The sequence below is a fragment of the Qipengyuania soli genome, from assembly GCF_015529805.1.
Classification (GTDB): domain Bacteria; phylum Pseudomonadota; class Alphaproteobacteria; order Sphingomonadales; family Sphingomonadaceae; genus Qipengyuania; species Qipengyuania soli.
This window is the reverse complement of sequence record NZ_CP064654.1, coordinates 2,479,180-2,588,674: the sequence shown is the minus strand read 5'-3', so window position 1 is coordinate 2,588,674 and position 109,495 is coordinate 2,479,180. Positions and strand designations below refer to the sequence as shown.

Annotated in this window: 120 protein-coding genes and 1 tRNA gene (2 of these 121 running past the window's edge); 69 read left to right on the top strand and 52 right to left on the bottom strand. The window is 63.5% G+C overall.

The genetic code is table 11. From position 1 onward, the window contains the following. A protein-coding gene (gene rplM, locus IRL76_RS12955; protein ID WP_200981733.1) for a 50S ribosomal protein L13 crosses the window boundary here: on the top strand, positions 1–199 show its final stretch. Its footprint begins 281 nt before the window's first position; only the last 199 of its 480 coding nucleotides appear in the window; its start codon lies off the left edge, out of view; the stop codon is at positions 197–199. Then, complete coding sequence (gene rpsI, locus IRL76_RS12950; protein WP_246449793.1) at positions 199–717, top strand: 30S ribosomal protein S9; 519 nt, start codon at positions 199–201, stop codon at positions 715–717. The genes rplM and rpsI overlap by 1 nt, the downstream gene beginning before the upstream one ends. A gap of 92 nt (positions 718–809) precedes the next feature. On the opposite strand, the gene IRL76_RS12945 is transcribed toward rpsI, so the two are convergent. The 4 genes from IRL76_RS12945 to IRL76_RS12930 all read right to left on the bottom strand — a co-directional run bounded on the left by IRL76_RS12945 (position 810) and on the right by IRL76_RS12930 (position 3,084). After that, entirely contained in the window at positions 810–1,007 is a 198-nt protein-coding gene (locus tag IRL76_RS12945; RefSeq protein ID WP_200981732.1) for a hypothetical protein, read from the bottom strand. A 67-nt stretch (positions 1,008–1,074) separates the two neighbouring features. Beyond that, on the bottom strand, positions 1,075–1,935 hold the full coding sequence (locus IRL76_RS12940; protein ID WP_200981731.1) for a metallophosphoesterase family protein: 861 nt from the start codon (positions 1,933–1,935) through the stop codon (positions 1,075–1,077). After that, entirely contained in the window at positions 1,925–2,779 is an 855-nt protein-coding gene (locus IRL76_RS12935; RefSeq protein ID WP_200981730.1) for a diacylglycerol/lipid kinase family protein, read from the bottom strand. Before IRL76_RS12935 ends, IRL76_RS12940 begins: the two co-directional genes overlap by 11 nt. A 38-nt stretch (positions 2,780–2,817) precedes the next feature. Next, the gene (locus tag IRL76_RS12930; protein WP_200981729.1) at positions 2,818–3,084 is read right to left on the bottom strand and encodes a hypothetical protein; all 267 of its coding nucleotides are present in this window, start codon (positions 3,082–3,084) and stop codon (positions 2,818–2,820) included. Between the two features lie 200 nt (positions 3,085–3,284). Here IRL76_RS12930 and IRL76_RS12925 point away from each other — a divergent pair, with 200 nt between their 5' ends. Further along, positions 3,285–3,578: a UrcA family protein gene (locus IRL76_RS12925; protein ID WP_200981728.1), complete on the top strand. Its 294-nt coding sequence runs from the start codon at positions 3,285–3,287 to the stop codon at positions 3,576–3,578. 143 nt (positions 3,579–3,721) lie between these two features. Beyond that, complete coding sequence (locus IRL76_RS12920) at positions 3,722–4,015, top strand: UrcA family protein (RefSeq protein WP_200981727.1); 294 nt, start codon at positions 3,722–3,724, stop codon at positions 4,013–4,015. Positions 4,016–4,115: 100 nt separating this feature from the next. Here IRL76_RS12920 and IRL76_RS12915 read toward each other — a convergent pair whose 3' ends face one another. The 3 genes from IRL76_RS12915 to IRL76_RS12905 all read right to left on the bottom strand — a co-directional run bounded on the left by IRL76_RS12915 (position 4,116) and on the right by IRL76_RS12905 (position 7,685). Then, entirely contained in the window at positions 4,116–4,865 is a 750-nt protein-coding gene (locus IRL76_RS12915; RefSeq protein WP_200981726.1) for a LytR/AlgR family response regulator transcription factor, read from the bottom strand. Continuing rightward, entirely contained in the window at positions 4,858–6,027 is a 1,170-nt protein-coding gene (locus tag IRL76_RS12910; protein WP_200981725.1) for a sensor histidine kinase, read from the bottom strand. The genes IRL76_RS12915 and IRL76_RS12910 overlap by 8 nt, the downstream gene beginning before the upstream one ends. Positions 6,028–6,167: 140 nt before the next feature. Further along, positions 6,168–7,685, bottom strand: coding sequence for a fumarate hydratase (locus IRL76_RS12905; protein ID WP_216629311.1), 1,518 nt, complete (start codon positions 7,683–7,685; stop codon positions 6,168–6,170). 157 nt (positions 7,686–7,842) lie between these two features. Here IRL76_RS12905 and IRL76_RS12900 point away from each other — a divergent pair, with 157 nt between their 5' ends. From IRL76_RS12900 to IRL76_RS12880, 5 genes are read left to right on the top strand one after another with little or no spacing between them, the layout of a single operon-like run. Continuing rightward, positions 7,843–8,442, top strand: coding sequence for a protein-L-isoaspartate O-methyltransferase family protein (locus IRL76_RS12900; protein WP_216629296.1), 600 nt, complete (start codon positions 7,843–7,845; stop codon positions 8,440–8,442). Further along, positions 8,443–9,924 carry a TolC family outer membrane protein gene (locus IRL76_RS12895; RefSeq protein WP_200981723.1) on the top strand — a complete coding sequence of 494 codons (1,482 nt, stop codon included), beginning with the start codon at positions 8,443–8,445 and terminating at the stop codon, positions 9,922–9,924. A 52-nt stretch (positions 9,925–9,976) separates the two neighbouring features. Then, the gene (locus IRL76_RS12890) at positions 9,977–10,456 is read left to right on the top strand and encodes a DUF2497 domain-containing protein (RefSeq protein WP_200981722.1); all 480 of its coding nucleotides are present in this window, start codon (positions 9,977–9,979) and stop codon (positions 10,454–10,456) included. A 46-nt stretch (positions 10,457–10,502) separates the two neighbouring features. Continuing rightward, positions 10,503–12,623 carry a S9 family peptidase gene (locus IRL76_RS12885; protein WP_200981721.1) on the top strand — a complete coding sequence of 707 codons (2,121 nt, stop codon included), beginning with the start codon at positions 10,503–10,505 and terminating at the stop codon, positions 12,621–12,623. Next, positions 12,620–12,997, top strand: coding sequence for a (2Fe-2S) ferredoxin domain-containing protein (locus tag IRL76_RS12880; protein ID WP_200981720.1), 378 nt, complete (start codon positions 12,620–12,622; stop codon positions 12,995–12,997). The genes IRL76_RS12885 and IRL76_RS12880 overlap by 4 nt, the downstream gene beginning before the upstream one ends. Here IRL76_RS12880 and IRL76_RS12875 read toward each other — a convergent pair. Then, positions 12,994–13,284 carry a hypothetical protein gene (locus IRL76_RS12875; protein ID WP_200981719.1) on the bottom strand — a complete coding sequence of 97 codons (291 nt, stop codon included), beginning with the start codon at positions 13,282–13,284 and terminating at the stop codon, positions 12,994–12,996. The two genes, IRL76_RS12880 and IRL76_RS12875, sit on opposite strands and share 4 nt — an antisense overlap. Before the next feature lie 113 nt (positions 13,285–13,397). Between IRL76_RS12875 and IRL76_RS12870 the strand changes: the two genes are divergently transcribed. From IRL76_RS12870 to xth, 3 genes are read left to right on the top strand one after another with little or no spacing between them, the layout of a single operon-like run. Further along, positions 13,398–13,829 (top strand): CBS domain-containing protein, encoded by a 432-nt coding sequence (locus tag IRL76_RS12870; protein ID WP_200981718.1) that lies wholly within the window; start codon positions 13,398–13,400, stop codon positions 13,827–13,829. A 31-nt stretch (positions 13,830–13,860) separates the two neighbouring features. Beyond that, positions 13,861–14,190, top strand: a complete 330-nt coding sequence (locus IRL76_RS12865) for a HesB/IscA family protein (RefSeq protein WP_200981717.1) — start codon at positions 13,861–13,863, stop codon at positions 14,188–14,190. Between the two features lie 10 nt (positions 14,191–14,200). Beyond that, a complete protein-coding gene (xth, locus tag IRL76_RS12860) occupies positions 14,201–14,992 on the top strand; it encodes an exodeoxyribonuclease III (protein WP_200981716.1) in 792 nt (263 codons plus the stop codon). Positions 14,993–15,047: 55 nt separating this feature from the next. Here the strand turns inward: xth and IRL76_RS12855 are convergent, their stop codons facing one another. The 9 genes from IRL76_RS12855 to IRL76_RS12815 form a co-directional block, all read right to left on the bottom strand. Then, positions 15,048–15,704: a cell wall hydrolase gene (locus tag IRL76_RS12855; RefSeq protein ID WP_200981715.1), complete on the bottom strand. Its 657-nt coding sequence runs from the start codon at positions 15,702–15,704 to the stop codon at positions 15,048–15,050. 199 nt (positions 15,705–15,903) lie between these two features. Continuing rightward, on the bottom strand, positions 15,904–16,242 hold the full coding sequence (locus IRL76_RS12850; protein ID WP_200981714.1) for a DUF1491 family protein: 339 nt from the start codon (positions 16,240–16,242) through the stop codon (positions 15,904–15,906). After that, entirely contained in the window at positions 16,239–16,709 is a 471-nt protein-coding gene (locus tag IRL76_RS12845; protein ID WP_200981713.1) for a PaaI family thioesterase, read from the bottom strand. The genes IRL76_RS12850 and IRL76_RS12845 overlap by 4 nt, the downstream gene beginning before the upstream one ends. Positions 16,710–16,725: 16 nt before the next feature. Further along, positions 16,726–17,295 (bottom strand): ribosome hibernation-promoting factor, HPF/YfiA family, encoded by a 570-nt coding sequence (hpf, locus tag IRL76_RS12840; protein WP_200981712.1) that lies wholly within the window; start codon positions 17,293–17,295, stop codon positions 16,726–16,728. A 69-nt stretch (positions 17,296–17,364) separates the two neighbouring features. Next, the gene (gene dnaQ / locus IRL76_RS12835) at positions 17,365–18,060 is read right to left on the bottom strand and encodes a DNA polymerase III subunit epsilon (protein WP_200981711.1); all 696 of its coding nucleotides are present in this window, start codon (positions 18,058–18,060) and stop codon (positions 17,365–17,367) included. A 50-nt stretch (positions 18,061–18,110) separates the two neighbouring features. Continuing rightward, positions 18,111–18,716, bottom strand: a complete 606-nt coding sequence (gene coaE / locus IRL76_RS12830) for a dephospho-CoA kinase (protein WP_200981710.1) — start codon at positions 18,714–18,716, stop codon at positions 18,111–18,113. Further along, complete coding sequence (locus tag IRL76_RS12825) at positions 18,713–19,567, bottom strand: shikimate dehydrogenase family protein (RefSeq protein ID WP_200981709.1); 855 nt, start codon at positions 19,565–19,567, stop codon at positions 18,713–18,715. The genes coaE and IRL76_RS12825 overlap by 4 nt, the downstream gene beginning before the upstream one ends. Then, the gene (locus IRL76_RS12820) at positions 19,564–20,169 is read right to left on the bottom strand and encodes a Maf family protein (RefSeq protein WP_200981708.1); all 606 of its coding nucleotides are present in this window, start codon (positions 20,167–20,169) and stop codon (positions 19,564–19,566) included. Before IRL76_RS12820 ends, IRL76_RS12825 begins: the two co-directional genes overlap by 4 nt. Then, positions 20,166–21,044 (bottom strand): pyruvate, water dikinase regulatory protein, encoded by an 879-nt coding sequence (locus IRL76_RS12815; RefSeq protein ID WP_200981707.1) that lies wholly within the window; start codon positions 21,042–21,044, stop codon positions 20,166–20,168. The genes IRL76_RS12820 and IRL76_RS12815 overlap by 4 nt, the downstream gene beginning before the upstream one ends. 282 nt (positions 21,045–21,326) lie before the next feature. Between IRL76_RS12815 and hemE the strand changes: the two genes are divergently transcribed. From hemE to IRL76_RS12795, 4 genes are all read left to right on the top strand, one after another. Continuing rightward, positions 21,327–22,352: a uroporphyrinogen decarboxylase gene (hemE, locus tag IRL76_RS12810; RefSeq protein ID WP_200981706.1), complete on the top strand. Its 1,026-nt coding sequence runs from the start codon at positions 21,327–21,329 to the stop codon at positions 22,350–22,352. Positions 22,353–22,385: 33 nt separating this feature from the next. Then, entirely contained in the window at positions 22,386–22,829 is a 444-nt protein-coding gene (locus IRL76_RS12805; RefSeq protein WP_200981705.1) for a CopD family protein, read from the top strand. A gap of 164 nt (positions 22,830–22,993) precedes the next feature. After that, entirely contained in the window at positions 22,994–24,259 is a 1,266-nt protein-coding gene (gene rho / locus IRL76_RS12800) for a transcription termination factor Rho (RefSeq protein WP_200981704.1), read from the top strand. Positions 24,260–24,272: 13 nt separating this feature from the next. Then, positions 24,273–24,794, top strand: a complete 522-nt coding sequence (locus IRL76_RS12795; protein WP_246449790.1) for an AAA family ATPase — start codon at positions 24,273–24,275, stop codon at positions 24,792–24,794. Here the strand turns inward: IRL76_RS12795 and IRL76_RS12790 are convergent. The 3 genes from IRL76_RS12790 to IRL76_RS12780 are packed head-to-tail and all read right to left on the bottom strand — an operon-like array spanning position 24,789 to position 27,501. Continuing rightward, positions 24,789–25,190, bottom strand: a complete 402-nt coding sequence (locus tag IRL76_RS12790; protein ID WP_200981703.1) for a nuclear transport factor 2 family protein — start codon at positions 25,188–25,190, stop codon at positions 24,789–24,791. The two genes, IRL76_RS12795 and IRL76_RS12790, sit on opposite strands and share 6 nt — an antisense overlap. Beyond that, positions 25,175–26,785 carry an FMN-binding glutamate synthase family protein gene (locus IRL76_RS12785; RefSeq protein ID WP_246449788.1) on the bottom strand — a complete coding sequence of 537 codons (1,611 nt, stop codon included), beginning with the start codon at positions 26,783–26,785 and terminating at the stop codon, positions 25,175–25,177. Before IRL76_RS12785 ends, IRL76_RS12790 begins: the two co-directional genes overlap by 16 nt. A 17-nt stretch (positions 26,786–26,802) precedes the next feature. Continuing rightward, the gene (locus IRL76_RS12780) at positions 26,803–27,501 is read right to left on the bottom strand and encodes a dienelactone hydrolase family protein (RefSeq protein ID WP_200981701.1); all 699 of its coding nucleotides are present in this window, start codon (positions 27,499–27,501) and stop codon (positions 26,803–26,805) included. Positions 27,502–27,616: 115 nt separating this feature from the next. Here IRL76_RS12780 and IRL76_RS12775 point away from each other — a divergent pair, with 115 nt between their 5' ends. Genes IRL76_RS12775 through IRL76_RS12750 form a run of 6 tightly spaced genes read left to right on the top strand, consistent with a single transcriptional unit; the run spans position 27,617 to position 33,466 of the window. Continuing rightward, on the top strand, positions 27,617–27,880 hold the full coding sequence (locus IRL76_RS12775) for a DUF6489 family protein (RefSeq protein WP_200981700.1): 264 nt from the start codon (positions 27,617–27,619) through the stop codon (positions 27,878–27,880). 18 nt (positions 27,881–27,898) lie between these two features. Then, a complete protein-coding gene (gene mnmE, locus IRL76_RS12770; RefSeq protein WP_200981699.1) occupies positions 27,899–29,173 on the top strand; it encodes a tRNA uridine-5-carboxymethylaminomethyl(34) synthesis GTPase MnmE in 1,275 nt (424 codons plus the stop codon). Between the two features lie 60 nt (positions 29,174–29,233). Continuing rightward, positions 29,234–31,087: a tRNA uridine-5-carboxymethylaminomethyl(34) synthesis enzyme MnmG gene (gene mnmG, locus IRL76_RS12765; RefSeq protein ID WP_200981698.1), complete on the top strand. Its 1,854-nt coding sequence runs from the start codon at positions 29,234–29,236 to the stop codon at positions 31,085–31,087. Beyond that, positions 31,084–31,716: a 16S rRNA (guanine(527)-N(7))-methyltransferase RsmG gene (rsmG, locus tag IRL76_RS12760; protein ID WP_246449785.1), complete on the top strand. Its 633-nt coding sequence runs from the start codon at positions 31,084–31,086 to the stop codon at positions 31,714–31,716. Before mnmG ends, rsmG begins: the two co-directional genes overlap by 4 nt. Beyond that, entirely contained in the window at positions 31,713–32,504 is a 792-nt protein-coding gene (locus IRL76_RS12755) for a ParA family protein (RefSeq protein WP_200981697.1), read from the top strand. The genes rsmG and IRL76_RS12755 overlap by 4 nt, the downstream gene beginning before the upstream one ends. Next, complete coding sequence (locus IRL76_RS12750; protein ID WP_200981696.1) at positions 32,501–33,466, top strand: ParB/RepB/Spo0J family partition protein; 966 nt, start codon at positions 32,501–32,503, stop codon at positions 33,464–33,466. The genes IRL76_RS12755 and IRL76_RS12750 overlap by 4 nt, the downstream gene beginning before the upstream one ends. 51 nt (positions 33,467–33,517) lie before the next feature. On the opposite strand, the gene IRL76_RS14605 is transcribed toward IRL76_RS12750, so the two are convergent. After that, a complete protein-coding gene (locus IRL76_RS14605) occupies positions 33,518–34,369 on the bottom strand; it encodes a glycine zipper 2TM domain-containing protein (RefSeq protein ID WP_246449782.1) in 852 nt (283 codons plus the stop codon). A gap of 122 nt (positions 34,370–34,491) precedes the next feature. Then, positions 34,492–34,974 (bottom strand): GAF domain-containing protein, encoded by a 483-nt coding sequence (locus IRL76_RS12740; protein ID WP_200981695.1) that lies wholly within the window; start codon positions 34,972–34,974, stop codon positions 34,492–34,494. An 83-nt stretch (positions 34,975–35,057) separates the two neighbouring features. On the opposite strand from IRL76_RS12740, the gene IRL76_RS12735 reads away from it, so the two are divergent. After that, positions 35,058–36,509, top strand: coding sequence for a PQQ-dependent sugar dehydrogenase (locus IRL76_RS12735; protein ID WP_200981694.1), 1,452 nt, complete (start codon positions 35,058–35,060; stop codon positions 36,507–36,509). Between the two features lie 18 nt (positions 36,510–36,527). Here the strand turns inward: IRL76_RS12735 and IRL76_RS12730 are convergent, their stop codons facing one another. Then, complete coding sequence (locus IRL76_RS12730; protein WP_200981693.1) at positions 36,528–38,267, bottom strand: acyl-CoA dehydrogenase family protein; 1,740 nt, start codon at positions 38,265–38,267, stop codon at positions 36,528–36,530. Between the two features lie 48 nt (positions 38,268–38,315). Here IRL76_RS12730 and IRL76_RS12725 point away from each other — a divergent pair, with 48 nt between their 5' ends. Then, on the top strand, positions 38,316–39,242 hold the full coding sequence (locus IRL76_RS12725; protein WP_200981692.1) for an L-threonylcarbamoyladenylate synthase: 927 nt from the start codon (positions 38,316–38,318) through the stop codon (positions 39,240–39,242). Here the strand turns inward: IRL76_RS12725 and IRL76_RS12720 are convergent. The 6 genes from IRL76_RS12720 to IRL76_RS12695 all read right to left on the bottom strand — a co-directional run bounded on the left by IRL76_RS12720 (position 39,239) and on the right by IRL76_RS12695 (position 44,552). Continuing rightward, positions 39,239–39,568, bottom strand: coding sequence for a hypothetical protein (locus IRL76_RS12720; RefSeq protein WP_200981691.1), 330 nt, complete (start codon positions 39,566–39,568; stop codon positions 39,239–39,241). The genes IRL76_RS12725 and IRL76_RS12720 overlap by 4 nt on opposite strands. Positions 39,569–39,622: 54 nt before the next feature. Next, positions 39,623–40,441 carry a head GIN domain-containing protein gene (locus IRL76_RS12715; protein WP_200981690.1) on the bottom strand — a complete coding sequence of 273 codons (819 nt, stop codon included), beginning with the start codon at positions 40,439–40,441 and terminating at the stop codon, positions 39,623–39,625. Between the two features lie 134 nt (positions 40,442–40,575). After that, a complete protein-coding gene (locus tag IRL76_RS12710; protein ID WP_200981689.1) occupies positions 40,576–41,109 on the bottom strand; it encodes a CarD family transcriptional regulator in 534 nt (177 codons plus the stop codon). Between the two features lie 257 nt (positions 41,110–41,366). Continuing rightward, entirely contained in the window at positions 41,367–41,705 is a 339-nt protein-coding gene (gene fdxA / locus IRL76_RS12705; protein ID WP_200981688.1) for a ferredoxin FdxA, read from the bottom strand. 51 nt (positions 41,706–41,756) lie between these two features. Beyond that, the gene (locus tag IRL76_RS12700; RefSeq protein ID WP_200981687.1) at positions 41,757–42,014 is read right to left on the bottom strand and encodes an RNA-binding S4 domain-containing protein; all 258 of its coding nucleotides are present in this window, start codon (positions 42,012–42,014) and stop codon (positions 41,757–41,759) included. Positions 42,015–42,023: 9 nt separating this feature from the next. Continuing rightward, complete coding sequence (locus tag IRL76_RS12695; RefSeq protein WP_200981686.1) at positions 42,024–44,552, bottom strand: helicase-related protein; 2,529 nt, start codon at positions 44,550–44,552, stop codon at positions 42,024–42,026. A gap of 165 nt (positions 44,553–44,717) precedes the next feature. Between IRL76_RS12695 and IRL76_RS12690 the strand changes: the two genes are divergently transcribed. The 6 genes from IRL76_RS12690 to IRL76_RS12665 are packed head-to-tail and all read left to right on the top strand — an operon-like array spanning position 44,718 to position 49,311. Further along, complete coding sequence (locus tag IRL76_RS12690; protein WP_246449779.1) at positions 44,718–46,328, top strand: M23 family metallopeptidase; 1,611 nt, start codon at positions 44,718–44,720, stop codon at positions 46,326–46,328. A gap of 49 nt (positions 46,329–46,377) precedes the next feature. Then, complete coding sequence (hemB, locus tag IRL76_RS12685; RefSeq protein WP_200981684.1) at positions 46,378–47,376, top strand: porphobilinogen synthase; 999 nt, start codon at positions 46,378–46,380, stop codon at positions 47,374–47,376. A 5-nt stretch (positions 47,377–47,381) separates the two neighbouring features. Then, positions 47,382–47,930 carry a GNAT family N-acetyltransferase gene (locus tag IRL76_RS12680; RefSeq protein WP_200981683.1) on the top strand — a complete coding sequence of 183 codons (549 nt, stop codon included), beginning with the start codon at positions 47,382–47,384 and terminating at the stop codon, positions 47,928–47,930. Continuing rightward, on the top strand, positions 47,923–48,480 hold the full coding sequence (locus IRL76_RS12675) for a GNAT family N-acetyltransferase (protein ID WP_200981682.1): 558 nt from the start codon (positions 47,923–47,925) through the stop codon (positions 48,478–48,480). The genes IRL76_RS12680 and IRL76_RS12675 overlap by 8 nt, the downstream gene beginning before the upstream one ends. Beyond that, a complete protein-coding gene (locus IRL76_RS12670; RefSeq protein WP_200981681.1) occupies positions 48,477–49,049 on the top strand; it encodes a gamma carbonic anhydrase family protein in 573 nt (190 codons plus the stop codon). Before IRL76_RS12675 ends, IRL76_RS12670 begins: the two co-directional genes overlap by 4 nt. After that, a complete protein-coding gene (locus IRL76_RS12665) occupies positions 49,030–49,311 on the top strand; it encodes a DUF167 domain-containing protein (RefSeq protein WP_200981680.1) in 282 nt (93 codons plus the stop codon). Before IRL76_RS12670 ends, IRL76_RS12665 begins: the two co-directional genes overlap by 20 nt. Here the strand turns inward: IRL76_RS12665 and IRL76_RS12660 are convergent. From IRL76_RS12660 to IRL76_RS12625, 8 genes are all read right to left on the bottom strand, one after another. Further along, positions 49,308–49,823 (bottom strand): DUF1993 domain-containing protein, encoded by a 516-nt coding sequence (locus tag IRL76_RS12660; RefSeq protein ID WP_200981679.1) that lies wholly within the window; start codon positions 49,821–49,823, stop codon positions 49,308–49,310. The two genes, IRL76_RS12665 and IRL76_RS12660, sit on opposite strands and share 4 nt — an antisense overlap. Positions 49,824–49,850: 27 nt before the next feature. Beyond that, positions 49,851–50,537 carry a YoaK family protein gene (locus IRL76_RS12655; RefSeq protein ID WP_200981678.1) on the bottom strand — a complete coding sequence of 229 codons (687 nt, stop codon included), beginning with the start codon at positions 50,535–50,537 and terminating at the stop codon, positions 49,851–49,853. 10 nt (positions 50,538–50,547) lie between these two features. Further along, entirely contained in the window at positions 50,548–52,140 is a 1,593-nt protein-coding gene (locus tag IRL76_RS12650; RefSeq protein ID WP_200981677.1) for a cisplatin damage response ATP-dependent DNA ligase, read from the bottom strand. Between the two features lie 2 nt (positions 52,141–52,142). Next, entirely contained in the window at positions 52,143–53,147 is a 1,005-nt protein-coding gene (locus tag IRL76_RS12645; RefSeq protein ID WP_200981676.1) for a ligase-associated DNA damage response exonuclease, read from the bottom strand. Between the two features lie 42 nt (positions 53,148–53,189). After that, a complete protein-coding gene (locus IRL76_RS12640; protein ID WP_200981675.1) occupies positions 53,190–54,686 on the bottom strand; it encodes an ABC transporter permease in 1,497 nt (498 codons plus the stop codon). After that, entirely contained in the window at positions 54,683–55,600 is a 918-nt protein-coding gene (locus IRL76_RS12635) for an ABC transporter ATP-binding protein (RefSeq protein ID WP_200981674.1), read from the bottom strand. Before IRL76_RS12635 ends, IRL76_RS12640 begins: the two co-directional genes overlap by 4 nt. A gap of 125 nt (positions 55,601–55,725) precedes the next feature. Next, positions 55,726–58,098 (bottom strand): ATP-dependent Clp protease ATP-binding subunit ClpA, encoded by a 2,373-nt coding sequence (gene clpA, locus IRL76_RS12630; RefSeq protein ID WP_200981673.1) that lies wholly within the window; start codon positions 58,096–58,098, stop codon positions 55,726–55,728. A 140-nt stretch (positions 58,099–58,238) separates the two neighbouring features. Next, complete coding sequence (locus tag IRL76_RS12625) at positions 58,239–58,439, bottom strand: DUF1192 domain-containing protein (protein WP_200981672.1); 201 nt, start codon at positions 58,437–58,439, stop codon at positions 58,239–58,241. Between the two features lie 138 nt (positions 58,440–58,577). Between IRL76_RS12625 and IRL76_RS12620 the strand changes: the two genes are divergently transcribed. The 6 genes from IRL76_RS12620 to IRL76_RS12595 all read left to right on the top strand — a co-directional run bounded on the left by IRL76_RS12620 (position 58,578) and on the right by IRL76_RS12595 (position 64,814). Next, entirely contained in the window at positions 58,578–59,564 is a 987-nt protein-coding gene (locus IRL76_RS12620; RefSeq protein WP_246449777.1) for an NAD(P)H-quinone oxidoreductase, read from the top strand. Further along, complete coding sequence (locus IRL76_RS12615) at positions 59,557–60,171, top strand: glutathione S-transferase family protein (protein ID WP_246449775.1); 615 nt, start codon at positions 59,557–59,559, stop codon at positions 60,169–60,171. The genes IRL76_RS12620 and IRL76_RS12615 overlap by 8 nt, the downstream gene beginning before the upstream one ends. Before the next feature lie 101 nt (positions 60,172–60,272). Then, positions 60,273–61,148: a UDP-2,3-diacylglucosamine diphosphatase gene (locus tag IRL76_RS12610; protein ID WP_200981670.1), complete on the top strand. Its 876-nt coding sequence runs from the start codon at positions 60,273–60,275 to the stop codon at positions 61,146–61,148. Between the two features lie 98 nt (positions 61,149–61,246). Next, complete coding sequence (locus IRL76_RS12605) at positions 61,247–62,233, top strand: glycosyltransferase family 4 protein (RefSeq protein ID WP_200984321.1); 987 nt, start codon at positions 61,247–61,249, stop codon at positions 62,231–62,233. Positions 62,234–62,336: 103 nt separating this feature from the next. Then, positions 62,337–63,038 (top strand): DUF1013 domain-containing protein, encoded by a 702-nt coding sequence (locus IRL76_RS12600; protein ID WP_200981669.1) that lies wholly within the window; start codon positions 62,337–62,339, stop codon positions 63,036–63,038. 99 nt (positions 63,039–63,137) lie between these two features. Next, positions 63,138–64,814, top strand: coding sequence for an AMP-binding protein (locus IRL76_RS12595; RefSeq protein ID WP_200981668.1), 1,677 nt, complete (start codon positions 63,138–63,140; stop codon positions 64,812–64,814). Positions 64,815–64,880: 66 nt separating this feature from the next. Here IRL76_RS12595 and IRL76_RS12590 read toward each other — a convergent pair whose 3' ends face one another. After that, positions 64,881–65,267, bottom strand: coding sequence for a bactofilin family protein (locus IRL76_RS12590; RefSeq protein ID WP_200981667.1), 387 nt, complete (start codon positions 65,265–65,267; stop codon positions 64,881–64,883). Positions 65,268–65,283: 16 nt separating this feature from the next. Beyond that, positions 65,284–66,402, bottom strand: a complete 1,119-nt coding sequence (locus IRL76_RS12585; protein ID WP_246449774.1) for a M23 family metallopeptidase — start codon at positions 66,400–66,402, stop codon at positions 65,284–65,286. 319 nt (positions 66,403–66,721) lie between these two features. Between IRL76_RS12585 and IRL76_RS12580 the strand changes: the two genes are divergently transcribed. From IRL76_RS12580 to wecC, 10 genes are all read left to right on the top strand, one after another. Continuing rightward, positions 66,722–67,384, top strand: a complete 663-nt coding sequence (locus IRL76_RS12580) for a nicotinate-nucleotide adenylyltransferase (protein WP_281388139.1) — start codon at positions 66,722–66,724, stop codon at positions 67,382–67,384. Between the two features lie 57 nt (positions 67,385–67,441). After that, on the top strand, positions 67,442–67,861 hold the full coding sequence (gene rsfS / locus IRL76_RS12575; protein ID WP_200981665.1) for a ribosome silencing factor: 420 nt from the start codon (positions 67,442–67,444) through the stop codon (positions 67,859–67,861). Between the two features lie 113 nt (positions 67,862–67,974). Next, positions 67,975–68,397, top strand: coding sequence for a 23S rRNA (pseudouridine(1915)-N(3))-methyltransferase RlmH (locus tag IRL76_RS12570; protein WP_200981664.1), 423 nt, complete (start codon positions 67,975–67,977; stop codon positions 68,395–68,397). An 18-nt stretch (positions 68,398–68,415) separates the two neighbouring features. Next, on the top strand, positions 68,416–69,645 hold the full coding sequence (locus tag IRL76_RS12565) for a murein hydrolase activator EnvC family protein (protein WP_246449772.1): 1,230 nt from the start codon (positions 68,416–68,418) through the stop codon (positions 69,643–69,645). Between the two features lie 101 nt (positions 69,646–69,746). Further along, entirely contained in the window at positions 69,747–71,087 is a 1,341-nt protein-coding gene (locus tag IRL76_RS12560) for a S41 family peptidase (RefSeq protein ID WP_200981663.1), read from the top strand. A 15-nt stretch (positions 71,088–71,102) separates the two neighbouring features. Continuing rightward, a complete protein-coding gene (locus IRL76_RS12555; RefSeq protein ID WP_200981662.1) occupies positions 71,103–71,579 on the top strand; it encodes a disulfide bond formation protein B in 477 nt (158 codons plus the stop codon). Further along, complete coding sequence (locus tag IRL76_RS12550; RefSeq protein WP_200981661.1) at positions 71,576–72,103, top strand: demethoxyubiquinone hydroxylase family protein; 528 nt, start codon at positions 71,576–71,578, stop codon at positions 72,101–72,103. The genes IRL76_RS12555 and IRL76_RS12550 overlap by 4 nt, the downstream gene beginning before the upstream one ends. Before the next feature lie 89 nt (positions 72,104–72,192). After that, a complete protein-coding gene (locus IRL76_RS12545) occupies positions 72,193–72,756 on the top strand; it encodes a hypothetical protein (protein ID WP_200981660.1) in 564 nt (187 codons plus the stop codon). Positions 72,757–72,800: 44 nt separating this feature from the next. After that, positions 72,801–73,922, top strand: coding sequence for a non-hydrolyzing UDP-N-acetylglucosamine 2-epimerase (gene wecB, locus IRL76_RS12540; protein ID WP_200981659.1), 1,122 nt, complete (start codon positions 72,801–72,803; stop codon positions 73,920–73,922). A gap of 73 nt (positions 73,923–73,995) precedes the next feature. Beyond that, entirely contained in the window at positions 73,996–75,261 is a 1,266-nt protein-coding gene (gene wecC, locus IRL76_RS12535; protein WP_200981658.1) for a UDP-N-acetyl-D-mannosamine dehydrogenase, read from the top strand. 9 nt (positions 75,262–75,270) lie between these two features. On the opposite strand, the gene fabI is transcribed toward wecC, so the two are convergent. From fabI to IRL76_RS12520, 3 genes are read right to left on the bottom strand one after another with little or no spacing between them, the layout of a single operon-like run. Beyond that, a complete protein-coding gene (fabI, locus tag IRL76_RS12530; RefSeq protein ID WP_200981657.1) occupies positions 75,271–76,080 on the bottom strand; it encodes an enoyl-ACP reductase FabI in 810 nt (269 codons plus the stop codon). After that, the gene (locus IRL76_RS12525; RefSeq protein ID WP_246449769.1) at positions 76,068–77,096 is read right to left on the bottom strand and encodes a YihY/virulence factor BrkB family protein; all 1,029 of its coding nucleotides are present in this window, start codon (positions 77,094–77,096) and stop codon (positions 76,068–76,070) included. The genes fabI and IRL76_RS12525 overlap by 13 nt, the downstream gene beginning before the upstream one ends. Before the next feature lie 4 nt (positions 77,097–77,100). Further along, complete coding sequence (locus IRL76_RS12520) at positions 77,101–78,051, bottom strand: DnaJ C-terminal domain-containing protein (RefSeq protein ID WP_200981656.1); 951 nt, start codon at positions 78,049–78,051, stop codon at positions 77,101–77,103. Positions 78,052–78,133: 82 nt separating this feature from the next. Here IRL76_RS12520 and pdxH point away from each other — a divergent pair, with 82 nt between their 5' ends. The 3 genes from pdxH to IRL76_RS12505 are packed head-to-tail and all read left to right on the top strand — an operon-like array spanning position 78,134 to position 80,462. Beyond that, a complete protein-coding gene (pdxH, locus tag IRL76_RS12515) occupies positions 78,134–78,739 on the top strand; it encodes a pyridoxamine 5'-phosphate oxidase (protein WP_200981655.1) in 606 nt (201 codons plus the stop codon). Beyond that, entirely contained in the window at positions 78,736–79,668 is a 933-nt protein-coding gene (locus IRL76_RS12510) for a cation diffusion facilitator family transporter (RefSeq protein WP_200981654.1), read from the top strand. Before pdxH ends, IRL76_RS12510 begins: the two co-directional genes overlap by 4 nt. Further along, entirely contained in the window at positions 79,665–80,462 is a 798-nt protein-coding gene (locus tag IRL76_RS12505) for a PhzF family phenazine biosynthesis protein (protein ID WP_200981653.1), read from the top strand. Before IRL76_RS12510 ends, IRL76_RS12505 begins: the two co-directional genes overlap by 4 nt. Here the strand turns inward: IRL76_RS12505 and IRL76_RS12500 are convergent. Further along, on the bottom strand, positions 80,459–81,589 hold the full coding sequence (locus IRL76_RS12500) for a serine hydrolase domain-containing protein (RefSeq protein ID WP_200981652.1): 1,131 nt from the start codon (positions 81,587–81,589) through the stop codon (positions 80,459–80,461). The genes IRL76_RS12505 and IRL76_RS12500 overlap by 4 nt on opposite strands. Before the next feature lie 29 nt (positions 81,590–81,618). Between IRL76_RS12500 and IRL76_RS12495 the strand changes: the two genes are divergently transcribed. Beyond that, the gene (locus IRL76_RS12495; RefSeq protein ID WP_200981651.1) at positions 81,619–81,963 is read left to right on the top strand and encodes a hypothetical protein; all 345 of its coding nucleotides are present in this window, start codon (positions 81,619–81,621) and stop codon (positions 81,961–81,963) included. Here IRL76_RS12495 and mnmA read toward each other — a convergent pair whose 3' ends face one another. Further along, the gene (mnmA, locus tag IRL76_RS12490; RefSeq protein ID WP_200981650.1) at positions 81,964–83,118 is read right to left on the bottom strand and encodes a tRNA 2-thiouridine(34) synthase MnmA; all 1,155 of its coding nucleotides are present in this window, start codon (positions 83,116–83,118) and stop codon (positions 81,964–81,966) included. Positions 83,119–83,222: 104 nt separating this feature from the next. On the opposite strand from mnmA, the gene IRL76_RS12485 reads away from it, so the two are divergent. The 6 genes from IRL76_RS12485 (at position 83,223) to IRL76_RS12460 (ending at position 90,415) form a co-directional block, all read left to right on the top strand. Continuing rightward, positions 83,223–83,516, top strand: a complete 294-nt coding sequence (locus IRL76_RS12485; RefSeq protein WP_200981649.1) for a hypothetical protein — start codon at positions 83,223–83,225, stop codon at positions 83,514–83,516. Beyond that, positions 83,513–83,812 carry a CtrA inhibitor SciP gene (gene sciP, locus IRL76_RS12480; RefSeq protein WP_200981648.1) on the top strand — a complete coding sequence of 100 codons (300 nt, stop codon included), beginning with the start codon at positions 83,513–83,515 and terminating at the stop codon, positions 83,810–83,812. Before IRL76_RS12485 ends, sciP begins: the two co-directional genes overlap by 4 nt. A gap of 132 nt (positions 83,813–83,944) precedes the next feature. After that, positions 83,945–84,211 carry a GlsB/YeaQ/YmgE family stress response membrane protein gene (locus tag IRL76_RS12475; protein ID WP_200981647.1) on the top strand — a complete coding sequence of 89 codons (267 nt, stop codon included), beginning with the start codon at positions 83,945–83,947 and terminating at the stop codon, positions 84,209–84,211. A 265-nt stretch (positions 84,212–84,476) separates the two neighbouring features. After that, the gene (locus IRL76_RS12470; protein ID WP_200984317.1) at positions 84,477–85,658 is read left to right on the top strand and encodes an efflux RND transporter periplasmic adaptor subunit; all 1,182 of its coding nucleotides are present in this window, start codon (positions 84,477–84,479) and stop codon (positions 85,656–85,658) included. A 12-nt stretch (positions 85,659–85,670) separates the two neighbouring features. After that, positions 85,671–89,138: an efflux RND transporter permease subunit gene (locus tag IRL76_RS12465; protein ID WP_200981646.1), complete on the top strand. Its 3,468-nt coding sequence runs from the start codon at positions 85,671–85,673 to the stop codon at positions 89,136–89,138. A gap of 65 nt (positions 89,139–89,203) precedes the next feature. Further along, positions 89,204–90,415, top strand: coding sequence for a DUF445 domain-containing protein (locus IRL76_RS12460; RefSeq protein WP_200981645.1), 1,212 nt, complete (start codon positions 89,204–89,206; stop codon positions 90,413–90,415). A gap of 29 nt (positions 90,416–90,444) precedes the next feature. Here IRL76_RS12460 and IRL76_RS12455 read toward each other — a convergent pair whose 3' ends face one another. The 6 genes from IRL76_RS12455 to sucC form a co-directional block, all read right to left on the bottom strand. After that, positions 90,445–91,383, bottom strand: a complete 939-nt coding sequence (locus IRL76_RS12455; RefSeq protein ID WP_200981644.1) for a hypothetical protein — start codon at positions 91,381–91,383, stop codon at positions 90,445–90,447. Between the two features lie 73 nt (positions 91,384–91,456). Beyond that, positions 91,457–92,356, bottom strand: a complete 900-nt coding sequence (locus tag IRL76_RS12450) for a hypothetical protein (protein WP_200981643.1) — start codon at positions 92,354–92,356, stop codon at positions 91,457–91,459. Beyond that, the gene (locus IRL76_RS12445; RefSeq protein WP_200981642.1) at positions 92,353–93,465 is read right to left on the bottom strand and encodes a hypothetical protein; all 1,113 of its coding nucleotides are present in this window, start codon (positions 93,463–93,465) and stop codon (positions 92,353–92,355) included. Before IRL76_RS12445 ends, IRL76_RS12450 begins: the two co-directional genes overlap by 4 nt. An 81-nt stretch (positions 93,466–93,546) precedes the next feature. Next, the gene (locus IRL76_RS12440; RefSeq protein ID WP_200981641.1) at positions 93,547–94,476 is read right to left on the bottom strand and encodes an electron transfer flavoprotein subunit alpha/FixB family protein; all 930 of its coding nucleotides are present in this window, start codon (positions 94,474–94,476) and stop codon (positions 93,547–93,549) included. Between the two features lie 27 nt (positions 94,477–94,503). Then, entirely contained in the window at positions 94,504–95,250 is a 747-nt protein-coding gene (locus tag IRL76_RS12435) for an electron transfer flavoprotein subunit beta/FixA family protein (RefSeq protein WP_200981640.1), read from the bottom strand. A 191-nt stretch (positions 95,251–95,441) separates the two neighbouring features. Then, a complete protein-coding gene (sucC, locus tag IRL76_RS12430; protein WP_200981639.1) occupies positions 95,442–96,641 on the bottom strand; it encodes an ADP-forming succinate--CoA ligase subunit beta in 1,200 nt (399 codons plus the stop codon). A 117-nt stretch (positions 96,642–96,758) separates the two neighbouring features. On the opposite strand from sucC, the gene IRL76_RS12425 reads away from it, so the two are divergent. Further along, positions 96,759–97,538: a 3'(2'),5'-bisphosphate nucleotidase CysQ gene (locus tag IRL76_RS12425; RefSeq protein ID WP_200981638.1), complete on the top strand. Its 780-nt coding sequence runs from the start codon at positions 96,759–96,761 to the stop codon at positions 97,536–97,538. A 61-nt stretch (positions 97,539–97,599) separates the two neighbouring features. Here the strand turns inward: IRL76_RS12425 and IRL76_RS12420 are convergent, their stop codons facing one another. Then, complete coding sequence (locus tag IRL76_RS12420; protein ID WP_200981637.1) at positions 97,600–98,295, bottom strand: YiaD family glycine zipper/OmpA-like lipoprotein; 696 nt, start codon at positions 98,293–98,295, stop codon at positions 97,600–97,602. Between the two features lie 185 nt (positions 98,296–98,480). Between IRL76_RS12420 and IRL76_RS12415 the strand changes: the two genes are divergently transcribed. After that, on the top strand, positions 98,481–99,833 hold the full coding sequence (locus IRL76_RS12415) for a hemolysin family protein (RefSeq protein ID WP_200981636.1): 1,353 nt from the start codon (positions 98,481–98,483) through the stop codon (positions 99,831–99,833). Here IRL76_RS12415 and IRL76_RS12410 read toward each other — a convergent pair. After that, a tRNA-Thr gene (locus IRL76_RS12410) sits at positions 99,812–99,886 on the bottom strand. The two genes, IRL76_RS12415 and IRL76_RS12410, sit on opposite strands and share 22 nt — an antisense overlap. 112 nt (positions 99,887–99,998) lie before the next feature. On the opposite strand from IRL76_RS12410, the gene IRL76_RS12405 reads away from it, so the two are divergent. The 11 genes in view from IRL76_RS12405 to IRL76_RS12355 are tightly spaced (at most 41 nt apart) and all read left to right on the top strand, a layout consistent with a single transcriptional unit that may run on beyond the window. Beyond that, entirely contained in the window at positions 99,999–100,142 is a 144-nt protein-coding gene (locus IRL76_RS12405; protein WP_200981635.1) for a hypothetical protein, read from the top strand. 33 nt (positions 100,143–100,175) lie between these two features. Beyond that, the gene (gpmA, locus tag IRL76_RS12400) at positions 100,176–100,862 is read left to right on the top strand and encodes a 2,3-diphosphoglycerate-dependent phosphoglycerate mutase (RefSeq protein WP_200981634.1); all 687 of its coding nucleotides are present in this window, start codon (positions 100,176–100,178) and stop codon (positions 100,860–100,862) included. Between the two features lies 1 nt (position 100,863). Beyond that, positions 100,864–101,346 carry a 5-(carboxyamino)imidazole ribonucleotide mutase gene (gene purE / locus IRL76_RS12395; protein WP_200981633.1) on the top strand — a complete coding sequence of 161 codons (483 nt, stop codon included), beginning with the start codon at positions 100,864–100,866 and terminating at the stop codon, positions 101,344–101,346. Continuing rightward, a complete protein-coding gene (locus tag IRL76_RS12390) occupies positions 101,346–102,401 on the top strand; it encodes a 5-(carboxyamino)imidazole ribonucleotide synthase (protein ID WP_200981632.1) in 1,056 nt (351 codons plus the stop codon). The genes purE and IRL76_RS12390 overlap by 1 nt, the downstream gene beginning before the upstream one ends. Continuing rightward, positions 102,401–102,880 (top strand): dihydrofolate reductase, encoded by a 480-nt coding sequence (locus tag IRL76_RS12385; RefSeq protein WP_216629295.1) that lies wholly within the window; start codon positions 102,401–102,403, stop codon positions 102,878–102,880. The genes IRL76_RS12390 and IRL76_RS12385 overlap by 1 nt, the downstream gene beginning before the upstream one ends. Next, the gene (locus IRL76_RS12380; protein WP_200981631.1) at positions 102,877–104,052 is read left to right on the top strand and encodes a dipeptidase; all 1,176 of its coding nucleotides are present in this window, start codon (positions 102,877–102,879) and stop codon (positions 104,050–104,052) included. Before IRL76_RS12385 ends, IRL76_RS12380 begins: the two co-directional genes overlap by 4 nt. Continuing rightward, positions 104,049–104,975: a bifunctional riboflavin kinase/FAD synthetase gene (locus IRL76_RS12375; protein WP_200981630.1), complete on the top strand. Its 927-nt coding sequence runs from the start codon at positions 104,049–104,051 to the stop codon at positions 104,973–104,975. The genes IRL76_RS12380 and IRL76_RS12375 overlap by 4 nt, the downstream gene beginning before the upstream one ends. Next, entirely contained in the window at positions 104,972–106,024 is a 1,053-nt protein-coding gene (locus IRL76_RS12370) for a glycerophosphodiester phosphodiesterase family protein (RefSeq protein WP_200981629.1), read from the top strand. The genes IRL76_RS12375 and IRL76_RS12370 overlap by 4 nt, the downstream gene beginning before the upstream one ends. 41 nt (positions 106,025–106,065) lie before the next feature. Further along, complete coding sequence (ileS, locus tag IRL76_RS12365) at positions 106,066–108,918, top strand: isoleucine--tRNA ligase (RefSeq protein WP_200981628.1); 2,853 nt, start codon at positions 106,066–106,068, stop codon at positions 108,916–108,918. Further along, entirely contained in the window at positions 108,915–109,454 is a 540-nt protein-coding gene (gene lspA / locus IRL76_RS12360) for a signal peptidase II (RefSeq protein WP_200981627.1), read from the top strand. The genes ileS and lspA overlap by 4 nt, the downstream gene beginning before the upstream one ends. Further along, positions 109,454–109,495, top strand: partial view of a DUF3035 domain-containing protein gene (locus tag IRL76_RS12355; RefSeq protein WP_200981626.1) — the beginning only. The gene runs 369 nt beyond the window's last position; 42 of the gene's 411 nt are visible here — the first part of the coding sequence; its start codon is at positions 109,454–109,456; its stop codon lies beyond the right edge, outside the window. Before lspA ends, IRL76_RS12355 begins: the two co-directional genes overlap by 1 nt.

The following is a 109,495-nucleotide window of genomic DNA, read 5'->3' as shown; positions in this document are numbered from 1 at the left end:
CGCCAAGGTGCTGGGCGGCCGCTTCCCCGAGCGCGTGCTCGAGAAGGCTGTCGAGCGCATGATCCCGCGCGGCCCGCTCGGCCGTGCGCAGATGCGTGCGCTGCACATCTATGCCGGCACCGAGCACCCGCATGACGGCCAGAAGCCCGAAACGCTCGACGTTGCCTCGATGAACCGCAAGAACAAGGTTGCCGCATAATGGCCGACACCAACGAAACCGTCACCGATCTCGCCGATCTGAAGGACATCGCCGGCGACGCCCCCCAGGGCGATTCGGCTGAAATCGCCAAGACCGCCGACGTACCCCTGCGCGAGCAGGAACTCGACAAGCAGGGCCGCGCCTACGCCACCGGTCGACGCAAGGACGCCACCGCTCGCGTGTGGCTGAAGCCCGGCACCGGCAAGGTCACCGTCAACGGCCGTGACCAGGAAGTGTACTTCGCACGTCCGACGCTGCGCCTCGTCATCGATCAGCCTTTCGCGATCACCGAGCGTCAGGGTCAGTACGACGTCGTCGCCACCGTCAAGGGCGGCGGTCTGTCGGGCCAGGCTGGCGCCGTGAAGCACGGCATCGCCCAGGCGCTGTCGAAGTACGAGCCGGCGCTGCGCAGCACCGTCAAGGCTGCCGGCTTCCTGACCCGCGACAGCCGCGTCGTCGAGCGTAAGAAGTACGGTCGCGCCAAGGCACGCCGCAGCTTCCAGTTCTCGAAACGCTAAGTTTCGAAACCGAATTCTCGGTCACCGAGGAAGGGCGATCCCGCGAGGGGTCGCCCTTTTCGTTTGCGGCAATGGATTAGCCTGGCAGCGCCTCAGCGCTGGAGCAGCATGATGCCCCAGGCCAGGCCCGCCCCTGCGAAGAACAGCGGCCACGACCAGTAGAACGAATAGTGGGAGACCTCGGCGAGGTGGATGGCCATTTGCCCGCCCTTTGCGCCCTGCGAACCGATCACCAGCGAGACCACGCCGGACAGGATCGCGCCGAGGGGTACCGCTTTCACGAATTCCATCATTGCCTCCAGCTTTGGTGGGCTGGATCATCGCCAATGCTGGTTGAGGTCGCCCTAGCGAAGCTGGTTAATGGACCGGCGGATCGACGCGAGGGATCTGCCGCACGGGGGCCACGGGTTCTCCCGGCTCACGCGGCGGCATGGCATTCTCGGGCACATCGTCAATCTGCATGTCGGCTGTGTCGACGTCCTGCAGGTTGCGGACACAGACGCTCACCGTCTCACCATCCCATTCGAGCTCGTTGAAGCTCGGCGGGGTGGAGCGAGTGCGTTGGGACAGCGTGCCCGCGCCGATCATGCGGACCGGGCCCTCGGGCGTCTGCTCCATGATGTCGAAGGCATCGTGGACATGGCCGGAGAGAACGCCAATCACGCCGCGACGTGCCAGTTCGCGCAGGGCCCGTTCGCCATGCTTGGTCAGCGCCGTTCCCTTGGTGCCGACTTCGCGTAACGGGTGGTGCGCCGCGACGAGCACCTTGGTACCGGGCGGCAGGGCATCGATGGCACCGAGGCATTTTGCGAGAGCGGATGTGCTGATCCAGCCCTTTGACCAGTCCAGCCGCGGTTGCGCGCGAACCGCGGTCTTCAGCGGCACGATGGCGAGGCTACCGAGATCGAGCTCGCGTTCGACCTTCTCTTCCATTCCGCGGAACCGCTTATAGGGCGTCATAAAGCGCTCGACAGGGTTGAAGTAGGGCATGTCGTGGTTGCCAACCTCGACCGTTACCGGGGCGTCGAGTGAATTGATCCATTGGGTGGCGGCAGCGAACTCGCGATGGCGCGCGCGCATTGTCAGGTCGCCCGTGATGGCGACAGCATCCGGGCGCTTTTCGGCAATCTCCTGCTTCACCCAGTCGAGCGCGCGATTGTTCTCTAGGCCGAAGTGAATGTCGGAGAGGTGAAAGATGCGCCGGTGGTCAGAAGCCATGGTCGGTCGCTAGCAGATCGACCTTGCATGGTGCCACCGAGAATTCTGCGCGCGGGCCGAGCGTTGCGGGCTCGCCGTCGATCAAGACTTCGATCGGATCACCCGCGCAGCTCTCTATCGTCATCGTGTCGAGCATGCCCAAGCGCTCGTGCGGACCTTCGCGAAAGCGCCGACGCAAGAGGGCCCATCCTTGCTGGAGCAAGTCACCGGCACCGTCAGAGCGATAGCCGTCGACCTGCATGCCGCGATCGCTGGGGGTTATTTCGATCAGAGGGTAACCTTCCTCATGGCCGCGCGCCGGTTCGATCAGGCGAACCTTCGGGCCGGTCGTGGTTTCGGCAACCGCCGCGCTAGTGCCTTGGGCCACCCCCGCGACATCCAGGTCGCGCATGGCCTCGCGAACATTGACCCAAGCCGTGCCGGGTCCGACGAGCAGCCCCGCCAACGCCTCCCCTTGCTCACAAGTCGCCATCAATGGGCGCACCGGCTTGACGGCTCCGCAAGCAACACGGTCAAGAATTTCCTCGAGCGGGGTGTCCTCTCCATGCAGGCGCACGCTCAGGAGATTCATGGTCCCGCCGGGCAAAACCAGGACCTCGCCGCCCCAACCCGCGACCTTCGTGATGGCGGCATTCAGGGTTCCGTCGCCGGTAAAGATGAATAGGCGTGCGACATTCGCCGACTCCAGCGCTCTCGCATCGGGGAGATCTTCGTCGGGGAAGCTGATCTGCTTCGCAATCGAGAGACCGCGTTCGGCGCAGGCATCGTAAAGGGCCTTTACGGCAGCATCGCTGTTGCTGCCGCTCTTCGCATTCACGATCAGCCAGTTCGTCGTGTTTTCCATGCTGCCAAAAGCACGCAGGAACGTGACCGGTTCCCGCTTTAGATTCTCTCGTCGAGAACCAGCCAGCCCGCGACCAGGTTGAACAGGCTGTAGAATGCGTACAGCACAGCGGCTCCCGGCCAGCCATTCTCCGTCATGATCATTGCCGACAACAAGACGACGAACTCGAAGAGCAGAGACATGCGTCCGCCCCCGCGTCGGAAAAGACCCGGCAAAACGTCGAGCATGGGGTGTTCGCTTTCGAGCACGGCCTTGTGAACCGCGAAATTGGCAACGCCCAGAGCAAAGAGCAGCGCAAGGACCATCGACCGGTGGCATAGGCCCGTCGTCCGCCGATTGCCAATGACGCTTCGTCGGCCAAACCCGGCGGCCCGTCCAATGCACGTGTCGTCCGTCGATTCCAGCGTGCGACTACAAGTGTAGCCAATCAATATTGGTGCTGCGGAGGGTCCTTAACGAACCCAGTCCCCCGAAACCGGGCCCTCCGCAGACCCGGAGGAATCCCATGACCAAGACCCTTGTCTCACTCGCCGCGATAGGCCTCGCACTTTCGGCTACCAGTTCCCAGGCCGAAACTATGGTCGTCCCCTTTGCCGACCTCAATCTTGCCACCCCGGAAGGCCAGGCACGGCTGGCCCAGCGCGTCGACGCCGCTGCCCGCTCAGTGTGTGGCGTCAACGAAGCGCGTGTAGGGACGCGCATTCGCGACAAACAGGCCGCAAAGTGCTTCGAGGCGGCCAAGGCAAAAGCCCATGCGCAGTTTGCCGCGGCAGCGGCGCAGAACGAAAAGGGCGGCTGATCGCCAGAAGTCGCCTCGGCGGTGTCGTCGGGGCGGCAATTTTCGTCGGCCAATCCAAGCAGTTGGTCGAGGCGCCCTCCACTTTTGTGTATTACTACACTAACTCACCATTGGGGCTGTCGAGCAAATAGGAAGGACAAGAAATGAAATCCCCCATCATTGCACTTGCCGCAGCCAGCCTCGCCATCTCGGCATCTCCCTCCGCCGCCCGCGAAATGCGCGTCGCCTACAGGGACCTCGACCTTTCCCACGTTGAAGGTCAGGCCGCGCTCGACACAAGGGTCCGCTCGGCGGCGCGGGTCGTGTGTGGCTATGGCACTTCGAACATGCGTTCCATCTCTTCACGCGCCGACAAGCACCGCTGCTACCGCGCGGCCATGGAGCGCGCACGGTCCAACATCGCAGCTGTCACAGAGCAGCGCACCTCGGGCGGTTGACCCCCAGTCCCCGCTTAGGGCCTTGGCCCCGGCCGGACGCAGTCCCCCGGCCGGGGCCATTCTTTTTGGAATTGTCGTGAGAAAAGATGACGGCGCGAACCTAGCGCCCGGCCATCGCCTTCACCTTGGGAAGGTAAGTACGGCCGATGCGCAATGCCTCGCCATCCTCCATCTCGACCGACCATACCCCAAGACCATCATGCCTGAGACCGGTAATGCGATCACGCCGAAGGATAGTGGAGCGGTGGATGCGGATGAACTTTGCAGGATCGAGACGCTTCTCCAGGCCTGCAATTGTCTGGAGCAGGAGGTACGTGCGCGCATCATCGCCATCACCGACATGAAGGCGGACATAATCCCGCTCTGCATCGATGCGGCCGACTTCGGAGGTGGCAATTCGGATCAATTCCGAACGATGCGGGATCCACAGCTCCTCAAGCCAGCGGCTGTCCTCGCGACCCTCTTCGCCGCGCCGTGCGAGGGCCCTTTTGATAGCGCGTTCCAGGCGTTCGGGCTTTACGGGCTTCAACACATAGTCGACCGCATCGAGATCGAAGGCCTCGACCGCGTAGTTATCGTGCGCTGTCACGAACACGACGGCAGGCCTCTCAGCTTGCGAGGCGAGCTTGCGGGCGACCGACAGACCATCGACCTCGGGCATGGTCATGTCGAGCAGGACAAGATCGGGCGTCAGCGCCTCGATGAGGCGCAACGCCTGCGCTCCGTCACTTGCAGTACCGACGACGGCAAGGTCGTCCAGTTTCGAGCAAATGACTTGCATGCGCTCAACCGCAAGCGGTTCGTCGTCGACGATAAGGGTGCGCAGTTTTTCGGCAGTTTCCTCAGCCATGTTTCACCAAAGGCAATCTCAGTTCGGTTTCGTAACCCTGCAAAGCCGGGCCGGAAGTGACGGTCGCCTCGTTGCCGAAACGCGCCTCGAGCCGGTCGCGCACGTTCGCTAGCCCGATGCCGAAGCCGCCCGACTGGCCAGCTGGCACTCCGGGGCCGTCATCGCTGACCCGCAGCACGAGCCTTCCGTATTCCTCGCGAGCAACGATCGAAACGGTAACCGGCTTCGCGCTGGCCGAAACGCCGTATTTGACCGAGTTCTCGACCAGCGGTTGCAGGATCATGCCCGGCACCTTGTAATTCGCAAGTTCCGGCGGAAGATCGACCCTTACGCGCAGGCGCTCGGGAAAACGCACTGCTTCGATCTCGAGGTAGTGTTCCTGCAGGTCGATCTCATCGGCAAGCGTCACTTCTCCGGTCGAATCATCGGCCAGGCTGTGGCGATAGAAGCGCGAGATGGTCTGGATCATCTGCTCCGCGCGGTCGGCCCTGCCCGTCATCACCAAGGCGCTCAGCGAATTGAGCGTGTTGAAGAGGAAGTGCGGATTGACCTGGTAGCGCAGCGAACGCAGCTCTGCGGCCTTGGCGGCCGAACGGAATCGCTCGCCACGCCGCTCGGCCTCGCGCGCCCGCGCGCCGGCAAGCAATGCAAAGTAGATCGCCGCCCATGCCAGCAGCAGGAAGTACTGGCTCAACGCCAGCTCGATCAGCCTCAGCCATTGATCGCGTGTGGTTTCGCCCGGCAGGACCACCTTGCCGAGGACAGGGGAGGTCGGCCTGAGCGAATCGTCGAACTCTCCGCTGCCCGGTGTCGGCGCCTCGATGATGATATTGCCCGCTTCGTCACGCTTGAGCGAGAAGCCGCGTTCGGCCGCAATCTTGCTTTCCAGCTTGTCCTGCACGTCGGCGAAAACCGCCTTGTTGATCTGCGCGATCAGCATGGATGTCGGCAGGGCCAAGAGCACCGCCGCACTGATCTGGAGCGCCAGCGAGCGATGATCGAAGAGCCGCAGGACCATCCATAACAGCACGGTCGCAACCACACCGCCAGCAACCACGAGGCCACGGCGCATCAGCAAGTCGGGCTGGATGTCGAGGCCGACAATGAACCCGCGCAAGGTGAATATGACGAAATACGCCAGCCACAGCCCGATGATCGACATCAGAACCGTGCGAAGGGTCAGTCGCGCCGGAGAATCCGCAAGAGAGTGGTCGAACGTCAAAACAGCCTAGCTCTGCCCTTCGTGCCCGCCGATTGCCAGAGCCGCGGTCGACATTCCTGTGCGGTTGGTCGAGCGCAACGTCATTCGGCGGGCTCGAAGTCCCCTTCGGCGATACGACGGCGCCATTCGGCGGGCGCAAGCGTGTGGACGTTGTTGCCCCGCGCATCGACCGCCACCGTCACCGGCATGTCTTGCACCTCAAACTCATAGATGGCTTCCATGCCGAGATCCTCGAAGGCCACGACCCGCGCACCCTTGATCGCTCTGCTGACGAGATAAGCCGCACCACCGGTCGCCATCAGGTAGGCGACCTTGAAACGACTGATCACCTCGACCGCATTGTGGCCGCGCTCGGCCTTGCCGATCATCGCAAGCAGCCCGAGGTCGAGCATCATCTCGGTGAACTTGTCCATGCGGGTGGCCGTAGTCGGTCCGGCAGGGCCGACAACTTCACCCATCACGGGGTCGACCGGGCCGACATAGTAGATCGCACGCCCCTTGAAATCGACCGGCAGCTGCTCTCCCGCATCGAGCATGTCCTTGATGCGCTTGTGCGCCGCATCGCGCCCGGTGAGCATCTTGCCCGACAGCAGCAAGCGGTCACCGTCCTGCCAACTGGCCACTTCTTCCGGAGTAAGGTTGTCGAGGTCGACCCGCTTCGCAGCCGCATCAGGTTGCCAGGTGACCTGCGGATATTCGGCGATGTTGGGCGGGTCGAGATAGGCCGGACCACTTCCGTCCAGCGTGAAATGCGCATGGCGCGTCGCCGCGCAATTGGGAATCATCGCGATCGGCTTGCCCGCCGCATGGCAGGGTGCGTCGAGGATCTTGACGTCGAGCACAGTGGACAAGCCGCCCAGCCCCTGTGCGCCGACACCCATGGCATTGACGGCATCGAAGATGTCGATGCGCAACTGCTCGATATCGGTCTCTGCACCACGTGCCTTCAACTGGCCCATGTCGATCGGGTCCATCAGCGAGAGCTTGGCGAGCTTCATGCAGTGTTCGGCCGTCCCGCCGATGCCGATGCCGAGCATGCCCGGCGGGCACCAGCCGGCGCCCATCGAGGGAATCTGCTCGACCACCCATTCGACGATATTGTCGCTGGGGTTCATCATCTTGAATTTCGACTTGTTCTCGCTGCCGCCGCCCTTGGCCGCAACGTCGATGCTGACGGTGTTGCCCGGGACCATCTCAACAGAAAGAACGCTCGGTGTGTTGTCGCGCGTGTTGCGGCGGGTAAAGGCGGGATCTGCAAGGATCGAGGCGCGCAGCTTGTTGTCCGGATGGTTGTAGGCGCGGCGTACACCCTCATCGACAACCTCCTGCAGCGACTTGTCCGAACCCAGTCGGCAATTCTGGCCCCACTTCACGAAGACGTTGACGATGCCCGTGTCCTGGCAAATCGGCCGATGCCCCTCTGCGCACATGCGGCTGTTGGTGAGGATCTGCGCGATCGCATCCTTCGCCGCCGGGCCTTTCTCCGCCTCATAGGCCTCGCCCAAGGCGCGGATGTAATCCATCGGATGGTAATAGGAGATGTATTGCAGTGCGTCGGCGACGCTCTCGATCAGGTCGTCTTCGCTGATGGTCACCATGTCGCTCATCGCGGCGCATTCCCTTGTTGCAGATTTGCGCTCCTCCCTAGTCACGATTGCCGCCATTGGTCAAAGCGCTTGGACACAAGGGCGCTTGCGCTTAAAGCAACGCAAGCTTGACCTAGCGTGTTATTAGAATAATACAGTGCAAGAGACCATGACCACGACCCTCGCCCCCACGTCCGATTTTGCCGCCGCACGCCGCGCGATGATCGATAGCCAGCTTCGCACCAGCGGAGTCAACGAAGCCTTCGTTCTCGAACGCATGGGCACCGTCGCCCGCGAGGACTTCGTGCCCGAAGCGCTGCGAAGCACCGCCTATACCGACCGCGCAATCCGGCTTGGCAAAGGCAAGGCGCTGCCGTCCCCGCTGTTCCACGGGATGATGCTTGCGGAAGCCCAGCCCAATTCCGGTGACGATGTGCTCGTTATCGTCGGTGGCAGCGGTTACCTCGCTGCGCTTGTGGAGCCACTGGTCGGTTCGCTGCGTTCCATGGATCCCGAAGAGGCGCTGGGTGGCCGCAAGAAGGGGGCCTACAGCCTTGTCCTTATCGACGGGGCGGTTGAACACCTCCCCGCTGCCATTGCCAAACTGGTCGCCGAAGGCGGCCGCATCGTGACAGGTCTGGTTGAGAACGGTGTCACGCGCCTCGCCACGGGCCGCAAGGCCGCAGGGTCGCTGGCACTGCTGCCTCTTGCCGAAATCGGCGTGCCGCGGCTGCACCAGTTCGACCGGCCCGCTAGCTGGAGTTTCTGAATGCGATTGAACGGCGTCGCCCGTCGGCTGGCAGTAACCACTGCGCTTGCCGGATGCGTTCTTGCCGTGCCGGCATCCGCCGACACGCTGCAGGAAGCGCTCACCGAAGCATACCTGCATAACCCTCTCCTGCTTGCAGCACGCGCAGGGCAGCGCGCAACCGATGAGAGCGTCGTCATCGAGAAGAGCGCGGGCCGACCAAATGTCTCGAGCACTGCGACTTACACGGAGATTGTCGAGGGCGCTTCGCCGAACGGTCCCGACCGCCTCTTCAGCGCTGGCGTCGACCTTGGCGTGCCGATCTATTCCGGTGGCGCGGTCCGCAATTCGATCAAGGCCGCCGAGAACCGTGTAGAGTCGGGCCAGGCCGACCTCCGAGGAACGGAAAGCGCGATATTCACCCAGGTTGTTGCCGCCTACATGGATGTGCTGCGAGGCCAGGCAGTAGTGGCGCTCTCGTCCAACCAGGTCGACGTGCTGGGTGTAAACCTGCAAGCGACCAGCGACCGGTTCGAGATCGGTGACCTCACGCGCACCGACGTGGCGCAATCGCAGTCACGCCTCGCCCTCGCCCAGGGCGATCTGCGCAGCGCGCAGGCCAACCTCATCAGCGCGCGCGAGAACTACATTGCGCTTGTCGGCAAGGCTCCCGACAACCTCCAGCCGCCGCCGCCACTGCCGAACCTTCCGTCAGACGTCGATTCGGCAGTCGATGTGGCGCTCGAAAACAACCCCGATCTCATTGCCGCCAAGGAGCGTGCGCGGGCGTCGGAATACGATATCGACGTTGCCGGATCGGGCCGCCTGCCCCGCGTTTCGGTATTCGCGGGCTACGATTACCAGAATACGCTCAACTCGCTGCGCCTGGCCGATGGTACTGCAGCGCCTTCGCAATCGGGGCGTGACGGCCAGGTCGGCGTCTCGCTACGCCTGCCGCTGTTCCAGGGCGGCTTGCCCGCAGCGCTCGAACGCCAGGCGCAGGCCCGCTCGGCCGCTGCTCTCGAGCAGGTGGTCGCCACCGAACGTGATGTCATCGCGCAAGTCCGGGCCGCATGGTCGAGCTGGAAGGCAGCCCTCGCAATCATCGAAAGCAGCCAGGTCGCCGTCGATTCGGCATCGCTAAGCCTCGAAGGCGTGCGGGCCGAGAACTCGATCGGCAATCGTACCATCCTCGACGTGCTCAATGCAGAACAGGAATTGCTGCGCTCGCAGGTCCAGCTCGTTACCGCGCGCCGCAATGCCTACGTCGCCGGCTTCTCGCTGCTCGCAGCCATGGGCCGGGCAGAGGCTCGCGATCTCGGGTTCGTCGGCGAAGGCATCCTCTACGATCCGGCCACGAACTACGACCGGGTCAAGGGCAAGTGGTTCGATTGGGAGAGCGAATCCGACCCCGAAGTGCAGTCCACGCGCACGGTCGACGTGCCTGCACCGAATGCCGACGTCCCGGAAGAGGATGAAATCACTTCGCAAACCGGTTATTGAGGGCTTCAGGCGAATCGGTGGTCCCGATTCGGGACAGGGGCAGTGAGGCACGATGCAGCAACCGGGTGAACCGTCGGTCGAAGAGATCCTTGACTCGATCAAGAAGGTCATTGCGCGCGACAATCGCGACGGCATGATCGCCGAACGCCGTCGTCGCGCAACCGCGGAGCGCGAAGACGTCGTCGAACCTGCCGACGAGGAGGAGGCCATCGAGGTCCTGGAACTCGATTCCGACTACGCGATGGAGCACGCGCACGCCGAACCTGAATGTGCCGACGCGGCGGATGACGAGGACGCCCTCACCCGCGGCGACACGCGCGAAGCGATGCGGCAGAACTTTGCCGCCCTCGCCATGCTCGCGCAGCCCGGCAAGGCGCCGCAGATCGTCCGTTCCGGCGAAACATCGCTCGAAGGACTGGTGCGCGAAATGCTTCGCCCGATGCTGGCGCAATGGCTCGATGACAATCTTCCCGCCATGGTCGAGGAACTGGTCAAGGCCGAGATCGCCCGCATCGCCGGCAAGAAGTCCTGACGACACCCCCTTAACTTTGCCGTCGCGCGGGCCTAGAGCCGCGCACATGACAAGAAGCATCCGGGTCGCAATCCCGTTCGCCAGCGCCTTTGCGCTCCTCGCTGCCAACCCGCTCGCTGCCGAGAGCCGCGAGCCGATGAGCGCGCAGGACATCGTCACCATGCCGCGCCTTGGCGCGCCTGCAGTGGATCCCACGGATACGCTTGCCGTCTATCCGGTCACCGAGACCGATCCGGAGACCTATGCGCGCAAGGGCGCTCTTTACCTGCGCTCGCTGAAACAGCTCGACGCGAAGCCGATAAGGCTCGACCTCGAAGCCTCGGATGCACGCTTCGGCGGCGACGGATGGCTTTACTACCTCGCCGACGATGCCGATGGCGGTGACGCGGCGACCAGCCAGGTCTGGCGCGCCCGAGTGGCGGTAGATGGCACGGTTAGCGATGCAGCTCAGGTCACCCGCCTGCCACGCGCGGTCAACGGTTTCGTCCTCTCGCAGGATGCCAAGCGGATCGCAGTCTTCACCGAGATTTCCCGCGCGTGCGCCTCGCTCGATTGCGATGACAGCGCAAAGCCCTTCACGCCCGGTCCGGGGACGGGGCGTCTCTACCAAGGTGACGGCGGTTTCGTGCGGCACTGGGATCACTGGGAAACGCCGGGCACATACAACCGCACTTTTGTTTTCCAGCTCCAGAACGGGGAAGTCGCTGACAATGGTACTGCCGTGGACGGTCCGGATGGGGCCGGTGGCCCCAGCGGCGATACGCCAACCATGCCCTTCGGCGGCAATGAGGACATTGCCTTCGCACCCGACGGCAAAAGCCTCTACTTCGTTGCGCGCGAAGCGGATGCGAAAGAACCCTATTCCACCAACCTCGACATCTGGTGGTCGGATCTTTCCGGCAGCGCACCGGTGAACCTGACCGCTGCGAACGAGGCGATGGACATGCTGCCCGCACCCTCTCCCGACGGGCGGTACCTCGCATACGTTGCGATGGAACGTCCGACCTACGAGGCCGACAGGCAAGTCGTCATGCTGCGCGACCTGAAGACCGGCAAGCTGAGTGCACTCACGGCCAAGGCCGACCTCTCGTTCGGCTCGCTTGCGTGGACGCCGGATTCGCGCTGGATCGTCGCAACGGCTCAGGACGTACTCGACACACCTGCATTCCGAATCGATCCGCGCAGCGGCGCGGTCGAAAAGCTGGACCTTATGGCCGGGAATGAGGCCCACATCGGCAATGTCGTCCCGCTGCGCGCTGGCGGCCTGCTGTTCACCCGCGATTCGATCGGCGCGCCGCCGGAAATGTACCTCTCGCGCAAGTGGGGTCAGGCGAAGCCGCTGACCGATGTCGCGATGAGCCGCATGGGCACGCTCGCCCCGGTTTCGGTTGAACGCTTCAGCTTCCCCGGCGCGAATGGCGACACGGTCTGGGGTCAGATCACCAAGCCCGACGGCATTCAGGGCAAGCTGCCCGCCATCCTCTACGTCCATGGCGGACCGCAGGGATCGTTCAACGACAGTTGGTCGAACCGCTGGAACCCTCGAGTCGTCGCGAGCCAGGGATATGCGGTCATCTCGGTCGATTTTCATGGGTCCACCGGTTACGGACAGGCCTTCACCGACAGCATTCGGAACGACTGGGGCGGCAAACCGCTCGAGGACCTGCAGAAGGGCCTCGCCCACGCGCTTTCGATCGACAAGCAGATCGACGGCACGCGAGCCTGCGCCATGGGCGCCTCATACGGCGGCTACATGATGAACTGGATCGCAGGGCAGTGGTCGGACCGCTTCGACTGCCTCGTCCAGCATGACGGCGTTTTCGATGCCCGGGCCATGGCCTACGAGACCGAGGAGCTGTGGTTCGACATCTGGGAGCATGGCGGCAAGAAATATTACGAGGACCCCGCAGCCTACGAACGCTGGAATCCGGCGAACCACGTGGACAAGTGGAAGACGCCGATGCTGGTCATCACCGGCGAAAAGGATTTCCGCATTCCCTATACGCAGGGCATCGCCTCCTTCACGGCACTGCAGATGCGTGGGATTCCCAGCCAGCTGCTGGTCTTCCCGGACGAGAACCACTGGGTGCTCAAGCCGAAGAACTCGCTGCAATGGCACAACACGGTGTTCGCGTGGCTCGACCGTTGGCTGAAGCCCGCCGAATGACTGCAAAGGCCACGGATCTGCGCAAGGCCGAAGCCGCGCTCACCAAGATTGGCGGGGCGACAGTCGAGCGGCAGATCTTCCTTTGCGCGATTTCCGAGAAGCAGAAGTGCTGTCGCCGCGAGGAGGGCGAGGCTGCGTGGAAATTCCTCAAGAAGCGGCTCAAGGAGCTCGGCCTCGTGGGGCCGGGCGGCAAGGTCCAGCGGACCAAGGCCGACTGCCTCCAGATTTGTGAGGCGGGGCCGATCGCGGTCGTGTGGCCGGACAACGTCTGGTACCATTCCTGCAACGAAGAATCGCTCGAGGCGATCATCCAGCGCCACCTCATCGGCGGCGTGCCTGTTGAGGAGTACCGCTTGCGTCCCGAAGCCGACTAGTCGCGGTCGTTCAGCGGATCCTCGATGGCCTCATCATGGCCGGTGCCCGACGAGAGGAACATCAGGCCCATCAGCGCGCTCGCCAGCAGCATGGTGAAACCGATGCCTAGAGCCGCGGCGATGTAGTAGTGGATCGAGACCTCCTCGGTCCCGAACTTCCACAGCAGCGCCAGCGATATGGCTACCACCCCGATGGTAAGCAGGAACATGAAGCGCATGATCCGCCGGAATCGCGCCCAGGCGAATGCTGCCTGCTGGGGATCATCGAGGGGGGACTTCCTGCTCATGTCCAAGGCGTTTGGACATTGGGCTGAAGGGATTCAATGGCTGATGTGTGCACGATTCGCTTTTCGGCCCTGAAAATGGCATTCTCCCCACATAGCTTGCGGAGGAGGTGGCAATGGACATCGGTACCATGATCGCGGGGCGGACAAGCGCGGAGGTCATATCCTGCGGAGTCGACACACCCGTTCGCGATGCCATAGCGATCCTGGCGGATCGTCGCATCGGTGCCCTGCCGGTCATGGAACATGGGCGGGTCGTCGGCATCTTTTCCGAACGCGATGTGGTGTACAGGCTGGCAAGCGAGGGGGATGCATGCCTGTCCCGGTCGATGGGCGAGGTCATGACCTCGCCGCCGATTACGGTCGAGCGACGCACCGGCATTCTCGACGCGCTGGCCCTGATGACGCGCCGGCGCATCCGTCACTTGCCTGTCGTGGATGGCGAGGCGATGTGTGGCTTCATATCCATCGGCGATCTGGTGAAGGCCCGCCTTGACGAGATCCAGAGCGAAGCCGAGGCCATGCGCGAGTATATCCAGACCGCTTGAGGCGGAGCCCCAGGCACCCTACATCCAGACGATGAACACCACGCCCACCTTGACCGAGGCCGCAGCCGCGCGCGTTTCCGCCATCGCGCAGAAACAGGCCAAGCCCGCTATCCTGCGCCTGTCGGTTGAAGGAGGCGGCTGTTCGGGCTTCCAGTACAAGTTCGACCTCGCCGCCGCTCCCGAAGGGGATGATGCGGTGAGCGAAACCGCGGGCGTCCGTCTCGTCGTCGACCCCGTCAGCCTGGACCTCGTCGCCGGTAGCACGGTGGATTTCGTCGAATCGCTTGGCGGCGCCGCGTTCCGGGTCGAAAATCCGCAAGCCGCTGCAGGTTGCGGTTGCGGATCGAGTTTCGGCATCTAGTGTCCGGGCGATGAAAATCGCCAGCTTCAACATCAACGGTATCAAGGCCCGCCTGCCGCGGCTGAAGGAATGGCTCGAGGAGACCCGGCCCACCGTCGCCTGCTTGCAGGAAATCAAGACGATGGACGACGGCTTCCCGGCCGACGAGTTCGAAGCCATCGGCTACAAGGCGATCTGGCATGGCCAGAAGAGTTTCAACGGCGTCGCCATCCTTGCCGATGGCGTCGAGCCGCTCGAAATCAAGCGCGGCTTGGGGATCGACGGTCCCAAGGACGGCGAGGGCGAACAGGCACGCTATCTCGAGGCCGAGGTCAACGGCGTGCGTATCTGCAACCTCTACCTGCCCAACGGCAATCCGCATCCCGGGCCCAAATTCGACTACAAGCTTGCGTGGATGGATAAGCTGCGCGCCCGAATGCACGAGATCTGGGCCGAAGAAATCCCGGCCGTCGTGCTTGGCGACTTCAATGTAATCCCCGAAGACAAGGACGTCTGGTCGGTCAAGGCAATGCAGGACGACGCGCTGATGCAGCCCGAGTCGCGCGACGCCTATGCCCGGCTGCTTGGTCACGGGTGGACCGATGCCATCAACACGCTCAACCCGCGCGGTGGTGTGTGGACCTATTGGGATTACCAGGCGGGCGCATGGCAGCGCGACCATGGCTTTCGGATCGACCACCTGCTCCTGTCACCCGAGTTGGCCGATCGCATGGCGGCGGCGGGCGTCGACAAGGAATATCGCGGACGCGAGAAGGCCAGTGACCATACCCCCGTCTGGGTCGAGATCGCGGATCACTCGTAGCAGGAGGGCCGCCCCGCCTGGCGACGGCCCCGCTCAAAGCACGCGTCGGCCGCAATCAGCGATAGAAGACGTGCGTATCGATGGTCGCTGTTGCAACCTTCTTGCGGCTCCAGCTGGGCTTTACGTACTTGGCATGGAAGTAGAGTGCTTCACCGGCTTCGCTGTCCCACAGACCGCGATGCGCAATGCGCGCGATCGCCTTGGCATTGCGCCACGCGGTCGAGCTCGTGCGGATATGCGGCATACGGCCACCCTTCACGAAGGAGAATTGCGAGCGCTGGTAGACCACGCCGCAATAGCTGGAGGGAAATCGTCCGTCCTGACTGCGGTTGATGATCACCTGTGCCACGGCCAGCTGGCCGGAAAGGGGTTCGCCGCGCGATTCGAAGTAGATCGCGCCAGCAAGGCACTGGAGTTCTGCCGAAAGCTCGCCGGTCGCAGGCATGGCAGCGACAAGCTGGCGCAAGTTTTGAGCGCGCGGTTCCTCGGCGGTTTCCTGAATCTCGTTTCGAGCTTCCTCGGGAAGCTCCTGGACCACTTCCTTCTCCACGAAGACCGGCACGACCTCTTCGGTCAGCGGTGCCTCGGAGGCGGTGGTCGGAGTCGCATTCGCTGCGACTTGGGCGTTTGCGCCGGAACTATCCATCCCGACAAAAGTAAGTGTTACGGCAGCCGCGATCGCCGCGGTAAAGCCGGTAGTCTTGCGAACCATGATCCCGAAACATTCGGCGGTTGATGGTCTGGCGCAGGCTGGGACCCACGCGCGTTTATTGCGTCGTGGTAATCGGGTCCGTTGCGGGCCTGCCGGCCATCCCCCGTCTGCGTGCTAGCGCGTCGGCCGTATTGCCGAACAGACGCCGCCTCCGCATCGAAGTGGGGCGCCACATAGTCACAACTGAAACCGTGTCAACCTAAGTAACCATGGTTGAGATGAAGCGTTCTGCGTTAACGATATCCAGTTCAATCACCCATGCATCCGGGTCTTGGCGCATCCTGCGCTGGATATACTCGTCAAAATCTTTTTTATTTTCAACTCCTTGTGTACGGGAGCGGGTATAGGGTCGCGAATTATCAAGCTGGGGCATCCGTTCCCACAAGATGGTATTATTGCCACGCTCAGTCGTTAATATCATGATCGTCCCAGCATCGCGTTCGCCGCGTTGAAGCACTGCCGCGAAGCCGCCGTTGCTTTCCACGAGGCGAAGGAGGGCGCTCACTTCGAGATGGGCAGGGAGCCGGGCATCGCTCATGCTGCAGCTTCCAGTGCGTAGCCCGGTAGCCCCGAAAGGGCGATGTGGGAGCGCATGAAGGTGCCCGTGCCGCGGCCGATCTCGTCACCTTCGGCATCGATGAGCCGCGCTTCCGCGACATAGACCCGCTTCCGACCGCTGATCCATTTCCCCTCCGCAACCACCTTTCCTCCACGCACTGGCTTGGTGAAATGGAGGTTGAACGAGGTTGTCAGGAGGAAGCGATCGGTGACGAGGCTGTTGGCAGCATAGAAAGCTGCATCGTCGAGCATCTTGAAATAGATCGTGCCATGCGCGGCACCGGCAGCGTGGTAGAATTCCTCGGACACGTCGAAAGTGATGCTCGACAGGCCATCCCCGGGAATCGCGATGGTTGAACGGAACAGCGCATTGACCGGGGCCGACGCATAGAGATTTTCGAGCGCGCGGTAATGCCGCGCCGCCCCGGTGGTTGCGGCCCTGGTCATATTGTCCTCCGCTTATCTAGCGCGGCTCGACCCAGCCGATCGATCCGTCGTGACGGCGATAGACCATATTGTGCTGTTCGCTCCCCGCGTTCTTGAACAGCAGTGCATTGGCGTTCTGCAGGTCGAGCATCATCACTGCATCAGCCACGCTGCATTCGGGGATGATCGCACGTGTTTCGGCGATGATCGGCGGGCTGTCGGCGGTAACCTCTTCCTCGTCGTCCGTGTCGGGAGCGCCAAGAATCGTGTAGGCCGCCTCTTCTTCGCGGATGGCGTGGCTGGCCTGCTCGTGACGATCCTGGATCCGTCGCTTGTAGCGGCGCAGCTGCTTTTCGATCTTGCCCGCTGCGGAATCGAATGCCTGGTGCACGTCGTGGGCTTCGGCGTGACCCTTAAGGATCAGGCCTTGCATGACATGGGTGACGATATCGGATGTGAAGGAACCGCCCGGTCCCTTGCCAAAGGTGACGTGCGAGGAAATCGCGCGGTTGAAATACTTGTCGACGATGGAGTTCAGTCGATCACCCACATGCTCCTGAAGAGCGGCGCCGGTATCGATCTGGTGGCCAGAGACGCGAATATCCATCTTATCGTTTTCTCCTTTGTCCTACCCGCCGATCCCGCTTCCGACCCCGTCCGCCGGCATCTCCGCAACCTAGCCCCAGAGAGGGTTCTCGATCCCGGACATGAATTCCCTGTGTCGTGCCAGTTCAGCCTGGCTGGCCGCATGCGGCCGCGGATCGCGGCGCGGTCCGTCAGGTGCCTTGCGCACAGCGATAACCTCACTTGCAACGACAGTTTCGCGCGCCGCGATCTCCGCTGCCAGTTCCAATCCGATCTGCCGACCGCCCTTCAGCTCGACATAGACCTGCGCCAGCAGTTCGGCATCGAGCAGCGCCCCGTGCTTGACTCGATGGCTGCGATCGATGCCGTAGCGCGAACACAGTGCGTCGAGCGAGAGCTTCGCACCGGGATGGCGCTTCTTGGCGATGGCAACGGTGTCGACCATACGACTCATGCAAACGGCTTCGCGCCCGCAGAATTCCAGCTCGGCATTGAGGAAGCCGAAGTCGAAGCCGGCATTGTGCGCGACCAAAGGTGCATCGCCAAGGAAATCGATGAGCTCGCTCGCCATGTCCTTGAACAACGGTTTGTCCGACAGGAAGGCGGCAGAAAGCCCGTGCACTGCCTCTGCCCCTGCGGGCATGTCACGCTCGGGATTGAAATAGGCGTGAAAGGTAGCGCCTGTCGGTACGAGATTGAACATTTCGATGCAGCCGATTTCGACCATTCGGTCCCCGCTTCTGGGGTCTAGGCCGGTGGTCTCGGTATCGAATACGATTTCGCGCATCATGCAATCTATCGGCCTCTCTCGGGCGGATTTCAAGTGCTGCGGATCACCTATTTCTTTGCTCGTTCGGCGCGCAGATGGGCGATGAGGTCGATGACCTCAGTCTCGGTTTCCTCCACCGATGTCCCTGTGTCGACGATGTAGTCCGCCCGTTCCCGCTTTTCGGCATCGGGAACCTGCAACGAAAGAATATGAGCGAATTTCTCCTGCGTCATGCCTGGTCGAGCCAGCACGCGTGCGCGTTGAGCCTCCGCAGGGGCAGAAACCACCACGACCTTGTCGACCGCCGCCGCCCCACCCTTTTCGAACAACAGGGGTATGTCGAACACGACAACTGGTGCACCGGCGTGTTCGATCAGAAACGCCTCGCGCTTCCTCGCCACTGCCGGATGGACGATCGCCTCCAATCGGGCCAGCGCCTCCTTGTCGCCGAAAACCTTCTGGCCAAGCTCGTCGCGCAACACGCCCGCAGGCCCAGTTGTGCCAGGGAAGGCTGCTTCAATCGCCGGGATCAATTCTCCATTTGCGCACTGCATGGCGCGCACTTCCGCATCGGCATCGAACACGGGTACCCCTGCGGCCTCGAACATCGTCGCAACGGTCGACTTTCCCATTCCGATCGAGCCGGTGAGACCAACTATCAGGGGGCGGGTCATGCGCTCAGCCTTTTGCGCAGTTCGGCATCATGTTCGCGCGGCGGCTCGACGCCGAAGAAACGAGTGAAGGCTGCCGCCGCCTGACCGATGAGCATGGAGAGGCCGTCGATAGTCTTGAAGCCGGCCGCGCGTGCACCCTTGAGGAATTCGGTCTCGACCGGGTCAGTCACGATGTCATAGGCAATCGATCCCGGTGGCGCATGACTCCAAGCGAAGGCGAGGGCGGGTTGCCCGCGCATGCCCAGGGGGGACGCATTGACGACGAGGTCGCAGCAACCTTCTCGATCGTCGAATGCAAAGTCCGTCGCCTCAGCAAAATGGTCCAGCAAGGTGGTATGATGTTCGCCGCCCGGGTCGAGTTGGTCGAGCATTGCGCGGGCCTTGTCCGGGTTACGGCCAGCGAGAACCAGGGTGAACCCTTGGCCCGCAAGGCCAGTCACGATTGCACGCGCCGCGCCTCCCGTTCCGAGTATTCGTGCCATGCGGAAATAATGGGATTTCGCGAGATCGCCGGCGAGCGGTTCGAGGAAGCCTGACATGTCGGTGTTGGTCCCGACGAGCCGCCCACTCGCATCCCTGTAGATCGTGTTGACGGCGCCGATGGCACTCGCGATTTCGTCGATCCCGTCCAGGAAGGGTTGGACGGCCTGCTTGTGCGGCATGGTGACATTGCAGCCGCGCCATTCCGGATTCTCGCGTCGGCTGGCGACGTAGTCAGCCAGCCCTTCGCTCGTCACATGAGCTGCGCTATAATCCGCATCAAGGCCGAGTTTCGCGATCCAGAAACCATGGATCGTGGGCGATTTCGACTGTGCGATCGGATCGCCGATCACTTCGGCATAGGGCTTCATGCCGGCAGCACCCCGTCCTCGCGCAGGGCATCGAGCACCTTAAGCAGCGGCATGCCGAGCACGGTGAACTGGTCGCCCATGATCGTTTCGAACAATTGCACGCCCGGACCCTCGATGCGGAAGACCCCCACGCAATAGGAGACTGCTGGCCATTCGGTGTCGAGATAGGCTTCGATGAATTCATCGCTGAGGTCGCGAACCTTGAGGCGGGCAAAGTCGCTGTCGAGCCAGGTGATCCGCCCACCGCGGGCCAGCGCAGCGGCGCTGTGCAGCGTCATCACCTTGCCGGAAAAGAAGCGGAGGTGTTCCGCGGCGTCCTCGCGCGTCTTCGGCTTGTCGAAGCGGCGTCCTTCGACCTCCACGAGGGAATCCGAGCCGAGCACAAGTTCTCCACCGCATTGCGTGGAAACGGCACCAGCCTTGGCAGCGGCAAGAGCCTGCGCAATTTCGGCGGGGTCCGCGTCATCCATCTCCGCTTCAAGCGCTCGCTCGTCGACATCCGCGGACATTGCACGGAAGGTGATCCCGGCCGCTTCCAGCATCGCATTACGTGAGGCGCTGTTGGACGCCAGCACCAGTCCATTTCCGGCGATGGCGGTCATATCGGCTTCGCCCCTTGTGTCGTCCCGCGCGTCTCGCGCTCGTTGTAGAGTCGGATCACCGCAGCGGCGGTTTCCTCGATCGAGCGGCGAGTGACATCGATCACCGCCCAGCCGTTGTCGGCAAACATGCGCCGAGCGAAGGCAACCTCGGCCTTGACCTTTTCCTGGTCGGCATAGTCGGTGGTGCGCTCCTCGTTGAGGCTCAGGAGGCGGTTGCGGCGCACTTGTACCAACCGCTCCGGCGCGGTGGTCAGGCCGACCACCATCGGGTTCTTGAGCTCGAACAGCTTGGGCGGTGGCGGGCTTTCGACCACCAACGGGATGTTGGCGACCTTGTAGCCGCGATTGGCCAGGTAAATGCTGGTCGGCGTCTTCGAGCTGCGCGACACGCCTGCGAGGACGATATCCGCCTCCTCCCAGTTCTCCCACCCGACGCCGTCATCATGGGCGATGGTGAACTGGATCGCCTCGACACGCTTGAAATAGGCCTGGTCCATCGCATGCTGGCGACCGGGCTTGCCATGCGCTTCCTGCCCCAGCGCCTTTTCGAGTGCCTCGGTCACGCGATCGAGTATGGGGACTGCGGGCAGTCCAAGCTGGCGGCAGATCTCTTCCAGCCGGTCGCGCGTTTCGGGATTGACCAACGTGAAGAGGACAAGGCCCGGGTTGGCCTTGAGCTCCGGGGCAATACGTTCGAGATGCTGGCGGCTTCGAACCATCGGCCAGAAATGGCGCATGACGTCCGCATCCTCGAATTGCGCGAGCGCGGCCTTGGCCAGCATCTCGAGCGTTTCGCCGGTGGAGTCTGACAACAGGTGGAGATGGACGCGGTTGGAAATAAGAGGCTCCGGCACCCTGTGGAGAAGCACCGGCATAAACCACGGGATAGGCCTGCCGACAAGTTCGGGAGGAACTTCCCTCCCCACAACGAGTCTTTCAGCAGGCGATTCCCGCACAGGTCGGCCGGGTTTTGGACAGGCTGGGGACAACAGGGATAAGTTTGACTCGACTCAAGCCAAGCCGCGAGTCGCATATCCGCTCGACCCTTTGCTTTGCGGGAGAATTCGGGCAGGGGCTGGTTATCCCTGAAATCCACAGGGCCAACAGACTCCATCAACTCTTATCTAAATAAATATATTGGATTGGACTCTTCCCGTATGCCCGGTCTCCTTCTCGATACGCTGAACGGAAAGCGCTCCTCGCGGGTGCCCATGTGGCTCATGCGCCAGGCCGGGCGTTACCTCCCCGAATACCGTGCCCTGAGGGAGCAGAAGGGCGGATTCCTTGAGATGGCTTACGACAGTGAGGCGGCGTGCGAGATCACGTTGCAGCCGATCGACCGCTTCGGCTTTGACGGGGCGATCCTGTTTTCCGACATCCTGATCGTGCCGCATGCGATGGGCCAGGACCTGTGGTTCGAGGCGGGCGAGGGGCCCAAGCTTGCTCCCAAGCTTGTCGATGAAGCGCTCGAAACGCTGTGTTCGGCGACCAAGCGCTACGAGCCGATCTACCAGACGGTCCGCCTGTGCCGCCAACGTCTGCCCGAAGGCGTAACTATGCTTGGCTTTGCGGGCAGCCCCTGGACCGTCGCTACCTATATGGTGGCGGGCGAGGGCAGCCGCGACCAACACGACGCGCGAGCCATGGCCTATCGCGATCCCGGCGCCTTTAAAGCGATCATCGACGCCATCGTCGAGCAGACCATCACCTATCTCTCCGGCCAGATCGAAGCCGGTGCGGAAGCGGTGCAACTGTTCGACAGTTGGGCCGGCAGCCTGGCTCCCGATCAGTTCGAACGCTGGGTCATCGCACCCAATGCTGCCATCGTAGCGGCACTGCGCGAGCGCCACCCGGATACTCCGGTCATCGGCTTTCCAAAGGGCTCGGGCGAGAAGCTACCCGCCTATGCGCGCGACACCGGGGTGCATGCCGTGGGGGTGGACGAGACGCTCGATCCGGACTGGGTTGCCCGCGAACTGCCTGCGGACATGCCGGTACAGGGCAATCTCGATCCGTTGCTGCTGCTTTCAGGAAGCCCCGAGCTCGAAAAGCGCGTGGCGACGATCCTGCGTGCCTTTGCCGGCCGGCCGCATGTCTTCAACCTCGGTCACGGCATCGACCGGCGCACGCCCATCGAACACGTCGAGCGGCTGATTTCGACTGTCCGCGGTTTCGAGGGGTGACGCACTCGTGCGCAATACCTACATAGCTTCGCGATGCAGGACGTGCTTGCCATGACCTACCTCTGGCTCAAGGCCGGACACATCATCTTCATGGTGTTCTGGATGGCGGGACTGTTCATGCTCCCCCGGCAGATGATCTATCTTCACGGCACTGCGCCGGGATCGGAAGAAGCGGCGTTGTGGGGCAAGCGCATGGGCCTCCTGCGCAAGATCATCCTGACGCCGAGCCTCGTCGTGGTGTGGGTTCTCGGCCTTGCGCTGGCCTCGTCCATCGGTGCCTGGGACCAGGGTTGGTTCCACGCCAAGCTGCTGGTGGTCGTTGCCCTGACCGGCTTTCACGGCTTCATGGTCGCCAAGTCCAAGGCCATGGTCGCGGGCGAGCGACCGCTGAGCGAGAAGCAGTTGCGCATGTGGGGTGAGTTTCCCGGCATCGCACTCGCGCTCATCGTGGTGCTGGTCGTCGTCAAACCCTTCTGACGCATCCGCCTATCGCTTTATGAATTGACGCATTTGCGGCGCGCCCGTAATTGCATCTCCACCGACCGGCTATAGGTCCCGCATCCAAGACGGGGCCGGGTCCGCTTTCTCCAAGCCCATATCGACCTGCCGGCCATCCCAACAGAATACTCTCGAGAAAACAAATGCATCTCAAAGACCTAAAAGCAAAAACCCCCGCCGAGCTGGTGTCGATGGCCGAAGAACTCGGTGTCGAGGGCGCCTCGACCATGCGCCGCCAGGACCTGATGTTCTGCATCCTGCGCGAACTCGCCGAGGACGAGGAATACGAAGAAAAGATCATGGGCATCGGCACCATCGAGGTGCTCCAGGACGGCTTCGGCTTCCTGCGCAGCCCCGAGGCGAACTACCTCGCCGGCCCCGACGACATCTATGTCTCGCCCAACCAGGTCCGCAAATGGGGCCTGCGCACCGGCGACACGGTCGAGGGCGAGATCCGCGCTCCCAAGGAAGGCGAGCGCTACTTCGCGCTGACCAGCCTTGCCTCGGTCAATTTCGACGATCCCGACGCGGTCCGCCACCGGACCAATTTCGACAACCTCACGCCGCTCTATCCGGAAGAAAAGCTGACGCTCGACACCTTCGATCCGACGGTGAAGGACAAGTCGGCCCGCGTGATCGACATCATCTCGCCGCAGGGCAAAGGCCAGCGCGCGCTGATCGTCGCCCCGCCACGCACGGGTAAGACCGTGCTGCTGCAGAACATCGCCAAGGCGATCACCGACAACCACCCGGAAGTCTTCCTGCTGGTCCTGCTCGTCGACGAGCGTCCCGAGGAAGTCACCGACATGCAGCGCAGCGTGAAGGGCGAGGTCATCTCCTCGACCTTCGACGAGCCTGCCAACCGCCACGTCCAGGTCGCCGAAATGGTGATCGAGAAGGCCAAGCGTCTCGTCGAGCACAAGCGCGATGTCGTCATCCTGCTCGACTCGATCACGCGTCTCGGCCGCGCCTACAACACTGTCGTGCCGAGCTCGGGCAAGGTTCTCACCGGCGGTGTCGACGCCAACGCCCTGCAGCGCCCCAAGCGCTTCTTCGGCGCCGCGCGCAACATCGAGGAAGGCGGTTCGCTGTCGATCATCGCCACCGCGCTGATCGATACCGGCAGCCGCATGGACGAGGTCATCTTCGAAGAATTCAAGGGCACTGGTAACTCGGAAATCGTGCTCGATCGCAAGGTTGCCGACAAGCGCATCTTCCCCGCGCTCGACGTGGGCAAGAGCGGCACCCGCAAGGAGGAGCTGCTGGTCGAGAAGGACAAGCTTTCCAAGATGTGGGTCCTGCGCCGCATCCTCATGCAGATGGGCACGGTCGACGCGATGGAATTCCTCCTCGACAAGATGAAGGATTCGAAGACCAACGAGGACTTCTTCGCGACGATGAACCAGTAAGGGTTCGGCGCGCATGCCCGCGATCCGGAGAGTGGCTGTCACCGGCGCTCCCGGCGCGGGCAAGTCCACTTTGCTCGACGAACTCGCACAGCGCGGCGTCCCCGTCGTGCGCGAGGTTGCCCGCCGCATCCTTCAGGGGGAGGGCGGCATGGAACTGCGCGAGCGCGACCCGCGCGGCTTCGCCGATGCCATGTTCATCGAGCAGATGTCGGAATGGCGGGCGGCCGACGCATCGCCCTCAATCTTCGACCGCGGTTTCGCGGATATCGTCGGCTTCCTCTGGCTGGAAGGCCTCGAGGTTCCGGCCGAAATCGATCGTGCCTGTCGTGACCTTCGTTTCGATGGGCCCGTGTTCCATGCCAGGCCCTGGCGCGAGATCTACACGCCCGATGACGAGCGCATCCAGGACTGGGATGCTGCCCTTGCCAGCGATGATGCCGTAGAACGCGCCTGGAGGCACTATGGCTACGATCTGGTCATCTTGCCCTTCGCCACCCCCGCAGAGCGCGCAGAGTTCGTTCTCGGGCGTTTATGAGGCCTTCTGGCGTTCCAGCTGAGCGGCCATCTTTTCCCAGACCTTGTTCACCGCCTTCAACGGCCTGACCATGACCTTGAAATCGACGATATTGCCGTCCTCGTCGAAGCGGATGAGGTCGATACCATTGACGTGGATGCCGTCCATCGTGGTCTGGAACTCGATCATGGCGTTCTCGCCATCGACCAGCTCGCGGACGTATTCGAAGCTCTCGTTGCCAAGCGTCTGTCCTGCAGCCGAGAGATAGGCCACCACAATTGGTCGACCTACCTGCGGCGTGTGCACCACGGGTGAGTGGAATACTGCGTCTTCGCGGATGATGGCCGAGAGTGCCTCGGGCGAACTGCCGCCCTCGATAACCTCGTGCCAGCGCTTCAATCCTACCTTGGCCGACATGTCGCCTCCCCGAATGTGTGTGCCTGGGCCTTTTCCCAATCCTCGGCATATTGCGTCGAACCCGGATCGTCGAGCAACTGGTTCTCCTTGAGGAAGCCGTAGATATTGTCGATCCGGTCCGACTTGGCCGAATTGAGTCGCTCGGAAATATGGCACGGCGCGATTTGCCACGGGTTCTCGAGCCCCATGGCGACGACCATTTCCCTCAGCGATGCGAGAGTCTGGCGCTGGAAACGGGCGACACGCTCGCCCTTGTCCTCGACCACGAGGCCGCGCTGGCGGGTTGCATCCTGTGTCGCCACGCCGGTCGGGCAGGCATCGGTATGGCATTTCATCGACTGCACGCAGCCCAGCGCGAACATGAAGGCGCGGGCCGAATTGCACCAGTCGGCACCCAGCCCGAGATTCATTGCGAGACCGGCGCCCGAATGGACCTTGCCTGCGGCACCAAGCTTGATCTCCTTCTTGAGCCCCGTGCCGACGAGCGCGTTGCGCACCAGGATTAGTCCTTCGCGCAGGGGCATGCCGAGACGGTTGGAGAATTCGACCGGCGCTGCACCGGTCCCACCTTCAGCCCCATCGACGACGATGTAGTCGAGCCTGATGCCGGTCTCGAGCATCGCCTTCATCAGGGCGAAGACTTCGTGCGGCTGGCCGACGCACAGCTTGATGCCGACGGGCTTGCCACCGGAAAGCTCGCGCAGGCTGGCAGCCCATTCGAGCAATTCAACCGGGGTGGAGAAGCTCGAGTGCGCGGCAGGCGAAACGCAGGCTTCACCTTCGGATACGCCGCGTGCCTCGGCGATTTCAGCAGTGACCTTGGCCGCTGGCAGGACCCCGCCATGGCCCGGCTTGGCCCCCTGGCTGAGCTTGATCTCGACCATGCGGACCTGCTCTTCGCTGGCAGTCTCTGCGAACATGCCGGGGTCGAATGCGCCGTCCTTGGTGCGGCAACCGAAATAGCCGCTGCCGATCTCCCACACGAGATCACCCACGTGCGAGCGATGGTAGCGCGAAAGGCCACCTTCGCCTGTGTCATGGTAGAACCCGCCAAGTGCGGCGCCCTTGTTCAGCGCCATGATCGCGTTCGCCGACAGCGAACCGAAGCTCATCGCGGAGATATTCAGGAGCGAGGAGGAGTAGGGCTTGGCACACTGGTCTGTGCCGACGGTGACGCGCCATTCCTTTGGGGCATCCTCCTTGGGCACGATCGAATGGCCCAGCCATTCGTACTCGTCCGAATAGACGTCGAGCTCGGTGCCGAAGGGATGCGAATCGAGCTCGCCCTTGGCCCGCGCGTAGACCAGCGCGCGCTCGTCGTGGTTGAACGGGCGGCCTTCCAGGTCGCCCTCTACGAAATAGGCCCGGGCATAGGGACGCAGGTCCTCCATGATCCAGCGGATGTGCGCGAGCAGAGGATAGTTGCGCCACAGCGTATGGCGCCGCTGGAAGAAGTCGTAGATCGCCAGCGCCAGCAGCGGGAGGGTGACCACCAGGCCCCAGCGCAGGTTCTCCACCAGCGCACAGATCGCGGCGAGCAGCACCACAACCAGCGTCGGTCCGAAGCGCATGAACAGCTCGGACGATTCGCGCATTTGCGCGCGATTGCGCATCAGGCAAGGTGCTCGGCGAAGAAGGCGCTGGTGCGGCTGTCGGCAAGGTTCGCGGCATCCTCGCTGCGGCGCTTGCCGAACTCGGTGGCAAAGCCGTGGTCGAGCCCTTCGTAGTCGTGGAGCGTGACCTTGGGGTGATCGTCCAAGCCCTCGTGCATCGCCTGTTGCGTCGCCTTATCGACGAAGCCGTCCTCGGTCGGGATATGGAGCATGACCGGGTGTGCGATCGCGTGTTTCTCGCCCAGCAGTCCGTCGATGCCGACACCGTAATAGCCGACGGAGGCATTCACGTCGGTGCGCGCCGCAGTCATGTAGGCCAGCCGGCCACCGAGGCAGTATCCGACGCAACCAATCTTCGCGACGCCTTCTTCTCGGCGGATATGATGGATCGTCGCCTCGATATCGCGGATGCCCTGGTCCTGGTTGAACTTGCCCATCCAGTCGAGCGCCTGCTTGAATTCGGGCTCGACGTCCGGATCCAGCTCGATGCCGGGCTGCAGCCGCCAGAACAGGTCCGGCGCCACGGCGAGATAGCCATCCTCGGCTAGTCGGTCGCACTTGCGGCGGATGCCCGCATTCACGCCGAAGATTTCCTGGATCACGATGATCGCAGCGCGCGGCGTGCCTGCGGGGCGCGCGACATAAGCGGTGAAGTGGTCATTGCCGCTCAGGGTGGCGATCTGGGCTGTTTCGGTCATCGGCGCGGTTCTCCCTCGCAATTGGTCTTCATGCGGCCTAGCGCTTGCAGCGAATGCTTGGCAAACCCAGATAGGGTGCAGACATGGCGCACAGGGTCACAACGGAGGAAGCTGCATGAAGGTCCATATCGAAATCGACTGCACGCCCGAAGAGGCACGCAGCTTCATGGGGCTTCCCGACGTGGGCAAGGCCAACGACATCTACGTCGATATGATGTCCAAAGCGATGAAGGGTGTTACCAACACTGATCAGCTGCAGGAATACGCCAAGCAGCTCGCACCTATGGGCCAAGCAGGCTTCAAGCTTTTCCAGAGCTTCATGGAAGGCGCCAATGCGGCGCGCAGCCAGTCGGACAAGAAAAAGTCTGACGAGGACTGAGAATCTTCCGACTAGCCGATGACTGACACCATCTTCGCCCTGTCGAGCGGCGCGCCGCCGGCCGGGATCGCGGTCATTCGTATCAGTGGCACGGGTGCACGCGGCGCGCTCGACATTCTCGGCTGTGGCGAGATGCCTGCGCGACGGCCGGTACTGCGCAGACTGGTCGATCGGCAGGGGGATATCCTCGACGAAGCCCTTGTCCTGTGGATCCCCGGCCCCGGCACTGCCACAGGCGAGGATCTGGCCGAGCTTCATTGTCACGGGGGCAGGGCGGTTGTGGCCGCTGTTCTCGACACGCTGGGACAGCTCACCGGACTTCGCGAGGCCAATCCGGGCGAATTCACCCGACGTGCCTTGGCCAACGGCCGGATCGACCTTGCCGAGGCAGAGGGGCTGGCTGACCTCCTTTCCGCAGAGACCGAATGGCAGCGTCGCGGCGCGCTTCACGCTGCGGGAGGCGAGTTGTCCCGGCGAGTGGAGGGTTGGCGCGACAGGGTGCTTCAGCTTTCGGCCCAACTCGAAGCCGTCATCGATTTCTCGGACGAGGACGATGTGGGCGATCTGCCCCCGTCATTTGCTGCCGGGTTGGAGGAATTGCGGCGCGACATCGAGCGGGTTCTGGAGCGACCATCCGCCGACCGCTTGCGCGAGGGTGTCCGGGTCGTCTTCGGTGGGCCGCCGAATGCTGGAAAATCGTCTCTTTTCAATGCTATAATTGAGGATGGAGCCGCGATTGTATCGGCCGAGGCAGGCACCACGCGTGATGTGATCGAGAGGGCAGTCGCTCTTGGTAGTGTGCCCCTAGTCTTTGTCGATACGGCAGGTTTGCGTGCCGAAGATGTCGGGGAGATCGAGGCCATCGGTATTGAGCGGGCACACGATCAGTTGCGCCGGGCCGAAATCGTGCTTTGGCTGGGTGGTGATGAAGACAGGCCCGAAGGGGCGATCCAGGTTTGGCCCAAGATAGATCTCGCCGACACCGCTGCGGCCAGCTCGGGTTTCAGGGTCTCTGCTCTTACCGGTGAGGGCGTGGACGCTCTGGTTGCGGAGATCATCGCACGGGCAAAGCGGAGCCTACCTCCGCCTGATCGGATAACCCTAACCCGGCGACAGAAGTTGATTGTTCGGGAGGCGTGCGAAGCGCTCCTGGCGTGTCGGGGGCAAGGTGACTGGTTGATCGCGGCAGAGAACCTGCGTCGCGCACGCGTCTCGTTCGATGAAATCACCGGGAGGAACTCGACCGAGGAGATGCTCGATGTGCTCTTCGGCCGGTTCTGCATCGGCAAGTGATGTTCCACGTGGAACACATCGCTTTTGACCTCGGCTTGCGACGGAGGTAATCGCCCGTCCATGCACGAATTCGACGTGATCATAGTCGGCGGCGGACATGCCGGGGTCGAGGCTGCCTGTGCTGCGGCCAGGATGGGTGCGAGTACCGCGCTTGTGACTTTCGACGCGTCGGCAATAGGCGCGATGAGCTGCAACCCGGCAATCGGTGGGCTTGGCAAGGGACACCTCGTTCGCGAGGTCGACGCGCTCGACGGGATCATCGCTCGTGCAGCCGATGCCGGAGCGATCCATTACCGCATGCTCAACCAATCGAAGGGCAGTGCGGTCTGGGGCCCAAGGGTGCAGGCGGACCGCAGACTGTTCAAGGCTTCGGTGCAGGCCCAGGTGGCGCGACAAAGTAACCTTTCGATCATCGAGGGGGAAGCTGCGGCAATGGTCTTCGCGGGCGATCGCGTTAACGGTCTGGAACTTGCCGACGGAACTCGCCTCACTTCGCGAGCGGTCGTCCTGTGCACGGGCACCTTCCTTGGAGGCGTACTGTTCCGCGGGGAAGAGCGTTTCGAGGGCGGGCGCATCGGCGAAAATGCCGCACATCGTCTTGCCGGGCAATTGCGCGGCGCAGACCTGCCCATGGGTCGCCTGAAGACGGGCACGCCTCCCCGCCTGGATGGGAGGACCATTGATTGGGCAGGTCTCGACGAGCAGCCTTCCGACGATGGGAATTGGACGATGTCCTCCCTCACCGTGCGGAGGGATAACCCGCAGGTCTTCTGCGCGATCACCCGCACCAACCAGCGGGCGCATGACATCATTCGCGCCAATCTCGACCGTTCTCCTCTTTTCTCTGGCGCAATCGGGGCGGCGGGGCCGCGGTATTGCCCCTCGATCGAAGACAAGATCCATCGGTTCGGGGATCGCGACGGCCACCAGGTTTTCCTCGAGCCCGAGGGACTTGACACGCATCTGGTCTATCCCAACGGAATTTCCACCTCGCTGCCGGTCGACGTACAACTCGGCATGCTTCGGGCGATGAGGGGTCTGGAGCAGGTCGAGATGGTCGTCCCTGGATATGCGGTGGAATACGATCATATCGATCCACGAGCGCTGAAAGCGACACTCGAGCTTCATGCGGTCCCGGGCCTGTACTGTGCCGGACAGATCAATGGCACCACTGGCTATGAAGAGGCGGCGGCGCAGGGACTCGTCGCTGGGATGCAGGCAGCGGCGTCTGTAATCGGCAAGGAGGCGCCGATTCTTGATCGCGCCAATTCCTATATTGCAGTCATGCTGGACGATTTGACTCTACAGGGGATCACCGAGCCTTATCGAATGCTGACTTCACGCGCGGAGTATCGCCTGCGATTGCGGGCCAGCAATGCCGACACCCGCCTTACCCAAGCGGCGATCGATGCCGGATTGGCGGGTGCGGAGAGGAAGGCCTGGTTCACCGAGCGGGCGGCGCGCCGCGATGAACTCGAAGCGCTTCTTAGTGCACCGATACACGCCCGCGAGCTTATCGACGCAGGGTTTCACGTGAAACGCGATGCGGGTGAGCGGCCGGCGAGGGAATGGCTTTCCGGGGGCCATGTCGACGTGGGACAAATCGCGAGCGTTCTTGCGGGGCTCGATCCGCTTGATGCGCTTACGGTCGAATTGGCTGAGGACGCCTTCTACGCACCCTACCTCGCGAGGCAGGAGTCAGAGTTGGCGGAACTCCGTGCCAGCGAACTTCTGCGGCTTCCTTCCGACTTTTCCTATTCATCGGTTCCGGGCCTTTCTAACGAAATGGTCGAGAAGCTGTCGAGAGCTCGCCCCGGGACGATCGCCGCTGCCTCCCGAGTGCAGGGCATTACTCCCGCCGCATTGGCCGCCGTTTTGATACACGTCCGCCGCGGACAGGTCACGGCGTCGTGAGGATCCGAGACGAGGAATCCGCTCGTGCCTACGTGGCGGAGATCGGCGGAAAAGAATCGCTCGAACCTTTGCAGATGCTCGAGGACGAACTTCGGCAGGAGAACGTGCTGCAAAACCTCGTTGCGAAAAATTCGCTCGAGTGTGTCTGGCAGCGTCACATTGCCGATTCCGCCCAACTCATCGGCCATGCCGAGCGCTCAACGCGGCCGTGGATGGACTTGGGAAGTGGCGCCGGTTTCCCGGGGCTGGTAATCGCGGCACTGAGGCCGGAAATACCTGTAATTCTTGTAGAATCCCGCAAGCGCCGGATCGATTGGCTAGAGCGCATGAAGTCCAAGATGCAGTTGGACAACTGTCGAATCGAGGGAGCGCGGCTCGAACAGGTCGAGACATTCGAGGCGGGCGTCATCACAGCCCGCGCGTTTGCTCCCCTGGATCGATTGCTCGCATTATCCGCACGCTTCTCCACAAGTCGCACCCGCTGGGTGTTGCCGAAAGGGCGGTCCGCGGCCCAAGAAGTGGCTGCGCTATCAAAATTCGGGCGCAAGATGTTTCACGTGGAACAATCGCTCACCGACAACGAGGCCGGAATCGTGGTCGGAACGGGCAAATGGAGCGAAAAGTCATGATCACCGTTGCGATCGCGAATCAGAAGGGTGGGGTGGGCAAGACCACCACGGCCATCAATATTGCGACAGCAATGGCGGCGACGGGGTGGAAAACACTCCTGATCGACCTCGATCCTCAGGGTAATGCGTCGACGGGACTGGGTATCGAAGCTGCTGCACGGGTGAACACCAGCTACGACTTGCTCCTCGACCAGGCGACGCTCGCCGAATGTGTCCAACCCACTGATATTCCCGGATTGGATATCGTTACGGCCACGCAGGACCTTTCCGGTGCCGAGGTCGAGCTTGTTTCGGTTGATGACCGCACCTCGCGTCTCACCTCGGCTCTTGCGCAACAAGGCAAGGATGGTTTCGCCGGCTACGATGTATGTTTCATCGACTGCCCACCTTCACTCGGGCTGCTGACACTCAATGCCCTATGCGCTGCCGATACGCTGTTGGTGCCGCTGCAGTGCGAATTCTTCGCCCTCGAGGGCCTGAGCCAGCTCCTCCAGACCGTCGAGCGTATCCAGCAGGGATTCAACGCAAATCTGGGTATCGTCGGCGTAGTCCTGACGATGTTCGACCGGCGCAACCGCCTCACCGACCAGGTGGCCGACGATGTGCGCGATTGCCTGGGCAACCTCGTGTTCGAGAACGTCATTCCGCGAAATGTGCGTCTTTCCGAAGCGCCGAGCCATGGGATGCCGGCGCTCGTCTATGATCACAATTGCCCTGGTAGCCGTGCCTACATCGGACTCGCGCGCGAATTGATCGGCAGGTTGTCAGAAAAGAGGAAGGCCGCATGAGCGACGCAACGAGTCCCGCACGAATGATCGATCGCAAGAAGAAGCTCGGCAAGGGCCTGGGTGCGCTCCTTGGCGAGACACGTCGCGAGGAGCCGCTGGTTCGCCAGGACGCAACCGAGGTCGGCCAGTCCCTATCTGCAGCGAGTGGTCCGAAGATTGTCACCACTGGCCTTGCGTCCATCCCGGTGGCCGACATTTCGCCGCTCCCAGGTCAGCCGCGCACGCATTTCCGCGAGGAAGCCTTGGACGAACTGGCCTCCTCGATCGCGGCTCGGGGCGTCATCCAGCCCATTATTGTCCGCCCCATGGGTGCTGGTCGCTACCAGCTGGTAGCCGGCGAGCGTCGCTGGCGCGCGGCACAGCGGGCGCGCCTGCACGAGATCCCGGCTGTCGTGCGTGACCTCGACCAGCGCGAGGTCATGGCCCTGGCGCTGATCGAGAACCTCCAGCGCGAAGACCTCAATCCGCTCGAAGAAGCGCGGGCTTATCAAAAGCTTGCCGATGATGAGGGCATGACCCAGGCGGAGATCGCCAAGCTTGTCGACAAGTCGCGCAGCCATGTGGCGAACTTCCAGCGCCTTCTCGCCCTGCCGGACGACGTGCTTGCCCTGCTTGCAGATGGCGCATTGTCCATGGGGCACGCGCGCGCGCTGATCGGGAACGAGGAAGCCTCATCGCTCGCCCGTCGCGCCGTCGAACAGAAACTGTCGGTGCGGGAGATCGAAAAGCTGGCGCGGGCGGTCGGCAGGGAGCCTGTGGCACCCCGCAAACCGGCTCCCTCGCGATCAGGCGAGAACGATGCTGATATCTCGGCTGTGCAGGGCCACCTCGAGGAGTTCCTCGGGATGCAGGTCCGCATCAAAACCGAGGATTCGCCCAACACGGGCACGGTCACCATTCGCTATCGCACCCTCGACCAGCTTGACCTCATCTGTCAACGCCTGACCGGCGGCGATATTTGATATAAATATCAATATGTTGCTCGGCATGAAGTTGCGTGGCGCAACTTCGGCCTATCGCTCGAACGGGGTGCCGTCAGCGTAGATGGCACGCTGGGGCACCATGACGGTGACCGGGACAAGCATGTATTCACCGGAGGCGGAGGTATGGCCGTGGAAGCCCCCGGTGCGGGCACTCTCCATGTAACCGTCAAGATAGGCTTCGCACTGCCCCGATCGATCCTCGCCCTCGCCGGCGACTGTGCGATCGTCGACCGCGTCGCCGATTGCAGCGCCTGCAAGCGCTCCAATCCCTGCGCCAAGGAGCGTGCCGGTCGCACGATGACCGTGCCCGGCGACCCGATTCCCGATAAGGCCCCCTGCAGCAGCGCCGATCAGTGCGCCCGCCACTTCGCCATTGCCGTCCTCTTCGTAGTAGGTGACCGGGGCGATGCGGCGGCGACATTCGGCAAGCCAGGCGTCACTGTCGAAATGGACGATCCGCCCGCCCGGGGGCACCATGGGAGCCGAACCCTCGTAAACGTAGGAATATGTCCGAGAAGCTCGCGGATCTCCTTCGCGGTAGATCACGCGAGACGCGCTCCCCGGCGCAGGCGGCTGCGCGTAAACCGCCGGATAGGCGTAGAGTATCCTCGGTGCCGTATGGCCAACAGGATTCACCACGTTGGGCTCGGGAGTGGAATCGACCGCGACGACCTCCAATTCCTCGTCCGGATCAATGGAAGGAATCGACTGGATCACCTCCCGCTCGCGGAATACCACAGGTGCCGGGTCGGCGTTCGGCTGGCCTTCCTGTGCGTAGGTGTACTCTCCGGTCTCATACGAGATGGCCTCCTGCGCGGAGGCAGCGCCTCCAGCTAGCGCGATCGGGGCGGAACACAGGGCAAGGGTGCGCAGCGCAGACATTCAGTTCTCCCTGCCGCGACTCCGGGCGAGGAGCGGGCTGATCATGGTTTCCGCATTTCTAACACGCGTGGGAAGTTGCGCCAAAAGCGGCGCCTTCCGTGTGCCAATTCGGGAAAACGAGACTAAATGCGGGTTGCGATGACGGACGCAAGACGTTCGATCCCGGCTTGGTCCTCGAGATCGAAACGAGCCGGAATGGGGCTGTCGAGGTCGATCACGGCCGTGACCTTCCCGTCGCGCAGGACAGGGACGACCAGTTCGGAATTGGTCACGGCGTCGCAGGCGATGTGCCCGGGGAATGCGTGGACGTCCTCGACCAGCTGGGACTCTCCAGTTGCTGCCGCTGCGCCGCACACACCAGAGCCCATCGCGATGCGGATGCAAGCAGGACGCCCGATGAAGGGCCCGAGAACCAGTTCGCCCTCGACTACCCGGTAGAAGCCCGCCCAGTTGAGGTCAGGCAGGAAGTCCCACAGCAGCGCGGCGATGTTGGCCATGTTTGCCACGGCGTCGCGCTCTCCCGACGTCAAAGCGTCCGCCGCATCGACGAGCTGGCGATAGGCTTCGGGCTTGGGACAGTCGTCCGCAGGGCGAAAATCGAACATGGCGGTGATCTAGTGTGCAGGGCCCCACGGGCAAGTGGCAATCGTCATTGCCGTGAAAAGCGTGCTCGCCTATCCCGCAAGGCATGAGCATTCTCAAGAAGCTGGGCATCGCCCTTCTCGTCCTGCTGCTGGTCCTGGCGGTGGCGTTCTGGTTCATTTCGCGAGGCGATACCGCGACTGTCCCGTGGGACGAGGTCGTCGGCGCAGACCCCAAGCTCGAGGAGCCCGCGGCCGAGACGTTTCCGACCGTGGCCATCGCCGAGCCGGTCGGCTGGAAGGCCGACGAAGTTCCCGCGGCCGCCGAAGGCTTGGCCGTTACGCGCTTCGCCGATGGCCTCGAGCATCCGCGCACGCTGCAGGCACTTCCTAATGGCGACATTCTCGTGTCCCTCACCCGTGCTCCCGAGAGCAAGGGCGGAGGTTTGCAAGCCTGGATCGCCGACCTGCTGATGAGTCGCGCAGGCGCCACCGGAAAGTCGCCCAACAAGGTCGTCCTGCTTCGCGATGCGGACGGCAATGGGAGCGCAGAGGTGAGGCAGGTGCTCCTCGAAGGCCTTAATTCGCCTTCGGGTCTCGCATGGGCCAATGACACGCTCTACGTGGCCAACAATGACGCCGTGATGGCCTATCCTTACAAGCTCGGTGACGCGAAAGTCTCTGGGCCTGCGCGCAAGGTCATCGACCTCGCGAGCGGCGGCGGTCACTGGATGCGCAACCTCGCCATCAACGAAGATGGCTCGAAACTCTACGCAGCAGTCGGCTCGGACACGAACATTGCCGACAAGGGCATGGAAGCCGAGGAGGGCCGCGCCCTCATCTGGGAAATCGACACGGCAACCGGCAGGCAGCGCATCTTCGGCGCAGGACTCCGCAATGCCAACGGCCTCGATTTCAGTCCCTGGTCGGGCGAGTTGTGGACCACGGTCAATGAACGCGACATGCTCGGCAGCGACCTGGTGCCCGACTACCTGACCAATGTCCCTGTCGGGGCGCACTACGGCTGGCCGTGGGTTTACTGGGGCGACAATTTCGATCGTCGGGTCAAATATCCGATCCCGGCATTCATCAATTATGTTCGAAAGCCCGAATACGCCCTTGGTCCGCACGTTGCGGCATTGGGCTTCGTGTTCAGTCGGGAGGGCGCGAAAATGGGCGACAAGTTCGCCAGTGGCGCTTTCATCGCCCGCCATGGCTCGTGGAACCGCAAGCCTCCTTCTGGTTACGACGTTGTCTATGTCGCCTTCGACGAGCGCGGCAATCCAACAGGCAAGCCGGTACCGGTGCTGACAGGCTTTCTGACCGGTGACGGCACGACGCGCGGACGCCCGACCTGGGTTGAATGGGCCGGAGACGGTGCGCTGCTGGTCAGCGACGATACGGCGGGCATCATCTGGCGCGTCGTGGCGCCGGGCGCCGAGGCCCAGAAGGGGATCGCGCGCGTGAGCGGAAACCGCCTGCCTGCCCGGCGCGAGCTGCGCGGGCAGGAGGCGACCTTCGGCAAGGACGATTACGCGCGCACTGTCACGGCCGAGTAAGTCGCGCGGCGCGACTTCTCAGCCGAGGAGCTGTTCGGTGCTGATCTCGTAGAGGCCTGAACCACCAGCCATAGCGCCTGCCCTGAGGCCGATCGCCTCTGGCACGATGCGGTCGAGGAAGAAGCGCACGCTGGCCTTTTTGGCGGTGGCGAGCGCGGGCGCCGCTCCGGCTTCGATCGCGCGAAGTTGCAGAGCCAACTGCCAACCGGCCGTTGCTACCGCCAGCATGGTGCAGAAGGGCACCGAGCCGGCAAGCCGGTCGTCGAGGCTCGCCTCACTGCGCATCCACTCGGCGATGGTTGCGCATTCGCCGGCAAGGGCGTGCAGTGCCGGTTCCTTCGCGGCCCCCGAGGCGATGTCTGCAATCAGCGCCATCATGGCCTGGCCATCTTCCATGCCCAGTTTGCGCGTTACGAGATCGGCCGCCTGGATACCGTTGGTGCCTTCGTAGATCGGCGCAATGCGCGAATCGCGCCAGTGCTGGGCGGCGCCGGTTTCTTCGATGAAGCCCATACCGCCATGGATCTGCACGCCGAGGCTTGCGACCTCGATGCCGGCATCTGTGCCCCATGCCTTGATCAGCGGTGTCAGAACCTCGCCCCGAGCGGCCGCTTCGGCGTTGCCCAGCGTACCGCGGTCGACCTGCCCTGCAGTGTAGTAGAGCAGGGCGCGGGCGCCCTCGGTAAGCGCCTTCATACGCAGCAGCATGCGGCGCACGTCGGGATGCTCGATAATCGCCACCGGAGCTCGATCAGGCGAACCGGCCCGGGCCGACTGGACGCGGTCGCGCGCGTATTCCAGCGCTTGCTGCGTCGCGCGCTCGCCGATCTGCACGCCCTGGTTGCCGACATTGATGCGGGCATTGTTCATCATCGTGAACATGGCCGCCAGGCCGCGGTTGGGAGCGCCGACCAGTTCGCCGATGCAATCGTCATTGTCGCCATAGCTCATGACGCATGTGGGCGAGGCGTTGATGCCGAGCTTGTGCTCGATGCTGACGCAGCGCAGGTCGTTCCTGGAGCCCAGCGAACCGTCAGCTTTCACGTGATACTTGGGCACGATGAAGAGCGAGATTCCGCGGGTCCCCTCGGGTGCATCGGGCAATCGTGCGAGGACGAGGTGGATGATGTTCCCCGAAAGCTCGTGCTCGCCCCAGGTGATGTAGATTTTCTGACCCTTGATCCGATACTTGCCCGCATGTTCGCCGTCCTCGATCGGCACTGCGGTCGAACGGAGCGCGCCGACATCGGAGCCGGCTTGCGGCTCGGTCAGGTTCATCGTTCCCGACCATTCGCCGCTGACGAGCTTCGGCAGGTATTTGTCCTGAAGCTCTTTGGATCCGTGGTGCTCCAGCGCCTCGATCGCGCCGACGCTGAGCATCGGCAGCAGGTTGAACGCCATGTTTGCCGTTCCGAGGTTTTCAAGCACGTTGCACGAGAGCGTGAAGGGCAGGCCCTGGCCCCCGAACTCGGTCGGCCCCGAAATCGCGTTCCAGCCCTGCTCGACATAGGCATGGTAGCCTTGCGCAAATCCGTCCGGCAGGCGGACAACGCCGTTTTCGAGCTTGGCGCCTTCGAGATCACCCTGCCGGTTGAGCGGCGCCCATTCCCCGGCGGCGAACTGGCCGATGCCTTCGACGATTGCCTCGACCATGTCAGGCTCTGCGGCGGCAAACTTCTCGCTCTGCGCAAGCTCCTCGATTCCGGCATTCACGCGGATGGCGAGCAGCTGGTCCTGGGTGGCGGCGGTGTAGGGCACGTCGGCATTCCTCTTGGCTTTGTCGCCCTGCAGATATAGCGCGCGGGCATGGTCGGCAAATACGCTACGGAAACGATACTGGCGGACGCGGAGGGAATCGCGCGTGCGGCGCAAATCCTGCGTGACGGCGGGCTTGTCGCCGTGCCGACCGAGACGGTCTACGGCCTTGCCGCCCGCGCCGACAGTGACGAGGCGGTGGCGCGGATTTACGAAGCGAAAGGGCGACCGAGCTTCAATCCGTTGATCGTACATGTTCACTCGGTCGAACAGGCAGCACGACTGGCAGTCATCGACCAAACCGCCCGTGCCTTGATGGACCGCTACTGGCCAGGGCCCCTGACACTTGTGCTTCCCCGGCTGCCAGAAGCGCAAATCGCAGCTGCCGTGAGTGCAGGGCTCGATACTGTTGCACTTCGCATGCCCGATCATCCGGTCATGCAGGCGCTGCTTTCGGAACTGGATCTTCCGATCGCCGCTCCGTCTGCGAATCGGAGCGGGTTCATCAGCCCGACCACTCCAGAGCATGTCCGAGTATCGCTGGACGGGCGCATCGATGCGCTGATCGAGGCGGGCGCCTGCCTTGCGGGAGTCGAATCGACCATTGTCGCGGTGCGCGCGGACGGGACTATTGAAGTTCTGCGGCCGGGACCTCTCGACTTTGGCGAATCCAGCAACGGGACGGGGATCGAGGCCCCCGGTCAGCTCGCGAGCCATTATGCTCCGGGCAAGCCTGTACGCCTGAACGCCACGGAAGTTGCGCCAGACGACTTTATGATCGGTTTTGGAGATGTCGGCGGGGACTGCTCACTTTCCGAGAGCGGCGATGTCACCGAAGCGGCGTCCCGCCTCTATGCCTGCCTTCACGAAGGAGCGCTGTCGGACAAGAAGCAGATCGCCGTCGCGCCCGTCCCCGAGACCGGGATCGGTATCGCGATCAACGACCGACTGCGCCGCGCCGCAACGCCGCCGGACTAGTCTTCCGGTTCGACCGGGATTGTCGGGATGATCTGCTGCATTTCGGCATAAGTACGCGTGGCGTCGTCGCACGCGCCGCGATTGCCTTCCTGGCAATCGTCTAATTGCCTTTCATATTGGCGCTGCAGCTTGCCGAGCCGCTCCTCGCGCCGCCGAATCTCGCGGCCCCGCTTCTCATCGGCTTCGGACTGGCTGGTGGTCGCAAGGTCCACGCCCTTGCTCGCGATCCTCACTGGCGCCGTCGCGACGTCGAGAGCGGTCTTGGCCAGGCACCCCTGAAGGGCGAGGCTGGCAAGAGGTAGAATCAGGAGGGCTAGGCGACGCATGCGAATACCTTTCGCCGCCTCGCCTAGCCCTTGAATGTTTAGCCTTCGATGAACTTAGCCCTTGGGGGGCTTGGGAGCCTTCGGTGCCTTGGGCGCCTCGGGCGCTTCCGGTGCAGGCGCAGCTTCCTCACTGCTCTTGGCGGGCTTGCAATTGAGCTTGCCCGAGCCGACCGCGCTCACGGTGCAGTTTGCGCGACCAAGGACGGTCACGCGACCCGAACCCACGATCGAGGCATCGACCTTGCCATCGGACGAGAATTCCGCCTCGCCCGATCCGGCAACCGATATGTCGGCCTTTTCGACCTTCAGCCCGGCCATTCTGGCGCGGCCCGATCCGGCAATGGTCATGTCGAGATTGTCGACTGCGCCTGCTGCCTCGAAGTCGCCCGATCCGGCGATGGTCATGTCGAATTTCTCGGCAGTGAGATCGGCAACCTTGGCGCGGCCCGAACCGGCAATGGTGACTTCGGCCTTGTTGGTCATCTTCTCGACGTCGATGTCGCCGGATCCGGCGACCACCAGGCCATTGAGCTCGGGCAGGGTGACGGTGACGGTGGCCGAGCCCTTGTCCTTCCAGCTGTTCTTCTCGCGCGAGATGGCGAGCGTACCGTCGTCGATCGAGAAGCGCAGCGCGTCGACCGCGTCGGCATCGCCGGACACGTCGATGTCGAGCTTGTCGCCGTCGCGCACGACAACCTTGTCCGGGCCGGCGACCACGAGTTCCTTGGGCGCGGGACCGCTCATGTCGAGTTCGGCCAGCGGGACCGCGTCGCTATCGCCGATCTGGATGTTCACGCCATCGCAACCGGAAACCATTGCCGCTCCTGCGAGAGCGGCCAGCGGCGCGAGGCCCTTGAGTATCTTGTGGATCATAGCGGAATTCTTCCCTTCGTTTCCGACTGTCCGTATTGCCGATATAATACGGTGAGAGAGCGAGGGCAAGGCAAGCGAAAGGGGCCGCCCCTTGCGGAGCGGCCCCTCGTCGAGTTCCGAATGTCGCCTGTCGATCAGGCGTCTTCGGTGTTGTCGTAATACTGTGGCGCGTGTTCGCGCAGGACCTCGAGGATCTTTTCGAGTGCGGTTGGCTCGTCGGTCTTCTCCATCGCCGCGAGTTCGCGGGCGAGTCGGCTCGAGGCCGCTTCGAAGATCTGGCGCTCCGAATAGCTCTGCTCCGGCTGGTCGTCGGGGCGGAACAGGTCGCGGGTCACCTCGGCAATCAGCACGATTTCGCCCGAATTGATCTTGGCCTCGTATTCCTGGGCGCGGCGCGACCACATGGTGCGCTTCACCTTGGGCTTGCCCTTGAGGGTTTCCATCGCTTCCTTGAGCGTCTTGTCGCTCGACAGCTTGCGCATGCCGATCGATTCGACCTTGTTGGTCGGAACGCGGAGCGTCATGCGCTCCTTCTCGAAACGCAGGACATAGAGTTCGAGCTGCATACCGGCGATTTCCTCGCTCTGGAGCTCGATCACACGGCCGACACCGTGCTTGGGATAAACAACATAATCGCCGACATCGAAGGCATTCGCCTGGCTAGCCATGCATTCCATCCTTTCGTCAGGGCAGGTCCTGTTGGGGGCCGCAGCGTCACGAAGAGGTCGGGCCGCGCCCCGTATCAGGGTGCGCGGGTGAACTCCTTGGATGGCGTTACGGGGTGGCCTGCCCTTTCAGTCTTAACACCTGACCGGGAGCAAACCGGTGCAGTTGTTGCATTATATAGCACACTCGCAACAAAATTGCGAATCGCAATTGAATGCTGGCTTCCGGGGGATGGAATCGCGCCGGGCGGCGCGCGGGATCAGTCGCCTTCGCCGGGTTCGGCGGAGAAGTACTTGTCGTACTTGTCTTCTTCGCCCTTGTGCTCGTCGGCGTCGGCCGGCGGTTCCTTGCTCTGCGTAATGTTCGGCCACTCGGCGGAGAACTTCGTGTTGAGCTCGAGCCACTTCTCGAGACCGTCCTCGGTATCCGGGAGAATCGCTTCGGCCGGGCACTCGGGCTCGCACACGCCGCAGTCGATGCACTCGCTGGGGTTGATGACGAGCATGTTCTCGCCCTCGTAGAAACAGTCGACCGGGCAGACCTCGACGCAGTCGGTGTACTTGCACTTGATGCAGGCGTCGGTGACGACATAGGTCATGGGTAGTCTGGTCCCTTGAAGTGTTTCCCTGAAAACCGCTGCTAGGGCCGATTATCCTTTGGGGTCAAGCTCCCGATAGCATGCCTGTGCTTCACGCGGCGGTCCGCGACGTTCGGGAAGCTCGAGAATCTCGACAAGGCGCACCAGATTGCCCAGCGGAATCGTCAGTACATCGCCCACGCGTACTTCGTGCGAGCCACGCACGACACGCTCTCCGTTCCGGCGGATATAACCCTGCTCGACCAGCTTTTGCGCCGCGCTGCGCGTTCGCACGAAGCGCAAATGGCAGAGCAGGCGGTCGATCCGCATCCGGGCCCCTTACCGCATGAGATCGGCAAGGGCGGCAAAGGCGCTTCCCTCGCGGGGTGCGGCGGGAGCCTGGCGTTCCTGCTTGCGCCGTGCGGGGCGCCATTCCCAAAGGTCGGGTCGCGCAGGGCCGAAAGCGCCTTCGGGGAGCTTGCGGGCATGCTGTACACGGAACCCCGCGCTGCCGAGCAGGCGGACGGCGTTTTTCTCCTCGAGTCCGATCGAGATTGGAAGCGAGAGGTCGAGAACGAACTTGCGGCGGCGATCCTTGGCCTGGGCCTTGGCGCGGACCTCGTGCGCCGCGCGCAGGATTTTCTCCGCCAGGTCCACCCGGATCGCCTGATCGCCCGCCGGACGGTAACCACTTGGCAGACGCTTCCCGCCGGCAATGACCGGCAACATGCCGTCCTGCAGGGGGCGGCGATCAATCCCGAGCGAGGCGAGCAGCTGGCGCGGCGCAGGCTTGAGCAGGGCTGGCGCGAAGATGTCGAGGGCACCGAATGTCACGCCGATCTTGCGCAGGAAGGGGCGCATTTCCTTGGGCAGATGTTCGATGCCCGCGCGTTCGCGAGAGACGAAGCCGTGTCCGGCTATGATGTTGAGCAACAGCGCGCGTGCCTGGGATCCGGCCTCCGGGTCGCGCGCCGCGGCGTGCAACTTCTCCAGCGCTTCGAGGGGGGCAAGGCGCGCGGCAACAAGGGCCTGCAGCGCTGCCAGCAAGGTGGTTCGTGCCGCTTCCGGAAGCGCCGAGACTTCGCGGGTCGGTTGCAGGATCGGCGTCACGGTGCCGTCGCGGAATTCCAGGCGGGCCAGTTCCTCGCCTCTCCAACGCAAGGCACCGCGTGCGATCTCGACATCAGCCATATCGGACGCCGCAAGTGCCTTGGCCTGCTCGCCCAGAATGCGCGGGAGCGACTTTTCCGCCGCGGCCAGCAGCATCCGGCGATCTTCGTGCCGCGCACCCGAATCGACGACGAAGCGGAACCCCTCGACCTTGCCGAGATGCTCGCCATCGACGGTCACGCTGCCGTCCTCACCCAGTTCGATAGGCAACATGCCGGCGTCTTCACCCAGCGACTTCATCAGGATTGCCGTCCTCCGGTTCACGAATCTTTCGGTCAGCCGCGCATGGAGCGCATCCGACAGTTTTGCCTCCACCGCTCTCGAGCGCGACGCCATTTCGTCACGCGCCAGCACCCAGTCGGGCCGCTGGCAGATGTAGGCCCAGCTGCGAATCGCGGCGATCCGCCCCTGCAGCGTATCGATGTCGCCCGCCATGTTGTCGAGTTCGGAGATGCGCGCAGCGACGTAATCCGCACCGAGATAGCCTTCCGAAAGATCCTGCCAAAGACGCGCGACAAAGCGGGCGTGGACATCCGGGCCTCGCTGGCGGAAGTCGGGCAGCGAGCAGGCTTCCCAGAACCGCCTGACCATCCCCGGAGTACGCACGTTTGCCGAGACCGGTTCTTCGGCAAGCCGCTTCACCGTCGCAAGATCAATTGCCTCCGGCGCCAGGCGAAGGACGGGATCCAGGGGCGGTGCCTCGAGATCGGCGATGAGGGTCGCAAGATTGTCGTAGCGCGGTTCGGGCTCGCGCCAGAAGAGATGGGTCAGGGGCGCGAAGCGGTGTTCCTCGATCGCGTAAATCTCTTCTTCGGTGAATTCGGGGGCAGGGCCGCGTTGTCCGGCAAGGGTGCCGAAGGTTCCGTCGCGCTGGTGACGGCCGGCACGACCGGCAATCTGCGCCATTTCTGCGGGCAGCAGGCGGCGCTGGCGCACGCCGTCGAACTTCGTGAGGCCGGCAAAGGCGACGTGGTTCACATCGAGGTTGAGACCCATGCCGATGGCATCGGTGGCGACGATGTAATCGACCTCGCCCGACTGGAAGAGCGCGACCTGCTTGTTCCTGGTCTCGGGACTCAGCGCGCCCATGACCACGGCCGCGCCGCCGCGGAAGCGCCGCAGCATCTCCGCCACCGCATAAACCTGGTCTGCGCTGAAGGCGACGATCGCGCTCCGCGGAGGCAGGCGCGAGAGCTTGCGCGGTCCGATGTGGGTGAGGGTCGAAAAGCGAGGGCGATCGGAAATCTCGGCTTCGGGGACCAGCTCGCGCACCAGCGGCGCCACGGTTGCCGAGCCCAGCAGCATGGTTTCTTCGCGACCCCGCGTATTCAGAAGGCGGTCGGTGAAGATGTGTCCACGCTCGCGGTCGGCGGCGAGTTGCGCTTCGTCCAGGGCGACGAAGGCCGCGTTCGCACCGTCCCGCGGCATCGCCTCGACCGTGCAACACAGGTAGCGCGCATTCTTCGGTTCGATCCGTTCTTCGCCGGTGATGAGGGCAACCTGCGCGTCGCCCTTGATTGCGCGGACGCGGTCATAGACTTCACGCGCCAGCAATCGCAGCGGGAAGCCCATGCAACCGCTCGAATGGCCGCACATGCGTTCGATCGCCAGATGCGTCTTGCCGGTATTGGTGGGTCCGAGAACCGCCTTGATCGCGCTGTCCTGCACCAAGCCTAAGTGGCAGCGGCGGTTGGGCATCGCAACCACCGGGCGCAGATCATCCTCGATTCACCGCAATACGGACTCGGGTGGACGCATGTTAATCGCACCTTTACTTTGTTTCGTCAGGAAATGCGGGCAACAGATCCGCAAGGGTCAGGTCCTACCGTTCACGCCGGTTGGACCTTGGACGGAGGGTCAGGCGTGTATTGGTCCCACGGGGACGATAGCGAGAAAGATGCCCAGGCATCGCTCGGCGGCTTGAACGGGCCGGCCGTTGCGCTCGCGCACGACCAGATCGTTGCCGCTCCCGGCATTCCCAGGTTTTCATGGGCCGAACTGCGCGACAATCTGTCGTCGCGTATCGGCACGCTGGACATGGCGCCCGATCTCGGTGCGGAAATCGGCAGCAAGCGCTGGTTCCGGGGCCTTGGCACGCTGGTCGGCCTTTCCGCCTTCGCGCTCAGCTTCTGGCCGAGTTTCGAACCGCTGGAGGCCGCACCGGCAGTCGACCTCAACGATGCCGTGCGCGATGAATACCGCAGCCAGATGATCATGCCGCTTGCCCTCGGTGGCGACAGCGGGCGCCACATGGGCGCAACTTCGCTCGTCGCACCGCTGGCCGAGGCACCCGAACGGCCGAGGATCGAGCTGGTAGCCACACTGGCCCGCGGCGACGGATTCGAAACCATGCTCCGTCGCGCCGGGATGGGCTCTTCGGACACCCAATCGGTCACCGACATGGTCAGCCGCGCCATCGCTCTGGCGGAAATCCAGCCCGGCACGCAGGTCGACATCGTCCTTGGCCGCCGCCCCTCGCCGGGCGAGCCGCGCCCGCTCGAGAAACTCGCCTTCCGCGCCCGGTTCGATCTCGAACTTTCGGTGGCACGCCTCGACGAAGGCGGCGATCTCTCGCTGATCAAGAAGCCGATCCGCGTCGACGAAACCCCGTTGCGCATTCGCGGAACCGTGGGTGACAGCCTCTATCGCTCCGCCCGCGCTGCAGGCGCTCCGGCGAGTGCGGTGCAGAGCTATCTCAAGACGCTGAGCCAGCAGATCAATCTCGATCGCGATATCCGCGCGGGCGACACCTTCGATTTCATCATCGCCCATCGTCGCGCAGCGACTGGCGAGCGTCAGGCGGGCCAGCTGCTCTATGCAGGCATCGATCGCGGCGACAAGTCGCGCGTGCAGCTGATGCGCTGGGGCAAGGACGGCCAGTTCTACGAGGCTTCCGGCGTGGGCGAGCAGCGTGGCGGACTCATGGCCCCCGTGCCGGGCCGCACTTCTTCGCGGTTCGGCATGCGACGCCACCCGATCCTCGGCTATACCCGCATGCACTCGGGCCTCGACTACAAGGCCAGCTACGGCACACCCATCGTCGCCGTCACCGACGGTCGCGTGCTGTCGGCCGGTCGCGCTGGCGGCTGCGGCAATGCAGTCAAGCTGCGCCACGAAGGCGGAATCGACACACGATACTGCCATATGAGTCGCATGGCAGTGGATCGCGGCCAGTCAGTGCGCCGGGGGCAGGTAATCGGCTACGTGGGCTCCACTGGCCTATCCACCGGTGCGCATCTCCACTACGAGATGTATCGTAATGGCCGCGCGGTCGATCCGGCTTCGGTCAAGTATGTCACCCGCGCACAGCTGAGCGGCGCGGAGCTGCTGCGCTTCCGCGAAACTCTTTCGACCCTCAAGAAGGTCGAACCGGGAGCTGCACTCGGCGATCTTCAGCCAACACCCAACGAGGTCGTGGCAGAAGAACCGCTACGCGAGATCGACCGCATCGAGACGCCCAAGAAACTGCGCTGACGCATCTGCTGCGATTGCGCAGCGCCGCGCCTTCCGGCAGACGGTGCGCATGACAAGTGCATCCTATCCTGCGACCCGCCTGCGCCGCACCCGTGCCACGGCCTGGAGCCGCGCCATGCATCGCGAGACGCTGCTCACCCCGGCAGACCTGATCTGGCCGCTGTTCGTGACCGATGGCGCGGGCGTCGAAGAGCCTATCGCAAGCCTGCCGGGGGTTTCGCGCTGGTCCGTGGATGGCATCGCAAAGCGTGCGAAGGAAGCGCTCGATCTGGGCATTCCCTGCGTCGCCTTGTTTCCGAACACCCAACCGGACCGTCGCAGCGACGACGGGGCGGAGGCGCTCAATCCCGACAACCTCATGTGCCGGGCAATCAAGGCGGTTCGCGATGCCTGTGGCAGCGATGTCGGCATCCTGACCGATGTCGCGCTCGACCCCTATACCAGCCACGGTCAGGACGGCTTGCTCGACGATAGGGGATACGTCGTAAACGACGACACGGTTGCGGTGCTGGTCGACCAGGCAGTCAACCAGGCCAATGCGGGCGCCGATATCATCGCCCCATCGGACATGATGGATGGCCGCGTCCGCGCCATCCGCATGGCGCTGGAGATGAATGATCATCCCAACGTCCAGATAATGGCCTATTCGGCGAAGTACGCCTCGGCCTTCTATGGCCCGTTCCGTGACGCCGTGGGGTCTGGCGGACTGCTCAAGGGTGACAAGAAAAGCTACCAGATGGACCCGGCCAATGGCGACGAGGCCATGCGCGAAATCGCCATGGACATTTCGGAGGGCGCAGACAGCGTCATGGTCAAACCGGGCCTCGCTTATCTCGACATCATCTGGCGCGCCAAGGAACGCTTTGGCGTACCGGTCTTCGCCTACCAGGTCAGCGGCGAGTATGCGCTGATCGAAGCGGGCGCTGCGGCAGGCGTCGCCGATCGTGATGCGCTGCTGATGGAAAAGCTTCTCGGCTTCAAGCGCGCCGGCTGTTCCGGCGTGCTCACCTATCATGCGCCCGTGGCTGCGCGCCTGCTGAACGGCTGACGGCGATGGGCAACTTCCGGCACGAGACCGAGCGGCTGGTCCTGCGCGACTGGCGCGACGAGGATTGGGACCTTTTCTGGGGCGCGACCAACACGCCCGAAGTCATGCGCTGGCTAGGCGGCGTTTGCGACGAGGACAAGCGCCTTGCCGCACAGGGACGCCTGCTTTCCTACGAGCGCGATCACGGCCACACCTTCTGGTGCATCGAACGCAAGGAAGATGGTGCGATCCTAGGTTTTTGCGGCCTCAAGCGCTCCAATCAGGCAGGCGGACCGATGGGCCTGATGGAAGTGGGCTGGCGCCTGCGCGAGGATGCCTGGGGCAAGGGTTATGCGAAGGAGGCTGCAAGCGCCTCGCTCGATCTGGCTTTCGACCGGTTCGGGGCCGACGAGGTCGTTGCCTTCACCGTGAACAAGAACGTCCCGAGCTGGGGACTGATGAAGCGCCTCGGCATGCGTCGGCGCGAAGATCTCGATTTCGATAGTGCCGATTTCGATGACGAGGATCCGACCATCATCGTCTACTCGATCGCACGGGAGGACTGGCATGGCTGATATCATCGCTGAAACCGAGCGCCTGATCCTGCGCACCATCGACGAGGGCGACGCGGTGGAACAGGACCGCCTGCTCAACACGCCTGCCGTGATGGAGCGGCTGGGCGGCGTGAAGGAACTGCACGAAATCGAAGCCAAGCACGCCAAGTCGCGTGCACTCTATGCGCAGGAAGGCTTCAGCTTCCTGTTCATGATCGAGAAGGCGACCGGCGAAATGGTCGGTCATTGCGGGATCAAACGGGTCGACAATCCGCTGGCGAGCAATCTCGGGGACCACGAGGTTGGCTGGCTGGTGCGCGAGGACCGCTGGCGCCGGGGCTACGCCGAGGAAGCGATGCGTGCAGTGCTCGACTGGGCTTTCGGGCGCGTCGATGCCCCGCATGTCGTGGCGCTCACCAGCGATCTCAACGTCGCCAGCTGGAAGCTGATGGAAAAGCTCGGCATGGTCCGGCGCAAGGATCTCGATTTCGACGATCCCGCCTATCCGCCCGAGGATCGCACGACGATTCTCTATTCGATTACCAAGGAACAGTGGGAGAGCGCCCGATGAGCGTGCATCGCCCCGGGGTGAACATCGTCCCGATCCACGGCCATACGCCACAAATCCACGAGACCGCCTTCATCGCGCCGGGCTGCACCATCATCGGCAATGTCACGATCGGCGCCGGCAGCTCGGTCTGGTACAATTGCGTGCTGCGCGCCGATGTCAGCCGTATCGTCATCGGCGAGCGCTCGAACATCCAGGACGGCACCGTGGTCCACTGCGATCCCGAGCGCCCGGGTGATCCCGACGGCTCACCCTGCATCATCGGTGACGACGTTCTGGTTGGCCATATGGCGATGATACACGGCTGCAGGATCGAGGATCGGGGCTTCGTCGGGCTCGGCGCGATCGCTATGAACAAGGCGGTGATCGGCTCCGACGCGATGCTGGCGGCAGGCGCCATGCTGACGGAGGGCAAGGTCATGGGCCCGCGAGAATTGTGGGGCGGGCGCCCGGCGCGCCTGATGCGCGAACTGAACGATGCCGCGATCATGGGGATGCGCATGGGCGTCGCGCATTATGCCGAGAATGCGAAGCACCACGCCGCGGCAGTCGATGAAGCGCTCAAGAGCTGAGCTTCCCGACCCCGCCGCCCTTCGTGCCTTGATCGATGCCGAAGGCCGGCTTGCCATCCGCGCCACTCCCGGCGCACGGGGCGAGGCGATCACGGTCGAGGACGGCAAGGTTTCTGTCAAAGTCCGCGCCAAACCACAGGACGGAGCCGCGAACGAGGCGGTCGTTCGACTCGTCGCCCAGGCACTCGATCTTGCACCGTCCAGGGTCGAGTTGTTGCGCGGCGCAACTTCGCGCGAGAAGCTGCTGGGAATTGCGCTTTAGGTGTTTGCGGGTGTCTTCAGGTACTTCATCATGAAGGGCACGTAGTCGGCCTTGCCGATCGCGAGGCCTTCCTTCCGCAGGATCGCATAGGCGGTCATCAGGTGGAAGTAGAACTGGGGCATCGCCCAGTCGCGGATGTACTCGTGCGCCTGCATGGAGAAGACCATGCCGTTGGGCAGGTCGAACTCGACAGTGGCATCGGAAGCAGGCCAGCCGGAGGCGTCGGTGTCGGCGACAAGTTCCTGCGCCTTGGCGATCCTTGCGTGCGCGTCGGCGTAATCAACGATGTCGCTGTCGTCGGACTCCAGGCCCAACTCGCCCAGGCGGTCCAGCGCGACAATCACCTGACCGACAGTGAAGCGGATTTGCGTGTGAAGGGGATACATGTCCTCCGCAAGGCGGGCTTCCAGCAGGTCGGTACCCTTCTCGTGCTCGTTCGCCTTGCGGACCAGGTGGTCAAGCGTTCCAAGCATGTTGGCGTAAGTGGCGAGCGCGGCAGTGGCGTAAGACATGGTTCTCTCCCCTCAGGTCCCTGCCAGCTAGGGTTGCGCCGCTTCCATATCAATGGGTCCGGTGCGTTCGATCAGCCACGACGAACTGAAAAGCAGCACGGCGAGAGCGCAAAGGAGCGGCGGCGCAATGACCGGATTGCGGGCATAGACCCATCCGCCTCCACAAGCGCCGAGTGCAAGGGCAAGCCACAGCAGGCCGTAACCCCGCATGCCCTGCGCCGACCGGCCGGTCAGCCGCGCGGCGACCCCTTGCCCGAAGCGCACGAGCGCGCCTGTCATATAGGTGACGCCGACAGTCACTTCGCCATCCTTGGAAAAGACATTGTTCGCGAGGCCCATCGCGCAAGCTGCCGGCAGGAGAAAGCCGAAGGTGGAACCAAGTGAATGCGCAAGGGCCCCCGTGCCGAGCAGCGCTGACACGCCCAGCAGAAGGGTGCGCTTTCGGTATGTGGGCCAGCGTCCGTCAACAATCGCGCCCACGACGACTCCGAAAACGAAACTGCCGATGATCGCCAGCGGAAGCAGGATCGCACCCGCAGTCGTGGCGAGGTCCACGCCCAGTCGCGTCGTGTTGCCCGACATAAAGGAGGCGAAATAGCCGCCGGTCGCGAGGAAGCCAGTGGCATCGACTGCCCCTGCGAGGAAGGCGAGGCCGATGGCCAGCTTCTGGCGGGCGGGGTCGTATCGATGCACGAGCTGCAGCTTGCCGTGCATTGGCGCGAAATCAATCCCTGATCAGCGCTCTCAGTGCCTCGATCCGGTCAGCTTCGTGCGGCGGTTTGTCCCAGCGAATCCGGTGAATGCGCGGGAAGCGCATGGCGAGACCCGATTTGTGGCGCCTGGATTCATGGACACTGTCGAACGCGACCTCGAACACCAGGCTCTTGTCGGTCTCCCGCACCGGACCGAAACGGTTGACGGTGTTCTGGCGCACATGGCGATCGAGCTTCTTGAGTTCCTCGTCAGTGAAACCGGAATAGGCCTTGCCGACGGGCAGCAGTTCCGCGCCCCGGTCGGGGTCGCCATCCCAGCAACCGAAGGTGTAATCGGAGTAGAAGCTCGAACGCTTGCCGCTGCCGCGCTGGGCATACATCAGCACGCAATCGACCAGCAGAGGGTCGCGTTTCCACTTGTACCAATATCCGACCCGGCGCCCGGCGATGTAGGGGCTGTCCTTGCGCTTGAGCATCAGCCCTTCGATCGCGTCGTCACGCGCGGTCTCGCGGATGGCGGCAAGGTGCTCGAAGTCGCGGGCCTCGACGACCTGGCTCAGGTCGAAGTGGCTTTCGGGCAGGCGCCTCATCAGCGTCTCGAGCCGCGCACGTCGCTCGATCCACGGCCTCTCGCGCAGATCCTCGCCCTCGATGATGAGCGCATCATAGAGCCGGACAAAGGCCGGGTAGTCGGCGAGCATCTTCTTGCTGACGGTCTTGCGTCCGAGCCGTTGCTGGAGTGCGTTGAAACTCGCCGCACCCCCTTCCTCGCCCCCCTGATGCGCGCCACGCACGAGCAGTTCTCCGTCGAGGACCGCTGAAAAGGGGAGGACATCGAGCAATTCGGGGAAGGTTGCCGAAATGTCGTCTCCGCTGCGCGAATAGATCCGGGTCTCGTCACCTGCGCGTACGAGTTGGACGCGGATCCCGTCCCATTTCCACTCGGCGGCGTAGTCGGCGAGATCTACTACCGTCTCCTCGAGCGGATGGGCGAGCATGAAGGGGCGGAAGGTCGGCAGGTTTTCGGTATCGGGCGGTGCCTCGCCATGCGCGGCCCAGGCAAATAGCTCGGCATAGGGAGGGGTAAGACCGTGCCAGTATTCCTCGACTTCCTCGACCGTGACATCGAAGGCTTGCGCGAAGGCGGTCTTGGCAAGTCGGCTCGAGACGCCGATGCGCATGCCGCCGGTCGCGAGTTTAAGCAGCGCATAGCGCCCGGAAGGATCGAGCCGGTCCAGCAGTTTGGGCAACTCGGCCTGCACGGACTTGCGATTCATGGCGTCAAGCATGTTTACCGCCTCGCTAACCGTAGGCGGACTGGGCGCGGCATCGGGAGCGGGCCAGAGAAGGCTCGCGGTCTCGGCCGTGTCCCCAACGAAATCGCGGCTCAGCGTCCACAGCACGGGGTCGATGCGCTCCATCAGCGTGGTGCGGATGGTCGAACTTTTCACTGCGGGGAAATCGAGGCCATCGCTCAGCGCCGCGAGAGCCCAACCGCGATCGGGATCGGGTGTCGCTCGCAGATACTCCGCAATCAGCATGAGCTTCTCGTTGCGGCTGCGCGTGTAGACCAGCGCGTCGACCAGGGCGGCGAATTCCTCCACTCCTAGTCGTCCTCGTCCTCGTAGCCGACGAGCGCCAGCGCACGGGCGCGCCGCTGGTGGAGCTGGCACCAGCGCAGCAGCGCATCCTCGCGCCCATGGGTAATCCAGTTCTCTTCGGCTCCTACCTCCTTGATGGTCCGCGTGAGCTCGCCCCAATCCGCGTGGTCGGAGATAACCAGCGGCAATTCGACATTCCTTTGCCGGGCGCGCTGGCGAACGCGCATCCAGCCGCTTGCCATGGCGGTGATCGGATCGGGCAGACGACGGCTCCAGCGATCGTTCAGCGCGCTGGGCGGGCAGATCACGACCGCACCGCGCATGTCGTCCTTCGAATAATCGGAGACGAGCCGCAATTCGCCGAGATCTACGCCGTGCTCCTCGTAAAGCCGGCACATCTTCTCTAGCGCGCCGTGCAGGTAGATCGGCTCGCGGTGTCCCGCGCGGCGCAGTTCGGCGATGACCCGCTGCGCCTTGCCCAGCGCGTAGGCACCCACCAGCACGCAGCGATCGGGATGCGCGGACAGGCGATCGAGCAGCTTCGCCATCTCCTCCTCGATCGGGGGATGAGTGAAGAGCGGCAGACCGAACGTCGCCTCGGTTATAAAGATGTCGCAGGGCGTAACCTGGAAGGGTGGGCAGGTCGGATCGGGTCGTCGCTTGTAGTCGCCGGTGATCACCACCCTCTCGCCTGCGTGCTCGAGAAGGATCTGTGCGCTGCCCAGGACGTGACCTGCGGGGATGTATGTCGCGTCGACACCGCCGCGCAGACGGATCGTCTCGCCATAGGCGACGGGCATGGCCCCATCGGAAGTTGCGTAGCGCAACTTCATGATCGCCAGCGTCTCCGGAGTAGCGACTGTCTGACCGTGTCCGCCGCGGGCATGGTCGGCATGGCCATGCGTCACCAGCGCCATGTCCACCGGGCGGCTGGGATCGATCCAGCAATCTGCGGGGACGACATGGATGCCGTGCGGCTCGGGTCTTATCCAGGAGAAGGGCGCGGCCATTCCCGATTCAAGCAGGGAGGCGGGCAAGTGTTCCCGGCAACCTCATTCCCTTGCGGGTTTGAGGCGCTCCACCAGCTGTCGCAAACCGGGTTTCTGCCCTGTGGCCAGCAGGCTCGCCCGGAACAGGCGGCCGAGGAAAACCAGTTCGAGGATGACGAAGGCGGCGAGGAAAGCGCCGGTCGCCAGCACCACCCAGACCTCGATCCCCATGCCCAGTCGCGCGAGGACCGCGAAGGGTGTCCATAGCGGCACCCAGGTGAGCACCTGGATGAACAGCCCTTCCTTTCCGGCAACGACCGAGTTGATCAGGAAGGTGATTGGCAGGAGGATGAGCAGCATGACCGGCATGAGATAGCCCTGTGCCTCGCTCATGGAATCCGCCAGCGCGCCGATGGCGACGAAGATGATCGAGATGGCGACGTAGCCGAGGATGAAGAAGTAGATCATCGTCACGATGTTGAATGGCGAAGTCAGCGGTTCGAGCGCAGGACGGATCATGTCGGCAATCGCACCCTGTGTGGCAAAGGCAGCGACTGCGGCGCAAATGACCCAGACACCGATCATCGAGAGGCCGACGGCCAGCGAACCGAGCAGCTTGCCGTACATCAACTCGTCGGGGCGGATGCATGCGAGCAGGCTTTCGATCAGCTTGTTCGACCTCTCCTCGACCGAGCCCTGCAGCATCCAGCTGCCAGACATCAGCAGGCTGAGCATCAGGATGTAGGCTGCGGCGAGAGGAAGGATGGAGCGGATCAACACCGCTTCCTTGGCACCTCCGCCGGGAGGTGGCGCGGTGACTGCGATCGCGGGCCGCGCATCCTGGATCACGCGTGCCTCGTCGCGCGCGACGCCGCGCGATTGCAGCAGGCCGAGCCGCAACTCTCCGGTCAGCACGTCCTGAATAGTTTGGACGAAGTCGGAATCGGGCTGTTCGCTCGACCATAGGCGCACATTCGGGTCGCGTGGGAATTCGGAGCCGACCAGCACCACATAGTCGGCACCGATATCCTTGTTTTCCTTGTTCTGCCGGAAGAGGTCGTCAACCCCGTCCTGTAGCGCGTCGTCACCTGCCTGGGTCAGTCGCTCGTCGGCCCGGGCAACGACATAGGCCGGGGCGTGGCTCTTGAACTCCGGCGTGTCCTTTCCCCGGATCGCGTCAATTCGCGTGATTGCTGCATCAACGCCACCTTCCTTGCGGAATGCCAGAACATCTGTGTCCGAGAACCAGCGATCGCTTTTCGCCCACTTCGCATCGGGGATTTTCCCCTCGATCCTGTGCTTTTGGACATACCGCGCGAGGTCGCGCATCATGTGACGATCGGCCTCCATGCCGAAGCGGGCGGCGATCGCATCGCTCACCGTTCCTCCCGCCCGGTCGATGACGACCACGCGCTGGGATTCCGGCTCGTCGAGGCCGCGTGCGAAGAGGGGGCCAATAGCAAGCGCCGCGGGCAGGAGCAGCAGGGTCAGCCAGAAGCTTTTCATTGCCACGATCTGGCGGAACTCGCGCTTGGCGACGAGGAGGACGTTGTCCATCATTGCTTTACTCCCGCATCGCCGACCAGTTCGACGAACACCTCATGCAACGAGGCGCGATGTTCCTCGAACCTTCTGACCCCGATCCCGTTTGCGGTGCAGTGTTCGAGGATCGTTTCCGATGAAGTGCCGGGCTGCAATTGCAGCTCGTAATGTGTCCAGCCTTCACCGGCTTCATCACTGGCGGTGGCCCCGATGACCCCGGTTACGTTGGCGATGTCTGGCCGGGCCACCACGGCGATGCGGGTCGGGAGAAGTGCGCGCGCTTCGTCGAGGGTTCCTTCGAACCGCTTCTTGCCCTTGCGCAGCAGCAGTAGCCGGTCGCAAAGCCGTTCGGCGTGCTGCATGACGTGGGTCGAGAAGATTACTGCAGCACCGCGGCGCGAGGCGCGCAGGATCTCTTCTTCGAGCAATCCCTGGTTGACCGGGTCGAGGCCGGAGAAGGGCTCGTCGAGCATGAGCAGTTCGGGCTCGTTGACCAGCGAGCAGGCCAGCTGGACCTTCTGGGCCATTCCCTTCGACATGTCGCCGATCTTGCTCCTGGCGCGCTCGCCGAGATCGAAACGATCGAGCAGCGCCATGCCACGCTCGCGCGCGAGCTTCGCATCCATTTCCTTGAGGCGGCCGAAATAGACGATCGTGTCGATCGCGGTCATGTGGCTGTAGAGTCCACGCTCTTCCGGCAGGAAGCCGATGGCCGCCGAGTTCCGACGGTCGGGTGAGGTTCCCAGCACCTCGATCCGGCCGGATGTGGGGCGGATAATGTCGAGCACCATGCGCAGGGTAGTGGTCTTGCCCGCGCCATTGCCGCCCAGAAAGCCGAAGATCTCGCCGGGTTCGACCGCGAAGGTGAGATCGTCCACCGCCAGCACGCCATCGAACCGCTTGGTGAGGTTTTCCACCCGCAAAACAGTCATTCAAGTGCCCCTCTTGTTCACTGACTGGGTAAGGGGAAGGCCAAAGGCGCTCAAGTATCTTCGGTTGAACGACAAAAAAAGGGCGACCGAAGTCGCCCCTTGGTTTCGTGCGGTAGAGACGCGGCCTATTTTTTGGCTTCGCCCTCACTGGTGTCTGCGGCCGGCTTCTTCGGCGCAGGTTTCTTCTTTGCGACGGCCTTCCTTCTCGCCGGCTTCGCCTTGGGAGGAGCGGGGGTAAGTTCGAAGGAGGGCTTGCCGTCCTTGATCGTGACCTGAACCTCGCCGCCGTCGGCAAGCTTGCCGAACAGCAATTCCTCGGCCAGCGGCTGCTTGATCTTCTCCTGGATCAATCGCGCCATCGGGCGGGCGCCGTAGAGCCTGTCGTAACCCTTGTCGCCCAGCCAGGTGCGCGCCTCCTTGTCGAACTGGATGTCGACGTTCTGTTCGGCGAGCTGCAATTCGAGCTGGAGGATGAACTTGTCGACCACGCGGGCGACGGTGTTCTTGGCGAGGTAGCTGAACGGCACCACGGCATCGAGGCGGTTGCGGAATTCGGGGGTGAACATGCGCTTCACCGCCTCCTCGCTCGCATCCTCCTTGCTCACGTCGCCGAAACCGATTCCCTGCCGTGCCATGTCTGCCGCGCCGGCATTGGTGGTCATGATGAGGACGACATTGCGGAAATCGACCGTCTTGCCGTGGTGATCGGTCAGGCGCCCGTTATCCATCACCTGCAGCAGGATGTTGAACAGGTCCGGATGCGCCTTCTCGATCTCGTCGAGCAGCAGGACGCAATGCGGGTTCTGGTCGATAGCGTCGGTCAGCAGGCCGCCCTGGTCGTAACCGACATAGCCCGGAGGCGCGCCGATCAGGCGGGACACGCTGTGGCGCTCCATGTACTCGGACATGTCGAAGCGCTTCAGTTCGATGCCCATGATGCTGGCGAGCTGGCGCGCGACTTCGGTCTTGCCGACGCCGGTCGGGCCGCTGAACAGGAACGAGCCGATCGGCTTGTCCGGGTCGCGCAGGCCCGCGCGGCTCAATTTCATCGCGGTCGACAGTTTCTCGACCGCAGCGTCCTGGCCGAAGACGACGTGCTTGAGGTCGCGTTCGAGGTTCTCGAGCGCCTTCTTGTCGTCGCTGCTTACCGACTTGGGCGGGATCCGCGCCATGGTCGCGATGACCGCCTCGATCTCGCGGGCGGTGATCTTCTTCTTGCGACGGCTCGGCGGCACCAGCATCTGCATCGCGCCGACTTCGTCGATCACGTCGATCGCCTTATCGGGCAGCTTGCGGTCGTTGATGTACCGCGCCGACAGCTCGACCGCGGTCTTCAGTGCATCGGCGGTGTAGGTGACCTTGTGGTGGTTCTCGAAGGCGCTCTTGAGGCCCTTGAGAATCTTGATCGTGTCTTCGACCGTCGGCTCGTTCACGTCGATCTTCTGGAACCGGCGCAGCAGGGCGCGATCCTTCTCGAAGTGGTTGCGGAATTCCTTGTAGGTGGTCGAGCCGATGCAGCGGATCGCGCCGCTCGACAGAGCGGGCTTGAGCAGGTTCGACGCGTCCATCGCCCCACCGCTCGTCGCACCGGCGCCAATCACCGTATGTATTTCGTCAATGAAGAGCACCGCGTCGGGCATGCCCTCAAGCTCGTTGACGACCTGCTTGAGGCGTTCCTCGAAGTCGCCGCGATAGCGCGTGCCGGCAAGCAGCGCGCCCATGTCGAGCGAGTAGATCACCGCGTTCTGCAGCACTTCGGGCACCTCGCCCTCGACGATCTTGCGTGCCAGACCTTCCGCAATCGCGGTCTTGCCGACACCGGGATCGCCAACATAGAGCGGGTTGTTCTTCGAGCGACGGCAGAGGATCTGGATCGTACGATCGACTTCCGGTCCGCGGCCGATCAGCGGGTCGACCTTGCCGTCTTCCGCCTTCTTGTTCAGATTGACGGTGAACTGGTCGAGCGCGGTTTCCTTCTTGCCCTTGGCGTCGCCCTTTTCCTCGGTCTCGGCCTGGGCCTCTTCGGCACCCTGCGGCGGGCGGCTCTCGATCTGCTTGCCGCCCTTGCCGATGCCGTGGCTGATGAAGCTCACTGCATCGAGGCGGCTCATGTCCTGCTGCTGGAGGAAATAGACCGCATAGCTGTCGCGTTCGGAGAAAAGGGCAACCAGAACATTCGCGCCGGTTACCGTGTCCTTGCCCGAGGACTGGACATGCAGGATCGCGCGCTGGATCACCCGCTGGAATCCGGCGGTCGGCTGCGGATCGCTGGAATCGTCCGACTTCAGCGACTGGTATTCCTGTTCGAGATACTGGCGCACCACGCCGCCAAGTTCGTCGAGGTCGACGCCACAGGCGGTCATGACCTGCGCCGCATCCTCGTCATCAATCAAAGCAAGCAGCAAATGTTCGAGCGTGGCATATTCGTGCCGACGCTCGCCCGCGTCGCTGAGCGCTGCGTGGAGGGTCTTCTCGAGGTTTGCTGCAAAGCTTGGCATTTACGGTCTTCCTAAGGGGACTCGCGAGAGGCGAGACAGTAGCAGCCTAGGCCGGCAAGGTTGACCAAAGCTGTATGCGTGGATGGATATGTGGCCGATATGGTGGGCGATGCGGATGATTGCAGCCCCCGCACAGCCAACTAATCCTTTCGCCCGAACAAGGCTTCAGCCGCATCGCGATGCGCGGCAGCCGAAAGGCGATGCTTTTCGACGCGAGCGATCTCGGCTTCAAGCAAGGCGATGCGCTGTTCCAGCTCGTCTTGCGAATAGGGGCCGAGGTCCTCTGCGGCGAGCTTGCTCGCAGCGTCACCCCGGGGGCGTGGACGGTCGTCGTCTTCCATTGCGGGCAATCTCGCAATTCTCCCCGGTTGCTGTCAACGGGGGCTCCCGCTATTGCCCCCCGCCGTGGCAGCCGTGCCACGCATGTTCGACGCGCAAGACGCAGGGGACGCAAATTGGCCGCAGAATTGCCCGCTACCATGACTGCTATGGGGTTCGATGCCCCGGGCGGTCCCGATGTCTTTCGCCCCGAGGAATTGCCGCTACCCGAACCGGGCGAGAACCAGTTGCTGATCAGGGTCGCCTGGGCGGGGGTGAACCGGCCCGACGTGATCCAGCGCCAGGGGTTCTATCCGCCGCCGCCGGGAGCCTCGCCCATTCCGGGTCTTGAGGTGTCGGGCACGGTCGTCGCCGTCGGCAAGGGCGTGCAGCCGGAGATGCTCAACCGCCGCGTCTGCGCGCTGGTTTCGGGTGGGGGTTATGCGGAATATTGCCTCGCCAATGCGGCGCACTGCCTTCACGTGCCGCACGGTATGGACATGGCTGAAGCGGCTGCGATCCCCGAAACGCTGTTCACTGTCTGGCACAATGTCTTCGAGCGCGGCTGGGCGCGCGAGGGTGAGACGCTGCTTGTCCACGGCGGCACCTCGGGCATTGGCACAATGGCGATCATGCTCGCCAAGGCGTTCGAGATGAAGGTGGTGACCACCGCCGGTAGCGAGGACAAGTGCCAGGCTGCGCGCGTTCTCGGCGCGGACCTCGCGATCAACTATCGCGAGGCGGATTTCGTCGAGGAAGTGAAGGCCTTTACCGGTGGCAAGGGTGTCGATGTGGTGCTGGACATGGTCTCCGGCGACTATGTGGCGCGCAACCTCGAATGTCTCGCCGATGACGGGCGCCATGTAACGATCGCGGTGCTCGGTGGGCTCAAGGCCGAGATCAACATGGCCACTATCATGCGCAAGCGCCTGACCCTGACCGGCTCGACGCTGCGCCCGCGCTCTGACGAGTTCAAGGCGCTGCTCGCGGACGAGATCCATAATCACGCCTGGCCACTGTTCGAAGACAAGACGATCCGTCCGGTCATGGATCGCAGCTTCCCCTTGCGCGACGTCGCGGCGGCGCATGCGCGGATGGAAGGCGGGGACCATATCGGCAAGATCGTGCTGGAGGTCGCAGGTGGATAGGCTGACGCTTCACGAGGACCCGCGCAGCGGCAATTGCTACAAGATCAAGCTGACCGCCGCGTTGCTCGGACTGCCGCTGGAAGTCCGGCAATACGACATAATGAAAGGCGAGACGCGAACGCCGGAATTCCTCGCGCAAGTGAATTCCAACGGCCGCATACCTGTTCTCCAGATCGGCGACAGTTTCCTGCCTGAAAGTAATGCCGCCTGCTGGTTCCTCGCCGAGGGCAGCGACCTGATCCCCGGCGATCGTTTCCAGCGTGCCGACATGCTGCGCTGGATGTTCTTCGAGCAGTACAATCACGAGCCCAATGTCGCGACGCTGCGCTTCTGGCTTCACTTTATCGGCGAACCTAACCTGTCCGACCAGCAGCGCGCTCAGCTGATCGCCAAGCGGATCGCCGGTTGCGATGCGCTGACGCTGATGGATCGCCACCTCGCGGATCGCGATTGGTTCGTCGGAACAGGCGCATCGCTCGCCGACATTGCGCTCTACGCTTATACGCATGTGGCGGAAGAGGGTGGCTTCGGCCTGGGGGATTACCCTGCAATCGGACGGTGGCTCGAACGGGTTTCGACCCTGCCGGGTTACGTCCCGATGTCTTGACCCGAAACCGTAGCAAAGTCCCGATTCCGTAACCGTCACGTGCGCGGCGCGTAACATTGGCATGACATAGAATCCCGTGAAAAGCAGCGGGATTCCAATCCATGACCGAACTGCCCAGCGGCCTCGAAGCGCTTCACAACGTAGCCAATTTTCCCTCGATCAAGCCAACTGTTCCCGAACGCATCACAGGCGAACGGTTGCGGTTTCGCACAATCTGGATCAGCGACATCCACCTCGGCACCAAGGGGTGCAACCACGAACTGCTGATCGATTTCCTCGACCACACCGACAGTGACACCATGTACCTGGTCGGTGACATCATCGACGGCTGGCGCCTCAAGAAGAAGTTCTACTGGCCAGCCGAACACAACGACATCGTGTGGCGCGTCCTCAAACGAGCGAAGCGCGGCACGCGGATCGTCTACATCCCCGGCAATCATGACGAGATGGTGAGGCCGTTCTGCGGAATGAACTTTGGTGGAGTGGAAATTCGCCGCGCCGCTTTCCACGATACCGCCGACGGTCGCCGCCTGATGGTGCTCCATGGTGACGAGTTCGACACGGTAATGCTGGCGCACCGCTGGCTCGCCTTCGTCGGCGACGCTGCCTACCACGCGATGATGAAGCTCAACAATTGGGTCGCCCGTGCGCGCAAGGCGCTCGGCCTGCCCTATTGGTCGATCTCCAAGGCGGCGAAGCACAAGGTCAAGAACGCGGTCGAGTTCATCTCGAAGTACGAGGAAGTGGTCGCGCGCGCCGCCGGCGAGCGCGGGGTGGACGGGGTTGTCTGCGGCCACATCCATACTGCGGAGGTTCGTGACTTCTTCCACGAAGGCCGCCGCGTCGAATACTTCAACGACGGCGACTGGGTCGAAGGCTGCACGGCGCTGGTCGAGCATTTCGACGGGCGCATGGAAGTGCTCCACTGGGCCGAAGAAGTTGCGCGGCGCAACAAGTCCGAAAGGAAGGCTGCTTGAACGCCCAGACCCTTCCCCTGCTCGACCGTCACGCCAAGGCAGTGATCCCCGTCGAACCCCAGCGCATCGCAATCGTTACCGATGCCTGGCTTCCGCAGATGAACGGCGTAGTGCGCACTCTGACAACGACCTGCGACATCCTGCGCGAACAGGGGCGCGAAATCCTCGTTATCTCGCCCGAGGAATTCGCCAGCGTGCCTTGCCCGACCTATCCCGAGATACGCTTGGCCCTCACCTGTCCGCGCGCGGTCTCCGATCGGCTGCGCAAGTTCGCTCCCGATGCGATCCATATCGCCACCGAGGGCCCGCTCGGCTGGGCTGCGCGGCGCTACTGCGCGCGCTACGGCGTGAGTTTCACCACCGCCTATCACACGCAGTTTCCCGAGTACGTGGCACGGCGTACCCACCTGCCCGCCGCATGGTTCTGGCGCTATATCAGGTGGTTCCATGCCCCGGCAGAGCGTGTGCTCGTGGCGACCGAGAGCATCCGTGGCGAACTGCGCGAGCGCGGCATCGACCGGTTGCATCACTGGAGCCGTGGCGTCGACCTTGAATGCTTCACGCCCGGAGCGCCCCCGCCCGTCGAGTATGCCGACCTGCCGCGCCCGATCCAGCTCTATGTCGGGCGCGTCTCGGTGGAGAAGAACATCGAGGCATTCCTGTCCGGGTCCTACCCTGGCACGAGGGTTGTCGTCGGTGACGGACCGGCGCTGGAATCGCTCAAGGTGCGCTTCCCCGATGCTGTTTTCCTTGGCCGACGCGAGGGCGAGGAACTGGCCGGGTGCTATGCGGGGGCCGATGTCTTCGTCTTCCCCAGCCGGACGGATACGTTCGGCCTCGTGATGATAGAGGCTCTTGCCTGCGGCACGCCCGTTGCCGCCTATCCCGTTGCCGGGCCAAAGGACATCGTAACCGACGATGTGGGTGCGCTCAGCGAAGATCTCGACCGGGCAATCGCCGCAGCAATCCTGTGCGATCGCCGCGCCTGCGCGAGATACGGGGCAACTTTCGGATGGGAAGAGGCGACGCGCCAGTTTCTTGCGGGACTGGCAACGCTCGGTACGGACCTGCCGTTCGATCCTTAGGGATTCACTTGCCGAATCCGCCCCCGTCGCTTACATCGGGACCACAACGGCCGCTCCGCGAGGGGCGGCCCTTCTATTTTCAGACCCGAGAAAAGGCATTTTCATGGCCGACCAACCCAAACCGCTGATGCCGCATGCGACCGCCACCTGGCTCGTCGACAACACCGGCCTGTCCTTCGAGCAGATCGCCGAATTCTGCGGCCTTCACATCCTCGAGGTGCAGGCGATGGCCGACGACCTCGCGAGCAGCAAGTATACCGGACGCGATCCGGTGCACTCAGGCGAGCTGACGCTGGCCGAGATCGAGAAGGGCCAGGCCGACCCGGATTACGCGCTCAAGATGCAGCGCGCTCCGGTCGCGGTCAGCCGCACCAAGGGGCCGCGCTACACCCCGGTCTCCAAGCGCCAGGACAAGCCCGACGGCATCGCCTGGATCTTGCGTGCGCACCCCGAGATTTCGGATGCGCAGATTTCCAAGCTCATCGGCACCACGCGCAACACGATCACTGCGATCCGCGAGCGCAGCCACTGGAACATCCAGAACATCCAGCCGAAAGATCCGGTTACGCTCGGCCTGTGTTCGCAGCGCGAACTCGACGCCGTCGTCGCCAAGGCTGCCAAGAAGGCCGGCATCGAAGGCGCCGCCGCCCCGGTCGAATCGGGCAGCGATCGCGAGAAGCTGATCGAGGAACTGCGCGCAGAGCGTGATGCCAATGAAAAGGCCGCCGCCGAAGCTGCGCAGGAAGCCGAAGCCGCCGCCTGGCTCGAAGCCAAGCGCGCGTCTGAGGATGCCGAGGAAGCCTGATCGGGCAGGCCTCGAAAGACCTCTTGAAGGGCGGGCGAAGCACAGGCTGCGCCCGCCCTTTTTGCTTGCGTTTATGGCAGGATAGGCCATCCTACTGACATGGATGTCAGCAAGCTGCCGAATTATCATCCCGTACCATGGGCAACGCATTTCGACGCGATTGCCTTGCCGGAAATGTTCGCGCGTACGAAGGACCGTTCGCCCGCCGCGCCCCTGCTGCACTTCCTCGGTCGCACCTACAGTTATGACGAGCTCTTCCGTGACACGGTTGCCTTTGCCCAGGCACTGCGCATGCACGGCATCGGCGACGGCGATCGGGTTGGTCTCTTCCTCCCCAACGTGCCATCTTATGTCGTCGCCTATTACGGAGCGATGATGGCCGGTGCGGTGGTGGTCAATTTCTCGCCGCTCTACACGGTCGACGAATTGAGTGCCCAGGTTGCGGATTCGGGCACGCGCCTGCTCGTTACCGTCGACGTGCCCGAACTGTACGGCAAGGCAGAGGCGGTCCTGCGCTCCACCTCACTGGAAATGCTCGTGGTGAGCTCGCTCTCGGGCATGCTGCCAACCTTGAAGGGACTGGCGCTGCGCCTGTTCGCGCGCAGCAAGGTGGCCCGGGTCGCCTACGGGGACGGGATCCTGGATTGGGCGGACCTGCTGAAAGAAGGAGGGACGCGCCGCAACGAGCCTCTTCCCGAAATCGATCCACATGGCCTGGCCTTGCTCCAGTACACCGGAGGAACAACAGGCACGCCCAAGGGGGCCATGCTCACGCATGCCAACCTGTCGATCAACGCACAGCAGACCGCCGGGCTCAATCCTTTCGGCGATCCGGCCGGCGAAGTCTTCATGGGCGCCCTGCCGTTCTTCCATGTCTTCGCCAACACCGCGCTGCTCAACCACGCGGTCGTGACCGGCGCGTCCATCGCCATGGTGCCGCGTTTCGAGACGAAGCAGGTGCTGCAAACGATCGAGAAGTATGGCGCGACCGGCTTTCCCGGAGTGCCGACAATGTTCCAGGCGCTACTCGACCATCCCGACCTGGCCAAGACCGATCTTTCGACTCTCAAGGTCTGCATTTCCGGCGGCGCGCCGCTAGCTGGCCCGCTGCGAGAGAAATGGGAAGCGGCCACCGGCGTCCGGCTGGTCGAGGGTTACGGCCTTACCGAAAGCTCGGGGGTAGTCTCGGCCAATCCCTATGCAGGCAAGCGCAAACCGGGGACTATCGGGCAAGTCGTGATGCGGACGGAGGTTCTTCTCCTCGACAAGGAGGACGCAACGATAATCGCACCCGATGGAGAGCCTGGCGAACTGGCGCTTCACGGCCCGCAGATCATGCAAGGCTACTGGAACCGGCCCGAAGCAGCAAAGGACGTCTTCGTCGAGCACCACGGCAAGCGATGGCTGCGCACCGGCGATGTCGCGACTGTCGATGACGAGGGATTTCTCGAGATAGTCGACCGCATCAAGGACATGATCGCCGTTGGCGGGTTCAAGGTATTCCCGAGCCAGGTCGAGGACGTCCTGCTGGAGAACAAGGCGGTCAAGGAGGCGCTGGTGATCGGCGTCCCCGACGCCTACCTCGGCGAGCGCCCGCGTGCCTATGTCACGCTTAATGCCGGTGCCACTGCTACAGGTGAAGATCTCGCCGCATGGCTCAACGGCCGTATCGGCAAGCACGAACGTGTCGAAAGCATCGTCGTGCGGCACGAACTTCCCAAGACCATGATCGGCAAGCTCGATCGCAAGGCGCTCCGGGCCGAAGTCCTCGACTGAGGTCAAAAGAGAAGGCCGCCTGCGTCGTTGCGCAAGCGGCCCTCATCCCCTCCAAACTATAAAGACCTAGTTCGCGACCGAAAGCTCGGGCTGCTTGGCCGGCTGCGGTGCGGCCGAGAGCGAAGGCTTGGTGTCCCGATGGGCGAAGCGGCCTTCGACCTGCGCACCCTGTTCGATGGTCAGGGCATCGTAAAACACGTCGCCGTTGATCTTGGCGGTCTTGAGGATCACCAGCTCGCGCGCAGTGATCGAGCCATTGACCGTCCCGGCCAGGCGCGCGGTTTCGGCCTTGATCGCGCCGGTCACGACGCTGGTTTCGCCCTGCACAAGGCTGGAACAGGCGATGTCGCCTTCTACCGAACCGTCGATGTGAAGATCGGCCGAGGCCTTGATGTCGCCCTTGATCGAGAGATCCGACCCGAGGACCGAAAAGGTGGAGTTGCCCTTGCTCATTATGCTGCGTCCCGGGTTAGTTGGCGGAGGCGAGCTGGGGAGCTCGTCGGATTTCTTCGAGAACATGAGGGGCGGTCTCCAGGAAAGTGCGCGGGTTGACCGCGCGATCGTTGATGCGGACTTCGAAATGGAGGTGCGGGCCCGTCGAGCGGCCGGTGCTGCCGATCGCACCGATGGTCTGGCCCGGGCTAACCTTGGCGCCAACCGTCGTGTGGAAGCGCGACATGTGGGCGTAGCGAGTCATCAGGCCATTGCCATGGGTGATTTCGACGGTGTTGCCGTAACCGGAGCGCCGGCCGACAAAGCTGACGCGGCCAGCGGCAGCGGCATAGATCGGTGCACCGATCGGGCCGCGGAAGTCGAGGCCCTTGTGCATGGCGCCTGCGCCGGTGAACGGATCGTGGCGATAGCCGAAGCCAGAGGAAATGTACTTGAGGCTGGCAGGCTCGACCTGGGGCACGCCGGCAAGTCCGCTCTCGAGTGCGGCCATGCGGGCAATCGAGAGGCCGAGCCGCTCGAAGCGCGGATCGATCGAGCCATCGTGAGAGGTCGCGAGCTTCTCGAGCGGACCACCCATGGCGGTGCGATCCGCGCGGGCAACCATGCTGCGGGGATCGAGGCCCAGCTTCTTGAGCGCTGCCGATGCGCGCTGGGCACGCCAGTCGGCATAGCGGGTCAGGTTCTCGACAAAGGCAAGCTGGCGTGCTTCGATGCGGGCGAGCGCAGCTGCTTCGGGGATCGACATGCTGACCTTGTCGACGGTCTTGGCCGCTTCGCCGGTCGAATCGCTGACCTTGTCGACGGTCTTCACGTCCTCCGGAAGGGCGGACACCATGTCTTCGATGAATTCCTGGCGCTTCTGCAGGTCGGTGGCGACCGCATCGATATTTCCGCGATAGGCGTCGACGCGCTCTTCGGCGGTTGCGACCTTCGCCTCGCGATCGAGCAGCGACAGGCGATCCGCCGTGGCGCGATACTGTGTCCAGCCAGCTACGGCCATCGAGATTGCCCAGACAAGAAGTGCCGCAGCCGCAATCGCGGCAGCGGTAATCTGGACCTTGGATGAAATGGTGATGAAGCGAACCTGGCCTTCCGATCGCATGAAGAACTCGCGATCGGGAAACCAGCTACGCAAACGGCTCCCCCAGCCGCTCGTGGCAGATTGATTGAGCAAAACGACCCGTCCCTTAATGGTCTCTCACGTCCCGAAATGAGCGCTAACAAAGGTTTCCGCGGGAATCGAATCGCGGGGCCTGTGGATTCCACGAGTCGAAGGAAGGATGCGGTGAAGCGTTACTTTGTTGGAAAATTTTCATGCAAATGCGGGAACCAAAAGTTACGCCAGCGTTTACTGCTTTCTTGCGATTCGCACGGAGCACCCTCGCGCAATGGGGATGCAAGTTCTTGATTTTAAACGATAAAACGTCAGGTCAGGACTATCCCGTGGCTGGGCGCTGAGGAATATGGCGCGAATCGGCCTCCTCGGTGGAAGCTTCAATCCGGCGCATGGCGGCCACCGTCGCGTGTCGCTCTTCGCGCTTGCAGCTCTGCAGCTCGACGAAGTGTGGTGGATGGTGTCGCCCGGCAATCCGCTGAAGCCGAAGAAGGGGATGGCCCCGTTAGCGTCGCGATACCGCTCCGCAGTTGAACTCGCGGGGCGCGCGAGAATCCGTGTGACCGCGATCGAACGTGAATTGGGGACCCGCTTTACGGTCGACACGCTGGCCGCGCTCAAACGGCGCTATCCAAAGCACGACTTCGTCTGGCTGATGGGGGCGGACAATCTCGGCCAGTTCCACCTCTGGCGCGACTGGCGGAGAATTGCGCGGATGATGCCGATTGCGGTCATCGCACGGCCCGGCTATGATGGCGCTGTCGTCGCAAGCCCCGCGATGGCCTGGCTGAGGCGCTATTTGGTGCCGCTGTCCAGTTTTGTAAACGGGGGCGCATGGAGTGCACCGGCACTGGTGACTTTGCGTTTCGATCCCGATCAACGATCGGCCACGGCCATCCGCCGCGCCGATCCCGATTGGGCCGCACGCTTCGCCGGGCCGCCTCCGAGGGACCAGCTGACACATCGGCTCATCGAAGCGCGGGAGGAAACTACCGCGCCATGATGCGCATTGTTTCCGACATGGCCCACGCCCCTCGATCTAGGAGTACCGCATCCGCCTATGACTCAGGCGCACACCGACCAGGCAAACGCCGGTCAGGCCTCGGCAAAGGTTATCCCCTTGGCCAAGGCTGATTCCGACCAGCTCCTCGCACTCGTGCTCCAGCAGCTCGATGACGACCAGGCGCAGGACGTCGTGACCATCCCGTTAGAAGGCAAGAGCTCGATCGCCGACCACATGGTGATCGCCTCGGGCCGTTCGACCCGGCAGGTCGCGGCCATGGCGCAGAAACTGGCCGAGAAGGTTAAACAGGAAGGTCACGGGCCGGTAAAGCTCGAAGGCCTGCCAGCGGCCGACTGGGTGCTGATCGATGCCGGGGACGTCGTCGTCCACCTGTTCCGTCCCGAAGTCCGCAGCTTCTACAACCTGGAGCGCATGTGGGCATTCGGCGACGCACCGCCGGTGGCCGGAACGGCGTAGTCATCTAGCGCCTTCAGGCGCTGGACGCCGCACACCCGTGCGGCTTGGCTTCCTCGCATACGCCCGGGCGCGTGGTCGCGCCTGCCTCCGCTACGCCTCGGATAAATTTGTTCATGCTGCTCCACGTCATCGCTCGCGGAAAGATTGCGCGCTCGCCGGAGGCGGAGCTGGTTGCGCGATACCAGAAGCGCATCACCTGGCAGGTGAAATTCACCGAACTTCCCGAAACCGGGGGCCGCGCTCCCGAACCGCAATCGCCATACAAGACGGTGCTTCTCGACGAACGGGGCAAGGATCTGTCCTCGGAGGAGTTTGCCGCCATCCTCGGGCGTTGGCGCGATGACGGGATGCGCGAATGCCGTTTCGTCCTCGGCGCGGCAGACGGCCATTCGGAAGACGAGCGCAGGGAGGCCGACTTGCTGCTCGCCTTCGGCTCCGCCACCTGGCCGCATCTGCTGGCCCGCGCCATGCTGGCCGAACAGCTGTATCGGGCGACCACGATCCTTGCGGGCCACCCCTATCATCGCAGCGGATAATGCTGCAGGATTGACGCCATGATCCGCAGCGTCGCTCTTCCGGTATCCATCGCAATCGTCGTCGGCGCGCTTACCTTCGTCCGCACCCCGGCCGAGGCACAGGATGGCAACTCTTTTGCCAATGCGGGCGAAGCGCGTCAGGCACTGGACGTAGCCCGGCAACAGCAACGCAATGCCCGCGCACGCAGCGAGATGCTGGAGAAGAAGGCGGCGCAATCGCGCGAGGCTGCCGACAAGGCGCGACAGGAGATCGCGGCACTGGCGGCCCGCGTCCAGCAGGCCGAGGCCGCGATAGCTTCGGCGGAGGCCCGCCTTGCGATCGCAAACACCCAGCGGCGCACTCTCGACCGGCAGCTGGCCGTGCGTCGGACCCCGCTCGTCCAGCTCACGGGGGCGCTGCAAAGCCTTGCCCGACGTCCGCTGACGCTTTCCGCGCTCCAACCCGGCTCGTTGCGCGACCTCGTGCACACTCGCGCCGTCCTCGACAGCACGATCCCGCTGGTCCGCGAGCGTACTGCCGCCCTGCGCGGTGAACTCGATCGCGCCCGAGCACTCGAAGAGGAGGCGCGTCTCGCGCTCGGAGACCGTCGCGAAAGCGAAAAGACCCTCGGCCAACGGCGCACGAAACTGTCGACCCTCGCCGAACGCGAACGGCAGGCGGCGCAAAGGGCATCGGGCGGGGCCGATCGCGAGGCGCGTCGCGCCCTGATTCTTGCCGAAGAGGCGCGCGACCTCGACGGTCTCGTCGGCAAACTGGAAGCGGCCGGTTCATTGCGCGAGCGGCTTGCGGCGCTGCCCGGCCCGATCCCGCGTCCGGCCAATCCGCAACTGGCGACGGCAAAGGCATCGCCGGTCCCGACACCCCTGCCTAGCGCGACCGCGCCGCCGACACGCTACCAACTGCCCGTCGACGGCCGCGTTGCCCGCGGCTTCGGCGAAGCTGGCGAGGGCGGTCCACGCGAGGCGGGCATATCGCTCGTTCCACGCGCCGGAGCCCAAGTGGTGGCTCCCGCAACCGGCCGGGTCGCCTTCGCAGGACCTTATCGCGGATACGGCATGATCGTGATCGTCGAGCATCCCAACGGCTGGACGAGCCTCGTCACCGGCCTCGCGGGACTGCAGGCAGCTGTCGGACAGGAAGTGACCGCTGGCTCTCCCCTTGGCACTGCAAGCCGGAATGCACCGCGGGTTACACTCGAATTGCGGCGTGAAGGCACACCGGTAAATCCGCTCGACTACCTCAGGTAGGTCGCCGGTCGAATTCCCCTTTCGGGACGGGACTTTCACGCTCATCTGGCATTAACAGGCCATGCGCGATAAAATGCGCCAGCGCTTTGGAGACTGCCCGGATGAAATTCGCCCCCTTGCTGCGTTCCGCCGCCCTTGTGACGGCGGTTGCCCTGATTCCCGCCACGACTGCGGGTGTCGCCCAGATCGACGGACGCGCAGGACCGGAGTTCGCCAAGGTCGCGGCAGTCTACCAGCGGATCAAGGCAAGCTATGTCGAGCAGGTCGACGACGACAAGCTGATGCGCGGAATGATCGACGGGATGCTTGCCTCGCTCGATCCGCACTCGGCCTATCTCGATGGCGGCGATCTCCAGCGCCTCGAAACCATGATCGACGGGAATTATTCCGGGCTCGGCCTCTCGGTCGTGATGGAAGACGGCGCGGTCAAGGTCATCTCGCCCTTCCGCGGCAGCCCGGCCGACAAGATGGGCATCAAGGCCGGTGACTACATCACCCACCTCGACGGCAAGCTGATTTACGGCGGCAGCCTCGACGAGGCCGTCGCGCAGATGCGCGGCAAGGAAGGCACCAGCATCCGCCTGACCATCTTCCGCACGGGTCGCGAGGAGCCCTTCGACGTGACCGTCACGCGCGGCGTGATCGAGCTCGAGCCTGTGACGTGGGAACTCGAAGCCGGCAATATCGGCCACATCATGGTCAACGAGTTCTCGCGCGATGTCGGCAGCGACGTCTTCGCGGCCTGGAAGGACATGCAGAGCAAGGCCACCGGACGCCTCAACGGGCTGGTGCTCGACCTGCGCTCCAACCCCGGCGGCAGTCTCGACGAGGCGGTGGCGCTGTCCGACCTATTCCTCACCGACGGACAGATCGTCTCGCAGCGCGGTCGCGCACGGGGCGAGAACATCACCTATGACGCAGAGACCGTGTTCCGCGGCGATATCGCTCAGGGTCTCCCGATCATCGTCCTCATCGATGCCGGTTCGGCCTCGGCATCCGAAATCGTCGCCGGCGCACTGCAGGACCATCGCCGCGCGGTCATCATGGGCGAACGCAGCTTCGGCAAGGGTAGCGTACAGTCGCTGCTGCCGCTGGGCCGCGATGCGGCGCTCAAGCTGACGACGGCGCGCTACTACACGCCTTCGGGCCATTCGGTGCAGGAGGGCGGCATCAAGCCCGACATCACCGTGCCGCAGCTCTCCGATCCGGATCTCGCCAAGCGGTCGAAGTTCGTGATGCGGGAAAGCGACCTGCGCGGGCACCTGCTGAATGAAGCAGGCCTGGCAGACGAGGCGATGGAGAAGGACCTGCGTGAGGATCCGCGCTTCCAGTTCACCTCCGAACAGCTCGAGGCCAAGGGCATCAAGGACTTCCAGCTTCATTATGCTCTGGAAACGCTGCGCCGGACATCGCCGAACAAGGTTGCCGCGCGCGCCAAGTAGGCTAAACGGCGGGGCATGACGCTTTCGCCCAACTCGCGACTGGCGCGCATGATTGCGCTGGCGATACCGGCGCTGCTGCTCGGCGGCGCCTATATCTCGCAATACGGTTTCGGCCTGTACCCATGCGAAATGTGCTGGTGGCAGCGGTGGCCCCATTTCGCCGCCGTGGCTCTGGCCGCGCTCGCCTTTGTGACCGAACCGCGCAAAGTCCTGACGGCACTGGCTGCCCTGGCGATCCTTACCTCGGGCTTGATCGGGTTCTTCCACGCCGGAGTGGAATACGGCTGGTGGCCCGGGATTACCTCTTGCGCGGCCATTTTCAGCGAGAGCAGCGGTAACGCGCTCGAGGATATCATGAACACCCCATTGGTGCGCTGCGACGAACCTGCGTGGACACTCTTCGGAATCAGCCTCGCCGGGTACAATTTCCTGATCTCGACAGTTTCGGCGCTTGTGGTGCTGGTCCTTCTTCGCAAGGATACGAAGGCATGAGCAAGGCCCCCGATCACATCGCCCGGATGATCCGCGTCGACCAGGCCGGGGAATTCGGAGCAACGCGCATTTATGCGGGCCAGCTCGCCGTGATGGGCAATCGCGGTCCGCACTCGGCCGAAATCGCAGGCATGGCGGAGCAGGAAGCGGGGCATCGCGAGAAGTTCGATGAACTGATGGCGCGCCGTGGCGTGCGCCCCACTGCGCTGCAACCCTTTTGGGACCGCGCTGGATTCGCTCTGGGAGCCGTAACTGCCCTGATCGGACCCGAAGCGGCGATGGCCTGTACGGCGGCGATCGAGACTGAAATAGACGACCACTATTCGCGCCAGCTCGATGAGTTGCACGAAAGCGGGGAGGACCCCGAGCTCGCCGCAATGATCGAGGAATTCCGCGAGGACGAACGTGAGCATCGCGATGCAGCCCTGGCTGCCGGAGCGGAGCGTGCGCCGGCCTATCCCGTGCTTTCGGGCCTCATCCGGCTCGGCTGCCGCGCGGCAATCCGGCTGTCCGAGAGGATTTGACGGGAACGCCGGAGCGCCTTTGCGCGCTTCATGGAGAGTTCACCGGGCAAGGCGCCAGATGCCGCCCGATAGAGTTTCGAGAGGTTACCATGTCGAAGTCCCTGCCGCTGATCGCCGTCATCGCCCTCGGTGCCGCAGCGCCGGCAATGGCGCAGCAGCCCGTCGAAAGCCCGGATGACAGCTACAACATGGTCATCGTCTATGGCGACGATGTCTGCCCGCAAAGCACCAGCGACCAGATCGTGGTCTGTGCTCGCAAGGCCGAGCAGGAGCGGTACCGGATTCCCGAACGCCTGCGTTTCTCCGACAGTCCGGAAGGTCAGGCCTGGGCCCAGCGTGTCGAGCGGCTGGAAATGGTCGGCAAGTTCGGCACCATGTCCTGTACACCGGTGGGCGCCGGCGGCTTCACCGGCTGCACCCAGGAAATGATCGCCAACGCCTATGCCGACAAGGAGCAGGGGTCCGAGGTGCGCTTTAGCGCACTGGTCAACCAGGCGCGTGCCGAACGCTTGCAGGGCGTCGACGAGGAGGCACGTCAAGAGCAGGAGCGCGTCGAGATGATCGAGCGCGAGTACATGGAGCGCCTTGAGCGCGAGCGGTCGGGCGAGACGCCCACCATTGAAGCTGAGCCGCTGCCCAGCCCCGAAGGCTAATCATCGTCTATCGTCGATTAACCAATTGCGGCTAAAGCGCGCGCATGAGTGCGCCGCGCAAGATCCTTACCGTTTTCGGGACCCGCCCCGAGGCCATCAAGCTGTTTCCGCTGGTCCATGCGCTGGAAGCCGACCCGCGCTTCGACAGCCGGGTCTGCGTTTCGGCACAGCACCGCGCGATGCTCGACCAAGTGCTAGCGATCGCAGAGATCGTCCCGGACCACGACCTCGACCTGATGACGCCGGGCCAGACGCTCGATGCGCTGACCGCACGAGCCTTGGTCGAAATCGGCAAGGTGCTCGATGCCGAACAGCCCGACTGGGTGGTGGTGCAGGGGGACACGACAACGGTGATGGCCGGTGCCATCGCCGCCTATTACCGTAAGATTCCCGTATGCCATGTGGAAGCAGGGCTGCGCAGCGGCGACATCCATCATCCGTGGCCCGAAGAGGTGAATCGGCGCGTCGTCGGGACCTTCGCGGCGCTGCATTGCGCCCCTACCGAGACGGCTCGGGATGCCTTGCTGCGCGAGAACGTCGATCCGGCGACTGTCCACGTAACCGGCAATACGGTCATCGATGCGCTTCACTGGGTCAGCGAGAAGGTGACGCGCGAACCTCATCTTGCGCAAGGCTTGGCCGAACTGGAGCATCGGTTTGCCGGCAAACGCATCATTGGCATGACCAGCCACCGCCGCGAGAACTTTGGCGAAGGAATGCAGAATATCGCCAATGCGGTTAGACAAATCGCATCCAGAGATGACGTTGCGGTTATTTTTCCGGTGCACCTCAATCCCAACGTCAGGCAAGTCATGAACGCCGAACTCGCCGGTCTCGACAATGTCGCCCTGATCGAACCCCTCGACTACCCGCACTTCGCCCGGCTGCTGGACATCGCGCACCTCATGCTGACCGACAGCGGCGGTGTGCAGGAAGAGGCACCTGCACTTGGCAAGCCGGTACTGGTGATGCGCGAGACCACCGAGCGGCCAGAGGGTGTCGCAGCCGGAACCGCCAAGCTGGTCGGGACCGATGCGGACACCATCGTGCGCGAGACTTTCCGCCTGCTCGACGACGAGCAAGCCTATGCAGCCATGGCACGGGCCCACAATCCGTTCGGCGATGGCCACTCTGCGCAGCGGATTTGCGACCTGCTTGCCGGTTGATCGATAGCGTTACTGTTAAATTTACCGACAGGCGCTAGAGCCTGCGCGAAACGGTTTCAGGGACACGAATTTCATGCGCGGTGACACCAAGCCCGACGTCTGCGTTATCGGCCTCGGCTATATCGGTCTTCCCACGGCAGCGATCATTGCCCGAGCGGGTTGCCCCGTGCTCGGCGTCGACGTGTCGGAGCGCGTCGTCGAGACGATCAACCGCGGCGAAATCCATATCGAGGAGGTCGATCTCGATGGGCTGGTCCAGGCGGTGGTCCAGCGCGGGCTGCTGCGTGCCTCGACCGAGATTTCGCCAGCCGACGTGTTCGTGATCGCTGTACCGACTCCCTTCGCCAAGGACGGGAACCACACTCCCGACACGAGCTATGTCATGGCCGCGGCGGAGAAAGTCGCCAGCGTCCTCAAGAAGGGCGATACGGTGATCCTCGAGTCGACCTCGCCCGTCGGCACGACCGAAGCGATGCGCGACGCAATCGCGGCGGCACGCCCCGACCTCGCCATGCCCGGACTTACCGACGGCCAGCCCGATGTGAGCCTCGCCTATTGCCCGGAGCGCGTCCTGCCCGGCAAAATCCTCGAGGAGCTGACGCATAACGACCGCTCGATCGGAGGCATCACCCCGCGCTGTGCGAGAAAGGCGCTCGCCTTCTACAAACGCTTCGTGAAGGGCGAATGCGTCACGACCGATGCGCGCAGTGCGGAGATGACCAAGCTGGTCGAGAACGCCTTCCGCGACGTGAACATCGCCTTTGCGAACGAGCTTTCGATGATTGCCGACCGGCAGGGGCTCGACGTGTGGGAAGTCATTCGCCTCGCCAACCGTCACCCGCGGGTGAACATCCTCACCCCGGGACCCGGTGTGGGCGGACACTGCATTGCGGTCGATCCGTGGTTCATCGTCCACGGCGCTCCCGAAGAAGCGAAGATCATCCGCCAGGCGCGCGAGACCAACGATGCCAAGATGCATCATGTGCTCGCCCGCGCGAAGGCACTGGTCGAGGTCAACCCCGGCGCGAAGATCGCCTGCCTCGGTCTCGCCTTCAAGGCGAACATCGACGACTTCCGCGAGTCACCGGCACGCTATGTCGCCGCCTCGCTCGCGCGCGAATTCGGCGGAAGGGTACAGGTCGTCGAACCCTATGCTGGGGAACTGCCGAAGGAATTCGAGGGCACGGGTGCGGAACTGGTCGACATCGACACCGCGCTCGAAGAATGCGGCGTGCTGATCCCGCTCGTCGATCACGATGTCTTCAAGGTCATCCCGCCCGAGGAACGTGCCAACAAGGCGGTCTACGACACGCGCGGCATCTGGCCGGACGTTGCCTGATCCTAGGGATCAGCCCTTGTCGAGCGCGATATCGGGCGCGTCTTCCTGCTTCATGCCGACAACGTGATAGCCGGCATCCACGTGGTGCGTTTCCCCGGTCACGCCCGATGACAGGTCCGACAGGAAATAGAGACCCGATCCGCCAACGTCCTCGATGGTGACATTGCGACGTAGCGGCGAGTTGTATTCGTTCCATTTGAGGATGTAGCGGAAGTCGCCGATCCCGCTGGCGGCCAGAGTCTTGATCGGCCCGGCGCTGATCGCATTGACGCGGATGTTCTGCGGACCAAGGTCGTTCGCGAGATACTTCACGCTGGTTTCCAGTGCCGCCTTGGCAACGCCCATCACGTTGTAATGCGGGATGACCTTCTCGGCACCGTAATAGGTCAGCGTCAGGATCGAACCGCCATTCGGCATCATCGCCGCCGCGCGCTGGGCAACGGCCACGAGCGAGTAGGCCGAAATGTTCATCGTCATCAGGAAGTTGTCGAGACTGGTGTCGACATACTTCCCGCGCAATTCGTTCTTGTCGGAAAAGCCGATCGCGTGGACTACGAAGTCGATCGTGTCCCACCGCGCCTTGAGTGCATCGAAGGCGGCGTCGAGCGCGCCCATGTCGGACACGTCGCATTCGATCAGGAAATCGCTGCCGAGCTGCTCGGCCAGCGGCGCCACGCGCTTCTTCAGCGCCTCTCCCTGGAATGAGAATGCGAGTTCCGCACCATGCTCGCGTAGCTGCTGCGCGATGCCCCAGGCCAGCGACTTGTCGTTGGCGAGGCCCATGATCAGGCCACGCTTGCCTGCCATCAGTCCGACCATGCCGTATCTTCCTCCTCGATTTCACGTTTCAGCGCGGCGCGGCGGCGATCATCCGCCTGCCCGACGAAGTTCATCTCTTCCTCGGGCGTTTCGGCCAGGGCCGCGTTGAGTTCCGCGCCGATAACCACACCGAGCCCGACAAGCCAGAAAAAGAACAGCGCGATCATCACGCCCGCCAGCCCGCCGTAGGTAAGATCGTAAGCGAAAAAGAGGCGCAATACCGGCGGCAGGCCCGTGGTGACGGCGATCCACCACAAGGTGGTCAGCAAAACGCCGGGCCATTTGGGATAGCGACGCCTGCGGTATTTCGACGGGGTCAGCGTGTAGAAGATCAGGTAGAGCGAGCCGAACAGGCCGAGTGCCGGAACTATGCGTGTCAGCCGCAGGTCGGAAACATGGTCGACCAATTGCGGGAAGTAGGCTTCGATCACTTCCTGCGCCGTGCCGATCACAACCTGCGCGATGAGCGACAGCATCAGAAGCATCACGGCCGCCAGGATCACGCCCGAAGAGAACAGGCGGTATTTCCAGAAGGCATGGGTCGGGTGGGTGCCATAGGCCCGGCGCAAGATGTCGCGAATGGTTTCGACAAGGCTGCCGACGGTCCACAGGGCCACGAGCGCGCCCGCCCACAGCAGCCAACCGCTGCGCGCGGAGATCACGTCGCGTGCGACCGGTTCGATGACATTGCCGACGACGGGCGGCAGGGCGAACAGCACGGCATTGATCATGGCCGCTCGCTCCGCCTCTTCCCCGAACAGCGAGAAGATCGCGGCGCCGAGGATGAAGAACGGAAAGATCGCCAGCATGGCGAGGTAGGCAAGATTGCCCGCGTGGATGAAACCGTCGTTGTAAGTGCCGACGATGGTGCGTTTGGCCACATTCCAGGCCCGCGTCCCGGGACCGACGTGGTACTCGATCCGCCCGCGAAGGTGCCGCGCCTCTTCCCTGCGCGCCTCTGGCGAGAGCGAATGGATTTCCCGCTCTGCCGGTGCCGGGAGTTCGTGCTTGGTCAAACGGTCAGGCTCCCAGGTCTGCCCTCGGGTTCCCTTCGTCCTTCCACCCCTCGAGCCGCTTGGCAAGTTCATCGAGATTTTCAGGCAGCTGGATTTCCAGCGTGACCAGCTGGTCTCCGCGCGTGCCATCCTTGCGGCTGAAGCCCTTCCCCTTGAGGCGCAGGACAGTCCCGCCATGGGTACCCGGCTTGACGGTCATCATCACCGGCCCGTCGACAGTCGGTACGCGAATCTTCCCGCCATTGAGCGCCTCGTCGAGTGTGATCGGAAGGTCGCAGCGCACGTCGTTGCCATCCCGCTTGAACAAGCGATGCTTGTCGATGTCGATGGTCACGAGGCCGTCGCCAGCTCCGCCGGAGCCGGGTTCGCCCTTTCCCTTGAGGCGCATTTGCGTGCCGGTTTCGACACCCTTGGGCAGCTTGAGGTCGATCGTCTTGCCGTCGGCGAGGGTGATTCGCTGATCCTGCAGCGTCGCCGCCTCGACAAACGGAACGCGCAGGCGATAGGCGATGTCCGCGCCTTTGCGCGGTGGAGGGGGCGGACGCCTTTGCCCAGCGCTGCCGAACGGACTGCCGCCGCGTCGCGCGCCGCCGCCGCCGAATAAGCCTTCGAAAATGTCGCCCAGGTCCACGCTCTCATTGCCGAAACCCTGGAAATCTTCTGCGCGGAAACCGCGTTGCCCACCGCCACCTCCGCCGAATCCGCCGCCCATGCCGGCGAACGGGTTCGCCGGATTTCCGTCGGCATCGATTTCGCCACGGTCGAACCGGGCGCGTTTGTCCTTGTCCGACAGCAGGTCGTAGGCGCGAGTCACTTCGGAGAAGCGCTCTGCCGCCTTGGGATTGTCCGTGTTGCGGTCAGGGTGCAGCTCCTTCGCCAGCTTGCGATAGGCGCTCTTGATGTCCTTTTCCGTCGCATTCCGCGCAACGCCAAGGATGGAATAGGGGTCGGCCATGGCGTGTTAGCTAGGTGTAACAGCACGCGCGCGCAAGCATGGTGCTTCCGTGTTGAGGGACATGGCGTTAGGGCATCTCGTCATGGACCATGAAAGCGCGATCCCCGAAACCGATCCCTTCGCCCTGTTCGAGGTGTGGTTTGGCGAGGCCAAGGCGAGCGAACCGAACGATGCCAATGCGATGGCGCTGGCCACCGCATCGCCCGAAGGATTTCCGTCGGTGCGGATGGTGCTCCTCAAAGGCCACGGCCACGACGGCTTCGTTTTCTACACCAACGCCGAAAGTCGCAAGGGTGAGCAGATCCGCGCCAACATGCGCGCCGCGCTGTTGTTCCACTGGAAGAGCCTGCGCCGCCAGATTCGCATCGAAGGCCCGCTGACCGAAGTGAGCGAGGCGGAGGCTGATGCCTATTTTCACTCGCGGCCGCGCGTCTCGCAGATCGGCTCTGCGGCATCCGACCAGTCGCGGCCCTTGCCCGCCCGCCAGGTCTATCTCGACCGCGTTGCTGCGCTTGAGGACCGCTTTCCGGAAGGCGACATACCTCGCCCGCCGCACTGGACGGGCTTCCGCCTGAGCCCGCGGCGGATGGAATTCTGGCGCGACCGCGAGTTCCGACTGCACGACAGGCGCCTCTTCACTCGCCATGATGAGAAGGAGGCGTGGTCGAACACGCTGCTTTATCCATGAGCGACAATCGCGCCGCCTTGACCCGTTCGGCCGCACTCGCCTCCATCGCGATGGCGGTGGTGCTGGTCACGCTCAAGACCTGGGCGACCTGGCGCACCGGCTCGACCGCGATGCTGGGGAGCCTGGCCGATTCGGCGCTCGACCTCGTCGCCAGCCTCGCAACGCTCATCGGCGTGTGGATCGCGGCCATGCCCGCCGACGAGGACCATCGTTTCGGCCATCACAAGGCGGAGGCACTGGCCGCCATCGTGCAAGTCATGCTGATTTCGATCTCTGCTTTCGGCATTGCGTTTCGCGCAGTCGAGCGGTTGTTGAGCGGCGGAGAAACCACCGCTGCGGCAGAGGGTATCGGCGTTTCCATTTTCGCGATCCTCGCAACCCTGTGCCTAGTTGCATGGCAACGCCATGTCGTGCGCAAGACCAACTCGGTCGCGATCAAGACCGACAACATCCATTACGAATCGGACCTGTTCCTCAATCTCTCGGTCATCGCCGCGCTGGTCATCGACCAGTACCTGGGCTTCGGTATGGCCGACCCGCTCTTCGGGCTCGGGATTGCCGCATGGCTGGCATGGGGCGCGTTCCACGCGGCGAGCGAGGCGGTCGATCACCTGATGGACAAGGAGTGGCCGGACGAGAAGCGTGAGGCATTCCTTGCCGTTCTTGCACGCCATCCCGAACTCCGCGGGGTGCACGACTTGCGCACGCGTACTGCCGGGGCGGTCGATTTCGTGCAGTTCCACGCGGCGATGGACGGATCGAAGCCCTTGCGCGAAGTCCACAAGATCATGGACGAAATCGAAGCGCGCATCGAAGCGGAATTTCCCGGTGTCGAAGTGCTCATTCACCCCGACCCCGAAGGCTTGATTGACGAGGAGGGACCAGCGGCCGAAGAGCTCTTGCCCGAGCTGGGGGACCACAAGGCATGACCCGGGCACTGCCCTACTGGCACGTCGACGCCTTTGCCGACCGCCCCTTTGCAGGGAACCAGGCGGCGGTGATGCCACTCGAAGCATGGCTCGACGATGCGACACTGCTGGCGATTGCCGAAGAAAACATGTTCGCCGAAACTGCTTTCGTCATCCGTGATGCGAGCGGTGCGGCGGACTGGGAATTGCGCTGGTTCACCCCAACCGAGGAAGTCCGGCTGTGCGGCCATGCGACGCTCGCCAGCGGGCATGTCCTGCTCGGGCGGGACGGAGCCGACCGCGTGACTTTCCGTACGCGCCATGCGGGCATTCTCGAAGTGCGCAAGGCTGGCGAGGGCTACGAACTCGGCCTGCCGCTCATCGAAACCGCGCCGCGCGGCTGGGACGAGGCCGTCGCCCTGCTCGGCACAGATCCGCTCGAGGTGTGGCGCAACGATACCCGCTACAATGTCTTCCTGTTCGCGGATGAGGCGACGGTGCGCTCACTGACACCTGACTTGCGGGGGCTCGGGAAACTCGGGAACGACCAGTTCATCTGCACTGCGCCCGGTAGTGCCACCGATGTAGTAAGTCGCGTCTTCGTGCCCGGCGGGGGCGTGGACGAGGACAGCGTGACCGGATCGGCCCATGCCGTGCTGACCCATTTCTGGAGCGAGCGGTTGGGGCGCGACAGTTTTACGGCGCACCAGGCGAGCAGCCGGGGCGGGACGCTGACCTGTCGGCGTGTGGGTGACCAGGCCTGGCTTGGCGGTCCTTGCGTGACCGTGGTCGAGGGGACGTTCTTTTTGCCCTAGCTGGCGGGGTAGAGGTCGATCACGTCGGCCAGCTGCTGGAGCATCGCCTTTCGCTGCGGCGCGTCCGAATGGCCCAGGCGGACCACGGTCAGTTTCTGGCTCGGCGACACGAAGACGTACTGGCCCATATGGCCGATCATCGCGAAGGCGCTGTGCGGCGCCCGGTCGGGGAAGAGCGGGTGCTCCTCGCCATTGGGCAATGGTCGGTTGAGCCAGGTTTGCAGGCCGTAATGCGGCGACTTCGGGCTGGGCTTGACCATTTCCTCGACCCAGGCGCGCGGGACCAGTTGTTCGCCGCGATACGAACCCTTGTTGCGCAACATTTCGCCGAACTTGGCCCAGTCGCGTGCCGTTGCATGGATCAGGCTGCCGCCGATCAACGTGCCCGAAGCGTCGAACTCCAGCACTGCAGAGGTCATGCCGAGTGGTCCGAACAGGCGGGAATGGAGGAAGTCGGCCACAGCCTTGCGGCGGGTTTCGGGATCCTTGCTGCTCGTCAGTGCGCGTGCGGCGATGTCGGCAAGAATGACGGTGGTGTTGGACGAATATTCGAACTTCGAGCCGGGCTCCGCCTCGAGCGGCTGGGCCGTTGCATAGTCGGCCATGTCGTCGCGACCGTCGAGGAAGAGCATGCGAACCTCGCCGCTTTCGTACGGCGGATCGCCTGCCTCGGTATGTTCGAGGCCCGACCTCATCTGGAGCAGTTGGCGCAGCGTGATTTCCGCCCGCGGGTCGCCGGGACGCTGCCAGCGCGGGACCGGGGCCGGCGCATCGAGCCGTAGCTGTCCGTCGGCCACAAGCATGCCGATCATCACCGCGGTGACAGTCTTGGCCATCGACCAGCTGACGAAGCGAGTGTCCTTGTCGTAGCCCTCGGCATAGCGCTCGGCAGCGATCTTGCCGCCATGCATGACCACCAGCGCTCGCGTCTCGCCGACGCCTTCGCCGGTGAAGACTTCGTCCACCTGACGGGCCAGTTGATCCTTGGGTGCACCGGCATCCTGCGTCACCGCTGCGAGCGCCTCTTCGCTGAGCGGCGGCAATTCGGCGGGACCCGACGAACCGCAGGAAGCAAGGCTTGTGGCAGCAATGAGAAGCGCGATAAGGGGGGTGGGCCGCTGGGACATGCGGCGTCACTCGCACGAAGGAATCCCGCTTGGCAACGGCCAAAACCAGCTCCGGCAAAACACGTATCTGGCTGTGGCTCGCGCTCATCGCTCTCGCCATCGGCGGGGCTGCCTGGGTGTTCTATGGCGAGGGTGTGCGCCGCACTGCCGCCGCCGGAACCGCCTATGGAGCGCATGTCGCCTGCTCATGCCGCTTCATTGAGGGGCGGAGCATGAGCGACTGTGCCAAGGACAAGCTGGAGGGGATGGAATTCGTGCGCTTCAGCGCAGACGAAGAGGCGAAGAGCGTAACCGCTTCGGTGCCGCTGGTTGCCTCGGACACGGCATTCTATCGCGAAGGCTACGGCTGCGTCCTCCAGCCGTGGGAGGGCTGATCAGCCGGCCACACCCTCGGTCGATGCGATCCAGCCCCCGCCGACCACGCGCTCTCCAGCATAGATGACCGCCGCCTGGCCGGGGGCCACGCCGTATTCGGGCTGGACGAAGCGGATCGTAGTGGCGGCATTGTCGCCGAGAGGACCGTCGAGAACGACCGGGACGGGCTTGGCGAGGCTGCGGACCTTGGCGGTCAACGGGGCGTCAGGCAGCGGCCCAATGCGATTCGTTTCGATGATCCGGGCCGATTCGACCGCGAGCATGCGCTTGGGGCCGACGCGGACCTCGGCGGCTTCAGCATCGATGCCAATGACGTAAAGCGGTTCCGGCTGGCCGCCGATCTCGAGCCCGCGCCGCTGACCGACGGTAAAGTGAATCACCCCGCGATGTTCGCCCAGTTCCTCGCCGGTTGCAGCATGGACGATCTTGCCCGGGCGCACGCCTTCGGGCCGCATCTTGGTGACGATCTTCGCGTAGTCTCCGTCGGGGACGAAGCAAATGTCCTGGCTGTCGGGCTTGTCGGCATTGCGCAGGCCTGCTGCCGCTGCCAGCGCACGCACCTCGTCCTTGGGAAGTCCCCCCAGCGGGAAGCGCAGGAACGCGAGCTGTTCATCTGTGGTCGCATAGAGGAAATAGGACTGGTCGCGCGCGGGATCGAGTGCCCGATGCAGTTCGGGACCCGCCGCGCCCATCACCCGGCGGACGTAATGGCCGGTTGCGAGGCAATCCGCACCCAGCTCGCGCGCCATGGCGAACATGTCGGTGAACTTGGGCCCCATGTTGCAGCGGATGCAGGGGACAGGCGTCTGGCCTGCAAGGTAGGCATCGGCGAATCCTTCGACCACCTCCTCGCGAAAGGCGCTTTCATGGTCGTGGACGTAATGCGCGATGCCGAGACGTTCGGCGACGTCGCGTGCATCGCGGATATCGTCGCCCGCGCAGCAGGCCCCCTTGCGCCCGGTCGCTGCGCCGTAATCGTAAAGCTGGAGGGTCACGCCGATGACTTCGGCTCCGCTGCGTGCCGCGAGTGCTGCAACGACGGAGCTGTCCACCCCGCCAGACATGGCGACCACGATCCGGCACTCTTCCGCCGGACGCGGAAGGTCGAACAGCGCCGCGGCGGCGGCCGGGGAAAGTTCTGCGGTGGTGGGCATGGCGCGCCCATACACGGGCAGGGGGCTTGCCACCAGAGGGCAGTGCCCAGCGCCGTATGCGATGTTTTACGGATCGTTCACCATGCGCTGTTATCCACAGTCGAATGTACGAGGGGCATTTCAACAGGGCAGGGTTCCCCGAAACGCGGGATGGCGCGGATTTGCGCCGTTTCCAGTGGACGGATCTCGTTGCCCGCATCGCCGCGACTCGCGATCTTCGCGAGGAGTTTGCGCGTATCGAGGCCGGCTTCGGCGCATTCGCCGAGGTTCGTCGTGAGGGGAATGAAAAGGGTAAATGCCCGGGTAACCATGAAGCTTCAGGTCATGGAAAAGCCACGGGTTTAAGCCTCGGGTCAGCCGCAAGTGATGCGGTGCATGGCGATCGAGAGAAAAAATGATTGAGAACCAGGATATCCGCCCTGCACAGGTGATTGGCCCGCTCGGGGAGCCGTTGACGCTCGCCGACCTGCCGTCGCCGGGCACCAAGCGCTGGGTCGTTCGCCGCAAGGCCGAGGTGGTTGCCGCGGTCAATGGCGGCCTGCTGTCGATCGACGAGGTTCTTGAGCGTTACAGCCTCAGCCTCGAAGAGTTCGCCTCCTGGCAACGCGCCGTCGATCGGTCCGGCATGCAGGGCCTGCGCGTGACGCGTATCCAGCATTACCGCGATCTTTACGAGCGCCAGCTCAAGTACTGACGCGCCCGCTTCGGGAACAAAACGACAATCCACTCGCTCCAGCTGTATCCCCGGTAAACAACGGGGAACCGTTTCGTCCTGCTGTCCGTTAAGGGGGGCACACGGTCGACGGGAAATACAGGAGGAAATAGAATGGGTTGGATTATTGCTATTATCGTTGGCGGCGTTGCCGGCTGGCTCGCAAGCCTGGTCATGAACCGTGATGCCTCGATGGGCATTTTCTGGAACATCGTCGTCGGAATCATCGGTGCGATCATCGGCAACCTGCTCGCAGGTCCGCTGTTCGGCATCGACACCACTATCCAGACTTTCAACCTTCCGGGCTTCCTGGTCGCCATCGTCGGTGCCATCGTCCTGCTCGGCATTGCGAATATGGTTCAGCGCGGCCGCGTCCGCTAAGTAACCGCAATCGCGTAAGTAAAAGCGGGGTCTCCATTTTCGGAGGCTCCGCTTTTTCTATTTGTCGACATATTTCCATGCCTTGAGCCTGCCACGTTATGTTGTAACCGCGCGACATTGGTCTGCCGGAATTTGCGCTTCGCAGAACGGCGCGTTGCCCTTGCCCAATTGGCGGTTTATCGCCCTTTTCGGTAAATTCTTGCGTTCAGTGATATAGCAAGATAATACACCACGTCCGAGTGACGAGTACCGGGGCATGATGGCGATGAATTACGAGACGGGATTTGAAACGCGCGATGCGGGCACCATCGGCTTTGTCGCCGACGGCGAAGGCTCGACCTCGTCCGGACGCAGGAAGATTATCGCGGCCGTTGTCGCCCTCGCGGCGCTGATCCTGATCGCCTATGTCGTATTCGGCCGCTCCGGAACTGCGCCGACTGACGAGAACGAGCAGCAGCTTCCCACCGTCACCGTCGTTGCCCCCGGCCGCACGACCGTTTCCGGCCAGATAGTGGCCACTGGCACGTTGGCGGCTCGCCGCGATATGCCGGTCGGCGCTGTCGGTGAAGGCGGACGCGTCATCGCGATACCGGTCGAAGCCGGCGATTGGGTGCGCCAGGGCCAGGTTCTTGCGATCATCGATCGCTCGGTCCAGTCCCAGCAGGCGCAGAGTGCCGCGGCCCAGATCCAGGTCGCACAGGCAGATGCGAACCTCGCTCAGGCCAATCTCGACCGTTCGCTCAAGCTGGTTGAGCGCGGCTTCGTATCGACCGCCGACGTCGACCGGTTAACTGCGACGCGCGATGCCGCTGTCGCCCGCGTCCGCGTGGCACAAGCGCAGTTGCGCGAGTTGCAGGCACGCAATGCGCGCCTGAATATTGTAGCTCCGGCGGCAGGCCTTGTTCTTGAACGCAATGTCGAGGTTGGCCAGACCGTGGCAGGCGGTGCGCAGGCGCTGTTCCGCATCGCTCGCGGCGGCGAGATGGAGATGCTCGCCAAGTTGAGCGAGAGCGACCTTGCCAACATCGGCGCCGGCAAGACGGCCAAGGTGCAGCCCGTCGGTTCGGAAAAGACTTTTTCGGGCCAGATCTGGCAGATTTCGCCGACCATCAGCAACGCCGATCGCCAGGGTACGGCACGGATTGCGCTGCCTTACGCTCCCGAACTTCGCCCCGGTGGCTTCGCAACCGCGACCATCGAAAGCGGCGCGGTCGTGGCGCCGGTGCTGCCTGAATCGGCTGTCCTGTCCGATCGCGAGGGAGCATTCGTCTACATCGTAGATAGCGAGGGCAAGGCGAAACGGCGCCCGATCACCACCGGTGCGGTAACGCCGCAGGGTATCGTGGTGACCGAAGGCCTCAACGGCAAGGAGCGCGTCGTGCTTCGAGCCGGCGGCTTCCTGACCGAAGGCGAAACGGTGAAGCCGCAGATGGCCAAGGGTAGCTGAGGCAGTCGACCGATGAACTTCCGCAATATCTCGGCCTGGTCGATCCGCAACCCGACCATTCCCCTGGTCGCGTTTACCGCGCTGCTGCTCGCGGGCCTGATAGCGTTCATGCGCATGGACGTGGTCAACAACCCCGACATCGAATTCCCGGCGGTCAATGTCTCGATTTCGCAGCCGGGTGCTGCCCCGACCGAGATCGAGAACCAGATCACCCAACGCGTCGAGGCGGCCGTCCGTTCGATCAACGGCGTAAATTCGATCAATTCGACCGCGCGGGAAGGCAACTCCAACACCTTCATCGAGTTCGAGATCGGGATCGACCCGAACGACGCGGTTTCGGAGGTAAAGAACGCCATTGATACGGTTCGCGGGAGCCTGCCGGACGGCATTCTCGAACCACGCGTCACCAAGGAGGAAATCTCCGGCGGCTTCCTCGCAATCTATGCGGTCGAAGCCGATGACATGACCATCGAGCAATTGAGCTGGTTCATCGACGATACGGTGGCCAAGCGTCTGCTCGGCATCGAAGGCATGGCCGAGGTCAATCGCTTCGGCGGCGTCGATCGGGAAATCGAGGTCATACTCGACCTGCCCAAGATGCAGGCACTCGGTGTGACCGCCAGCCAGATCAACAGCGTTCTGCGCGCGAACAATCTCGATACCGCAGGCGGCACTGCCGAAGTGGGGGGCACGCGCCAGTCGGTTCGCGTCCTCGGTAACAATGCTGATGCATTCGAACTGAGCCAGCGCCAGATTCAGCTCGGCGGCGGCCGGACCATCAAGCTGGCCGACGTGGCCACCGTGCGTGACGGCAATTCGGAGCAAACCTCCATCGCCACCGTCCGGGGCAAGCAGGTCGTGAACTTTGCCATGAGCCGCGCCAAAGGTGCTTCGGACGTCACGGTTTACGAAGAGGCGGTGAAGGAAATCGAGAAGATCCAGGCGGAAACGCCGGGCATCAAGTTCATCCCCCTCTTCAACACGGTGAAGTACACCAAGGAACAGTACGAAAGCGCCATGGCCGCGATGATCGAGGGTGCCATCCTCGCCGTCGTCGTGGTGTTCTTCTTCCTGCGCGACTGGCGCGCGACAGCAATTTCCGCAGTCGCCATTCCGCTGTCGGCCATTCCGACCTTCTGGTTCATGGACCTGCTGGGTTTCAACCTGAACCAGCTCTCGCTGCTGGCCCTGGCATTGGTTGCAGGCGTGCTGGTCGACGATGCGATCGTGGAGATTGAGAACATCGTCAGACACATGCGCATGGGCAAGACCGCCTACCAGGCCTCGATCGACGCGGCCGACGAGATCGGCTTGCCGGTGGTTGCCACCAGCTTCTGTATCGTTGCGGTATTCTTCCCCGTCGGCGCGATGCCGGGCATTTCGGGCCAGTTCTTCAAGAATTTCGGCCTGACGGTCGTCGTTGCCGTGCTCATGTCGCTGGCCGTTGCCCGCATGATCACGCCCATGCTGGCCGCCTATTTCCTCAAGGCGCAGGGACAGGCTGCACACGGCGAAGGTCCGCTGATGGACCGTTACATGGAAGTCCTCAGGTGGTCGCTCGACCGCGGCAAGATGTATGCGGCACGCGAAGGGCTGGAAGGTCCGCGCCACCGCTGGCTCTATGTGCTTGGCCTGTTGTTCACCGTGCTCGCAGCGCTTGCTGTCGCGGGCGCTGCCATCTTCGCCGTGTTCAATGCGATCAATGGTCTGGGACTGCCCGCGCTGATCACCGGCGGGTCGGAAAATATCTTTGCTGTCGTCGTCGCCAAGATCATCGAGATCATCCAGGTGGCGATAGCGCTTGGTGCTGGACTGTTGGCCGTACTGGCGCTGTTCAAGCTGTTCGGCTTCATCGTCGGACTGTTTGGCGATCATATGCGACAGGTGTGGAAGTATCTCCACGCCCGCTTCCTCGACCATCGGGTATGGATGCTGGGTATCGGTTATTTCTCGCTGATGCTGACTATCCTGTTGTTCACCATCGTCCCGGCGCAGTTCCAGCCGGTGATCGACAGCGAGAACAGCCGCATCGAAATCGAGATGGTCCCTGGCACTACGCTGGAAACCACGCGCGAAGTCGCCGATCGCGTCTCCAAGGTGCTTTACGAGCAGCCTGAAGTCGAACTGGCGTTGGAGCGCGTGCGCGAAGGCCAGGCAACGATCTACATCACGCTCAAGGAGGATCGCGAGCGCAGTTCGATCGACTTCGAGCGCAGCCTCGCTCCGCAATTCGCGCAGATGGCCGACGCACGCATCCGCTTTGCATCGCAATCGGGCGGCTTCGGCTCGGGCCGCGACATGACTATCATGCTCGCCGGATCCGATCCCGAACTCCTCGAGGAAACGGCCGCCACGCTGGTCGAGCAGATGAAGGGTATCGATACCCTGGTCGCGCCGCGCATCAGTGCTGACGTCAACCGTCCCGAGATCATTATTCGCCCGCGCGAGGACCTCGCTGCAGATCTTGGCGTGACCACGGTAGCATTGAGCCAGACCATCCGCATCGCCACCATGGGCGAGATCGAGCAGAATGCGGCGAAGTTCTCGTTGTCTGACCGCCAGATCCCGATCCGCGTGATGCTTCCCGAGGAATCGCGCGAGAGCCTCGAGACGATCAAGAACTTGCCGGTGCAGACGGCGAGCGGTGGTTCGGTCCCGCTATCTCGCGTGGCCGAAATCACTTTCGGTTCGGGTCCGACAGCCATTCAGCGCTACAACCAGAACCGCCGCGTCCTCGTGGGTGCCGACCTTGCCCAAGGCGTCATCAAGGGTGAAGCCCAGAAGAAGATCGATGAGCTGCCGATCCTCAAGGACCTGCCACAGGGCGTCATCCGCGACGTGGTCGGCGAGGACGAGTGGCAGGCAGAAATGCTGCAGAACCTGATGATTGCCATCGTCGCCGGCTTCTTCCTCGTTTTCGCCGTGCTGGTCCTCCTCTACAAGCGCATCATCAGTCCGCTGGTGAACATGACCTCGCTGCTGCTGGCGCCCTTGGGCGGTATCATGCTGGTCTGGCTGTTCGGCCAGCCGCAGTCGATGCCCATCTATATCGGCATCCTGCTGCTTCTCGGCATCGTGTCGAAAAACTCGATCCTGCTGATCGACTTCGCGATCGAGGAAATGGCCAAGGGAACCCGCAAGCTTCACGCCCTGCTCGATGCGGGTCACAAACGTGCCCAGCCGATCGTCATGACCACGGTGGCGATGACCGCAGGCATGGTGCCGACGGCGCTCTCGGGCGTCCTTGGAGCAGGCGACGGTGCGTGGCGCGCGCCGATGGGGACCATGGTGATTGGCGGCCTGATCCTTTCTACCCTGCTCACCCTGCTCATCGTGCCCGCAGGCTTCAGTCTTGCTGACGGCTTCGAAAAGCGTGCCGGCCCGTGGCTGCGCGGTCGTTTGCTCACCTACAAGGAAGGTGACGACAAGCGCGGCATCGTGGGCGGCGGCCAGGCGCCGGAGGCAGAGCCCGCGGAGTGAGTGACCACTTGCCCGCGGGTTCGGCATTAGCCGGCCCTCCGCTAGCGCCCGACCGCGCGCGGGTCATGCGGCGAACTGCCACCGGATTGATCGTCCTGATGGCGGGGCTGTTCCTGCTCTCCGGGCGCTATCTCGATTTGCACCCCGCTTGGGGCTATCTCCACGCCTTTGCGGAAGCAGCCATGGTCGGCGGACTCGCCGATTGGTTCGCGGTTACGGCGCTGTTCCGCCGTCCGCTCGGCCTGCCCATTCCGCACACCGCCATCATTCCGGAAAACAAGGACCGTATCGCCGACACCATGGCGCAGTTCCTGCGCGAAAACTTCCTCACGCCTGCGGTCGTCGGCCGACGCATGGGCACGATGAACCTGGCCAAGGCGGTCGGCAGCTACCTTGCCGATCCCAAGTCGGCGCGCGATTCGCGCATCCGCGCAGGCGCAGGCGAGCTTGCGATCGAAGTGCTGCAGTCGCTGGATCCCGACCGGCTCGGCGGGCAGGTACGCGGCGGCATAAAGGCGCAGCTGGAGAAACTCGACATCGCCCCGCTGCTCGGCGGCATGCTCGAAGCGATGATCGCCGACGGCCGGCACAAGCCGCTGATCGACAAGATCATCCGCTGGGCAGGGCTGGTGCTGGAGGACAACGAAACACTGGTGCGTGACATGGTGCACAAGCGCGCCAATGCCGTGCTGCGCTTTACCGGCCTTGATGAGCGGTTGGCCAATTCGGTCATCGATGGGCTCTATAAGCTGCTGGCGGAAGTCCTCGTCGATCCGGAGCATCCCCTGCGCGACAAGATAGAGGAAGGCCTACAGGAGCTTGCAAAAGGTCTACGCGAAGACCCCGAGATGCAGGAGCGGGTCGAGCGGATGAAGCGCGAACTGCTCAACAATCCTGCCATCGGCGACTGGTGGCAGGGCGTGTGGGAGCGCCTGCGTGCCGGTCTCATCAAGTCGATCCGATCGAACGGCGGCGCGGGCGAAGGCTATCTCGGGGAAACCCTGGGAGAACTGGGCGCAGCCCTGCGGGACGACGAGCGATTGCAGCGCCAGGTCAATCGCTTTGCACGCCGTACCGCGGTCGGGATTGCCACGCGCTATGGCGACCAGATCGTCAGGCTGGTGTCCGAAACCGTGAAGCGCTGGGATGCGCAAACCATCACCGATCGGGTCGAAGGCGCTGTCGGCCGCGATCTCCAGTTCATTCGTATCAACGGCACGATGGTCGGCGGACTTGTCGGCCTGACGCTCCACTTCCTGTCGGAGACGATAGGTTAGGCAGGTGCTGCTGTGTGGCAGCGCCGCGCTCATCCGATCCGATAGGCGATCCGAGCGGTGTAGAATGACCTGACAGGCTCGCCGGCGGCGTCTCGTGCAGGCTCCATTACCGCTCGCGTCGTAAATGCGAAGCAGGGATGGCGTTTCATGTCGAAATCCTCGGCCAGGGTCTGGTTGGTGAGGACGCACTCCTCGACCGCGCCATTGGTACCCACCATGATCCGCAAGTGGAAAGTGGCCTGGGCACCTTTTCTCAGCGCCCCTGCAGGATAGGTGCTCATTATGTATTGGACCACCTTGGGCATGTTGGTGGCCTTGGGAGGGCTCACTACCCTCCTTTGCTCCGCCGGATCGAGGCCCCAGTGCCTAACGAGGTCCTCCATGCATGCATTCATCGCAGCGAGGACCGGTTTCAGACCTCCCGTTTCGATGATCACATCCGTTCGGCCCGACTGCGATAATGTCAGCGAAGTTATTTGGGCAGCGCGGTCGGAATCGAGTTGCTCGAGTCCGCGAGGACGCGCTTGCCAGTCACGCTCGTCATCATCGTTCGAGTCCATATCCTCTTGCGAAGGGTCTTCACTCACGATCTTGCTTCTGGCGCCAACGAGACTCCCGAAGTCGCCGAAACTTGTTTTGGTGAACTCGAAATCATCGCTCTTGCCGCCAGGGCCGAACGCATAAGTGGTCTTCCGATCGCTGCGAAACCCGGCGACCTCGCGTGCCGCAACGGCCCAATCGGCTTCCTCAGATGGCGACCACTGTTCAAGATAGAATGCGGCCTTCTGCTCTTCGCTACCGAACACACGTGCGATGCGGCATTTGTTTTCGCCCATGTCCAGGTTCCACTGGCCTATCGGCTTGAGCACGATCGGAGCCCTGTCTGCGCCCCATGCCGCTACAGGTGCAATTGCCAGCGAAAGGCATGCCGATGCCAAGAGTGATTTTGTAACCATTTGCGACCCCAAACTTTCAAATCCGGATCAGCCTAGAAAGGCTGTGTCACCTTTGCGAGTACGAATACGACATGGAGCGGGCCGGTTAGCCGGGCGCCTTGCCTTTGACCGCGGTCTCACCGCTCTCGGTCATGGCAGCGTCGTAGGCAGTGACCAGCGCGTCGAAAGCATCGCGGAAGGCACGCGCCTCGCGTTGGAAAGGTACGCCTGTTCCCTCGCTGACCACGTCCGAGAGGAGCCAGGCAAGATGGTTGCGGCCGGCCGCTTTGCGCTCGCCCGCGGCGCTACGTTCGATGAGCGTGAGCATGGCGTTCTCCACCTCGCCATAGCGCTCGCTCCAGATACGAACCCAGTTGCGACCCTGTTCGCCGTAGCGCCTCAGCCAGATCACCTGCGGATCAGCAGGATCAATCTCGCTGACCGGTGCCTCGATGACCTTCCGTCGCTGTTCGAGGAGGAAGTCGAAGGTCGTGCGGCTGTCGGCCTTCCAATGGTCGACAAGCTGTCGGTCGGGTCGTGAAAAGTCGCCTGTCGGATAGAGGAAGCGATCCATGAAGATGGGGTGGTCGAAGGTCAGTTTGCGCAGCTCGGGCAGCTCGAGATAAATCGCCATTTCGGTCAGCGTGGAAGCCTGCCGCTCGTTGGCGAAGTTCTTCGATTCCAGCATCGCGACACTGCAATCGCGTAAATAGGGCAGCGTGGCGGCATGGTAGATCTCGTGGAGGTAGCGCAAGTCGCGGATATGCGGGTTGTCGTAGTCGCACAGCAGGATGCCGCCCCACCAGGTTGAGAAGTGCGTCCACTCGATTTCCGGCTCCGATGGTTCGTAGAAAAACCGCGGGACCTTGCCGAAGCGATCGACGATATCGTGAACCATCCCGCCCTTGCGGTGCGACTCGGCGATCGGGCCGTCCGCCCAAAGGTTCATCACGTAATCGTGGATTTCGTCGCGCGAGATCAGCAGGTCGATGCGATCGGCCCTCATGCGAGGCCCTCCGCTCGCCAGCGCTCAAGGAGCTGCGGCGCGGTGCTCGCGGCCAGCTTGGGATCGATAAGGGCCGCCATGGCGGGGGTCGCGCAAAGGCGGACGACGGCCTCGTCGCCCGACCCGCGATGGAGCATGCGCACCAAGGTGCTGTCGGCATCGGAGACGGGTGCGGTAGCGAGCAGGTTCACGTCGGCGGGCGCGAGGTTCCTGACGCCGAGCAGGTGCCCGATTCGTCGTGTCGCTTCCGCTTGGACCCCGGCATAGCGGCGGGGCAGCTCGTGGACACCAAAGCGGTCCATCATCGCGCTGCCCCAGGCAAGGCTGAGGAGGTTCTTGAACCACTTGTTTCCGAACAGCGACGGACTCTCCTTGCGCGAGAACACGCCGCCGACGCGGTGGTAGTATCCGCCGAAGGGTTTGGAGTGGCTGAATACGAAGTTGGTGACATTGGGCAGGTCGATGGCGACCTCAAACGCGCGGGCTACATTCCCGACATAGGTGAGGTCGGGGACGAGCGCGATGTCGGGCCTATCTTCTGCCAGCTTTCGCGCAAAGGCGTCGAAATGTGGCCAGACGCTCCCGTCGATTGCTGAGGGTTGGCTGATCCAGAATTGTGCATGGCGGTCTGCGCGGCTTGCGACCTCTGGCCAATCCACACGGCTGTGTCGAACCAGCAGAAGGCCCAGGCTGGCGGCATAGGCAGGGAACCCCTCGTACTCTCCATCGAATATATGGATCGTCGGCCCAAATCCTTCGCTCCGCGCCCGTGCGGCATATTCCGCCATCAGCTTGAAGATGCCCTCGCTCGCCCCAGCGGTGGGATAGCGGTGCGGGAACGCGGCGGCGTCGAACTTCACGACCGGCGCGGACCACGCGATCCAGCATTCGAAATAACCTTCGTGCAGCGCGTCCTGCTTCTGGGTCCACGCTTCGCGGTAGTGTTCGAGCAGCCCGGCATCGCGCCCTGCGGCGCCACCATCCATGACTTCGGCCAGCACGGCCTCGCTCTCGGGCATGACCAGCGAATAGATCGTGCCCGAGGCACCCGCGGCGAGTAGTGCCTGCTTCACATCTCCCTGCGAATAGGACGGCAGGTGATCGGTCATGCACACCTCATGCAACGAAAAAGGCCCGGGCGAAATACCCGGGCCTCCTTATGCAAGAAAACTTGCAAACTTTGCGTGAATTCAGAGCTTTCCGGTGAGCTCCGGCACGATCTTGAAAAGATCGCCGACCAGGCCGATGTCCGCGACCTGGAAGATCGGGGCGTCCTCGTCCTTGTTGATGGCAATGATGGTTTTTGAGTCCTTCATGCCGGCAAGGTGCTGGATAGCGCCCGAAATGCCGATGGCGATGTAGACTTCCGGGGCCACGATCTTGCCGGTTTGGCCGACCTGGTAGTCGTTGGGGACATAGCCCGCGTCGACTGCCGCGCGGCTGGCGCCGACGCCCGCGCCGAGCTTGTCGGCGAGCGGGATGATGACTTCCTGGAAGGTCTCGGAGTCCTTGAGCGCGCGGCCACCCGAAACGATGACCTTGGCGCTGGTGAGTTCCGGACGTTCGCTCTTGGCGATTTCGGCCGAGACGAAGGTCGACGTGCCGGCGTCACCGGTCGAGGGGACGTCCTCGATGGTGCCCGAACCGCCTTCGGTCGCCGCCTTGTCGAAGGCGGTACCGCGCACGGTGATGACCAGCTTGGGGTCGCTCGATTCCACAGTAGCGATGGCGTTGCCGGCATAGATCGGACGGGTGAATGTCTTGTCACCTTCGACCGAGAGGATGTCCGAAATCTGCATCACGTCGAGCAGTGCGGCGACGCGCGGCGCAATGTTCTTGCCGGTGGTGGTGGCCGGCGCGACGAAGGCATCGTGGTGACCCATCAGGTCGACGACGAGCGGAGCGACGTTCTCGGCCAGTGCATGCTCGTAGGCGGCGTCATCGGCGACGTGCACCTTGCCGACGCCGGCGACCTTGGCGGCTTCCTCAGCCACCCCGCGGCAACCTTTGCCGGCGACGAGGAGGTGGACGTCGCCGAGCTTCGAGGCGGCAGTAACTGCAGCCAGAGTGGCGTCCTTCATGTGGGCGTTGTCGTGTTCCACCCAGACGAGAGTTTTCATCTTCGTGATTCCTTTCGTGTCCGGGGCTTACGCGATGCCGAGGGCTTTGATCTTGGCGACCAGCTCGTCGACGTCGGCGACCTTGATGCCGGCCTGGCGCACCGGCGGCTCGGTGACCTTGTGCGTCTTGAGGCGCGGCGCAGTGTCGACGCCGTAGTCGGCCGGAGCCTTGGTATCGAGCGGCTTCGACTTCGCCTTCATGATGTTGGGCAGCGAAGCATAGCGCGGTTCGTTCAGGCGCAGGTCGGTGGTGACGATGGCGGGGAGCGAGAGCTTCACGGTTTCGAGACCGCCGTCAACTTCACGCTTCACGGTGACACTGTCGCCATCGACGTCGACAGTATTGGCGAAGGTGCCCTGCGGGCGTCCCATGAGGGCAGCGAGCATCTGGCCGGTCTGGTTCGAATCGTCGTCGATCGCCTGCTTGCCGAGCAGGATCAGACCCGGCTCTTCAGCCTCGGCAATCGCCTTGAGGATCTTGGCAACGGCCAATGGTTCGACCTCGTCATCGGTCTGCACGAGGATTGCGCGGTCGGCACCCATGGCAAGCGCGGTGCGCAGCGTTTCCTGTGCCTTCGCCGGGCCGATGGAGACGGCCACGATCTCGGTCGCCTTGCCGGCTTCCTTGATACGGATCGCTTCCTCGACGGCGATTTCGTCGAACGGGTTGATGCTCATCTTGACGTTGGCGAGATCGACGCCGGTGCCGTCGGCCTTGACCCGCGGCTTGACGTTGTAGTCGATCACCCGCTTGACGGGGACGAGGATTTTCATCGGGTTTCCTTCCTCTCGAATGAATCTGCGGCTCGCCTAGCTTGCGTTTACGTAAACGTCAAGTGAGGCAGGCCCTCCTACGTAGTTAATGTTCGACCGCACCAGAGCATTCGCGGTCGCCCAAATGAGAAAGGCGGACCCCTCGCGAGGCCCGCCTTTCCCTATTCCTTACGGCAAGGTGACGAGGGCGCTCACGCGGCCTTCTTGACCTCCGCCACGATCTTGCGTGCCGCATCGCCGAGATCGTCGGCGCTGACGATCGCGAGGCCCGAATTGTCGAGGATCGCCTTGCCCTCGTTCACGTTCGTGCCTTCGAGGCGGACGACCAGCGGAACCGAGAGGTTCACGTCCTTCGCCGCCTGGACGATGCCATTGGCGATGACGTCGCATTTCATGATGCCGCCGAAGATGTTGACGAGGATGCCCTCGACCGCCGGATCCTTGAGGATGATCTTGAACGCCGCGGTCACCTTCTCGGTGGTGGCGCCACCGCCGACGTCGAGGAAGTTTGCCGGGAAAGCGCCATTGAGCTTGATGATGTCCATCGTCGCCATGGCGAGGCCGGCACCGTTGACCATGCAGCCGATGTTGCCGTCGAGCTTGATGTAGGCGAGGTCGTATTCGCTTGCCTCGACTTCGGCCGGGTCTTCCTCGGTGATGTCGCGCAGCGCTTCCACGTCCTTGTGGCGGAACATGGCGTTGCCGTCGAAGCTCATTTTGGTGTCGAGGACGAGAAGGTTGCCGCCCTCGGTTTCCACGAGCGGGTTGATCTCGAGCATTTCGCAGTCGAGGTCCATGAAGGCAGTGTAGAGCTGCTTGGCCAACTTTTGCGCCTGCTTGTTGAGCTCGCCCTTCAGCTTGAGGGCGAAGGCCACCGCACGGCCGTGGTGCGGCATGAAGCCCTGCGCCGGGTCGATGGTGATGGTGGTGATCTTCTCGGGCGTCGAGTGAGCGACTTCCTCGATGTCCATCCCGCCTTCGGTCGAGACGATCATGGCGACGCGGCCCGATGCGCGGTCGACCAGCATGGACAGGTAGTATTCCGAAGCGATGTCGACACCATCGGTGACATAGAGGCGGTTGACCTGCTTGCCGGCATCGCCGGTCTGGATCGTCACCAGCGTATTGCCGAGCATTTCCTTGGCGTTCGCTTCGACGTCCTCGATGCTCTTCGACAGGCGGACGCCACCCTTGGCATCGGGACCCAGTTCCTTGAACTTGCCCTTGCCACGGCCACCGGCGTGGATCTGCGCCTTCACGACATAAAGCGGTCCGGGCAGCTTCTTCGCACCCTCGATCGCTTCTTCGACAGTCAGCGCGGCGTGTCCTGCGGGGATGCCGATGCCGTATTTCGCGAGCAGTTCCTTGGCCTGGTATTCGTGGATGTTCATGGGTTCGTTCGTCCTTCGCGTGATGCGCGTTGGGGGAAAGGGAGTCGCCGGGCGCATAAGCATGTCTGGGCGCGCTTGAAAAGTGCGGTTTTCGGGTGCAGGGGCGAGGCGTCTCCAATGATCGACAGCAAACGCCTGGAATCGATCGTCTCCGAAGCGGGACGGATCGCCCATGACCTCTGGCCTGGGGCAGGCAATGTCGTGCGTAGCTGGGAGAAGGAACCCAACAGCCCGGTTTGCGAAGCCGACCTTGCTGTCGACGCTTTCCTCAAGCGCGAGCTCGGTGCGCTATTGCCGGCGGCGGGCTGGCTGTCTGAAGAGACGGCGGACGACCCCTCGCGCCTAGAGCGCGACCTCATCTGGCTGGTCGATCCGGTCGACGGGACACGCGATTTCATCCGCGGCCGTCCGGGCTGGGCAGTGTCCGTCGCGCTGATCAGTTCGGGGCGACCGCTGATCGGCATGCTGGCGGCACCGGCGCGCGGCGAGAACTGGAGCGCGGTCGCGGGGCAAGGCGCCTGGCGCAATGGCGAACGCCTGCGCTCCTCGACGCGCAGTGAATTCCCCGGTTCACGCGTACCGGCCCACGCACTGCCCAAGACCGATGCCGACCTCGTTATGGTCGACCAACCCAATTCGATCGCATTGCGCATCGCGATGGTGGCCGCGGACGAAGCGGACCTTGTCGCGACGCTGCGTTGGGGCTTCGAATGGGACATCGCGGCTGCGGGCATGATCGCACGTGAAGCAGGTGCAGCGATCAGCGACGCCTTCGGCAACAAGCTTGATTACAACAAGCGCGATCCGCGCGCTTTCGGCGTCCTTGCAAGCGCGCCCGCGATCCACGGAGCTGCGGTGGAAAGGCTCGCTGCGCGCGCCGCGCAGCTGACGGCATAGGAAAAGGGCCGCCCCAGCGGACGGCCCCTCCCCTTTTGCGAAACCCGAGGGTTCGTTCTTATCAGTTCTGGGCAGCCTGGGCGGCAGCCACGTCATTCTGGTCGAACGGGATGATCTTGATTTCGACGCGGCGGTTCAGGGGCTCGTTGACGCCGTCGCCGGTCGCAACCTTGAGCTGCGTTTCGCCGAAGCCCATCCAGCGGATGCGCGACGAGCTTACACCCTGCGAGATCAGGTAGTTCGCCACCGCCTGTGCGCGCTGTTCCGACAGGCGCTGGTTCGACGATGCCGAGCCAACCGTGTCGGTATGGCCATACACGTCGACGAGGCTGTTCGGGTACTGCTTGAGGCTTGCTGCGACGCGGTCGAGCAGGTCACGGAAACCGGGCGAAATCGTGTAGCTGCCGGTGGCGAAGGTGACGCCGTCGGGCAGGTTGACGAGGATGGCATCGCCACCGTCGACTTCCGAAACGTCCACGCCCGAGCCGGCGGTCTGTTCCTTCAGTTCCTTGATCTGCTGGTCCATCTTGTAGCCGACGTAGCCACCGGCAGCGGCACCGCCGACAGCGCCGACGATGCGTCCGGTCTTCCCGCCGATGACACCACCCAGCAGGCCGCCGAGCACAGCGCCGCCAGCGCCGCCGAGGACGGTGCGCGAGACCTTCTTCTCGCCGGTGTTGGGATCGGTGACACATGCCGACACGGTCATCAGCGACACGGCGGCGAGACTGGCAGTAAGGATGCGCGATTTCTTCATTATCATTCCTCCTTGGCGACGGGCGTACGGTCTTTCGAGGGTTCCCTTTTGAGCCCGCGTTGGATGGGACGCGCCCACCCGCGTCTTCCCCTCCAACATTCGAATCGCGCGCCTGTTCCTGAGGCGCTGGACAATAAGTGCATGCCGCCACTGGAAGAGTGCGCCATTTGTGCTAGCGCAGTAGCGTGACACCCTTTCCATGGACCGACCTGCTCATCATCGCAGGACTGATCGTACTGAACGGCGTCTTCGCCATGAGCGAGCTGGCCATCGTATCGGCACGAACCGCGCGATTGCGGGCCGCCGCGCACAATGGCAGCAGCGGCGCGAAAACGGCTCTCGAACTGGCTGCGGAGCCGGGGAAGTTCCTTTCGACGGTCCAGATCGGCATCACCCTCATCGGCATCATCGCCGGCGCCTACTCCGGAGCGAGCCTTGGCGGTCCGGTGGCCGACCGCCTGCTGGCCTGGGGTTTCCCCGCCCAGTGGGCTGAAGAAGCGGGCTTTGCCGCCGTCATTGCCCTGACGACATACCTCAGCCTCGTCGTCGGCGAGCTGGTGCCGAAGCAGGTCGCCCTGCGCGCGGCAGTGCCGATCGCCATTGCCATGGCGCTGCCGATGGCGATCCTTGCCCGCGTGGCCGCTCCGCTTGTGTGGCTGCTCGATGCCTCGTCCGGCCTGTTGATCCGTCTCCTCGGCGTGCGCCCTGCCGGGCAGAGTGCGGTGACCGCCGAGGAACTCCACATGCTCTTCGCCGAGGCAACGCGCAGCGGCGTGATCGAGCACGAACAGCACCAGATGCTGCAGGGCGTCGTACGTCTGGCCCAGCGTCCGGTCCGCGAGATGATGACGCCGCGCACCGAGATCGACTGGATCGACCTTGGTGCCGATCAGGATGCGATCCGCACCACTATCGAGAAAAGCCCGCACTCGCTTCTTCCCGTTGCGGAAGGCTCGGCCGACAAGGTTGTGGGGGTGGTAAAGGTCCGCGAGATCCTCACCCGCATGGTCACCGGAGAAGCTGTCGACCTCGCGGCGCTGATGAAGAAGGCCGAAGTCGTACCCGACCAGCTCGATGCGGTGGACGCGCTCCGTGTCCTGCAGCAGGCGGAAGTGGCCATGGCGATGGTCCACGACGAATATGGTCATCTCGACGGAATCGTTACGCCAGTGGACCTCCTCACGACCCTCGTGGGTGATTTCGTCAGCGACCAGGAACATGGCGACGGACCGGGCATGGTCGAGCGCGAGGACGGCAGCCTGCTCGTCTCGGGTTCGCTCTCTGCCGATGTGCTCGCCGACAAGCTGGACCTCGAATACGGCGATGATCGCGAGTTCGGCACCGCTGCCGGCTATGCCCTGCATGTCCTCAAGCGCCTGCCCAATGAAGGCGAGCATTTCCACGACCAGGGCTATCGCTTCGAAGTGGTCGACATGGACGGGCGCCGTATCGACAAGCTGCTCGTCGCGCGCGAGGACGGCTCGCCCGTGGTGTCGGAAGGCATCGATTTGGAGAATGGTGCTGCTGGGGAGGATTGAACTCCCGACCTCACCCTTACCAAGGGTGCGCTCTACCACTGAGCTACAGCAGCACGGATCCACCGCGGAAAGGCTCGCGGGGTGGAGGCGCGCGCTATTGGCAGACACGGCGGATAAGTCAACCTCCGCTTGAGCCTCGAAGCGAAATTCGCAAAAGGTTGCGCGATGTCTGACCAGAACGACAAGATGAGCCGCGAAGAGAGGCTTGCCGCGAAACTGCGTGAAAACCTGCGTCGCCGTAAGGAGCAGGGCAGGGAAATGCGCGAATCGGATGCAGACGGGGTTCCCAAGCCGCCCGAGGGCCGCTAACGCGCGGTGCTCCTAGGGAAATCGGGAGTTTCCATGTCCAAGCTGATCCTCGTCCGCCATGGCCAGAGCGAGTGGAACCTCGCCGACCGCTTCACCGGCTGGTGGGACGTCGACCTCACGGAAAAGGGTGTCGCCGAGGCCAAGGCTGCGGGCGAACTGATGAAGGCCAAGGGTGTGCTGCCCACGGTCGCCTTCACCAGCGTCCAGAAGCGCGCGATAAAGACACTCAACATCGCCCTTGAAGCCTGCGATCGCTTGTGGATCCCGGTAACCCGCGACTGGCGCCTGAACGAGCGCCACTATGGCGGCCTCACAGGCCTCAACAAGCAGGAAACCCGTGAAAAGCACGGCGAGAAACAGGTGCACATCTGGCGCCGCAGTTTCGACGTGCCCCCACCCGAGCTCGAACCGGGCAGCGAGTTCGATCTCGCTTCGGATCCGCGTTATGCCGGTATCGACATCCCGCGTACCGAGAGTCTCAAGCTCACTATCGAACGCGTGCTGCCATATTGGGAGGAAGCGATCTTGCCGCAACTGGCCAAGGGTGAGAACGTGATCATCTCCGCCCACGGCAATTCGCTCCGCGCGCTGGTAAAGCATCTTTCGAACATCTCGGACGAGGATATCACCGGGCTGGAGATTCCGACCGGCCAGCCAATCGTCTACGACTTCGACGGCGCGACGCCAGTTGGCGAACGCTACTATCTCAAGGACGCGTGACATGACGGCCAAGGTAGCAATCGTGATGGGCAGCCAGTCGGACTGGGAGACCATGACCTGCGCCGCCGAGGTGCTTGGGGAACTGGGAGTCGAAACCGATGTCCGCATCGTTTCCGCCCACCGTACGCCGGACCGCATGTACGAATTCGCCAAGGGCGCCGCTGCGGCCGGCTTCGAAGTCATCATCGCTGGCGCAGGCGGTGCGGCTCATTTGCCTGGCATGATCGCCGCTCTCACCCATGTCCCGGTGCTCGGCGTGCCGGTCCAGTCACAGGCGCTTTCGGGTCAGGACAGCCTGCTCTCGATCGTCCAGATGCCCGCAGGAGTACCCGTCGGCACTCTCGCCATCGGCAAGGCCGGCGCGACCAATGCTGGCCTGCTCGCCGCCGCTATCCTCGCCAACCATGATGCCGCACTGTCGCAGCGCCTTCAGGACTGGCGTGCCAGGCGCAGCGCCGCGGTGACGGAGCGTCCCGAAAGCTGATGCTGAAGCGCGGGGGCACGATCGGCATTCTCGGCGGCGGGCAACTCGGCCGGATGATGGCGGTCGCCGCCGCACAGCTAGGCTATCGCTGCATCGGCTTCGCGCCCGAGGGAGACACGGTCCTCGAACAGGTGTGCGATGACGTATTCTCCAACAAGTGGGACGACCGCGCCGCTCTCGCCGCCTTCGCGGCGCAATGCGATGCGGTGACATGGGAATTCGAGAACGTACCCGTCTCCACGGCGCAGGCTATTCCGGCAGGCCGCATCTTTCCGCACCCTCGCGCGCTTGAGACCGCGCAGGACCGTCTTACCGAGAAACGCTTCGTCGAGGATCTCGGCGGCACGCCTGCCGCATACGCGAAAGTCGATTCGCACGACGACCTCACGGCTGCGATCGAGCGACTGGGGGCGCCCGGCATCCTCAAGACCCGCCGCGACGGTTACGACGGCAAGGGTCAGTGGCGGATCTCCTCGGCGCGTGATGCCGAAGGACTGCGCCTTCCCGACGTACCGCTGATCTACGAAGCCTTCGTCGAATTCGAGGCCGAATTCTCGGTCATCCTCGTGCGCGGACGGGATGGCGAGGTGCGGTTCTGGGATTCGACCCGCAACACGCATGTGGACGGGATCCTCGCCACCTCGGTGCTTCCGACAGGTGAGGTCATTGCGGCGCAGGTCGAAACGGCCCGCTCTCTCGCCCGCAAGGTTGCCGATCGGCTCGAATACGTGGGCGTGCTGACACTGGAATTCTTTGCGACGAAGAGCGGTCCCGTGTTCAACGAGATGGCACCGCGCGTCCACAATTCGGGTCACTGGACCATCGAGGGGGCAGTCACCAGCCAGTTCGAGAACCACATCCGTGCGGTGGCTGGATTGCCGCTGGGCGATACCTCCACCGTGGCGAAGGCGGTCGAGATGACCAATATCATCGGTGACGCAATTTCCTCGGCGCAGTCCTTCCTGTCGACGCCGGACACGCATCTTCACGACTACGGCAAGGCCGAGGTGCGGGCAGGGCGCAAGATGGGTCATGTCACCCGGCTGGACCGCTGATGGGCATGTTCCTGATCTACGCCCGCGCCGCGAACGGCGTGATCGGCAAGGATGGCGGAATTCCCTGGCACATTCCCAACGATCTGAAGCGCTTCAAGCGGCTGACCATGGGAATGCCGATGATCATGGGGAGGAAGACGTTCGAGAGCTTTCCCAAGCCGCTGCCGGGTCGTCGCCACATCGTCCTGACCCGCAGCAAGAGCTGGCAGGCTGAGGGCGCGGAGGTCGTGCACAGCGTCAATGAAGCGCTCGATCTGGTGGCGAACAGCGACTGTTCGGTGATCGGCGGCGCAGAAATCTACCGGCTGTTCGAACCGCTCGCCGACCGGATCGAGCTGACCGAAGTCCACGGCGATTTCGAGGGCGACACCTTCATGCCCGAAACCGGCTCCGAATGGTCGGAAGTTGCGCGCGAGGATCATTCGGCCGACGACGGGCGCCCGGCCTACAGCTTCGTCACCCTGGAGAAAGCAGCATGACCCGCCGCCGAAAGATCCTCGCCGGCATCGGCATCCTCCTGGTTGTTGCCCTGGGCGGGTTCTTCATTCTCGGTCCCGGAATCGTCGAGCGCGGAATGAACAAGATCGACGGTCAGCCGCTCATCCCGGTTTCGGACGAGGCGAAGGCGCTCCATGCCACGCTCGACATCGTCGACCTGCACTCCGACACGCTGTTGTGGAAGCGCGACCTGCTCGAGCGCGCCGGACGCGGCCACATGGACCTGCCGCGCCTGCGCGAGGGCAATGTCGCGCTCCAGGTCTTCTCCAGCGTTACCAAGACGCCCAAGGGCCAGAACTACGATGCCAACAGCGCCGATACCGACAACATCACCCTGCTGACTGTCGTGCAGATGCAGCCCATACGGACATGGACCAGCTTGCTGGAACGCTCACTCTGGCACGCCAGGAAGCTTGAGGCGGCGGTCGATACTTCCCGCACAGACCTTTACCAGGTCTGGTCCCCGGAAGATCTCGACCGCCTGCTCCGCGCGCGCAAGGACGCGACCAAGCCGGTCGGCGCCCTGTTCAGCGCCGAAGGTTTGCAGAGCCTCGAAGGGAACGTCGACAACCTCGACAAGCTCTATGCTGCGGGCATGCGCATGGCCGGGCTGACGCACTTCTTCGACAACGAGCTTGCCGGGTCGATGCATGGCCTGAAGAAGGGCGGCCTCACCGACATGGGGCGCGAGACCGTCCGGCGGATGGAGCAGAAGGGCATGATCGTCGACATCGCCCATTGCAGTCACCAGTGTGTCGCCGACATCCTCGTCATGGCAAAGCGTCCCGTGGTCTCGAGCCACGGCGGCGTGCAGGCGACCTGCAAGGTCAACCGCAACCTCACCGACGAGGAGATTCGCGGTGTGGCGAAGACCGGCGGCGTGATCGGCGTCGGTTATTGGGAAGGCGCGGTGTGCAGCACCGACCCTCACGCAACCGCCAAGGCGATGAAGCATATCCGCGACCTCGTCGGTATCGAACATGTCGCGCTGGGCAGCGACTATGACGGGGCGACCACGGTGCGCTTCGATACTTCGCAGCTGACGCAGGTGACGCAGGCGCTGCTGGACGAAGGCTTCACCGAGGACGAGATTCGAGCCGCCATGGGTGGCAATGCCTTGCGAGTGATCCGCGCGGGGCTTGTTCCCCAATGAGGTGGCTCGATCATCGCGATCCGCTGCCCGAATCCCTGCGCGGCGCAGTCATCGCGCTCGGCAATTTCGATGGCTTCCACCTCGGCCACCAGGCGGTGGCGGGCGAGGCAATCCGCTGGGCGCGCGAAGAGGGTCGGCCGAGTATCATCGCCACCTTCGACCCGCATCCGGTGCGCCATTTCAAGCCCGATGCCGAACCCTTCCGCCTCACCACTCTCGAACAGCGGCAGGAACTCTACCTTGCCGCCGGGGCGACCGCGATGCTGGTGTTCCACTTCGACGGCGAGCTCGCCGGGACCACGGCGGAAGATTTCGTGAAAGTGCTGCTGGCCGAACATCTCGGCGTGGCAGGGGTTGTCACGGGTGAGGACTTCACTTTCGGCAAGGCGCGCGGCGGCAATTTCGAACGACTGGTCGGTCTGGGCAAGGAAGTGGGCATAGAGGCCCGCGCCGTCCCGCCGGTGCTCGACGGTGGCGAGCCCGTATCCTCCAGCCGCGTCCGCAACGCCCTGCGTGACGGAAACCCGCAGGAGGCTGCACGCCTGCTCACCCGCCCCTTTGCCATTCGCGGCGTCGTCCAGCATGGCGACAAGCGCGGGCGCGAGATCGGCTATCCCACCGCCAATTTGCCCGTCGAACAGTACCTGCGTCCGAAGTACGGCATCTACGCGGTCACCGGGCGCATCCTGGCCAGCGGGCAAGTCCTGAAAGGCGCGGCCAACATCGGCATCCGCCCGCAGTTCGACCCGCCCAAGGAATTGCTCGAACCTTATTTCTTCGACTTTTCGGGCGACCTCTACGGACAGGAAATCGAGGTGGCGTTCCACTACTTCCTGCGCGGCGAGGCCAAGTTCGACAGCCTCGACGCGCTGATCGAACAGATGGACCGCGACTGCGCCCGGGCGAAAGAACTGCTTGCATGAAAATCTGGCTCAAGCGCCTCGGCTTTGTCGGGGCGCTCCTGTTCCTCGTCCTGACGATCGTCAACGCGAGCTGGCTGGCCCCCACGCCCAAGGGCGCGGTCAAGCTGATCGCGCATCGCGGGCTTTACCAGCAGTATGACAAGACCGGCCTCGGTCGCGACGATTGCACGGCGACGCGGATCGAGCAGCCGGTGCATGGCTATCTGGAAAACACGGTGCCCTCGATCGCCCGTGCGGCCAAGCTGGGTGCGACCTTGGTCGAGATCGACATTGCCCCGACGAAGGACGGGCAACTTGCGGTGTTCCATGACTGGACGCTCGACTGCCGTACCGAGGGCAAGGGCGATACGCGCGATGCGACCATGGCCGAACTGAAGGCGCTCGATGCGGGTTACGGCTACACCGCAGACGGCGGCAAGACCTTCCCATTCCGCGGCAAGCACGTGGGCGCAATTCCGACCATCGAGGAAGCGATGGCGGCTTCGGGCCGCGCCTCGCTGATCTACAACTTCAAGTCGAAGGACCCGCGCGAGGCGGACATGGTGGCGGCGGCAGTCAAGGCCGCCGGACGCAATACCGGTGACCGAGGCGATGCCTTCTACGGCGGACAGGGCCCGGTCGACCGTATCCGGACGCTGCTGCCCGGCACATGGGCCTTCAGCAACGAAGAAGCAAAGCAGTGTACCAAGGACTATGTCCTCTACGGCTGGAGCGGCTGGTTCCCCTCTTCCTGCGAGAACGGCACGCTGATGATCCCGCTCGACAAGCAGTTCCTTTTCTGGGGCTGGCCCAACCGCATGATTGCCCGAGCCGAGGCGCATGGCGCGCGCATCGTGGTGGTCGGGCCGCTGGGCGAAGGGCGTCCGCGCGGGCTCGACCTGCCCGAACAGCTGGGCGAGATACCGGCCAGCTTCAACGGCTATGCCTGGGTCGAGGATTCGCTCGCCGTGATCCCGGCGCTCATCCAGCGCTTCGACGACCGTTCGCAGGAAGAGATCGATGCGGTCTATGACGGGCTCGCACGCCGCCGGGCGCGGCGCGGCGATTGACGCTTTAAAGCCAGCCCCAAATCCCCTAACGGCGCACACCTATGTCCGAGAAGCGCGATTACAGAGACACGGTCTTCCTGCCCAAGACCGAATTCCCCATGAAGGCCGGCCTTCCTGCGAAGGAGCCGGGCATTGCCGCGCAGTGGGAATCCGAAGGGCTCTACCGCCAGCTGCGCGAAAGCCGCGCGGGGCGCGAGAAGTTCATCTTCCACGACGGCCCGCCCTACGCCAATGGCGACATGCATATCGGGCACGCGCTGAACCATACGCTGAAGGACATGGTCTGCCGCACGCAGAACCTCCTCGGTAAGGATGCGCCTTACGTCCCCGGCTGGGACTGCCACGGCCTGCCGATCGAATGGAAGGTCGAGGAGCTTTACCGCAAGGAGAAGAAGGAAAAGCCCGTCCTCTCCGGCGCCAATCGCGACGAGGCGGCGGTCTTCGCCTTCCGCGAGGAATGCCGCGCCTATGCCCAGCACTGGGTCGACGTGCAGCGCGAACAGCTGAAGCGCCTCGGCGTGATGGCCGACTGGGACCGCCCCTATCTCACCATGCAGAAGGAAAGCGAGGCGATCATCGTCGCCGAGCTGATGAAGCTGGCCGAGGCAGGCGTGCTCTATCGCGGGTCGAAGCCGGTGATGTGGTCCCCGGTCGAGGAAACCGCGCTGGCCGAGGCCGAGGTCGAGTATGAGGACATCGTCTCGACCCAGATCGACGTGGCGTTCGACGTGATTGAAAGCCCAAATCTGCCCGAGTTGGTCGGTCATGCCGTGGTTATCTGGACCACCACGCCTTGGACAATCCCGGTGAACCAAGCCCTCGCTTACGGTCCGGACGTCGACTACGTTTTCTTCTATGCTTCCATTGCCGCTGACAAGCTCGACACGGTCCCTGATGACACTATCGCGGCGGGTAAATTCCTCGTTGCCAAAGACCTTGTCTCGGCCTTCGAAGCGCGCACTGGTTTCTTGGCGGAAGACCCCGAATGGGAGTGTAAAGGCTCCGACCTCTCCGGAACCGTCGCACGCCACCCGATGCACCATCTCGGCGGGTTCTACGCTAGGCCGCGCCCCTTCCTGCCGGGCGATTTCGTCACCACCGACAGTGGTACCGGCCTCGTCCACATGTCGCCCGACCATGGCGAGGACGATTTCGAGCTGTGCAAGGAACACGGCATCGGCCCGCAGTTCGCGGTGATGAACGACGGCCGCTATCGCGACGACTGGGAATGGCTGGGTGCCAGCGACGATCGCCGCCGCAGCGTCATCAACAAGCCATTCAATTCGCCCGAAGGCCCGATCTGTTCGGACCTGCGCGAGGCGGGCGCATTGCTTGCCGCGAGCGAGGACTACCAGCACTCCTATCCGCACAGCTGGCGCTCCAAGGCCAAGGTCATCTTCCGCTGCACCCCGCAGTGGTTCGTGCCGATGGACAAGGAACTGGCTGGCGGCGGCACGCTGCGCGAACGGGCCATGCAGGCCATCGCCGATACCCGCTTCGTGCCCGAGAAGGGCCGCAATCGCCTAGGCTCGATGGTCGCGGGCCGCCCCGACTGGGTGCTCTCCCGCCAGCGCGCATGGGGCGTGCCGATCACGCTCTTCGTCCGCAACGACGGCACCTATCTGCAGGACGCGCAAGTCAACGCGCGCATCGTCGCGGCGGTGGGCGAACACGGCATGGATGCCTGGAGCGAGGCCAACAAGGCAGCCTTCCTCGGCGACGCCCATGACCCGGCCGAGTTCGAGATGGTCACCGACATCCTCGACGTGTGGTTCGATTCGGGCTGTACCCACGCCTTCACGCTCGAAAGCGGCCGCTGGCCCGAACTGCAGTGGCCCGCCGATCTCTACCTCGAAGGGTCCGACCAGCATCGCGGCTGGTTCCAGTCGAGCCTGCTCGAAAGCTGCGTCACCCGCGGCCGCGCGCCCTTCGACCAGATCCTGACGCATGGCTTCACCATGGCCAGCGACGGGCGCAAGATGTCGAAGAGCCTCGGCAACACGGTCGACCCGATCAAGGTCATGGAGACCTATGGCGCGGACATCATCCGCCTGTGGGCGCTCTCGGTCGACTTCACCGAGGACCACCGCATCGGCGATGAAATCCTCAAAGGCGTTGCCGACCAGTACCGCAAGCTGCGCAACACCTTCCGCTACCTCCTCGGCGCGCTCGACGGCTTCATCGGCGACATGGGCGATGCGGGCGAAATTCCCGAGCTGGAGCGCTATGTCCTCGCGCTGCTAGCCGATCTCGACGGCAAGCTGCGCAAGGCGGTCGATGACTACGACTTCAACACCTACACGCGGCTCCTGTCGGACTTCGTGAACGAGGACCTCTCGGCCTTCTACTTCGATATCCGCAAGGACAGCCTCTATTGCGACGGGCCGGACAGCACCAAGCGCAACGCCTATCGCACCGTGCTCGACCTGCTGTTCCACGCGCTGGTGCGCTGGGCCGCGCCGGTGCTGGTCTTCACCGCCGAAGAGGTGTGGCAGAGCCGCTATCCCGATGGTGGCAGCGTCCACCTGCTCGAATGGCCCGCCGTTCCCGGCGTTACTGCCGACGGTGCCAAGTGGACCCAGCTGCGCGCTCTTCGAGAAAAGGTCACCGAAGCGATCGAGCCGCTGCGCCGCGACAAGGTCATCCGCTCAGGTCTGGAGGCCGATGTCGTCGTGCCTGCCAGCGCGGTGCCGGAAGGCTTTTCCGACGAAGAGCTCGCCGAACTGTTCATCACTGCGTCAGTCACGCGCGGCGATAGCGATGCGGTGACAGTCACCCGGACCTCCGAAGCGAAATGCGGGCGCTGCTGGCGCCACCTGCCCAGCGTCGCCGAGGACGGCGACCTGTGTGACCGCTGCGAGCCGGTTGTCGCCCAAATGGATGCCGCGCAATGACCCCGCTCATCCGCAATCGCCTGATCGGCTGCGTCCTCGCGCTGGCGATCTTCGCCGTCGACCAGTGGACAAAGTGGGCGGTGACCGTCCCCCTTGGCATCAACGAGATCGGCAAGGCGCAGGAAATCCTTCCCTTCTTCGACCTGCGCTTCACCCGCAACTTCGGTGTCTCCCTCGGCATGTTCGAGGCCAACAGTCCCGAAATGCGCTGGATGCTGGTGCTGGTCACCGGGCTCATCGCCCTCGTCGTCACGGTCTGGATGATGCGTGAGAAGCTGATGGGTGACATCCTCGCCCTCGCACTGATTCTCGGCGGGGCGCTGGGCAATATCAAGGACCGCTACGAGCTCGGCTACGTCGTCGATTTCGCCGACCTGCACTTTGGCGAGTGGCGCCCGTTCCTCATCTTCAACGTCGCCGATGCAGCTATCACCATCGGCGTCCTCATCGTCCTTGCGCGCGCCTTCTTCATGCGCGAGAAGGAAGCCGAAGAGATTACAATCACTCAGGCGCCCGGCGCCGCGGAGAACAGCTGATGACCAAATTCGCCCGTATCGCAATCGTCGCCGGGCTCGGC

Bases quoted from the DNA above. Each gene is read 5' to 3' on its own strand.
- IRL76_RS12870 (WP_200981718.1), top strand. From the start codon at position 13,398: ATGGACATCGGTACCATGATCGCGGGGCGGACAAGCGCGGAGGTCATA.
- IRL76_RS12945 (WP_200981732.1), bottom strand. From the start codon at position 1,007: ATGGAATTCGTGAAAGCGGTACCCCTCGGCGCGATCCTGTCCGGCGTG.
- IRL76_RS12470 (WP_200984317.1), top strand. From the start codon at position 84,477: ATGAATTACGAGACGGGATTTGAAACGCGCGATGCGGGCACCATCGGC.
- mnmA (WP_200981650.1), bottom strand. From the start codon at position 83,118: ATGCCCACCACCGCAGAACTTTCCCCGGCCGCCGCCGCGGCGCTGTTC.
- IRL76_RS12710 (WP_200981689.1), bottom strand. From the start codon at position 41,109: ATGGCTAGCCAGGCGAATGCCTTCGATGTCGGCGATTATGTTGTTTAT.
- IRL76_RS12935 (WP_200981730.1), bottom strand. From the start codon at position 2,779: ATGGAAAACACGACGAACTGGCTGATCGTGAATGCGAAGAGCGGCAGC.
- IRL76_RS12625 (WP_200981672.1), bottom strand. From the start codon at position 58,439: ATGGAAGACGACGACCGTCCACGCCCCCGGGGTGACGCTGCGAGCAAG.
- rpsI (WP_246449793.1), top strand. From the start codon at position 199: ATGGCCGACACCAACGAAACCGTCACCGATCTCGCCGATCTGAAGGAC.
- IRL76_RS12845 (WP_200981713.1), bottom strand. From the start codon at position 16,709: ATGACCAGGGCCGCAACCACCGGGGCGGCGCGGCATTACCGCGCGCTC.
- IRL76_RS12405 (WP_200981635.1), top strand. From the start codon at position 99,999: ATGTCTGACCAGAACGACAAGATGAGCCGCGAAGAGAGGCTTGCCGCG.
- IRL76_RS12785 (WP_246449788.1), bottom strand. From the start codon at position 26,785: ATGCGCGAATCGTCCGAGCTGTTCATGCGCTTCGGACCGACGCTGGTT.
- IRL76_RS12665 (WP_200981680.1), top strand. From the start codon at position 49,030: ATGAAGCGCTCAAGAGCTGAGCTTCCCGACCCCGCCGCCCTTCGTGCC.
- IRL76_RS12820 (WP_200981708.1), bottom strand. From the start codon at position 20,169: ATGACCGCCATCGCCGGAAATGGACTGGTGCTGGCGTCCAACAGCGCC.
- IRL76_RS12660 (WP_200981679.1), bottom strand. From the start codon at position 49,823: ATGTCTTACGCCACTGCCGCGCTCGCCACTTACGCCAACATGCTTGGA.
- sucC (WP_200981639.1), bottom strand. From the start codon at position 96,641: ATGAACATCCACGAATACCAGGCCAAGGAACTGCTCGCGAAATACGGC.
- IRL76_RS12555 (WP_200981662.1), top strand. From the start codon at position 71,103: ATGACGCTTTCGCCCAACTCGCGACTGGCGCGCATGATTGCGCTGGCG.
- IRL76_RS12855 (WP_200981715.1), bottom strand. From the start codon at position 15,704: ATGGTTCGCAAGACTACCGGCTTTACCGCGGCGATCGCGGCTGCCGTA.
- IRL76_RS12380 (WP_200981631.1), top strand. From the start codon at position 102,877: ATGACCCGCCGCCGAAAGATCCTCGCCGGCATCGGCATCCTCCTGGTT.
- hemE (WP_200981706.1), top strand. From the start codon at position 21,327: ATGCCCGGTCTCCTTCTCGATACGCTGAACGGAAAGCGCTCCTCGCGG.
- IRL76_RS12565 (WP_246449772.1), top strand. From the start codon at position 68,416: ATGATCCGCAGCGTCGCTCTTCCGGTATCCATCGCAATCGTCGTCGGC.
- lspA (WP_200981627.1), top strand. From the start codon at position 108,915: ATGACCCCGCTCATCCGCAATCGCCTGATCGGCTGCGTCCTCGCGCTG.
- IRL76_RS12930 (WP_200981729.1), bottom strand. From the start codon at position 3,084: ATGGTCCTTGCGCTGCTCTTTGCTCTGGGCGTTGCCAATTTCGCGGTT.
- IRL76_RS12695 (WP_200981686.1), bottom strand. From the start codon at position 44,552: ATGCCCAACCGCCGCTGCCACTTAGGCTTGGTGCAGGACAGCGCGATC.
- IRL76_RS12875 (WP_200981719.1), bottom strand. From the start codon at position 13,284: ATGAGCAGGAAGTCCCCCCTCGATGATCCCCAGCAGGCAGCATTCGCC.
- IRL76_RS12590 (WP_200981667.1), bottom strand. From the start codon at position 65,267: ATGAGCAAGGGCAACTCCACCTTTTCGGTCCTCGGGTCGGATCTCTCG.
- IRL76_RS12460 (WP_200981645.1), top strand. From the start codon at position 89,204: ATGCGGCGAACTGCCACCGGATTGATCGTCCTGATGGCGGGGCTGTTC.
- sciP (WP_200981648.1), top strand. From the start codon at position 83,513: ATGATTGAGAACCAGGATATCCGCCCTGCACAGGTGATTGGCCCGCTC.
- IRL76_RS12500 (WP_200981652.1), bottom strand. From the start codon at position 81,589: ATGTCCCAGCGGCCCACCCCCCTTATCGCGCTTCTCATTGCTGCCACA.
- IRL76_RS12940 (WP_200981731.1), bottom strand. From the start codon at position 1,935: ATGGCTTCTGACCACCGGCGCATCTTTCACCTCTCCGACATTCACTTC.
- IRL76_RS12425 (WP_200981638.1), top strand. From the start codon at position 96,759: ATGATCGACAGCAAACGCCTGGAATCGATCGTCTCCGAAGCGGGACGG.
- IRL76_RS12550 (WP_200981661.1), top strand. From the start codon at position 71,576: ATGAGCAAGGCCCCCGATCACATCGCCCGGATGATCCGCGTCGACCAG.
- pdxH (WP_200981655.1), top strand. From the start codon at position 78,134: ATGGACCATGAAAGCGCGATCCCCGAAACCGATCCCTTCGCCCTGTTC.
- IRL76_RS12475 (WP_200981647.1), top strand. From the start codon at position 83,945: ATGGGTTGGATTATTGCTATTATCGTTGGCGGCGTTGCCGGCTGGCTC.
- IRL76_RS12890 (WP_200981722.1), top strand. From the start codon at position 9,977: ATGCAGCAACCGGGTGAACCGTCGGTCGAAGAGATCCTTGACTCGATC.
- IRL76_RS12680 (WP_200981683.1), top strand. From the start codon at position 47,382: ATGGGCAACTTCCGGCACGAGACCGAGCGGCTGGTCCTGCGCGACTGG.
- IRL76_RS12440 (WP_200981641.1), bottom strand. From the start codon at position 94,476: ATGAAAACTCTCGTCTGGGTGGAACACGACAACGCCCACATGAAGGAC.
- IRL76_RS12570 (WP_200981664.1), top strand. From the start codon at position 67,975: ATGCTGCTCCACGTCATCGCTCGCGGAAAGATTGCGCGCTCGCCGGAG.
- IRL76_RS12635 (WP_200981674.1), bottom strand. From the start codon at position 55,600: ATGACTGTTTTGCGGGTGGAAAACCTCACCAAGCGGTTCGATGGCGTG.
- coaE (WP_200981710.1), bottom strand. From the start codon at position 18,716: ATGACCCGCCCCCTGATAGTTGGTCTCACCGGCTCGATCGGAATGGGA.
- IRL76_RS14605 (WP_246449782.1), bottom strand. From the start codon at position 34,369: ATGTCTGCGCTGCGCACCCTTGCCCTGTGTTCCGCCCCGATCGCGCTA.
- IRL76_RS12905 (WP_216629311.1), bottom strand. From the start codon at position 7,685: ATGGTGACCATCAGCGAAGACGACCTGATCGAGAGCGTCGCCGACGCA.
- IRL76_RS12900 (WP_216629296.1), top strand. From the start codon at position 7,843: ATGACCACGACCCTCGCCCCCACGTCCGATTTTGCCGCCGCACGCCGC.
- IRL76_RS12520 (WP_200981656.1), bottom strand. From the start codon at position 78,051: ATGGCCGACCCCTATTCCATCCTTGGCGTTGCGCGGAATGCGACGGAA.
- rho (WP_200981704.1), top strand. From the start codon at position 22,994: ATGCATCTCAAAGACCTAAAAGCAAAAACCCCCGCCGAGCTGGTGTCG.
- wecC (WP_200981658.1), top strand. From the start codon at position 73,996: ATGCGCGGTGACACCAAGCCCGACGTCTGCGTTATCGGCCTCGGCTAT.
- IRL76_RS12915 (WP_200981726.1), bottom strand. From the start codon at position 4,865: ATGGCTGAGGAAACTGCCGAAAAACTGCGCACCCTTATCGTCGACGAC.
- mnmG (WP_200981698.1), top strand. From the start codon at position 29,234: ATGCACGAATTCGACGTGATCATAGTCGGCGGCGGACATGCCGGGGTC.
- IRL76_RS12755 (WP_200981697.1), top strand. From the start codon at position 31,713: ATGATCACCGTTGCGATCGCGAATCAGAAGGGTGGGGTGGGCAAGACC.
- clpA (WP_200981673.1), bottom strand. From the start codon at position 58,098: ATGCCAAGCTTTGCAGCAAACCTCGAGAAGACCCTCCACGCAGCGCTC.
- IRL76_RS12675 (WP_200981682.1), top strand. From the start codon at position 47,923: ATGGCTGATATCATCGCTGAAACCGAGCGCCTGATCCTGCGCACCATC.
- xth (WP_200981716.1), top strand. From the start codon at position 14,201: ATGAAAATCGCCAGCTTCAACATCAACGGTATCAAGGCCCGCCTGCCG.
- IRL76_RS12790 (WP_200981703.1), bottom strand. From the start codon at position 25,190: ATGTCGGCCAAGGTAGGATTGAAGCGCTGGCACGAGGTTATCGAGGGC.
- gpmA (WP_200981634.1), top strand. From the start codon at position 100,176: ATGTCCAAGCTGATCCTCGTCCGCCATGGCCAGAGCGAGTGGAACCTC.
- IRL76_RS12880 (WP_200981720.1), top strand. From the start codon at position 12,620: ATGACTGCAAAGGCCACGGATCTGCGCAAGGCCGAAGCCGCGCTCACC.
- IRL76_RS12865 (WP_200981717.1), top strand. From the start codon at position 13,861: ATGAACACCACGCCCACCTTGACCGAGGCCGCAGCCGCGCGCGTTTCC.
- IRL76_RS12445 (WP_200981642.1), bottom strand. From the start codon at position 93,465: ATGACCGATCACCTGCCGTCCTATTCGCAGGGAGATGTGAAGCAGGCA.
- IRL76_RS12375 (WP_200981630.1), top strand. From the start codon at position 104,049: ATGAGGTGGCTCGATCATCGCGATCCGCTGCCCGAATCCCTGCGCGGC.
- IRL76_RS12725 (WP_200981692.1), top strand. From the start codon at position 38,316: ATGGTCGGCAAATACGCTACGGAAACGATACTGGCGGACGCGGAGGGA.
- IRL76_RS12735 (WP_200981694.1), top strand. From the start codon at position 35,058: ATGAGCATTCTCAAGAAGCTGGGCATCGCCCTTCTCGTCCTGCTGCTG.
- IRL76_RS12560 (WP_200981663.1), top strand. From the start codon at position 69,747: ATGAAATTCGCCCCCTTGCTGCGTTCCGCCGCCCTTGTGACGGCGGTT.
- IRL76_RS12885 (WP_200981721.1), top strand. From the start codon at position 10,503: ATGACAAGAAGCATCCGGGTCGCAATCCCGTTCGCCAGCGCCTTTGCG.
- IRL76_RS12670 (WP_200981681.1), top strand. From the start codon at position 48,477: ATGAGCGTGCATCGCCCCGGGGTGAACATCGTCCCGATCCACGGCCAT.
- IRL76_RS12510 (WP_200981654.1), top strand. From the start codon at position 78,736: ATGAGCGACAATCGCGCCGCCTTGACCCGTTCGGCCGCACTCGCCTCC.
- IRL76_RS12850 (WP_200981714.1), bottom strand. From the start codon at position 16,242: ATGAGCGATGCCCGGCTCCCTGCCCATCTCGAAGTGAGCGCCCTCCTT.
- hpf (WP_200981712.1), bottom strand. From the start codon at position 17,295: ATGGATATTCGCGTCTCTGGCCACCAGATCGATACCGGCGCCGCTCTT.
- IRL76_RS12815 (WP_200981707.1), bottom strand. From the start codon at position 21,044: ATGCCGGTGCTTCTCCACAGGGTGCCGGAGCCTCTTATTTCCAACCGC.
- IRL76_RS12545 (WP_200981660.1), top strand. From the start codon at position 72,193: ATGTCGAAGTCCCTGCCGCTGATCGCCGTCATCGCCCTCGGTGCCGCA.
- IRL76_RS12805 (WP_200981705.1), top strand. From the start codon at position 22,386: ATGCAGGACGTGCTTGCCATGACCTACCTCTGGCTCAAGGCCGGACAC.
- IRL76_RS12775 (WP_200981700.1), top strand. From the start codon at position 27,617: ATGAAGGTCCATATCGAAATCGACTGCACGCCCGAAGAGGCACGCAGC.
- IRL76_RS12485 (WP_200981649.1), top strand. From the start codon at position 83,223: ATGTACGAGGGGCATTTCAACAGGGCAGGGTTCCCCGAAACGCGGGAT.
- IRL76_RS12600 (WP_200981669.1), top strand. From the start codon at position 62,337: ATGGCCGACCAACCCAAACCGCTGATGCCGCATGCGACCGCCACCTGG.
- IRL76_RS12385 (WP_216629295.1), top strand. From the start codon at position 102,401: ATGGGCATGTTCCTGATCTACGCCCGCGCCGCGAACGGCGTGATCGGC.
- IRL76_RS12740 (WP_200981695.1), bottom strand. From the start codon at position 34,974: ATGTTCGATTTTCGCCCTGCGGACGACTGTCCCAAGCCCGAAGCCTAT.
- hemB (WP_200981684.1), top strand. From the start codon at position 46,378: ATGACAAGTGCATCCTATCCTGCGACCCGCCTGCGCCGCACCCGTGCC.
- IRL76_RS12610 (WP_200981670.1), top strand. From the start codon at position 60,273: ATGACCGAACTGCCCAGCGGCCTCGAAGCGCTTCACAACGTAGCCAAT.
- IRL76_RS12620 (WP_246449777.1), top strand. From the start codon at position 58,578: ATGACTGCTATGGGGTTCGATGCCCCGGGCGGTCCCGATGTCTTTCGC.
- IRL76_RS12655 (WP_200981678.1), bottom strand. From the start codon at position 50,537: ATGCACGGCAAGCTGCAGCTCGTGCATCGATACGACCCCGCCCGCCAG.
- IRL76_RS12720 (WP_200981691.1), bottom strand. From the start codon at position 39,568: ATGCGTCGCCTAGCCCTCCTGATTCTACCTCTTGCCAGCCTCGCCCTT.
- IRL76_RS12595 (WP_200981668.1), top strand. From the start codon at position 63,138: ATGGATGTCAGCAAGCTGCCGAATTATCATCCCGTACCATGGGCAACG.
- rsfS (WP_200981665.1), top strand. From the start codon at position 67,442: ATGACTCAGGCGCACACCGACCAGGCAAACGCCGGTCAGGCCTCGGCA.
- IRL76_RS12605 (WP_200984321.1), top strand. From the start codon at position 61,247: ATGAACGGCGTAGTGCGCACTCTGACAACGACCTGCGACATCCTGCGC.
- IRL76_RS12910 (WP_200981725.1), bottom strand. From the start codon at position 6,027: ATGTCGATCATCGGGCTGTGGCTGGCGTATTTCGTCATATTCACCTTG.
- IRL76_RS12895 (WP_200981723.1), top strand. From the start codon at position 8,443: ATGCGATTGAACGGCGTCGCCCGTCGGCTGGCAGTAACCACTGCGCTT.
- IRL76_RS12390 (WP_200981632.1), top strand. From the start codon at position 101,346: ATGCTGAAGCGCGGGGGCACGATCGGCATTCTCGGCGGCGGGCAACTC.
- IRL76_RS12780 (WP_200981701.1), bottom strand. From the start codon at position 27,501: ATGACCGAAACAGCCCAGATCGCCACCCTGAGCGGCAATGACCACTTC.
- IRL76_RS12700 (WP_200981687.1), bottom strand. From the start codon at position 42,014: ATGCGGATCGACCGCCTGCTCTGCCATTTGCGCTTCGTGCGAACGCGC.
- IRL76_RS12645 (WP_200981676.1), bottom strand. From the start codon at position 53,147: ATGGCCGCGCCCTTCTCCTGGATAAGACCCGAGCCGCACGGCATCCAT.
- ileS (WP_200981628.1), top strand. From the start codon at position 106,066: ATGTCCGAGAAGCGCGATTACAGAGACACGGTCTTCCTGCCCAAGACC.
- IRL76_RS12640 (WP_200981675.1), bottom strand. From the start codon at position 54,686: ATGATGGACAACGTCCTCCTCGTCGCCAAGCGCGAGTTCCGCCAGATC.
- IRL76_RS12925 (WP_200981728.1), top strand. From the start codon at position 3,285: ATGACCAAGACCCTTGTCTCACTCGCCGCGATAGGCCTCGCACTTTCG.
- wecB (WP_200981659.1), top strand. From the start codon at position 72,801: ATGAGTGCGCCGCGCAAGATCCTTACCGTTTTCGGGACCCGCCCCGAG.
- IRL76_RS12420 (WP_200981637.1), bottom strand. From the start codon at position 98,295: ATGAAGAAATCGCGCATCCTTACTGCCAGTCTCGCCGCCGTGTCGCTG.
- IRL76_RS12715 (WP_200981690.1), bottom strand. From the start codon at position 40,441: ATGATCCACAAGATACTCAAGGGCCTCGCGCCGCTGGCCGCTCTCGCA.
- IRL76_RS12370 (WP_200981629.1), top strand. From the start codon at position 104,972: ATGAAAATCTGGCTCAAGCGCCTCGGCTTTGTCGGGGCGCTCCTGTTC.
- IRL76_RS12450 (WP_200981643.1), bottom strand. From the start codon at position 92,356: ATGAGGGCCGATCGCATCGACCTGCTGATCTCGCGCGACGAAATCCAC.
- dnaQ (WP_200981711.1), bottom strand. From the start codon at position 18,060: ATGCGCGAAATCGTATTCGATACCGAGACCACCGGCCTAGACCCCAGA.
- IRL76_RS12795 (WP_246449790.1), top strand. From the start codon at position 24,273: ATGCCCGCGATCCGGAGAGTGGCTGTCACCGGCGCTCCCGGCGCGGGC.
- fdxA (WP_200981688.1), bottom strand. From the start codon at position 41,705: ATGACCTATGTCGTCACCGACGCCTGCATCAAGTGCAAGTACACCGAC.
- IRL76_RS12825 (WP_200981709.1), bottom strand. From the start codon at position 19,567: ATGAAGCCCTATGCCGAAGTGATCGGCGATCCGATCGCACAGTCGAAA.
- IRL76_RS12750 (WP_200981696.1), top strand. From the start codon at position 32,501: ATGAGCGACGCAACGAGTCCCGCACGAATGATCGATCGCAAGAAGAAG.
- IRL76_RS12435 (WP_200981640.1), bottom strand. From the start codon at position 95,250: ATGAAAATCCTCGTCCCCGTCAAGCGGGTGATCGACTACAACGTCAAG.
- purE (WP_200981633.1), top strand. From the start codon at position 100,864: ATGACGGCCAAGGTAGCAATCGTGATGGGCAGCCAGTCGGACTGGGAG.
- IRL76_RS12505 (WP_200981653.1), top strand. From the start codon at position 79,665: ATGACCCGGGCACTGCCCTACTGGCACGTCGACGCCTTTGCCGACCGC.
- mnmE (WP_200981699.1), top strand. From the start codon at position 27,899: ATGACTGACACCATCTTCGCCCTGTCGAGCGGCGCGCCGCCGGCCGGG.
- IRL76_RS12920 (WP_200981727.1), top strand. From the start codon at position 3,722: ATGAAATCCCCCATCATTGCACTTGCCGCAGCCAGCCTCGCCATCTCG.
- IRL76_RS12465 (WP_200981646.1), top strand. From the start codon at position 85,671: ATGAACTTCCGCAATATCTCGGCCTGGTCGATCCGCAACCCGACCATT.
- fabI (WP_200981657.1), bottom strand. From the start codon at position 76,080: ATGGTCGGACTGATGGCAGGCAAGCGTGGCCTGATCATGGGCCTCGCC.